At 62.5% G+C, this 115343-nt stretch carries 85 protein-coding genes, 5 tRNA genes and 2 pseudogenes (2 of these 92 cut by a window edge); 36 read left to right on the top strand and 56 right to left on the bottom strand.

Annotation, left to right across the window (positions count from 1 at the left end):
* The 3 genes from BANAN_RS01640 to BANAN_RS01630 form a co-directional block, all read right to left on the bottom strand.
* On the bottom strand, window positions 1–7973 hold the 5' portion of the coding sequence (locus tag BANAN_RS01640; RefSeq protein WP_014697240.1) for a type I polyketide synthase. Its footprint begins 1345 nt before the window's first position; only the first 7973 of its 9318 coding nucleotides appear in the window; the start codon lies at window positions 7971–7973; the stop codon falls past the left edge of the window.
* A gap of 133 nt (window positions 7974–8106) precedes the next feature.
* On the bottom strand, window positions 8107–9738 hold the full coding sequence (locus BANAN_RS01635; RefSeq protein WP_014697239.1) for an acyl-CoA carboxylase subunit beta: 1632 nt from the start codon (window positions 9736–9738) through the stop codon (window positions 8107–8109).
* 1 nt (window position 9739) lies between these two features.
* Entirely contained in the window at window positions 9740–11614 is a 1875-nt protein-coding gene (locus tag BANAN_RS01630) for an acetyl/propionyl/methylcrotonyl-CoA carboxylase subunit alpha (RefSeq protein ID WP_014697238.1), read from the bottom strand.
* Window positions 11615–11909: 295 nt separating this feature from the next.
* Here BANAN_RS01630 and BANAN_RS01625 point away from each other — a divergent pair, with 295 nt between their 5' ends.
* Together BANAN_RS01625 and BANAN_RS01620 are read left to right on the top strand one after the other, a co-directional pair.
* Window positions 11910–12548: a biotin transporter BioY gene (locus tag BANAN_RS01625; protein ID WP_014697237.1), complete on the top strand. Its 639-nt coding sequence runs from the start codon at window positions 11910–11912 to the stop codon at window positions 12546–12548.
* Window positions 12549–13261: 713 nt separating this feature from the next.
* Window positions 13262–14155: a biotin--[acetyl-CoA-carboxylase] ligase gene (locus BANAN_RS01620; protein WP_014697236.1), complete on the top strand. Its 894-nt coding sequence runs from the start codon at window positions 13262–13264 to the stop codon at window positions 14153–14155.
* 5 nt (window positions 14156–14160) lie between these two features.
* On the opposite strand, the gene BANAN_RS01615 is transcribed toward BANAN_RS01620, so the two are convergent.
* From BANAN_RS01615 to dapE, 13 genes are all read right to left on the bottom strand, one after another.
* On the bottom strand, window positions 14161–14949 hold the full coding sequence (locus BANAN_RS01615) for a PucR family transcriptional regulator (protein ID WP_014697235.1): 789 nt from the start codon (window positions 14947–14949) through the stop codon (window positions 14161–14163).
* A 121-nt stretch (window positions 14950–15070) separates the two neighbouring features.
* A complete protein-coding gene (rplA, locus tag BANAN_RS01610; protein ID WP_004268437.1) occupies window positions 15071–15760 on the bottom strand; it encodes a 50S ribosomal protein L1 in 690 nt (229 codons plus the stop codon).
* 19 nt (window positions 15761–15779) lie between these two features.
* The gene (gene rplK / locus BANAN_RS01605; protein ID WP_004268435.1) at window positions 15780–16211 is read right to left on the bottom strand and encodes a 50S ribosomal protein L11; all 432 of its coding nucleotides are present in this window, start codon (window positions 16209–16211) and stop codon (window positions 15780–15782) included.
* Window positions 16212–16441: 230 nt separating this feature from the next.
* Entirely contained in the window at window positions 16442–17434 is a 993-nt protein-coding gene (nusG, locus tag BANAN_RS01600; protein WP_014697234.1) for a transcription termination/antitermination protein NusG, read from the bottom strand.
* A 130-nt stretch (window positions 17435–17564) separates the two neighbouring features.
* Entirely contained in the window at window positions 17565–17795 is a 231-nt protein-coding gene (gene secE, locus BANAN_RS01595) for a preprotein translocase subunit SecE (RefSeq protein ID WP_004268431.1), read from the bottom strand.
* 43 nt (window positions 17796–17838) lie between these two features.
* A tRNA-Trp gene (locus BANAN_RS01590) sits at window positions 17839–17911 on the bottom strand.
* Between the two features lie 145 nt (window positions 17912–18056).
* Window positions 18057–19274, bottom strand: coding sequence for a pyridoxal phosphate-dependent aminotransferase (locus BANAN_RS01585; RefSeq protein ID WP_014697233.1), 1218 nt, complete (start codon window positions 19272–19274; stop codon window positions 18057–18059).
* 113 nt (window positions 19275–19387) lie between these two features.
* Window positions 19388–20521, bottom strand: a complete 1134-nt coding sequence (gene proB, locus BANAN_RS01580; protein ID WP_014697232.1) for a glutamate 5-kinase — start codon at window positions 20519–20521, stop codon at window positions 19388–19390.
* Between the two features lie 58 nt (window positions 20522–20579).
* Window positions 20580–22292, bottom strand: coding sequence for a GTPase ObgE (gene obgE / locus BANAN_RS01575; RefSeq protein WP_014697231.1), 1713 nt, complete (start codon window positions 22290–22292; stop codon window positions 20580–20582).
* Window positions 22293–22476: 184 nt separating this feature from the next.
* Window positions 22477–22728, bottom strand: coding sequence for a 50S ribosomal protein L27 (gene rpmA / locus BANAN_RS01570; protein ID WP_004268424.1), 252 nt, complete (start codon window positions 22726–22728; stop codon window positions 22477–22479).
* Window positions 22729–22767: 39 nt separating this feature from the next.
* Entirely contained in the window at window positions 22768–23076 is a 309-nt protein-coding gene (gene rplU, locus BANAN_RS01565; protein WP_004268422.1) for a 50S ribosomal protein L21, read from the bottom strand.
* A gap of 889 nt (window positions 23077–23965) precedes the next feature.
* Window positions 23966–27040, bottom strand: coding sequence for an Rne/Rng family ribonuclease (locus BANAN_RS01560; RefSeq protein WP_041777087.1), 3075 nt, complete (start codon window positions 27038–27040; stop codon window positions 23966–23968).
* Window positions 27041–27608: 568 nt separating this feature from the next.
* Window positions 27609–28829 (bottom strand): succinyl-diaminopimelate desuccinylase, encoded by a 1221-nt coding sequence (dapE, locus tag BANAN_RS01555; protein WP_014697229.1) that lies wholly within the window; start codon window positions 28827–28829, stop codon window positions 27609–27611.
* A gap of 213 nt (window positions 28830–29042) precedes the next feature.
* Between dapE and BANAN_RS01550 the strand changes: the two genes are divergently transcribed.
* Complete coding sequence (locus BANAN_RS01550; protein WP_014697228.1) at window positions 29043–29984, top strand: AEC family transporter; 942 nt, start codon at window positions 29043–29045, stop codon at window positions 29982–29984.
* Window positions 29985–30095: 111 nt separating this feature from the next.
* On the opposite strand, the gene BANAN_RS01545 is transcribed toward BANAN_RS01550, so the two are convergent.
* The 8 genes and pseudogenes from BANAN_RS01545 to BANAN_RS01505 all read right to left on the bottom strand — a co-directional run bounded on the left by BANAN_RS01545 (window position 30096) and on the right by BANAN_RS01505 (window position 39976).
* Window positions 30096–31520: an FtsX-like permease family protein gene (locus tag BANAN_RS01545; RefSeq protein WP_014697227.1), complete on the bottom strand. Its 1425-nt coding sequence runs from the start codon at window positions 31518–31520 to the stop codon at window positions 30096–30098.
* On the bottom strand, window positions 31517–32506 hold the full coding sequence (locus tag BANAN_RS01540) for an ABC transporter ATP-binding protein (RefSeq protein WP_014697226.1): 990 nt from the start codon (window positions 32504–32506) through the stop codon (window positions 31517–31519). The genes BANAN_RS01545 and BANAN_RS01540 overlap by 4 nt, the downstream gene beginning before the upstream one ends.
* Window positions 32507–32613: 107 nt before the next feature.
* On the bottom strand, window positions 32614–33390 hold the full coding sequence (locus tag BANAN_RS01535) for a ribonuclease HII (protein WP_014697225.1): 777 nt from the start codon (window positions 33388–33390) through the stop codon (window positions 32614–32616).
* Between the two features lie 44 nt (window positions 33391–33434).
* A complete protein-coding gene (gene lepB / locus BANAN_RS01530) occupies window positions 33435–34160 on the bottom strand; it encodes a signal peptidase I (protein WP_014697224.1) in 726 nt (241 codons plus the stop codon).
* A 213-nt stretch (window positions 34161–34373) separates the two neighbouring features.
* Window positions 34374–34739, bottom strand: coding sequence for a 50S ribosomal protein L19 (rplS, locus tag BANAN_RS01525; protein ID WP_004268407.1), 366 nt, complete (start codon window positions 34737–34739; stop codon window positions 34374–34376).
* A gap of 272 nt (window positions 34740–35011) precedes the next feature.
* Window positions 35012–36308 (bottom strand): annotated as a pseudogene (locus tag BANAN_RS01520) (IS3 family transposase).
* Window positions 36309–36777: 469 nt separating this feature from the next.
* A complete protein-coding gene (gene pgi / locus BANAN_RS01510; RefSeq protein WP_014697223.1) occupies window positions 36778–38475 on the bottom strand; it encodes a glucose-6-phosphate isomerase in 1698 nt (565 codons plus the stop codon).
* Window positions 38476–38764: 289 nt separating this feature from the next.
* Window positions 38765–39976, bottom strand: a complete 1212-nt coding sequence (locus BANAN_RS01505) for a mannose-1-phosphate guanylyltransferase (protein ID WP_014697222.1) — start codon at window positions 39974–39976, stop codon at window positions 38765–38767.
* A gap of 116 nt (window positions 39977–40092) precedes the next feature.
* Between BANAN_RS01505 and BANAN_RS01500 the strand changes: the two genes are divergently transcribed.
* The 3 genes from BANAN_RS01500 (at window position 40093) to BANAN_RS01490 (ending at window position 41401) form a co-directional block, all read left to right on the top strand.
* Window positions 40093–40168: transfer RNA gene (locus BANAN_RS01500), tRNA-Thr, on the top strand.
* A gap of 57 nt (window positions 40169–40225) precedes the next feature.
* A tRNA-Leu gene (locus BANAN_RS01495) sits at window positions 40226–40307 on the top strand.
* A gap of 86 nt (window positions 40308–40393) precedes the next feature.
* Window positions 40394–41401, top strand: coding sequence for an AEC family transporter (locus BANAN_RS01490; protein ID WP_014697221.1), 1008 nt, complete (start codon window positions 40394–40396; stop codon window positions 41399–41401).
* A 29-nt stretch (window positions 41402–41430) separates the two neighbouring features.
* Here the strand turns inward: BANAN_RS01490 and BANAN_RS01485 are convergent, their stop codons facing one another.
* The 4 genes from BANAN_RS01485 to BANAN_RS01470 form a co-directional block, all read right to left on the bottom strand.
* On the bottom strand, window positions 41431–42714 hold the full coding sequence (locus BANAN_RS01485; protein WP_014697220.1) for an aminoacyltransferase: 1284 nt from the start codon (window positions 42712–42714) through the stop codon (window positions 41431–41433).
* 41 nt (window positions 42715–42755) lie between these two features.
* Window positions 42756–43433: a non-canonical purine NTP pyrophosphatase gene (locus tag BANAN_RS01480; protein WP_014697219.1), complete on the bottom strand. Its 678-nt coding sequence runs from the start codon at window positions 43431–43433 to the stop codon at window positions 42756–42758.
* Between the two features lie 28 nt (window positions 43434–43461).
* On the bottom strand, window positions 43462–44202 hold the full coding sequence (gene rph, locus BANAN_RS01475; protein WP_014697218.1) for a ribonuclease PH: 741 nt from the start codon (window positions 44200–44202) through the stop codon (window positions 43462–43464).
* Between the two features lie 472 nt (window positions 44203–44674).
* On the bottom strand, window positions 44675–45295 hold the full coding sequence (locus tag BANAN_RS01470; RefSeq protein WP_014697217.1) for a hypothetical protein: 621 nt from the start codon (window positions 45293–45295) through the stop codon (window positions 44675–44677).
* Between the two features lie 783 nt (window positions 45296–46078).
* On the opposite strand from BANAN_RS01470, the gene BANAN_RS01465 reads away from it, so the two are divergent.
* The gene (locus BANAN_RS01465) at window positions 46079–47401 is read left to right on the top strand and encodes a nicotinate phosphoribosyltransferase (protein ID WP_014697216.1); all 1323 of its coding nucleotides are present in this window, start codon (window positions 46079–46081) and stop codon (window positions 47399–47401) included.
* A 78-nt stretch (window positions 47402–47479) separates the two neighbouring features.
* A complete protein-coding gene (locus tag BANAN_RS01460) occupies window positions 47480–48487 on the top strand; it encodes an aldo/keto reductase (protein ID WP_014697215.1) in 1008 nt (335 codons plus the stop codon).
* A gap of 81 nt (window positions 48488–48568) precedes the next feature.
* Here BANAN_RS01460 and BANAN_RS01455 read toward each other — a convergent pair whose 3' ends face one another.
* On the bottom strand, window positions 48569–48862 hold the full coding sequence (locus BANAN_RS01455) for a DUF3039 domain-containing protein (RefSeq protein WP_004268388.1): 294 nt from the start codon (window positions 48860–48862) through the stop codon (window positions 48569–48571).
* A gap of 175 nt (window positions 48863–49037) precedes the next feature.
* Between BANAN_RS01455 and coaD the strand changes: the two genes are divergently transcribed.
* The 11 genes and pseudogenes from coaD to BANAN_RS01395 form a co-directional block, all read left to right on the top strand.
* The gene (gene coaD / locus BANAN_RS01450; RefSeq protein ID WP_014697214.1) at window positions 49038–49517 is read left to right on the top strand and encodes a pantetheine-phosphate adenylyltransferase; all 480 of its coding nucleotides are present in this window, start codon (window positions 49038–49040) and stop codon (window positions 49515–49517) included.
* A 50-nt stretch (window positions 49518–49567) separates the two neighbouring features.
* Complete coding sequence (locus BANAN_RS01445; RefSeq protein ID WP_014697213.1) at window positions 49568–50269, top strand: ATP synthase subunit B family protein; 702 nt, start codon at window positions 49568–49570, stop codon at window positions 50267–50269.
* 106 nt (window positions 50270–50375) lie between these two features.
* Complete coding sequence (locus BANAN_RS01440) at window positions 50376–50972, top strand: YceD family protein (RefSeq protein ID WP_014697212.1); 597 nt, start codon at window positions 50376–50378, stop codon at window positions 50970–50972.
* 78 nt (window positions 50973–51050) lie between these two features.
* Entirely contained in the window at window positions 51051–51245 is a 195-nt protein-coding gene (gene rpmF, locus BANAN_RS01435; protein WP_004268380.1) for a 50S ribosomal protein L32, read from the top strand.
* A 363-nt stretch (window positions 51246–51608) separates the two neighbouring features.
* Window positions 51609–52385, top strand: coding sequence for a ribonuclease III (gene rnc / locus BANAN_RS01430; RefSeq protein ID WP_014697211.1), 777 nt, complete (start codon window positions 51609–51611; stop codon window positions 52383–52385).
* 397 nt (window positions 52386–52782) lie between these two features.
* On the top strand, window positions 52783–54711 hold the full coding sequence (locus BANAN_RS01425) for an acetolactate synthase large subunit (RefSeq protein WP_014697210.1): 1929 nt from the start codon (window positions 52783–52785) through the stop codon (window positions 54709–54711).
* A 15-nt stretch (window positions 54712–54726) separates the two neighbouring features.
* Window positions 54727–55281: an acetolactate synthase small subunit gene (ilvN, locus tag BANAN_RS01420; RefSeq protein ID WP_004268377.1), complete on the top strand. Its 555-nt coding sequence runs from the start codon at window positions 54727–54729 to the stop codon at window positions 55279–55281.
* 156 nt (window positions 55282–55437) lie between these two features.
* On the top strand, window positions 55438–56175 hold the full coding sequence (locus tag BANAN_RS01415) for a type 1 glutamine amidotransferase (RefSeq protein WP_014697209.1): 738 nt from the start codon (window positions 55438–55440) through the stop codon (window positions 56173–56175).
* Window positions 56176–56310: 135 nt separating this feature from the next.
* The gene (locus BANAN_RS08680; protein ID WP_014697208.1) at window positions 56311–58512 is read left to right on the top strand and encodes an ABC-F family ATP-binding cassette domain-containing protein; all 2202 of its coding nucleotides are present in this window, start codon (window positions 56311–56313) and stop codon (window positions 58510–58512) included.
* Window positions 58513–58788: 276 nt separating this feature from the next.
* On the top strand, window positions 58789–60426 hold the full coding sequence (cysS, locus tag BANAN_RS01405) for a cysteine--tRNA ligase (RefSeq protein ID WP_014697207.1): 1638 nt from the start codon (window positions 58789–58791) through the stop codon (window positions 60424–60426).
* Window positions 60427–61200: 774 nt separating this feature from the next.
* Window positions 61201–62467 (top strand): annotated as a pseudogene (locus tag BANAN_RS01395) (IS3 family transposase); the annotation flags it as partial.
* A 231-nt stretch (window positions 62468–62698) separates the two neighbouring features.
* Here the strand turns inward: BANAN_RS01395 and ffh are convergent.
* Window positions 62699–64342 (bottom strand): signal recognition particle protein, encoded by a 1644-nt coding sequence (gene ffh / locus BANAN_RS01390; RefSeq protein WP_014697204.1) that lies wholly within the window; start codon window positions 64340–64342, stop codon window positions 62699–62701.
* A gap of 116 nt (window positions 64343–64458) precedes the next feature.
* Here ffh and BANAN_RS01385 point away from each other — a divergent pair, with 116 nt between their 5' ends.
* On the top strand, window positions 64459–65364 hold the full coding sequence (locus BANAN_RS01385) for a cation transporter (protein ID WP_014697203.1): 906 nt from the start codon (window positions 64459–64461) through the stop codon (window positions 65362–65364).
* Between the two features lie 478 nt (window positions 65365–65842).
* Window positions 65843–67012, top strand: a complete 1170-nt coding sequence (locus tag BANAN_RS01380) for an endonuclease/exonuclease/phosphatase family protein (protein WP_014697202.1) — start codon at window positions 65843–65845, stop codon at window positions 67010–67012.
* A gap of 176 nt (window positions 67013–67188) precedes the next feature.
* Here the strand turns inward: BANAN_RS01380 and BANAN_RS01375 are convergent, their stop codons facing one another.
* Window positions 67189–70662 (bottom strand): glycoside hydrolase family 2 TIM barrel-domain containing protein, encoded by a 3474-nt coding sequence (locus BANAN_RS01375; RefSeq protein ID WP_014697201.1) that lies wholly within the window; start codon window positions 70660–70662, stop codon window positions 67189–67191.
* A 229-nt stretch (window positions 70663–70891) separates the two neighbouring features.
* On the opposite strand from BANAN_RS01375, the gene rpsP reads away from it, so the two are divergent.
* The 4 genes from rpsP (at window position 70892) to trmD (ending at window position 73328) form a co-directional block, all read left to right on the top strand.
* Entirely contained in the window at window positions 70892–71362 is a 471-nt protein-coding gene (gene rpsP / locus BANAN_RS01370; protein ID WP_014697200.1) for a 30S ribosomal protein S16, read from the top strand.
* A 4-nt stretch (window positions 71363–71366) separates the two neighbouring features.
* Window positions 71367–71600, top strand: coding sequence for an RNA-binding protein (locus BANAN_RS01365; RefSeq protein ID WP_014697199.1), 234 nt, complete (start codon window positions 71367–71369; stop codon window positions 71598–71600).
* A gap of 2 nt (window positions 71601–71602) precedes the next feature.
* Window positions 71603–72256, top strand: a complete 654-nt coding sequence (gene rimM / locus BANAN_RS01360; RefSeq protein ID WP_041776942.1) for a ribosome maturation factor RimM — start codon at window positions 71603–71605, stop codon at window positions 72254–72256.
* Between the two features lie 244 nt (window positions 72257–72500).
* Window positions 72501–73328 carry a tRNA (guanosine(37)-N1)-methyltransferase TrmD gene (gene trmD / locus BANAN_RS01355; protein ID WP_014697197.1) on the top strand — a complete coding sequence of 276 codons (828 nt, stop codon included), beginning with the start codon at window positions 72501–72503 and terminating at the stop codon, window positions 73326–73328.
* A 37-nt stretch (window positions 73329–73365) separates the two neighbouring features.
* On the opposite strand, the gene BANAN_RS01350 is transcribed toward trmD, so the two are convergent.
* From BANAN_RS01350 to rpmB, 3 genes are all read right to left on the bottom strand, one after another.
* Window positions 73366–73941 carry an RsmD family RNA methyltransferase gene (locus tag BANAN_RS01350; protein WP_014697196.1) on the bottom strand — a complete coding sequence of 192 codons (576 nt, stop codon included), beginning with the start codon at window positions 73939–73941 and terminating at the stop codon, window positions 73366–73368.
* Between the two features lie 297 nt (window positions 73942–74238).
* Window positions 74239–76644, bottom strand: coding sequence for an ATP-dependent DNA helicase RecG (locus BANAN_RS01345; protein ID WP_014697195.1), 2406 nt, complete (start codon window positions 76642–76644; stop codon window positions 74239–74241).
* 187 nt (window positions 76645–76831) lie between these two features.
* Window positions 76832–77029, bottom strand: a complete 198-nt coding sequence (gene rpmB, locus BANAN_RS01340; RefSeq protein WP_014697194.1) for a 50S ribosomal protein L28 — start codon at window positions 77027–77029, stop codon at window positions 76832–76834.
* A 273-nt stretch (window positions 77030–77302) separates the two neighbouring features.
* On the opposite strand from rpmB, the gene BANAN_RS01335 reads away from it, so the two are divergent.
* A complete protein-coding gene (locus BANAN_RS01335) occupies window positions 77303–78358 on the top strand; it encodes a PfkB family carbohydrate kinase (protein ID WP_014697193.1) in 1056 nt (351 codons plus the stop codon).
* Here BANAN_RS01335 and BANAN_RS08555 read toward each other — a convergent pair.
* From BANAN_RS08555 to BANAN_RS08540, 4 genes are read right to left on the bottom strand one after another with little or no spacing between them, the layout of a single operon-like run.
* Window positions 78333–78521, bottom strand: a complete 189-nt coding sequence (locus BANAN_RS08555) for a hypothetical protein (protein WP_237705828.1) — start codon at window positions 78519–78521, stop codon at window positions 78333–78335. The two genes, BANAN_RS01335 and BANAN_RS08555, sit on opposite strands and share 26 nt — an antisense overlap.
* The gene (locus BANAN_RS08550) at window positions 78518–79321 is read right to left on the bottom strand and encodes a tetratricopeptide repeat protein (RefSeq protein WP_237705827.1); all 804 of its coding nucleotides are present in this window, start codon (window positions 79319–79321) and stop codon (window positions 78518–78520) included. The genes BANAN_RS08555 and BANAN_RS08550 overlap by 4 nt, the downstream gene beginning before the upstream one ends.
* 34 nt (window positions 79322–79355) lie before the next feature.
* Window positions 79356–79640 (bottom strand): hypothetical protein, encoded by a 285-nt coding sequence (locus BANAN_RS08545; protein WP_237705826.1) that lies wholly within the window; start codon window positions 79638–79640, stop codon window positions 79356–79358.
* The gene (locus BANAN_RS08540; protein WP_237705825.1) at window positions 79577–79849 is read right to left on the bottom strand and encodes a hypothetical protein; all 273 of its coding nucleotides are present in this window, start codon (window positions 79847–79849) and stop codon (window positions 79577–79579) included. Before BANAN_RS08540 ends, BANAN_RS08545 begins: the two co-directional genes overlap by 64 nt.
* Before the next feature lie 494 nt (window positions 79850–80343).
* Here BANAN_RS08540 and BANAN_RS01325 point away from each other — a divergent pair, with 494 nt between their 5' ends.
* Entirely contained in the window at window positions 80344–83253 is a 2910-nt protein-coding gene (locus tag BANAN_RS01325) for a hypothetical protein (RefSeq protein ID WP_014697190.1), read from the top strand.
* Between the two features lie 286 nt (window positions 83254–83539).
* Here BANAN_RS01325 and BANAN_RS01320 read toward each other — a convergent pair whose 3' ends face one another.
* A complete protein-coding gene (locus BANAN_RS01320) occupies window positions 83540–84730 on the bottom strand; it encodes a pyridoxal phosphate-dependent aminotransferase (RefSeq protein WP_014697189.1) in 1191 nt (396 codons plus the stop codon).
* 63 nt (window positions 84731–84793) lie between these two features.
* Window positions 84794–85669: a putative ABC transporter permease gene (locus BANAN_RS01315; RefSeq protein WP_014697188.1), complete on the bottom strand. Its 876-nt coding sequence runs from the start codon at window positions 85667–85669 to the stop codon at window positions 84794–84796.
* 114 nt (window positions 85670–85783) lie between these two features.
* Here BANAN_RS01315 and BANAN_RS01310 point away from each other — a divergent pair, with 114 nt between their 5' ends.
* The 3 genes from BANAN_RS01310 to BANAN_RS01300 all read left to right on the top strand — a co-directional run bounded on the left by BANAN_RS01310 (window position 85784) and on the right by BANAN_RS01300 (window position 88645).
* A complete protein-coding gene (locus BANAN_RS01310) occupies window positions 85784–86980 on the top strand; it encodes a DUF2974 domain-containing protein (protein ID WP_014697187.1) in 1197 nt (398 codons plus the stop codon).
* Between the two features lie 175 nt (window positions 86981–87155).
* A complete protein-coding gene (locus BANAN_RS01305; RefSeq protein WP_041776941.1) occupies window positions 87156–87773 on the top strand; it encodes a TetR/AcrR family transcriptional regulator in 618 nt (205 codons plus the stop codon).
* Between the two features lie 47 nt (window positions 87774–87820).
* Window positions 87821–88645: a mechanosensitive ion channel family protein gene (locus BANAN_RS01300; protein WP_041776940.1), complete on the top strand. Its 825-nt coding sequence runs from the start codon at window positions 87821–87823 to the stop codon at window positions 88643–88645.
* On the opposite strand, the gene BANAN_RS01295 is transcribed toward BANAN_RS01300, so the two are convergent.
* The 6 genes from BANAN_RS01295 to murA form a co-directional block, all read right to left on the bottom strand.
* Window positions 88629–89720 carry a CPBP family intramembrane glutamic endopeptidase gene (locus BANAN_RS01295; protein ID WP_014697184.1) on the bottom strand — a complete coding sequence of 364 codons (1092 nt, stop codon included), beginning with the start codon at window positions 89718–89720 and terminating at the stop codon, window positions 88629–88631. The two genes, BANAN_RS01300 and BANAN_RS01295, sit on opposite strands and share 17 nt — an antisense overlap.
* 345 nt (window positions 89721–90065) lie before the next feature.
* On the bottom strand, window positions 90066–91190 hold the full coding sequence (locus tag BANAN_RS01290) for a DUF4854 domain-containing protein (protein WP_014697183.1): 1125 nt from the start codon (window positions 91188–91190) through the stop codon (window positions 90066–90068).
* 153 nt (window positions 91191–91343) lie between these two features.
* Complete coding sequence (locus BANAN_RS01285) at window positions 91344–92480, bottom strand: D-alanine--D-alanine ligase family protein (RefSeq protein ID WP_014697182.1); 1137 nt, start codon at window positions 92478–92480, stop codon at window positions 91344–91346.
* A 479-nt stretch (window positions 92481–92959) separates the two neighbouring features.
* The gene (locus BANAN_RS01280) at window positions 92960–93958 is read right to left on the bottom strand and encodes an NAD(P)H-dependent glycerol-3-phosphate dehydrogenase (RefSeq protein WP_014697181.1); all 999 of its coding nucleotides are present in this window, start codon (window positions 93956–93958) and stop codon (window positions 92960–92962) included.
* A gap of 84 nt (window positions 93959–94042) precedes the next feature.
* Complete coding sequence (locus BANAN_RS01275; protein ID WP_014697180.1) at window positions 94043–94984, bottom strand: lysophospholipid acyltransferase family protein; 942 nt, start codon at window positions 94982–94984, stop codon at window positions 94043–94045.
* Between the two features lie 386 nt (window positions 94985–95370).
* A complete protein-coding gene (gene murA, locus BANAN_RS01270; RefSeq protein WP_004268315.1) occupies window positions 95371–96699 on the bottom strand; it encodes a UDP-N-acetylglucosamine 1-carboxyvinyltransferase in 1329 nt (442 codons plus the stop codon).
* Between the two features lie 275 nt (window positions 96700–96974).
* Between murA and BANAN_RS01265 the strand changes: the two genes are divergently transcribed.
* Window positions 96975–98321 carry an NAD(P)/FAD-dependent oxidoreductase gene (locus tag BANAN_RS01265; protein ID WP_014697179.1) on the top strand — a complete coding sequence of 449 codons (1347 nt, stop codon included), beginning with the start codon at window positions 96975–96977 and terminating at the stop codon, window positions 98319–98321.
* Between the two features lie 442 nt (window positions 98322–98763).
* On the opposite strand, the gene BANAN_RS01260 is transcribed toward BANAN_RS01265, so the two are convergent.
* The 3 genes from BANAN_RS01260 to leuC all read right to left on the bottom strand — a co-directional run bounded on the left by BANAN_RS01260 (window position 98764) and on the right by leuC (window position 101389).
* Window positions 98764–99042: an Lrp/AsnC ligand binding domain-containing protein gene (locus tag BANAN_RS01260; RefSeq protein ID WP_004268308.1), complete on the bottom strand. Its 279-nt coding sequence runs from the start codon at window positions 99040–99042 to the stop codon at window positions 98764–98766.
* A 226-nt stretch (window positions 99043–99268) separates the two neighbouring features.
* Entirely contained in the window at window positions 99269–99949 is a 681-nt protein-coding gene (leuD, locus tag BANAN_RS01255; protein ID WP_014697178.1) for a 3-isopropylmalate dehydratase small subunit, read from the bottom strand.
* A gap of 36 nt (window positions 99950–99985) precedes the next feature.
* Window positions 99986–101389: a 3-isopropylmalate dehydratase large subunit gene (gene leuC, locus BANAN_RS01250; protein WP_014697177.1), complete on the bottom strand. Its 1404-nt coding sequence runs from the start codon at window positions 101387–101389 to the stop codon at window positions 99986–99988.
* Between the two features lie 293 nt (window positions 101390–101682).
* Between leuC and BANAN_RS01245 the strand changes: the two genes are divergently transcribed.
* Window positions 101683–102501 carry an IclR family transcriptional regulator gene (locus BANAN_RS01245; protein ID WP_014697176.1) on the top strand — a complete coding sequence of 273 codons (819 nt, stop codon included), beginning with the start codon at window positions 101683–101685 and terminating at the stop codon, window positions 102499–102501.
* Window positions 102502–103227: 726 nt separating this feature from the next.
* Here BANAN_RS01245 and BANAN_RS01240 read toward each other — a convergent pair.
* The 5 genes from BANAN_RS01240 to BANAN_RS01220 form a co-directional block, all read right to left on the bottom strand.
* On the bottom strand, window positions 103228–104505 hold the full coding sequence (locus tag BANAN_RS01240) for a metallophosphoesterase (RefSeq protein WP_041776939.1): 1278 nt from the start codon (window positions 104503–104505) through the stop codon (window positions 103228–103230).
* Between the two features lie 116 nt (window positions 104506–104621).
* Window positions 104622–104693, bottom strand: a tRNA-Gln gene (locus tag BANAN_RS01235).
* A 35-nt stretch (window positions 104694–104728) separates the two neighbouring features.
* Window positions 104729–104801 (bottom strand) — tRNA-Glu (locus tag BANAN_RS01230).
* 362 nt (window positions 104802–105163) lie between these two features.
* Entirely contained in the window at window positions 105164–106714 is a 1551-nt protein-coding gene (gene gltX, locus BANAN_RS01225) for a glutamate--tRNA ligase (RefSeq protein WP_014697174.1), read from the bottom strand.
* A gap of 321 nt (window positions 106715–107035) precedes the next feature.
* Window positions 107036–108454: an MFS transporter gene (locus tag BANAN_RS01220; RefSeq protein WP_014697173.1), complete on the bottom strand. Its 1419-nt coding sequence runs from the start codon at window positions 108452–108454 to the stop codon at window positions 107036–107038.
* 254 nt (window positions 108455–108708) lie between these two features.
* Here BANAN_RS01220 and BANAN_RS01215 point away from each other — a divergent pair, with 254 nt between their 5' ends.
* The 3 genes from BANAN_RS01215 to BANAN_RS01205 all read left to right on the top strand — a co-directional run bounded on the left by BANAN_RS01215 (window position 108709) and on the right by BANAN_RS01205 (window position 111910).
* On the top strand, window positions 108709–109368 hold the full coding sequence (locus BANAN_RS01215; RefSeq protein WP_014697172.1) for a histidine phosphatase family protein: 660 nt from the start codon (window positions 108709–108711) through the stop codon (window positions 109366–109368).
* A 478-nt stretch (window positions 109369–109846) separates the two neighbouring features.
* Window positions 109847–110791 (top strand): hypothetical protein, encoded by a 945-nt coding sequence (locus BANAN_RS01210; protein WP_014697171.1) that lies wholly within the window; start codon window positions 109847–109849, stop codon window positions 110789–110791.
* A gap of 561 nt (window positions 110792–111352) precedes the next feature.
* The gene (locus BANAN_RS01205) at window positions 111353–111910 is read left to right on the top strand and encodes a GtrA family protein (RefSeq protein WP_014697170.1); all 558 of its coding nucleotides are present in this window, start codon (window positions 111353–111355) and stop codon (window positions 111908–111910) included.
* A gap of 379 nt (window positions 111911–112289) precedes the next feature.
* Here the strand turns inward: BANAN_RS01205 and BANAN_RS01200 are convergent, their stop codons facing one another.
* Window positions 112290–112991 (bottom strand): DUF559 domain-containing protein, encoded by a 702-nt coding sequence (locus BANAN_RS01200; protein ID WP_237705823.1) that lies wholly within the window; start codon window positions 112989–112991, stop codon window positions 112290–112292.
* Between the two features lie 976 nt (window positions 112992–113967).
* Between BANAN_RS01200 and BANAN_RS01195 the strand changes: the two genes are divergently transcribed.
* Window positions 113968–114315, top strand: a complete 348-nt coding sequence (locus tag BANAN_RS01195) for a phenylpyruvate tautomerase MIF-related protein (RefSeq protein ID WP_014697168.1) — start codon at window positions 113968–113970, stop codon at window positions 114313–114315.
* Between the two features lie 236 nt (window positions 114316–114551).
* On the opposite strand, the gene BANAN_RS01190 is transcribed toward BANAN_RS01195, so the two are convergent.
* Window positions 114552–115343, bottom strand: partial view of a Cna B-type domain-containing protein gene (locus BANAN_RS01190; protein ID WP_014697167.1) — the 3' portion only. 357 nt of this gene lie beyond the right edge of the window; only the last 792 of its 1149 coding nucleotides appear in the window; its start codon lies beyond the right edge, outside the window; its stop codon occupies window positions 114552–114554.

Below are 115343 nucleotides of genomic sequence, written 5' to 3'. Positions count from 1 at the left end.
GCGATCTCGTCCACATCGCCCACCATGGAGGCCGGGATGCCCCACTTGAGCGGGTCGAAGCCGTCGGGGAACTGGCCGCCCACCGTGCGCGTCATCGTGGCGCGGCGCGGCACGCGGATCATGGATCCGGCATGGCGGGTGACGTTCCACTCGCCGCTCTCCTCGTCCTGCGCCAGGCTCGTGTGCTCGGGGTCCATCGCCACATACTCGTCGGCGATCTGGCGCGTCGGCACACCGAAGGTCACGTCGTGGTCGAGGTAGACCTCGGCCTCCTCCTCGTCGGTGCCGCTGCGGTAGTCCGACCCCATGCCGGTTTCGAACGGCCGCACGCCGGACTTCGCCACGACCTCGTCATGGTAGCGTTCCGCGATGTCGGTTTCGGGGACCAGATTGCCGTCGGTGTCGTACCAACCTGGCTTCGGCGAATCCTGCCAGCTGAGCAGGCCCATGTTCCATGCCAGTTCGAGTACCGCGCCCGCCGAGAGGTCGACCTCGCCGTCCGCATGGATGCCGAGCTCGGCTTCCGCACGGGTGCGGCCGGATCCCCATGGACCCAGTTCGCCGATCGAAACGATGACAATCTCGTCCTCCGGCTTCGCGCTCACGCGCTCCCATTCGGCGAGGTCGACGGCGGCCTGCTGCGGCACGTGGGGGCTCGGCAATGCCTTGATCGGCGCGGCCGCTTCGGTTTCCGACGTCTCCTCCGCCGCGTCAAGAGCCGCGTCGGCGAGGGCCTCCGCACGCAGGGCCTTGATGTCGATCGGCTCGGAGCCAAGGCCGCCGGTCAGGTCGACGTCGATCGGTGCCACCTGCGCCTGCTCACGCGCGGCCGCCGTGGTGAGCTTGAGCAGTTCCTCGGCAATCTGTTCGGTAGAATAGGTTTTCAGACCGTGCCGCTCCACAACTTCGACGAGTGGGTCGTTGCCGCCCATGAGACCGGTGCCGCGCACCCAGCCGATCTTCGGATGGGCGAAGGTGACGCGATTCGACCACACCTTCTCGCTGCGCGCACGGTTGACGATGGCGTCGAAGGCGCTCTTCACCTCGCCGTACGCGCCGTCGCCGCCGAACACGCCACGGTTCGGCGAGCCCGGGAGCACCACATGGAGCTTGTGCTGCACGTCGGTGTCGGCGCCGATCGCCGCGAATCCGGCGATCGCACGTTCCACGCCCCACAGCATGAGACGCGCCTGCGATTCGAACAACGCACCCGAATCGGCCAGCGAACCGTGCACCGGCGGCGCGGCGAACGGGAAGAACAGGCTCGGCTCGTACGCCGGCTTGAGCACCGTGGTGGTGGCACCGCTCGTCTTCTTCTGCACGTGGCCCACCCAGTTCACGAGCGCATCCACATCGCGGTAGCTCGACAGATTCGCCGGCACGAGCCACAGCTTGGCATCGCCCTGCGCATGCTCGCGATAGGTGCGCTGCGCCCACGCCTTGACGCTCGGCTTGAAGCTGTGCGAGGTCGCGATTACCGTGGCGCCCTCTGCGAGCAGACCGTTCACCACCTGTGCCGCGATCGAGTTCGGGGCGACGCCGGTGACCACCGCCACTTCGCCGTCGTACTCAAGGTGTGCAGATTGCGCGGATTCCATGGCCTGCTGTGCGATACGCTCGTACTGCTCGGCAAGCTCGCTGCCCGCGGACTGCTGGGCATACCATGCCGCCTGCCGGGCCACTGCTGCGCCCGCACCGGTGAAATCACCGGTGATTGCATCGGTTTCCCCGTTGTAGTAGGCGCGTGCGAGATCCTCACGGGCGGAGGCCCAACGGTCGTCGAAGAGAATGGCCTGGCGCTCGTCGAAGCGCGGGGCCACCTGTGCCGGCCAGTCGGAACCGAGTTCGGCCTCCACCGTGGCCACGATGGCGGCATTCTCGTCTTCCTCCTCCACCGCGTTCGGTTCGGCGAGACCGAGCTGGCCCAGCACGAAACGCGCGGTGGCGGCGAGCACACCGTCGGAACCGGTGACGGACTGCGCGTAGGCGTCGAGGGCAGCCGAATCGACCACGCCACCGGACGCGCCACCGGCGCTCGGCATGGCCACCTGCACGCCGTGTGCCGCGGCCACGGCCTGCACGGCCGCATCGATCAGCGCGTTCGCAGCCGCCGCATTGGACGCCGCATCGGTGCCCAGCGTGGCCAGATCGCCGCCGCGGGAGCTGGCGCCCTCACGGGTGGCGAGCACAAGCTGGCCCACCACATGGTTGGCCCAGCCTTCGCCGAGCTGCCAGGTCTCGGTCACGCGCTTGGTGATCTGCGGCAGCTTGACGCCGGCGACACCGAAAAGACTGCGTACGCGGTCGCGCACAATGTCGGAGAGCACCGGGCCGAATGCCTTGTAATTTGGCGCAACCTTGTCTACCAACGCATTGAGATCGCGAATGCTCGCCTCGGCGGCGCCGTCCACACTGGCCACGCCGAGTTCGGAGCTGATGTCCATGAGCAGCTGGTTGCGACGCGAGGAGACGCCATTGGTGAGTGTGTCGGTCGTGTCGTTCTCGCCGATCTGCTCCGGACGCACCTTGGCGGCGTAGGCGAGCAGCATCTCTATGGCGTCATGGGCACGGTAGTCGAGGTCCGGCACATTGGCGCCGGACACCCCGCCCGCAGGTGCCACGGGTGCCGCCGGCTCGGCGGTTTCGGCGACGACGCTCGCGGAGGCGTTCGCCGCGGCGACGGTCTGCGCAGGTGCGGCCGGGTCGGCCGCAGGGGTCTGCACATCGTCGATCTCGGGCACAAGCGAGTCGGAATCGGTCATATACACGCGGCCTTCGTCGCGGCCCACGTTGTGCACGGTCACATGGCGGCGGGAGAACTCCGGCAGCCGCAACGTCTTCGAGGCAAGATTCGCGAGCGTGGGCGCATTGCCCAGACCCACCTCGACAATCTCCTCGACGCCCAAGCCTCCTTGTTCAGCCGAACCGAACAGCAGTGCCTGCGTTTCGATCCAGCGCACCGGCGAGGCGAACTGCCAGGAGAGCAGTTCGGTGAGCAGCAGGCGACCGAGCTTCTGGTCGTCGGCAGCATAGGAATCCCACACGGCGTCGTCGGCCAATGCGGCGGCGATGCGCTCGCTGGGCACCACGTCGAGAATCTTCTGCGCGAACTCCTTCGTCATCTCGAACGGCGCGGCCACAAGATTCGGAATGTAGAGCCCCTCGAGTGCGCCACGGTAGTCGATCTCGGCGGGAAGCAGCGCGTCGAGCTTGTCGCGGAACTCGGGCACGCCCTTGCGCAGCAGCGTCGAATGGAACGGCACGTCGATGCCTGGCACGAGCATGAACGCTGGCTTGCCGCCATATTCGGCCACGCGCCGCGCGGAATCCGCCTGGAGCGCCTTGAGGCCTGCGATCGTGCCGGCAATGGCGTATTGCTGACCGGCGAGATTGTAGTTGACGATCTCGAGGAACTCGCCGCTCGCGTTGGCCACCGACTCCACGTATTCCTTCACATGCGCGTCGTCCACGCCGAACTGGTTGGGCCTGAGGGCGCCCATGCGGTAGTTCGAACGGCCCTGCGCGTCACGGTCGATCAGGTGGTGCATGGTGGAGCCGCGGTGGAACACGAGTTCGAGCACGGTCTCCAGCGGGATCACATGGGCGAAGGAGCTCAGCGCGTTGTATTCGCCGAGTGAATGGCCGGCGAAGTACGACGGGCGAATGTCTGCCCCCGCCTCCTGCATGCGGGCGGTCTGCGCGAACGCAACAGTGGCGAGCGCGACCTGTGTGAACTGGGTGAGATTGAGCAGGCCCTCCGGGTGACGGTAGGTGACGCCGTTGGCGGTGAGTTCCTTCGGATTGTCACGCACGACGGCGAGAATCGAGAACCCGAGGCGCTCGCGGGTGAGCCTGTCCGCGCGCTCCCATACGTCGCGGGCGGCCGGCGACTTGGCACGCTCGTCAAGCACCATGCCCTGCTGCTGAATGCCCTGACCGGGATATACGAACGCGCTGATCGACGCACGGGCGATCGCCGTGGCACGCGAGACGATGTTGCCGTCGATGCGGCAGGTCACCTCGAGCACGAGGCCGGCGTGCGCCACACGGCCGATGCGTTCGATGGAGATCTCCACCTCGTCGTCGAGCTGCACCATGCCGTACATGTTGTAAGTCCAGCCGGTGATCTCGTAGTGCGCACCCTGCTCGTCGAGCGCCTGCACGGCGTGCTGGGCGGTGGCGGAGAGCCACATGCCGTGCACGAGCGGCTGCGTCAGGCCGCTGATCGCTGCGCCACGGTGCGAGGTGTGGATCGGGTTGAAATCACCCGAAGTGCGCGCGAACGCGGTCATCTCATGGGGCGCCTTCACGTTCACGCGGCGCAGCATGCGGCGTGGCGTGGAGGCGATCTGCTCATTGATGCCGCCGAAGTCGGGTGCCGCGGCCGGCAGGGCGTCGCTGTAGGCACGGCCGCGAATGGCGAATCGTTCGGTTTCGTTGGCCAACACGGTGCCGTCGGCGGCCGTATGCCGCACATGGATGGTGACGACGCGTCCGCTGGCGGATTCGAAGTAGGGTTCGGCCCAGCTCGTCAGCGAGATTTCCTCGCCGGTATGTGCGAGGAGCTCGTCCTCGCTCACCTCGAGCTCGATGAGATGGTCGAGATGGACGGCGTTGAGCAGGCCCTCGATCACCGGGTACCCGTCCACCATGACGGAGCCGAGCGCCGCATAGATGGCCGGCCATGCCGGTCCCACGAGTGCGTCGGGTGCGATGCGGGACGGCGTGAGATCCATTGGCAGTGCGCCACCGGTGGCCGCCTCGTGGTCGAAGCCGAGGTTGGCGGAGAGCGTGTAGCTCGCATGCGCCTGGCCGAACGGGAAGGTCTCGGTGTCGGCCACCTCGGTGATCTGCGGCATCGCCTCGAGTTTGTCGCCGGTGATGGCGGTGTTGCCGATGCCGGCGGTGTCGGCGAGCATGCGGTACACGTGTTCGGGCAGGCGTTCACGGTCGACCACCGGGATCATGCCGGTGGCGTCGAGCGTCACGTTGAGCGGAATGACGATGTCGCGCACGGCGTGCTTGGAAAGGCCGCCGTCCGGGTCGTCGTCCCAGAACGTGTCGAGGTGGATGTCGAGGTCGAACTGTTCCACGCCGGCCTGCTCGTCGCGGCCGAGGTGCTTCAGTTCGTAGTTCGCGTCGCCGCGGGCGGTGCCGAAGGCCGGGTTGGCCATCTGGTGGCCGATCCACGAGATGTTCGGGCTGCGGCGAATGAAGTCCTCGGCGTCCTCGCAGTCGGCAAGCAATGCGAAGCGATCGGTCTGGGAAGCCGCGTTGGACGCCACGCGCGCGGTCATCGCATCGCTGAAGCGGCCCAGAATGTCGGCGACGGGCTCGTCCACGGTGGTGATGCCCGCCACCGAGATCGGTCCGGGAATGATGCGCACGGAGTCTGCGGAATAGCGCGGATCCTCGCTCTGCCACAGCTGGTCCTGCCCCCACCAGCGCAACAGGTCGTTGTCGATGGCCGGCACGAACGGCATTGGCTTGGGGTATTCGCGTACGAGTTCGATGAACCACGCCTCGTCGGTGGGCACCACCTTGAGTTCGCCCATCTGCGGGTAGGCCTCCACCAATGCGGCGAGTGCGGCGAACGGATCGGACTCCACGTCGGCGCGCGTGGAGAACATCGGCGTGAACTCGCCCTGTTCGAGGTCGATCACACGTGCTTCGATGCGCTGCAGCAGGTGCAGGTAGCGGTCCGCATACGTGCCGTCGGCCCACGGGAACGAGAGTTCGGCGAACCGACGTGCCCAATCCTCGTAGGTCATGCCGCTCAGGTCGCCGAAATAGGGCTTGGCGGTCTCGTTCAGGGCGTCGATGATCTCCTGGCGGCGGCTTTCGAGCTCCTCCGGGTGCTTCATCACGCGCACGAGCAGGCGGCCGCAGCGGGCCGATGCGTTCTCGAGTTCGTAAATGTCGGCGTGCAAATGGCTCAGGCCGCTGGAAACGCCGCCCACGGCCTTGCCGCTCGGCACCCAGGCCTCGCCGAGCGGGGCGAACACGTCGGCTGCGGCGTCGGAACCGGCATCGGCAATACCCGGCGTCGCGACGAGCAGCTGCTTGACCTCCGGCGACGTGTGCGCCTCCTTGGCGGTCATGACCGCGGTGCCGACGAGCACGCCATCCACCGGCATGAGCGGATGGCCGTAACGTGTGGACCATTCGCCCGAGATATAGTCGGCGGCACGTTCCGGGGTGCCGATGCCGCCGCCGACGACGAGCACGAGATTGCTCTGCTCGCGCACTTGGGCATACGTGTTGAGCAGCAGGTCGTCAAGCGACTCCCAGCTGTGGTGGCCGCCGGCGGAGCCGCCTTCGACCTGCACGAGAATGTTCGCGGGCGCAACCGCCTTGGCGATGCGCACCACCTGGCGAATCTGGTCGACGGTGCCCGGCTTGAAGCACACATACGGGAACCCCTCGGCGTTGAGCTCCTTCACCAGAGCCACCGCCTCGTCGAGCTCGGGGATGCCGGCGGAGATGACCACGCCGTCGATCGGGGCGCCCGAGGCACGCTTCTTCGGCACGATGCGGGAGGTGCCGAACTGCAGATTCCACAGGTAGCGGTCCATGAACATCGCATTGAATTCCACGGTGCGGCCTTCGTCGAGCTGCTCCTCGAGCTCGGCCACATGGCGGTCGAACACGTCGGCGGTCACCTGGCCGCCGCCTGCGAGCTCGGCCCAGTAGCCGGCATTGGCCGCCGCGGCCACGATCTCGGGGTCCACGGTGGTGGGCGTCATGCCGGCGAGCAGCACCGGCGGCTTGCCGGTCAGGCGGGTGAACGCGGTCTCGATGCGCTCGCCCTGCGGGGTCCGCACCACCTGCGGAACGTACTGCGTCCAATCCTGCATGCGGGCGGGGGCGTCGGTCTCCGTGGCAAGCTTGGCGCGGTCGGCAACGTTCGCCGCCTCCACAACACCCACGCCGGTGCCTTCGGCCACTGTGCCGAACAGCTTGGCGAGCGTGGTGCCGGGACCGAGATCCACGGCCCACAACGTGCGCGGATCGTTCTCCTTGAACAGATTCGCCACCTGCGCGCTCCAATCCACCTGATTGACGAGCACCTCGCCGGCGAGCACACGGGCACGGGCCACGTCGATGCCGCATTCCTCGGCCCAGGCCACCGTCTGCTCGACGGCCTGTTCCATGATCGGGCTGTGGAACGGCAGCGTCACCTCGAGGTATTCGAGCACCGGGTCGAACACGCTGCCGCCACGCACCTTCTCGGCGCGCAGCTGCGCCTGGTGCTTGTGCTCCTTGGCCACTTCGACGGCGAAGGAGGCGAGGTCCTGCGGGTGGCCGGAGAGCACGACGTGGTTCGCGGAATTGATCACGGCCACGGCGATCGGCCCGCGGGCGTCGTCCACGCGGCGAATGAGCTCGTCGGCCTGGGCCGGCAGAATGCCCTTCACCGAGAGCATCGGCGTGGCGTCACCGTACTTGCGTACCAAGCCGTGGGCGCGGGCCTCGCGGGTGCCTGCCGCGCCGATGAGTGCGGCGATGGCGAGAATCTCGTCGATCTGCGGGCGTGCGGCTTCGATCGAGCCGGCGTCGATGATGGCCTGCGCCATATGCACGCCGAGAATGCCCTGCGAATGGCCGAGCAAGGCCACCGGATTCGCACTGGCCAGCGTGTAGCCGAGCTGGTCGAGGTCGAGCAGGGCGCCGAGCTGTGCGAGCGCGATGCCTTCGATGCTGGCGGTGGCATCGGCTGCAGGGCCGAGCTTGGCCGGGTTCGCTTCGAAGGAGAACAGATCGGTCTCACGGCCGGTCGTCGCCAGCAATTGCGCCGAAACCGGGGTGAGCAGGTCGTGGGCGGCAGCCACGTGGTCGGTGAGCCGCTGTGCCAGCTCTGGATCGTCCATGAGCTGCTTGACGGCCACGACCCATGGCGTGGACTGGCCGGCGAACATAAGGGCGTGTGGCTCCGAATTGAGTCGGTTCACAAAGAATTCCGGGGTGCTCATACTGCTGTCTCTCATTTCTTGTGTGGGTATGAATTACGGATGGGTTCTGCGGATGTGGATTGTGGATAACTTTTCCCGCGCGTCAACAAATGCACACGGTCTGGTGTGGATAACCCGGCATGCTGGACCCGAGCTAGAGCGGCTGGTTGCCGTGGTGCTTGCCGGTGCGGCTCACACGGCGCTTGGAAGCGAGGGTCTTCAGGGAGTCCACGAGCACCTCGCGGGTCTGCTCGGGATCGATCATCGCGTCCACCTGGCCGATCTCCATCGACAGATTCGCGTTCACCGTCGTCTCCTCGTACTCGGCGATGTACTTCGCGCGCACCGCTTCGACGTCACGACCGGCGTCCTTCGCTTTCTGCAGGTCCTTGCGATGGATGATGTTCACGGCGCCCGCCGCGCCGAGCACGGCGATCTGGCTGGTGGGCCACGCGTAGTTGAGGTCCGCGCCAATCGCCTTGGATCCCATCACGATGTAGGCGCCGCCGTAGGCCTTACGCATGATCACGGTGACGAGCGGCACCTGCGCGTTCGCATACGCGTAGATCACCTTCGCGCCGCGGCGGATGATGCCGGCGTGCTCCTGCTCGGCACCCGGTTTGTACCCGGGCGTGTCGACCAGGGTGATGATGGGCAGATTGAACGCGTCACACAAGCGCACGAAGCGCGCCACCTTCTCCGATGAATCGACGTCCAGCGCGCCGGCGTTCACATTCGGCTGGTTTGCGACGATGCCCACCGGCTGGCCGTCCATGCAGGCGAAGCCGACGACGGCGGATTGCGCGAACAGCTCGTGCACCTGCACGAACTCGCCGTAGTCGACGAGGCAGCGGATCACGTCGAGCACGTCGTAGGGCTGGCGTTCGTTCTCGGGCACCACGGTGCCGAGCCGTTCGGCGATGTCGCGGTCCGCGCGCGTGGCCATGTAGGCGTAGCGCGGGGCCGTCTGCCCGCTGTTGGCCGGCAGATAGGCGAGCACCGTGCGCGCGTAGTCGATTGCATCCGCCTCGTCGGCGCCCAGATAGTGCGCGACGCCGGATTTCACGTTGTGCACGATGCCGCCACCGAGATCGTCCATGCTGATCGACTCGCCGGTGGAGGCCTTGATCACGTCGGGCCCGGTGACGAACATATTCGAGTTCTCCCGGGTCATGATGATCAGGTCGGTCAGCGCCGGGCAATACACGGCGCCGCCGGCGCATGGGCCGAGAATCAATGAGAGCTGCGGCACGAATCCGCTGGCCTCGCAGGTCTTGCGGAAGATGTTGCCGTATTCGGTGAGCGCTGCGACGCCCTCCTGAATGCGCGCGCCACCGGAGTCGATGAGCGCGATGATCGGCACGCGCAGTGCGAGCGCCTGATCCATCAGATGGCAGATTTTGCGACCTTCCGCAACGCCCAGGGAACCACCACGCACCGAGAAGTCCTGTGCGTAGACGGCCACCCTGCGCCCCCAGACCTCGCCGAATCCGGTGATCACGGCGGAACCGGCGACGCCCTTGTTGATGTCGCCGCCGCGGAACCGCCCGATCTCCTCGAAGGTTCCGGAGTCGAGCAGTAGGTCGAGGCGTTCACGCGCCGTGAACTTGCCTTTCACATGCTGGCGGTCGCGTGCCCTGTTCTCGGCGTCCCGCGCGAGTTCGGCGGCCTTGAGCACCGCCGGTCGGATCGGCTGGCGCATGGCCCCCTGCGCGTCCGCGCCATTGGCTGCGGTGGCGTCGGCGGCTTCTACCGCGGCGAGATTGGCATCGATGCTGTCGATCATGTCACGCCTCCTCGGTGGTGTCGGTGGTGGGGTTGGCTGGTTTCGACGTTCCGGCGACCTCCATGGTCAGCAGTGTTTCGCCGGCCTCCACGCCGGTGGCCGGCGAGGCGAAGATCTCCTTCACCATGCCGTTCGTGGGCGAATACACGTAGTTCTCCATCTTCATGGATTCGAGCACCACGAGCAGGTCGCCCTTCGCCACCTGCTGGCCTTCGCTCACGTTGATGCGCGTGACCAACGCCTGCATTGGCGCGGAGATGACGCCCGGGCGTTCGGCGGTGCGCGCGTTGCCGCGGTCCACATGGTGCGAGCCCTGGCCCCGCAATGGCTGCGTGGGCCTGCGTTCGCCGTGCGGACGGGCCGCGCCGGTGAGATTGGCGAACATGTCGCTCGGCACATTGAGCACCACGCGCCGATTGTTCATTTCGATCACGAATTGCTCGCTATGGTCGAGTTCGGGTTCCGCCGCCCCTGCGACGGCATCGAGCGAAGCCGGCTGGCCGCCGTGTACGGTGGCCGGTTCATGGTTCAGGTACTTGCGTTCGAGCCACTTTGTGCTCACTTCGAAACCATGGCCGTGCTCGGCGGTGAACTCGTCGTCGCCGAACACCTGCCGGTACAGTTCGACGGGCGTGGGCACGCCTTCGATGCGCAGCTCGTCAAGCGCGCGCCGCACACGGGCCACGGCGGCATGGCGGTCATGCGCCGTCACGATGAGCTTGCCCATCATCGAGTCGAACTTCGGCGAGATCGTGTCTCCTTCGACCACGCCGGAATCCACCCGCACCCCGGGCCCCGCCGGCCACTGCACACGTTCGAGCGTGCCGGAGCTGGGGGTCAGGTTCGTCTTCGGGTCCTCGCTGGTGATGCGCAGTTCGAAACTGTGGCCGCGCGCGGTCGGTTCCGGCGAGACCGTGCCGCCGGCGGCAATCTGCAATTGTTCGCGAACCAAATCGAGCCCGCTCACCTCCTCGCTTACCGTATGTTCGACCTGCAGGCGCGGGTTCACCTCCAGGAAGTACACCTTGCCCGCATCGGTCACCATGAACTCGCAGGTGCCCAGGCCCACATAGTCCACCGCGTCGAACAGCCGGTGCGAATAGGCATGCAGCTGCTCGACCACGTCGTCACCCAGGAACGGGGCGGGCGCTTCCTCGATGAGCTTCTGGTTGCGGCGCTGCACCGAGCAGTCGCGCGTCGAGTACACGGTGAAGTTGCCGTGCGAATCGCGGCCGCATTGGGTCTCCACGTGCCTGCCGTGGTCGATGAAACGCTCCACGAAGTACTCGTCGAGATCGCCGCCCTGCACGGCGTTGTGGTTCAGGTAGAAGCCGCGCAGCTCGTCGTCGTCGCGCACGAGTGTGATGCCCCGTCCGCCGCCGCCGTCCGCGCGCTTGAGCATGAGCGGATAGCCGTGCGTGTGTGCGAAGTCGAGCAGCACGCGCATGTCGCCGAGCGAATGTGAGATGCCCGGCACCGGCGGCACCTTGGCGTACACGGCCACGCGGCGTGCGCTGATCTTGTCTCCCAGATCGGTGAGCGCGCGCGACGACGGGCCGACCCATGTGGCGCCGGCCTCGATCACCTTGTCGGCGAAACTCGGCACTTCGGAGAGGAATCCATAGCCCGGATGCACCGCATCGGCACCGGAGCGCCGGAGAATGTCTATGAGGAGGTCTTCGTTGAGATAGGTGTCGGCATACGTGTCACCCGAGAGCAGGAATGCCTCGTCCGCCATCTCGACATATTGCGAATGGCGGTCCTGCTCGGCGTACACGACCACGGTGGATATGCCCATTTCACGCGCGGTGCGCACCACACGCAGGGCGATCTCGCCGCGATTGGCGATGAGTAGTTTGGAGACAGTATCGGTCATGGTGCATAACTCTGCTCTCTTTTGAATATTCACGAAACGTCGCTTTGAACAAATCTGACCGCTCGTTTTTGGTGACCTCTACAAAATGCACACCTGCGTTTGCGTCTACGATTACGAGCAGCACCCGGGAGCATGCACGCAGAGCCTTATGATTCCGCCTATTTTGGCAAGTATTGCGCAGGCTGGGCAATCTCACCACCCGTTGCCGAACCGTAACGTTCCCGTTGCACACTCACAATTTCCATGCGCCACACTGGCCACATGCCGGTCACGCACAGAGACGGAAGGAATACTTATGCACGAACTTATGCATAGCGTCACTCGCGTCAATCTCAGGGCGCTCGTGCGCTCCCTCGCCCCCGCGCTCATCGTGGCGCTGCTGCTGTGCGGCTCGACGATGGTGGGCAAGATCCCGGTCCCCGGCACGCCCGTTCCGATCACCCTGCAGACCTTCGTGCTCATGACCGCCGCGCTCACCTTGGGTTGGCGTCGCACCACCGCGGGCACTGTGCTGTACCTGGGTCTGGGTGCCGCCGGCCTGCCCGTGTTCTCGGGTGGAGGCTCCACGCTGTCTCTCATTGGCCCCTCCGGCGGATTCCTCTTCGGATTCGTGCCGTCGGTGATGCTCACCGCCGTGCTCGCAGGCGCCGCCAACCGCGCAATCACCTCGTTGCGCACCAAGCACGACATGAACCCGGCACTTGCCGGCGCAGCCCGCTTCATCGCCTGCTTCATGGCCTGCGCATTCGGGTTCCTCGTGGTCGGCTACGGCTTCGGTACCGCCTTCCAGGCCACGGTCACCGGCATGCCCCTGGGCGCCACCGCCGCCTCCACGCTCGTCTTCGTGCCCGGCGATCTGCTCAAGATCACGGTGGCCTCGCTGCTGGCACTGCCCGTGCTCGCTTCCGCCGAATCCACGGAAGCCGCCCGCTGAGTCTCCCTGCGCATGCAGTCGGTTCCTGCGCCGAGCAATCGAACGCGGCCGACTGCGTGCGGACTCATCTTGCGGGAATCCTGCGTTTGCAAATTCGCGCACCCCGCATACCATCTGCCATGTGTGCAGATTCTCGCACGCCATCTTTGCAATACCTCGCTTAATCTGATATCAATCTGATGTCAATCCGTATCCGCGCGCCCTTTTTGCAACTGAATTCTCATCACGACAATCTCAGATTGCCGCTATGGCCACGCCGAGACCCCGTCTGCAAACGTGACCACCGTACATCTCTTCCAATATCAGTCTGAGATTCCACCTGCAAGTGCAACCATCCAGCGCGCCACACGATGACCATCTTGGTGAACGCAGTCTCAGCTAGGTCATCCAGCCGCTTCTGCAGGTGTCATTCTTGCAATCTCATCCTCACATCCGCGCATACAGCTGAATTTCGCGTGCCTTCTTTGCAATCCCAATCTCACAGCGACCAGTGCCCACTCACAAATGCGCAGATTTGAGATTACGTTTGCAAATACGACCATCTGGGTGCGCCGGTTGGCAGCGCAGTCGCGCACGCGCACGCATAGGCACCGCGGGAGGTGAATGACGGGGATGCGGAACCTGCTGGTCGCGCACGCATATGTGCCAGGCGGCGCACCCGCCACGAACACGGCATATGCGAGAACATCCCCACCTGCGCCAATAATCGAACCATGGGCACAGTGAACATGAATGACTATCCGAACACACGCGCCGTCGCGAATGTAATCTCCCTCGAACAGACGACCTCCACGAACGACGTCGCCGCGAAACTCGTCGCAGACGGCAAATTCGACCGCGCCGGCATGACGGTCGTGTTCGCGCGCGAGCAGACTGCGGGGCGCGGCCGTCTCGGTCATACCTGGGTGAGCGAACTCGAGGGCTCGTTCATCGCCTCCTTTATGAGCGCGGTGGGCACACAGCTTGCCACCGACGCCAATCTCAACGGCTGGCTGCAAATGATCGCCGGCATGAGCGTGATCGACGCCCTGCAGCACATCGTGCCCAACAATGGCCTCAAATGGCGCCCTGACGACATCGACGACGATGCGCCCGACACCGTGCAGCTCAAATGGCCCAACGACATCGTCTACCACGGCATGAAGCTCGGCGGAATACTCTCCCAGCTCGTGCCGCTGCCGAACGACCCGATCACGAGCGTGGTCGTTTTCGGCGTCGGACTGAATCTGAACATCGCGCCCGAGCAGTTGCCCACACCGCAGAGCACGTCACTGCAGCTAATCACCGAGCCTGAGCCCGACACGAACTTCCCCACCCCGATCAGCCTCGCCGATGCAATCGCCGCCGCCACGGTGAGGAGCATGGAACGTCGTCTGTGGGAATTCGGGCTGCACCCGGCCAACTACGCGCAGGATCTGCGCAAACGTGTGCTCGAGGAATGCTGGACGCTCGGCAAGCCGGTGCTCGTGCACTACGCGGACGGCACCACGCAGACCGGCATCGCGCGCACCATCAATGCCGACGCGTCGCTGTCGATCACCAATCGCGACGACCAGCTTGAGATTGTGCACACGGCCGACGTGGGCGTGCTGCCGGTCAATATGTGAGCAGACTACTGCCGCGCACTGCGCATGCGGCCCAGCGCGATCGCCGTGTTGAGCACGAATGCGTCGCGTGGATCCGTGGCATCCCAGCCCGTGGTCTCGGCCGCCTTCTTCAGACGGTAGCGCACGGTGTTCGGGTGCACGTTGAGTTCCTTCGCGGTGGCCTCAAGCGAGCCACCGTGCCGCAGGAACGTGGAGACGGTGATGTACGAGGGGTCGTCTTCGTTGTCGCCATGCAACACCAGATAGACGTTGCGGTAGAGCTCCTCGCGCGCCACCTCGTCGCCGAGCAGTGCGCGCTCGGGCAGCAGTTCGTCGGCGCGCAGCGGCCGCGACGGCGTGTTCAGCGACGGCGCGGCCTGCAGCGAGAACAATGTCTCGCGCACCGCGCGCGAGGCTCCCGGCACACCCTCACGGACCGGGCTCAAATACACCGCCTCGGATTGCGTGAATGCGGGCAACGCTGCCGTGCAGACTATCTCCGGACTCACCGCCGCCTCCAGCTCGATGCAGGCGATCACGAACTGCCCGTACATGCCGAAGATTGCATGCGAGCCGCCGAAATCACGCACCGCTGAGCTGATCTGCGTGAATGTGGCGCCCATGGACTCCGCCGGCGTTCCCCCCAGCGCGAAGCAGCTGAACGAACCCCGCCAGCCGATCAGATTCATCAGCGAGACCACGCGGTCGTCGTCGATCCTGCTGATTAGGCATTCGAACACGAGTCGCATCACGGCATTGTCGTCGATGTCACCGCCGAGCAAATCGAGAATGTCCGCATGTTCGAATTTGGTCATGGTTCAAGTGTACGGTTCACGCCCTAAATCGTGGGCTCAATAGCAAGCACCCCGTGCAGAATCTGCACGGGGTGTCTGGACGGCGAACGGATTGGCGTTGCGCCGTAGGGGCTGATCTGGATCAGATCGAGGCCGGATCGACCGGGATGCCCGGGTTCATCGTGGAGGAGATAGTCGCCTTGGTGATGTAGCGACCCTTCACGGTGGCCGGCTTGAGGCGCTTGACCTCGTCTGCCACGGCGCGGAAGTTCTGGTCGAGGGCTTCGGCGGAGAACGAGAGCTTGCCGAAGAGGAAGCTCAGGTTGCCGTTCTTGTCGACGCGGAAGTCGACCTTGCCGCCCTTGATGTCCTTGATCGCCTTGGTGACGTCCATGGTCACGGTGCCGGTCTTCGGGTTCGGCATGAGGCCACGCGGACCGAGCACACGGCCGAGGCGGCCGACCTTGCCCATCATGTCCGGGGTGGCGACCACGGAATCGAAGTCGAGGAAGCCGTTGGCGACCTTCTCGACGAGATCGTCGTCACCTACGATGTCGGCGCCGGCCTCGAGGGCCTCGGTGGCCTTCGGGCCACGTGCGAACACGAGGACCTTGGCGGTCTTACCGGTGCCGTTCGGCAGGTTGACGGAGCCACGCACGAGCTGGTCGGCCTTGCGCGGGTCGACGTTCAGACGCAGCACGGCTTCGACGGTCTGGTCGAAGTTGTAGGCCGGCATGCTCTTGAGCAGGGCGATGGCCTCTTCTGGCGTGTACAGGTTGTTGCGGTCAATGCGCTCGGCCGCTTCACGATACTTCTTGGAGTGCTTAGCCATTTGTCTCTATCCTCTCAGCTCAGTCGTTCACCGTGATGCCCATCGAGCGCGCAGAGCCCTCGATGATCTTCATTGCGGCATCGATGTCACGAGCGGACAGATCGGCCATCTTGGTTTCGGCGATCTCCTTGACCTGGGCCTTGGTGACCGAGCCGACCTTGTCGGTCAGCGGGTTGGAAGCGCCCTTGGCGACGCCGGCGGCCTTCTTCAGCAGATCCGAAGCCGGCGGGGTCTTGAGCACGAAGTCGAAGGAACGATCTTCGTACACGGTGATCTCGACTGGGATGACCTGGCCCATCTTGTCCTGTGTGGCAGCGTTGTACGCCTTGCAGAAGTCCATGATGTTCACGCCATGGGAACCCAGGACCGGGCCGAGCTTCTGGCCAGGATTGGCCTTGCCAGCCTCGATCTGGAGCTTGATCAGCGCCGAGACTTTCTTCTTTGGAGCCATGTTATGGTTCTTCTTTCTATGACGCGGTAGTGGCGGCGACCGTATGGCACGCCTTCCGCAATCGATATTTCCTGTGTGCGCGAAGTCGCACTTCACACACAACCCCACAATTATGCCACCTATTCCGGACGACTCCCGCATATGCCACGGTTGCCTGAATAACAGAACGCATCCCGCATATAAGAGGCGGGATGCGTTCGGCAAATGAGTGTGCGGCAACGGAGCAGGGCTCAGGCGTCGAGCCGCTGCACCTGATTGAAGCCGAGCTCGACCGGCGTATCGCGGCCGAAGATCGACACGAGCACGGTGAGCTTCTGCGTGGCCGGCTCCACATCGGAAACGACGGCCGACATCGAGGTGAATGGGCCATCGGTGACGGTGACCTGATCGCCCACCTTGTAGGAGACCTCGAGCGTGCGCTTCTTGGCGGCAGCCGGCTTGTCACCGGCCTCCTTGAGCGCCTGCGAGGCGATCATCGGGGCCATCATCGAGACGACCTCCTTGCGGCTGAGCGGAGCCGGCTCACGGGACGGTCCGACGAAACCGGTCACGCCCTCGGTCTCGCGCACGATGCGACGGGCGTTCTCATCGGGGTACATGCGAATGAGCACGTAACCGGGCACGCGAACGCGGGTGACGACCTTCTTGCCCTTCTCGGTGTGCTTCTCCACTTCCTCCATGGGCACCTCGACCTGGAAGATCGTGTCTTCCAAACCGAAGCTCTGCACGCGGGATTCGATGTTGCTCTTCACGCGCTTCTCATAGCCGGAGTAGGTGTGCAGCACGTACCACTTGCCTTCGAGCGTGCGCAGCGACTTGGAGAATTCCTTCACGGCCTTGGCTCCGGCGTCTTCCTCCGCCTCTTCCTCGGCTTCGGCGGCGGTCTCGGGCGCTTCGTCCGCGGAGGCCTCCTCGGCTTCGGCATGCTGGGTGGACTCGTCGGCGGTGCCTTCGGAATGTGCGGCGGAATCCACTGCGGCGGAGTCGTCCACCGAATCGGTGAGCGAATCCTTCTGCGCGGCGGCCTTGTCCGACGGTTCCGCGTCGTCGCCGGCGTTCACGGCATCGTAGGCCATGCCCTCGGCGATGTCCTCGCTTACCGAAGCGGCCTCGACCTGGTCGATCTGCACTTCCTGCGCGTCGGCGGTGTCGTCGTCGGCCGAGACGGCGTCCAGATTGATCGGCAGATCGTCAATGTTTTCCAAGTTCACTTCGTCAGTCATGCGGCTTCACTTTCGTGGGGATTCTTACGCGTTCCTTGAGAACACGGTACTTTCCAGTGTCTACTAACGGCAATACCGTTAGCAATTCTTCATTGCTAACGGTATTGTAGGCGATTTGCGGGATATCGGCTCAGCCGAAGATGAGGAATGAGAGCTTGCCGAGTCCGAAGTCCATTGCGGTGACGAACACCATGAGCAATGCGACGAAGATGAACACGGCGAGCGACCAGTAGAACAGCTGCTTGCGGGTCGGGGTGACCACCTTGCGCAGTTCGTCGATGATCTGCTTGATGAACAGGCCAATACGCATGAACACATTCGGCTTGATGACTTCCTCACCGTGATCGGTCTTGCGTGCCATACACCCTCCATTGGCGTCAGATGAACTTACTCGAGTTCCTTTGCAGGGAAGGCGGGACTCGAACCCACAACCTACGGTTTTGGAGACCGTTGCGCTACCAATTGCGCCACTTCCCTAAGTGTTTCCACCAGCTCGTCGCCGGGCCGGTAAAACCGCCAAGAAGAAATAGTAGCGGATTGCTACGACGAAGTCCACTCGCGCGTGCCGCCTTTGCCGTTTGCACACATTTAGGCTGCATGCAAACGGCTCCGGCCACGTCGCTCAGGCCTCGGCCCACTCCTTGAACCGGCGCATGCCCTCGGTGATCTCCTCGTCGGCCACCGCATAGGAGAATCTCATGTAGCCGGGGGCGCCGAACGCCTCGCCGGGAACGGCCGCCACATGGCCCTCCTCGAGCAATGCCTCGGCAAGCTCGGCGGAGGTGGTGAACGTCGTGCCGTTCGGACCCATCGGCCGGTTCAGCAGCCCTTCGACGTTCGGGAACGCATAGAACGCACCCTCCGGCATCGGGCAATGCACGCCGTTGATGTCGTTGAGCGCGGCGACTATGGCCAGACGACGCACATTGAACGCATCACGCATCATGGCCACGGCGTCGAGCGGGCCGCCCACGGCCTCGATGGCGGCCCGCTGGGCGATATTGTTCACATTGGAGGTCATATGGCCCTGCAGCTTGGAGGCGGCCTTGGCCACGGCGAGCGGGGAGACCATCCAGCCGACGCGCCACCCCGGCATCGCGTAGGTCTTGGCCACGCCGTCGAGCACGATCAGCTGTTCGCGAATCTGCGGCACGGCGGCGCCGATGTGCGTGGTCTTCACACCGTCATAGGTGAGGTGCTCGTAGATCTCGTCGCTGATCACCCAGATGTTGTGGTCGAGTGCCCATTCGGCGATGTCGCGAATCGTCTGCTCGCTCCACACGGCACCGGTCGGGTTATTCGGGCTCGTCACAATGATCGCCTTCGTGCGATCGGTGCGCGCCGCTTCGATATCATCCAGATTCGGCTCGTAGTTCGCGTCGGCACCGGCGAACACCTCCACCGGCTTGCCTCCGGCGAGCTTGACCATCTCCGGGTAGCTCGTCCAATACGGCGACGGAATAATCACCTCGTCGCCATCGTTGATGATGAGCTGGAACGCCTCGTACACGGCCTGCTTGCCGCCGTTGGTCACCACCACCTGCTCCGGCTCCACCTCGTAGCCGGAATCACGCAGCGTCTTGCTGGCAATGGCCTGGCGCAGTTCCGGCAGACCCGGTGTGGGCGAGTACTTGTAGTTCGCCGGGTTCACCACAGCCGCCGCCGCAGCCTCCACAATCGCCTCGGGGGTGGCAAAGTTCGGTTCGCCAACACCGAAGCCGATGATGTCAATGCCCTGCGCCTTCATGGCCTTGGCCTTCATGTCGACGGCCAGCGTGGCGCTCGGCGTGACCTTGTCGATGCGGTTGGAAAGTGGGAGTTTCGTCTGATCTGTAGGCATGGCTCCATGCTACTGCCAAACACTAACAACATGCCCCTGGTGCAAGACCGATGCGCCGGCATATGAGACGGCCGCAATGGCCGGAATCTGCCCGCGAGGCGCCAGGCCAGCAATCACACGAGCACGAGATTGTCGCGGTGCACGAGCGGGTGCGCATACTCCTCGCCGAGCAGGCGGCGCAGCTGCGCAGTGTTGCGTCCGAGCATGTTCGGAATCTCCTCGGAATCGTAACCGGCAAGGCCGCGCGCCAGATGATTGCCCGCCTCGTCGTCGATCCACACCGGGTCGCCGGCGGCGAAATCACCACGCGATTCGAGCACACCCGCAGCAAGCAGACTCGCCCGTCCGCCGCGCACCGCCTTGGCCGCGCCGGAATCGGCCACGAGCACTCCACGCGGATGGGCCGCGAATTTGATCCACAACCTGCGCGCCGAACCGCGTTGCTTCACCGGAGCGAATGCGGTGCCCACCTCATCGCCCATGAGTGCCGGACCGGCGTTGCGGGCGGCGGTGAGCACGGCCGGAATGCCGGAGACGGCGGCCATGCGCGCGGCCTCGAGCTTCGTAACCATACCGCCGGTGCCCACGCCCGACTCCGAACCGCCCACACGCACCTGGTCGAGCAGTTCGGTGATGTTCGGCACAAAGCCGATTCTATGGGAGCCCGGCTCGCTTGGAGGTGCGGTGTAGAGCGCGTCGACATCGGTGAGCAGAATCAGCGCATCGGCACACACCATGTTCGCGATGAGCGCGGAAAGCCGGTCGTTGTCGCCGAAACGGATCTCGTTGCTGGCAAGCGCATCATTCTCGTTGACTATCGGCACCACGCCGAGTTCGAGCAGCTTGGCCATGGTGCGCCGCGCATTGCGGTACTGCCGTGGCTGCATCGTGTCTTCGGCGGTGATGAGCAGCTGCCCCACGCGAATGCCGTAGCGGCCGAACGCCATCTCGTACTGGGCCATGAGCAGTCCCTGCCCCACCGACGCGGTCGCCTGCTGTGTGGCCACATCGGTGGGGCGCGATTCGAAGCCGAGCGGACCGAAACCCGCGGCGATGGCGCCGGACGAGACGAGCACGATGTTGCCGCCGAGCATGCGCACCTGCGCGATCGCGCCCACCAGCGCATTGAGCTTGTCTACGTCCAAGTGCCCGGAGGGCTGCGTGAGCGAGCTCGACCCCACCTTCACCACCACGGTTCGCGCGGCTGCCACCGCACGGCGTACTTCCTCCTGGGACGGGGTCTGCATAGCTCCACTCACTGTTCTTCTCGTCTTCTCGCTGCTGTTTCCTCTACCATTCCGGATCTCAGTCCAGCTGACGCGACCCGTCAGCGCCGGGCTCGTCCTCGTATTCCTCCACCTCGCCGCGGCCGAACAACGACTGCTCATCGTGCCTGTCGTCGTCGATCGACGGATCCGCCCAATGCCCTGCGGCGCGCTCGGCCTGCATGGCGGCGCGCACGGCGGCGCGAGCATCCATCATCTCATGGTATTCGCGGCGGCGCTCGGAGTTGGTGCGGCGGCGTTTGCGACCGTCCTCCTCCTCCAAACGCAGGTCCTTGCCACGGGAGCCGAGCTGGGTGCCGTCGAGCATCTCGGCTCCGGCGGCAATCGTCGGATCCCAGTCGAAGGCGATGGCACGCTCCCCGCGACCGATGCGCACCTCGTCGCCGGCATGGGCGCCGTGCTTGCGCAGCGAGTCCTCCACACCGAGCTTGGCGAGACGGTCGGCCAGGTACCCCACAGCCTCGTCGTTGTCGAAGTTCGTCTGCCTCACCCAGCGTTCGGGTTTCACGCCGGTCACGGTGAACCAGAAGTTGCCATGGCCATCGTCTTCGCGTTCGATCTCGAATTCGCGCACCTGCGCATTGCGCCCATTGCGGCGCTGCGTGCCCGGTTCCTCGAGCGGCTTGATCACCACGCGCTCCTCATCGACGCTCTCCTCGCGCTCGGCAATCTGCGCGCGCATCTCCTTCACGAGCTTGGCCAACGCGAAGTTGAGCTCCTTCAAACCGGCATGCGAGGCCGTGGAGATCTCATAGACCGGCAGATCGAGCTTCTCGAATTCCGGCCGTACGAAATCGGCGAGCTCCTTGGCGTCGGGCACGTCGATCTTGTTGAGGATAATCACGCGCGGGCGTTCGGGAATCGGAATCGCGCCGAGCGGCAGATCGAGGTCGTCCGCGTATTCGCCGAGCTCCTTTTCGAGCGCGTAGTAGTCCGAGAGCGGGTCGCGATCCGGATCGATCGTCGCGCAGTCGATCACATGCGCAATGATCTCGGTGCGTTCGATATGCCGCAGGAACGTCAGTCCCAGGCCCTTGCCCTGCGAGGCCCCCGGAATGAGCCCGGGAACGTCGGCGATGGTATAGCGCATGTCGCCGGCCTGCACGACGCCCAGATTCGGCACGAGCGTGGTGAACGGGTAGTCCGCGATCTTCGGCTTGGCCGCACTCATCGCGGCGATGAGCGACGACTTGCCCGCCGAGGGGAAGCCCACGAGCGCGACGTCTGCGATTGACTTGAGCTCGAGAATGATGTCGCGTTCGTCGCCCGGTTCGCCGAGCAGCGCAAACCCGGGTGCACGGCGTGTCTTGTTCGCCAGCGCCGCATTGCCCAGGCCGCCCGCGCCACCTGCTGCCGCGACGTACGTGTCGCCGGCATGACGCAGATCGGCGAGCACCGCACCCGGCTTCTTGGGGGAACCCTGCGCGCCGCGCGCCTCGAACACCACAGTGCCCACGGGAACCGGCAGCACGAGATCCGCACCATTCGAGCCGTCTTTCGTGTCGCCCAGGCCCATGGTGCCGGAATCCGCCGTGCGATGCGGCATGAAGCGGAAGTCGAGCAGCGACGTGGCATTCTGGTCGGCTTTGAGGATTACCGAACCACCCTTGCCACCATTGCCGCCGTTCGGCCCTGCCAACGGCTTGTATTTCTCGCGGCGGATGCCGGCCGACCCATTGCCACCGTCGCCGCCTTTTACATGTACGGTCACTCTATCCACAAAATCACTCATAACGCCTCATTCTATCGGTGTGTTCCTATTGCTGCACTGTTCTACAGATTCCGGCGTCGAACCATTTCCATACCGCGTGCCCGTTCTGCAGATTACCGCGCGTGCATTCGACGACCTTGCCGAAAACACGAAAGCCCCCGCCACAACGGGCGGAGGCTTTCAAAGTATGCTGTACGCGAATGCGTCACTCGGTGACGACGTCGACGACCTTGCGGTCACGACGCACGCCGAACTGCACGTTGCCGTCAGCCAGAGCGAACAGCGTGTGGTCCTTGCCGACGCCCACGTTCTTGCCGGCGTGGAACTTGGTGCCGCGCTGGCGAACGATGATGTTGCCGGCGACAACCGCTTCGCCGCCGAACTTCTTCACGCCGAGGTATTGAGGATTCGAATCGCGACCGTTACGCGAGCTGGACGCGCCCTTCTTATGTGCCATTGTTGTTCCTTTCGGTACCTGTACCTGCTGTCAGCTTGCTCAGGCGATCGCCGTGATCTTGAGCTGGGTCAGCTTCTGGCGATGGCCCTTGCGGCGGGCAACGCCGGTCTTGTTCTTGAACTTCTGGATGCGGATCTTCGGGCCCTTGGCGTCGTCGTTCACGACTTCGGCCTTGACGGAGATCTTCGCCAGATCGGCAGCGGCGATGATGACCTTTTCGCCGTCGACCACGAGCGCAACCGGGAACTCCACGGTTTCGCCATTCTTGGCGTCGAGACGGTTCACGAGGATGGTGTCGCCAACCTCGACCTTTTCCTGATGGCCACCGGCCTTCACAATTGCGTACATATCCGTTCCTTTATTCACTTGGAAAGCTTACTGCCCAGCACGCACGAGCTCACGGCCAGACACCATCAATCAACTATACACACTCCCGCGAACAACGCAACCTTCAACACGCACATTCCACGGGATAAGAAAAGACCGGGGCATAGAAGGTGGAAACAGCCCCGGTCGATATAAGGAGAAGAGTTGGGTCTCAACACTAATAGAACCTACTAGAATCGGGAATCAACTACTCTGCCCATCATACGCGAGCTCACGCCCGAATGCCAAGAAGCGTGTCCATATAGAGAATGTCTCGAGAACCGTTGGAATCATTGGTTTTGCTGACGTTGTGCAATGCATTCGGGATTGAATTAATACGAGCATATTACGAAATCTGCGAATTTCTGGACTCCACAAGACATGCTGATACAGGAAAATGCCACATCGCCGTTGATGTGGGCATTTTCTCTATGGACCACTGTAGCGGAGCGCCCTAGCGTCAGGCACATCTTTCGGCTTTGCTTCACAATATCGGCAAAACCATTCCATAACCGCGTCTCATTTCGCAAATTTTCCGCGATATGCCGGCATATTCACCATTCCCATGGCAAACGGCGAAGTACCGCCCCGTTTCGTCATTGGCCAGAGGTGTCGAGCGATGCCCAAGTGCCCGGATACAAGGAAGGGCGACCGCGGGAAAACGGTCGCCCCAGAGAGAGAGAAGGGGATATCATAACAGTCGGTTGGGTAATCGGCCATCACGAATATGTCGGCGGTTCTTTGGAGAAGGGGTGAACCGCCACAACCTCTATTATGCTCCCTTGGGCCGCGCGGGCAGGCGTATTCGCCCATGCTTCACAGCTCTTTCACGCTTGCTCGCGCTTGCCCGCCCGCGGAACCGGCGCCAGGTTCAGGATTCCTCGGCCACGTCCTCCACCGTCACCATGGCGGCGTCATCGGCAGATTGCTCGGTGTCGTCGATCACTTCGCCTTCGACCTGCTCGACCGCCCCATCAACATGTTCGGAGCCGCTCGCATTATCTGCGGAGTCTGCTGCAGATTCCACGGTGGATTCCACTGCCACGCCGACCTCGGCGGTTTCCTCCGTCGTGTCGGCCGCCGGAGCCTCCACACTCGCCTCGGCCTCCGCGGCCACATTCGCAGCCACCGCCGCGGCGGCAATCTGCGCGAGCTTGGCCTTGACCGCCGCGGACGAGCCCTTCGGCGCATGCACTTCGGGCGTGCCATGCCCATGCTTGTTCGTGCGCACGAACGGATCGCCGCCCTTCATCGCGTACGGATCGTCGAATTCCGCGGAGATCGTGGGCTCGTCATGCACAATGAACCCGCGTCCCTTGCACTCCGGGCACTCCTCGGAGAACGCCTCGACGAGCCCCTGCCCGATGCGCTTGCGCGTCATCTGCACGAGTCCGAGCGACGTCACCTCGGCCACCTGGTGCTTGGTGCGGTCGCGGGCCAGGCATTCCACCAGACGACGCAGCACGAGATCACGGTTCGCCGGCATCACCATATCCACATAGTCGATCATGACCATGCCACCGATGTCGCGCAGACGCAGCTGACGTGCGATCTCCTCGCTCGCCTCCAGATTGCATCGCGTCACCGTCTCCTCGAGCGACTTGCCCTTGCCAATGAAACGGCCGGTGTTCACGTCGATCGTCGTCATCGCCTCGGTGCGGTCGATCACAATGGAGCCGCCACTGGGCAGGTAGACCTGGCGTTCCATACCCTTGCGTAGCTGCGAGTCGATCTGCCACTTGTCGAACACGTCCTTGCCGCCGTGCTCTTCCGGGTCCCACCTCTCGAGCTTGTTACACAAATCGGGTGCCATGTGGTCGAGGTACTCCTCGATGCGGTGGTACACGCCGTCGCCTTCCACAATCATCTTGTTGAAGTCGTCGTTGAAAATGTCGCGCACCACGCGAATCGCCACGTCAGGCTCGCCCTGCAGCAGCTTCGGACGCTTGCCGTGCAGGAACTCCTCGCGCTTGCGCTGAATCTCGGCCCACTGGTTGGTCAGCCCCTCGAGATCCTTCGCAATCGCCTCTTCGGACGCCCCCTCGGCCGCGGTGCGAATGATCACACCCATGTCCTTCGGTGCGATCTTCGAAACGATCGACTTCAGGCGGTTGCGTTCGCGGTCGCTGAGCTTGCGGCTCACGCCGGTCATGCCGCCGGATGGCACGAGCACAAGGAAGCGCCCGGCGAGCGTCACCTGGCTCGTCAGTCGTGCGCCCTTGTGCCCGATCGGGTCTTTCGTCACCTGCACGAGCACGGGATCGCCCGACTTGAATGCGAGCTCGATCCTGCGCGGCTGACCCTCCAAACGCGTGGCGTCCCAGTTCACCTCGCCGGCGTACAGCACACCGTTGCGGGCCTGGCCGATGTCCACGAATGCGGCCTCCATGCTCGGCAGCACGTTCTGCACACGGCCAAGGTAGATGTTGCCCACGGTGGCGACCTCCTGGATGTCGGAGACGTAATGCTCGACGAGCACGTTGTCTTCGATCACCGAGATCTGCGTATGGCGTCCACGTTCACGCACGACCATGAGCCGGTCCACGTTCTCGCGGCGCGCGAGGAAGTCCTGTTCGAGCAGCTGGTTCTGGCGGCTGCGTTCACGGCGGTTGTCGCGACGGCGCTGCTTCTTCGCCTCGAGACGCGTCGAGCCTTCGACATCGGTGATCTCATCGATGTACTGCTGCTTGCGTGAACGGCGTGGCTGTTCCTCTTCCTCACCGCCCTTCGAGTTGCGGCGACGGCGACGGCGGCGCGTCACCGTGCTCTCGTCGTTCTCCTCCTCGTCCTCGGCGCGCGAACGGCGACGGGTGCGGGTGCTCTCCTCGTTCTCGGATTCCTCGCGTTCCGCATTCGCGTTCTCCTGCGACTTGCGGCGGCGACGGCGACGCGTATGGGTGCCGCTCTCCTCGCTGTCGGATTCGTCGCCCGACCTTCCGGTTTCGTCGTCGATTGGCGCATAGACGATGTCGTCGAGCACGAGGTCTTCCTCGATTTGCTCGACTTCGGCGGCCGCGCGACGCTCCTGCGCGTTCAGTCGGCGATTGCGTGAACGCTTGCGGGAGCGGGTGCTGCCTTCGTTGAGATCGAGATCGTGCAGCGGCTCGTCGTCGGCGTCTTCGTCATTCTCCTCGTCGTGGGTGGAACGCGAACGTGCCGGCAGCACCGGCTCCTGGAACAGCAAGGAGGTCATCGGGCGGCCGCCACGGCGATTGCCGCGCGCGCTGCTTTCCTCCTGGTCGTTCTCCACATCTGCAGATTCATGCTGATTCGCGTCTTCGAGCACCTCACGACGACCCGTGCGGGAACGGGAACGCGAGCGTGAACGGCCGCGGCCGGTCTCGTGGGTCTCGGCATCGTCGTCGAAAGACTCATCCAACGCATCAAGCACGTGCTGGGTGCGGCTCTCATAGCTGTCGTCATTGGTTTGCTCAGATTCGTCGGACACCGTGCGGCGGCTTCGACGCGAATGGGTGCTGCGCGGCTCCTCGGCTTCTTCTGCCTGCGCACGCGAGCGGCGGCGCGTATGAACGGTCGGCTCCTCATCATCGTTCTGTGTCGCGCCCCGGCCCCGGCGCGAACGCGTCGTCGTGGGCTCCTCTGCCTCGTCATTCGCGGTGCGTGTGCTGCGCGACCTGGTGGAGGTGCTGGCACGGCGCGAGCGGCGACGCGTTGCCGTAGGCTCGTTGGAGTCTTCGGATTCCGCGGATTCCTCCGCGTGGCTTCCCGCAGGAAGCGCCTTGGCCGGCTTGCCGGCTTCGATTGCGGCGCTCGGTTCCTGAAACAGCGGCACGCGGTCGTGCACTTCGAGCTGCATCTGGGCGCCCGCCTCTCCGGCGCTCCTCACCACACGGCGGCCGCGACGGCGGCGTGTGGGGGTGGAATCGGTGGTATCGGTATTGTCGAACTCGGGCGAACCCAAGCCGTTCTCGGTCAAATCGGGCACAGTGCTCCTCATGCGGCGCGCTGCAACGGCGTCGCGAATCATGGCTTCGCACGGTGTCACCCTGCCCTCTCACGGCAGTCGCGCTTCGCGCCCATGGAAGCATCCAAAAGTCAAATGGTCGAGGGCGGACACCAGCGTGCGGGGAACCTAAGCGTGTGCGCGCGTGCACGTCGAAATACACAACGCATGCAGTACGGCTCAACCGCGACGGGATCGACGCCATCGATTGCGGAGCGGCGTTGCAGCACCGCTCTCTGCCCAGTATGCCACAAGGTATGCAGATTGAACAATCTGTTCACATCTGTACGGCAATACGAGATGATTCCACCACCATGCGGACGTCATCCACTCTCTCGCTGCCCCACACTCTCCTCCCCTCCTCCGCGCCTTCCTCTGCGTAAAAAGAGACAGATAGCAGCCACTAGATGTCCCAAATTACGTCGCCCTTACGTAACAGTCGTCTTACGTAAAAGGGGACAAATAGAGGCCTCCAAATGTCCCAAATTACGCAGGGAGGAGCAAGAGAGCGAGAAGGAAAGACAGACGCCGTGTTCTCATGCTGCCCCGCTCAGCTCAGCCAGTCGCGCAGAATGCCGGCCATGAGTGTCAGTTCGCCTTCCGCCACCTGCTCGTCGTGCTTGTGTGCGAGCAGTGGCGAACCGGCGCCGAAGTTGACGGCCGGAACACCGAGCTGCGAGAATCGGGCGACGTCGGTCCAGCCGAGCTTCGCTTCGGGGTCCTTGCCGGTGCGTGCCTTCACCAGAGCCGCCAGCGAGCGCGTGAGTTCGGAATCCATGCCGGGTCGTGCCGACGGCGATTCGTCTTTCATCTCGATGCCGAAGCCCTCGAACACACCGCCCGTCGCCTGGTGCTCACCGTTGCCGAGTTCGGCACCGCAGTCCGCGCCCATCATCAGCGCCTTTGCCTCGGCGAGCGATTTGTCGGGAGCGAAACGGTAGTTGACATGCACGCGGCATTCATCGGGGATCACATTGGTGCCCTTGCCGCCGCTGATCAGCGTCGCGTTGAGCCCTTCGCGGTAGTCGAGACCGTCCACCCTCACGGTGGCGTCCGTATGCTCGTTCAGACGGCGCAGAATCTCGGCGGCGTCGTGAATGGCGTTGTGGCCCATCCACGCGCGTGCGGAATGTGCGGCTATGCCGTGCGTGACCACGTCGAAGCGGATCGTGCCGTTGCAGCCGCCTTCGATGCCGCATGAGGTGGGCTCGCCTATAATCGCGAAATCGCCGGCGATCCAGTCCGGGTGCGCCTCGGCGACCTTGCGCAGGCCGTTCTTCTCGGCGGCCACCTCCTCGTGGTCGTAGAACACGTAAGTCAGGTCGTATTTCGGGTTCGTCAGCGTCGCGGCGAGGTAAAACAGCACGGCGTCCGACGATTTCATGTCGGTGGCGCCACGCCCCCACACCACGCGTTCGCCCGGGTGCGCCTCCGCGACGCCCGGCAGAATGAGCGGGTCGCCGGGTTCGAGCAGTTTCGGTGGGAAGTTGTCGATCACCGGCACCACATCGAGGTGGCCGGCGAGCACCACGCGCCTGTCACGGCCGAGATTCGTGCGCGCGACGAGCGTGTCGCCATGCCGCTGCACGTCCAGATGCGGCAGCGTGCGAAGGAACACCTCGGTCATGTCGGTCAGATGCCGTTCGTCGTCGCTCACCGAGTACACGCGCATCACCTGCATGCACAGGTCGGTGAGCGCGTCCTGCTCGCCCATACCGGCGTCCACCGTCAGCTTGAGCGGCTCCCCCGCGCGATCGATCACGTCTTGCATAGTCCCTCCAAACGCCTGCCGCGCACTCGCGCGGTCCATTCGCCAACACTCTACCAGTGCCGCGCGCATGCGGGCATACGCATTCCAAATACATCCGCGATGCGCCGGCCAGATTCCGGACGCTTGCGTGCAAATGAAATCTGCCCGCTTGAAATGTATGTGCGTGCATATACTTGCACTCGGCAGAGCAGGAACGCGGAGCAAGGGAGAAGCATGGGCGGCCTCATCAGCGCAATGGAGGGATTCTGCGTCATCGGCATCGTGATCGCGGCCGGCTATGTGGCCGCGCGTCTGCAGATCGGCGGCGCCCAGGCACAGTACGTGTTCAATCGGCTGAGCTTCTTCATTGCGAGCCCCTGCCTCATGTTCGCCATTCTGGCGCAGGAGAACATCACGCATCTGTTCGATTCCACAATCATCGTCGCGTTCTGCTCGGCGGTCGGCGTGGGACTCGTCTTCCTCGTGCTCAACAGATTGTTCTTCCACCTCAAGGCACCGGATGCCACGATCGGCGTGCTCAACTCGCTGTATTTGAATTCGAACAACATCGGCCTGCCCATCGCCACGTACATTCTCGGCAACCCGGCGCTCGTCGCACCCATTCTCGTCATGCAGCAGGCGCTGTTCACGCCGGTCGGACTCACCGTGCTCGACGTGACCACCAAGGGCAAGTTCTCGGTGAAGCAGGTGCTCAAGCAGCCGTTGCACCAGCCATTGCTCATCGGCACCGTGCTCGGCATTATCGTCTCGGTCGTCTCGTCGAAGGTGGGCCATTTCATTGTGCCGAACTTCCTGTTCGACCCGATCGACATGATCGGAGATTCCGCGGTGCCGATGATCCTCATGGCATTCGGCATGTCGCTGCACGGCACGAAGCCGATGCAGAACAAGTCGAATCTGCCGGCGATCTGGACGGTGGCGGTGCTCAAGAACATCGTGATGCCGCTCATCGCATTCGGCATCGCATTCGCCATGGGCTTCCGCGGACCCACGCTGTACGGCTGCGTCGTGCTCGCCGCACTGCCCACCGGCCAGAACGTGTACAACTACGCGGCCCGCTACAATGTCGGCATGACCTTCGCGCGCGACGGCATACTCATCTCCACGATGACGAGCCCCATCTTCATCGCGATCATCGCCGCACTCCTCAGCTAACTGCCCATCCTATCTGTTACGGGCTACGGTTTCCCCCTTACGGGCTAGGATATCCTAGCCCGTAAGGGGGAAACCGTAGCCCGTAACAGATAGCTCGTCTCCCACCACATCTCAATCGTCGCGGCGACGCGAGATCGAATCGAGGCGCGTGGCGGTGTGGTTCGCGCTCACCGCACCAACGGTCACCAGCGCATAGCACAGCGCAATGCCGAACATGCAGCGCAGCATCACGGTGGGGTCACTGAGCATCGAGCCGACCAGCGGCAGCATGAGCAGCAACGAGCAGCCGGCGGAGATGACGATCACCGTGTTGAGCGGCGTGAGCACTTCCGAGAACCGCGCCTTGCGCAATGTGAGCGCATCGGTGCCCTCAAGCATGAGCATGTGGTATTCGTCGGCCTGGTCGAACACGCTGGCCGACTGCATGATGCCCGAGCTCACCGCGGCCAGCACGGCGGCGAACACCAGCGTAAGCGTGCCGCCGAGCGAGATGTCGTGCATCATCATCAGCGTCTCCGGGTCGGCGTCGCCCGATGCCGCGCCCAGTGCGCCGCATACGGCGGTGATGCCCGCAATGAACACGGCGAGTGCGATGCCCGAGACATTGCGCCACGCACGCTTCGGGTTGTCGAGAATGCGGCGCATCGCAATCATGGTGGCGGCGGATTTCGGACGGTGCGCACGCGACTTCGCCACGGCGGCGATCACCCACGAACCGATCACGTTGAGCAGCATGAAGCAGCCGCCGATGATCGCGAACACGACCCCATACGCCACCGCCACACCGGCGCCGGCCACGAGGTTCATGTTGTTGAGCATGGCGAAACCGAACACGAGGGCGACCACGAACAGCGCCACGCGCCATTTGCCGGGCATCGCGGCACCTTGGCGCGCGGTGACGCCCAATGGCGTGATGGCCACCTTGCGCAACGTGAGCAGCGCGGAGACCAGGGCCAGTGCGGCAACGCCGACGACGGTGCCGATGAGCGCCCACGGCCCCACCCACAGCTGTTCGAAGTCGAAGGTGCGGTTCTCGAAGTGCAGCATCATGATGAGCGGCATCACGGCGAAATACCCGGCAATGCCCAGCACGGAGCCGATCACGGCCTGTCCGACCGCTTCGAGGGCGGTCAGCCGCACCACCTGCGACGTCGTGGCGCCAGCCAGTCGCAGCGCCGCGAGTCGTTCGTCGCGACGTGTGGCGGCAAGGCGCGCCGCAGAGCCCGCGAGCGTGGTGAAGGGCACCACGAGCAGCACGCAGGCGAACATGGCGAGCACCACGTAGAACTCGCCGTTGACGCTCACGTTGGCGTGCGTGGAGCAGGCAGAATCATTGAAGAAGCAGCCAACTGTGTGGTCTGGTGACGCACGCCAGATGAAGCCATGCAGACCGCCGAGCACGGTGAGGAAGATCGCGGTCGCCGCGGCGAAGGCGATGACGGCGAGCAGGCCCGTGTGGTCGCGCGGCGCATCCGATTCGTCGTCATGGTGGAACATGTGCCGGTGGAAGAGTCTCCACAGTGCGAAGGTGCTCATTGCAACGCTCCTTGTGGTTGGGCGCCCATCTGCACTGCCTGTGCCGGGGCGTCGTTCTGCGGTTGGCGCTGCATGCCTGCGCGCCGGTTGGCCGCGTCGAGGATCATGCCGTCGCGCATGCTCACGGTGCGGTCGCAGTATGCGGCGATGTTCGGGTCGTGGGTGACAAGCACCACTGCGGCGTTGTTCGCGGCCGCCGCCTGCATGAGCAGATTCATCACCTCGTGCCCGGTGTTCTGGTCGAGCGCGCCGGTCGGCTCGTCGGCGAAGATGATGGCCGGATTCACACACAGTGCGCGCGCGATGGCGACGCGTTGCATCTGGCCGCCACTCATCTGGCCGGGTCGATTGCGCATCAGATTGCGCAATCCCATGCGTTCCAGCCACATGGCGGCCTGGTCGGTCGCCTGCGAGTACGCCATGCCGCCGAGCATGAGCGGCAATGCCACGTTTTCGATCGCCGGCAGTTCCGGCAGCAGTTGCCCGGACTGGAAGACGAATCCGAACGCCTGCCTGCGCATGCGGGTGCGTTCGGCGTCCGGAATGCGGTCGATGTCGGCACCGCGGAACAGCACTTGGCCGGCCGTCGGCTTCGTGATGCCGGCAAGCACATGCAGCAGCGTCGATTTGCCTGAACCCGACGGTCCCATGATCGCCACGCGTTCGCCTTCGTCAAGCTGGAAGTTCGCGTGGTTCAGCGCGAGTGGCTGACCCATCTGCCATGCCGCGGGCTGCATCCCTGCCGCCGGGTTGCCCGAACCGCCTGTGTTGTAATCCATCACTAGGTCGATTCCCTGCAGCGCGAGCGATTGGCCGCCCATCGGCGCTCCGTCAGGGTACGGCATGGGTGCCGCGGTCATTGAGGGCTGCGGTGCATACCCGTTGTGGTGCATGGCATCTGCGGAGGTTTGCGGCATGGGATGCGGCGCGTTCTGCGGCGCCTGCGGCATCGGCGCGCCGGGATTGTTGTTCTGTATTGCGTTCATGCTTCCAAGCTACGGTGTCGCGCCCGCACACCCCATCGTGCAACGGGATGAATTCCCCCGGCAGACCACGCCCGTTCTCAGCCTTAAGGATGATGCTCGCCGGCATATCAGGCGAGATGCCAGCTCACGCGATGCAGATCGCTCGGCCCGCATTGCGCAATTGCCTCGCGGTGCGCCTTCGAGCCGTACCCCTTATTGCGATCCCACCCGTAGCGCGCGTATTCGGCATGCTCGCGCGCCAACTGTTCCATCAGACGGTCTCGGGTCACCTTCGCCAGCACCGCCGCCGCTGCGACGCTGGCACACTGCGCATCCGCCTTGACCAGCGTGCGCATCTGCGCCGGCATGGGCACCGCGGGAGCTTCGAAAGTGCCCAATGCCTTGGATATGTAGTCATTCGGCCCGTCGAGTATCGCGCCGACGCGCAGCCCACCCGCATGCTGCAGCGAATCGTGTTGTGTGTACGCCCATGTTCCCGAGTATTTGCGGCGCGCGTCGAAACCGTGCATCTCGCGGTCGCCCGGGCTACCCATGCCGAGGGCGCGTTCCACACCATCGAGTGCGCGTAGTGCGGCGATGCCGAGCGCATGCGAGATGCCCCATTCGTCGATCTCCGCATTGCTCGCCGAACCAATCGCAAAACCGTCCACCCACGCCTGCAGCGGCTCGTACAGACTCTCGCGCCTATGCTCGGTGAGCGTCTTGGAATCTGCGAGATACTGCGGCATGGCGGTCTGCGCTTCGCCGAGATTCCGCGCAAGGAACGCGGCCGCGCCCACCATCACCGGACCTGCCAGCGACCCGCGTCCCACTTCGTCGAATCCGACGATTATGTCGAACCCGTCGGCGGCAATCTGCCGTTCCAATGCAAACGACGGCGCCATACCGCCCCTTTCTCGACTCCGAAAACCCGCGCATCCAGCACAGATCAGCCCGCGTCGGGCACGTTCGCGAACACGTCGCTGTAATTGCTCAGCCACGCAATGCGGTTGAGCGGCCAGTACCGTGCGAAGGCGACGCCGGCGATGTCGCGAATGGGCACCTGCCCATGTTGCGCGTCGTTCAAATGGAAGCGGGAATCCGCGGAATTGCTGCGGTTGTCTCCCATCACGAACACGTGCCCCTCGCTCACGGTGACCTTGAACGGGAAGGTGCTGGGCTGGTCACCGGGCTTGACATACGCGGATTCGTCAATCGCCACGCCGTTGATCTTCACCGGCTGGCCCGCCCCTTCGCATTCGACGGTGTCGCCGGGCAGCCCGATCAGCCGTTTGATCAAATAGTCGCTGTGATAGGTGGTCTCCTCGTTCGCGAGCCAGTTGGAGGGGTCTTTGAACACCACAATGTCGCCGCGTTTGAGCGCGACCGGCCGCGGGGAGAGCTTGGTGGTGATCACGCGGTCGCCTGGCATGATCGTGTTCTCCATGGAACGTGACGGAATCACATACATGCCGAATACGAAGATGCGCAGCAGCACTACAATGGCCACGGGAATCGCGCACCACAGGAAGAAATCCCGTACTGCCGTCCCCTTTGCCGAGGCGAGTTGCGGCTCCGTCCCGGCGGAGTCCAGATTCACAGCCCCCGCATCGCGATTGCCGGGCGTCTCCGTTGGCGCCGGACTCTGCGGCATGGGCTCGTTCGAAGAATCCATGACCCCTCCTGTCGAAATGATTACCGCACTCCAATGTATCATTTTCGGCGGAGACCCACTGCGGCGTTCACCATTCACAACAAATGTTCCACGGCTGTCGAGTCACCGGCGCGCGCACTGCTCTCTGCCGCAGATCGCCGCATATCTGCCCGCATAAGCAAAAGCCGGGCCCGAACACGGAACCCGGCTTTCACAAAACCGTTATGGCAAGACTCACTTGGCGGAGTTGTCGCGGCGCTCGACGATGCGAGCTGCCTTGCCACGCAGATTGCGCAGGTAGTACAGCTTGGCGCGGCGGACGCGGCCACGGCGAACGACCTTGATCGAGTCGATGGACGGGGAGTGCAGCGGGAAGCGGCGCTCCACACCGGTGCCGAAGCTGATCTTGCGCACAATGAAGGTCTCGCGCACGCCGGCGCCCTGACGGCCGATGACCACGCCGGTGAAGGTCTGGATACGGGAGTTGTTGCCTTCCTGAATCTTCACGTTCACGTCGACGGTGTCGCCCGGACGGAATGCCGGAATCTCGTCGGCCGGCTTCATGTGCTTGGCGTCAAATGCCTCAATAGCGTTAACCATGGTGTTCCTCTACCCTGCCGCATGCCAGCGTATGGTCGGGGCACTCGCATGCGTGCGAATGCCTGGAATATCGCCGCGGATTTGTCTGCGGCGCGCGTGCCGATCCGCCGAAAGTCAGGTTCGGCTGGACTCGTGGGCAGGCGGATTCATGCGGCGATCCGCGTGCCGGCACAGCGACTCCACATTATACAAAGCGCACTGGATTACCCGCGGTCCCCGACAAACCAAGTCACGCGGACTTACTTCTTCTCACTGAGTCTCGCTGACTTTCCTTATGTGAGACAAACTCTGAACTGGTCTGGTTTTTGTTCCGCCTTTATAGTGAGGCGGCTTGTGTCGCCTGGTTCGTATAGTACTCGGTTTCGACCTGCTCGGGTGTCCTGTAGTCCAGGCTGGCGTGGAGGCGTTTCGAGTTCCACCATGAGACCCATTGGAACGTCGCCAGCTCCAGGTCGCCCACGTCCCGGAACGGCTTGCGCCGCCAGACCAGCTCGGTCTTGTACGCGCCGTTGACGGACTCGGCCATGGCGTTGTCGTAGGAGTCGCCGACCGTGCCGGTCGAGGGCAGCATCCCGTACTCGCGCACGCGCGTGGTGTACACCGTGCTGATGTACTGGGAGCCGTGGTCGGAGTGGTGGATGAGCCCCCGGGTGCCGCCGTGCCCCGCGGCCCAGGAGATCGCCTGCTCCAGCGCCTGCAGGGGCAGCTCCTCGGTGTTCATGCTGGTGGCGCACGCCCATCCCACGATGCGGCGGGCGAATACGTCGGTGACGAACGCAGCGTAGCCGAACCGCCCGTCCGTCATGCGCACGTAGGTGATGTCGGCCACGTGCAGCCGGTTCGGCGCCATGGCCCGGAACCTGCGCTCCACGAGGTCGGGCCTGCCGCCCGCGCCCTTCGCCGGCCTGGTGGTCGCCGGCGTCCTGCCGCGCCTGACGCCTTGTATGCCGAGCTCGCGCATGATGTTCATCACCTGGTCGCGGCCGACCTCGGACGGATCCCACCCCTCGGCGAGCAGCTGGGCATGGACCTTCCTGTATCCGTACACGGCCATGAAGAAATCCGAATGGATCCGGAGGATGTCCCGGGCCAGCGCCTCGTGGCGCGCCTTCATGCGGCTGGGCGGCCTGGTCTTGAACATGCGGTAGCCGCGCGGCGTGAGAAACCCGCAATCCGACGCCGCGCCCAGCACCCTGCAGATCGGCCCGACCCCGAAACGATCCCGATGCGCGTCGATGTACGCGGACATCAGGGCCGTGTCGGGTCGAGCCGCGCCGCGAAAAAAGCCGACGCCGTCGTCAAAATCTCGTTCGCCCGCCGCAGCTCCGCGTTCTCCGCCCGCAGACGCTTGAGCTCGGCCATCGCCTCCTGCGCGGACTGTTCCGACTGTTCCGCGGCCGACGCATCCGACTGGTTCCGCCAACGCCGCAGCGTCTCGGACGAGACGCCCAGATCCCTGGCCACCTCGGCGATCGCCTTCGTCTCCGACGAATACGAGGGACGGGACTCCGTCAACAGCCTGACGGCCTTCGCCTTGAACTCATCCGTGTATCTCGTGCCCTTGGACATGATTCCATCATCTCCCATCGAGTTAGGTGAAATGCGGAACAAAAACCAGGCCATATCACTCAGCAATGCAGACTTGGTTTGTCCCACTAGCCACTGCTCAGCGAGACTAACTCAGCATCACCTACTTGCTTTGTCTCACTAGCCCCTCCCCTGTGAGACAAAACAAGCTGAGCAGACCGACTTGGTATCACTAATCTGTTCTCAGTGAGACAAACCAAGTCACCCCAGCTAGATTCGTCTCACTCAGATGATTTCAGTAAGACAAATCCGGCAACACAGACTTGGTTTGTCCCACTAGCCACTGCTCAGTGAGACAAACCAAGTCGCCATGACCGAGTTCATCTCAGATGCCCACTCTCTGTGAGACAAACCAAGTCACGCGGACCGACTTTGCATCACAACAGGCAAGGGCGGCGACCCACATTCGTGAATCGCCGCCCCGCCGCGAATTACAGCCAGCGTGTGCGGATCAGAACTCGCGCACCTTGCGGTAGAAGTTGATCAGGCTGCGGGTCGAGGCGTCCTGAGCGGCGAGCGCCTCGTCGTTCTGCGAGATCGCAGGCGTGATCTGCTTGGCGAGCTGCTTGCCGAGCTCAACGCCCCACTGGTCGTAGGAGTCGATGCCCCACACGGTGCCCTCGACGAACGTGACCATCTCGTACAGCGAGATGAGCTCGCCGAGCGTGAAGGCATCGAGACGCACGCCGAAGATCGACGTGGTCGGGCGGTTGCCGGAGAACACGCGGGCCGGAACAATGTCTTCCGGCGTGCCCTCGGCGCGCACCTCGTCGGCGGTCTTGCCGAACGCGAGCGCCTTGGTCTGGGCGAAATAGTTGCCCAGCAGCAGTTCGTGCATGTCCTGGTCGCCGTCCTTGAGCGGGTTCGGCGTGTTCGCGAACGCGATGAAGTCGGCCGGAATCAGCTGCGTGCCCTGGTGAATGAGCTGGTAGAACGCGTGCTGGCCGTTGGTGCCGGGCTCGCCCCAGAAGATCTCGCCGGTCTCGGTGGTCACCGGGGTGCCGTCCCAGCGCACGGACTTGCCGTTCGATTCCATAGTGAGCTGCTGCAGGTAGGCCGGGAAGCGGTGCAGGTACTGGTCGTACGGCAGCACGGCGTGTGAGGCGACCTTGAAGAAGTTGCGGTACCACACGTTGATCATGCCCATGATCACCACGGCGTTCTTCTCGAACGGCGTCTCGGCGAAGTACTGGTCGACCTGACGGAAGCCTGCGAGGAACTCCTCGAAGCGGGCCGGTCCGAACACGATGGCGAGCGTGAGGCCAACGGCGGAATCGACGGAGTAACGGCCGCCGACCCAATCCCAGAAGCCGAATGTGTTCGCCGGGTCGATGCCGAAGTCCTTGACGCGCTCGAGGTTGGTCGAAACGGCGACGAAGTGCTTCTCAACGGCCTCGGCCTTCTGCTCGGCGGTACCGTCGATGGCACCGGAGGCCTGCAGCTGCTCGAGCAGCCATGCGCGGGCCTGACGGGCGTTGGTGAGCGTCTCGAGCGTGCCGAAGGTCTTCGACACAACCACGAACAGCGTGGTCTCCGGGTCGAGGTCGCGGGTCTTCTCGGCGAGGTCATTCGGGTCGATGTTCGAGATGTAGCGGGCCCTGATGCCGGCGTCGGCGTACGGCTTGAGCGCCTCGTACACCATGACGGGGCCCAGGTCGGAGCCGCCGATGCCGATGTTGACCACGGTCTCGATCTCCTTGCCGGTCACGCCCTTCCATTCGCCGGAACGGACCTTGTCGGCGAAGGCGTACATGCGGTCGAGGGTCTCGCGCACGTCCTTGACCACGTCCTGACCGTCCACGATCAGCTTGCCTTCGTCGCTGGCGTCACGGCGCAGTGCGGTGTGCAGCACGGCGCGGTCCTCGGTGTTGTTGATGTGCACGCCGGAGTACATGTCTTTGGTGCGCTGCTTGAGGTTGACCTCATCGGCGAGCTCTGCGAACAGTGCGAGGGTCTCGGGCTTGATCAGGTTCTTCGAAAAGTCGAAGCGCAGCGTGCCCACGTCGAAAGACAGCGAGTCCACGCGCGTGGGATCGTCCTCGAACCACTGCTTGAGATCGATGCCCTGTGCCTGCAGCTCGTCATAGTGCTGCTGCAGCTTCTTCCACGCCGCGGTGCCCGTGGCGTCGACAGGAGGATTGATTGCCATTCGTGTTCCTTTCATCATCAGACAAGCACTGCGGCGCCGTTGCCCGTGCTGCATTGCAGACTAGCAAGGCATACGTTTGCATTTGCTTATCAAGCTTCACAATACTCACAAAATACGACAGTTTTGCCCCACGACCGCACACGAATCGTAAACCGTGCGCACATCGGGACGAAAGCGAACATTTTCGCTGTTCGCTTTCACGCAGGCAAACCTATGAAATCGTTTTCAAACATTCGCCCGCGCATATGGCGTCATCCGCAAGCCTGTGTCTCGTTTCAGTTATTGGCTCTCACAGTAGTTCGTCACACCCCGACTCCGCGAGCGTTTTCACCATTGACTTGACTTCCTGGCTCCGCGCACGTGGCGCGATGAGCAACGCATCCGGCGTGTCCACCACGACCATGTCGTTCACGCCAAGCAACGCAACGGTTCGCTCGCTGTTCGGCACTACGATGTCGCCGGCGGAGTCGAGTGTGACCACCTGCTCGGTGTTGCCCAGTATTTTCAGATTCCGCTCATCCACACTCGGCAACAGCGCCGCCACCGAGTTGAAATCGCCGATGTCGTCCCAGCCGAAGTCGCCCGGGATCATCGCGACGCCGCCCTCCACTGACAGCGGCTCGGCCACTGCGTAGTCGAACGCGATCTTCTCGATTCCCTGCCAGTACTTGCGCATGGCCTCGTCGCGATGGGTGTGGAAGTCGTCGGGATTCACGGCCTCGCGCACGTTCTCGCCACGCTCATGTGCCTCGGCCTGCGCGCGGGCGAGATCGCGGTCGTCTTCGATCACGGCGTCTGCTATCGCATCGATCGCACGTGCGAGCTGCGGCTTGACCCGGTGCAGGTGGTCGAGCAGCACATCGGCGCGCATCACGAACATGCCGGCGTTCCAGCGGTATTCGCCGGTGTTCAGGTAGGCCTGCGCGGTGGCGGCGTTCGGCTTCTCCACGAAGCGTTCCACGAGCACGGCGTCCGGGGCGTCGGGAACGCGGGCCGCGAGCGACTCGCCCTCGTGGATGTAGCCGAATGCGGTGCTCGGGCGCGAGGCTGCTATGCCGATGGTGGTCACATAGCCGGCGCGGGCGGTGGCGACGGCCTGCCGCACGGCGTCGACGAACGCCACCTTGCCGCGGATCACATGGTCGGCGGCGAACGATCCGACCACAATGTCGTTGCCGTGCCTGCGGGCGAGCACGGCGGTGGCGAGCGCAATGGCGGCCGTGGAGTCGCGCGGTGCCGGTTCGGCGAAGATGCGTTCCGGCACCACCTCGGGCAGCTGTTCCTCCACGGCGGCCACATGCCGTTCGCCGGTGCTGACGCACACATGGTCCATGCCGGCGATGGCGGCGAGGCGGTCGAAGGTGGACTGAATCAGCGTACGCCCCGACCCGAGCAGGTCGAACAGGAACTTCGGTTTGGCCTCGCGGCTCAGCGGCCACAGGCGCGTACCGGTGCCGCCCGCGGGAATGATGGCGTAGAAATCGTCGAATCCGTTACTCATGCCCTCATTCTATCCGCTCGCGCGCATTCGGCTCCCTCACGCTGCCCAAACGCGACACGCCGATTCGCCAAATCCAGCAATTCGGCTACACTGTATTTCTTGTGCACCAAGCATGTGCCACTTTAGCTCAGTCGGTAGAGCGGCTCACTCGTAATGAGCAGGTCGACAGTTCGATTCTGTCAAGTGGCTCCATTGCCCTAGACGTCGGCGCAAACGCGTCCGCCGCCTAGGGTTTTGCATATCCGACGCGCGCGAGTGGCGTAATTGGTAGCCGCGCAGGATTTAGGTTCCTGTGACTTCGGTCGTGTGGGTTCGAGTCCCATCTCGCGCACCCTTCTCCGCGTTCTCTGCAGGTTCCCCGATTATCCCGTGGACGTTCCCCTCACCCGAGCCATATCCCGGCGTAGGCTGTACTCCGTGACGCTCCTACAACCGATCGCCCTCCTGGGCATCATCATCGCCGGCTACCTGTTCAAACGCTGCCGGTTGTTCGGCCAACGCGATTACCGCATCATTCAGGTGATGCTCTTCGATCTCGTGCTGCCCGGTGCCATCGTCTACTCGTTCGCCACGAATCCGCACGATCCGTCGCTGTTGTGGCTTTCGGCCTTCGGTTTCGTTGTGGCGCTCGTGCCGGTGCTCGTGATCTTCTCGGCGACCCGTCACTCGCCGGTCACGCAGCGCGCGTTCCTCATGCTCAATGCGACCGGTCTCAACATAGGCTGCTTCTGCTTCCCGGTGGTGCAGGCGTTTCTTGGCGAACAGGCGATCGTTCCCGCCGCTATGTTCGACATTGGCAATTGCATCATGGTGGCTGCCGGCACGAATGTGATGACGCAGACGCTCCTGCACATTCAACCCGGCCGTCCCCTCACCGAGCAGGGCGCCGGTGACGCTCCCACACTTCCCTACACGCGCCCCACGGACCGCGATGCCAAGCGTCTCGCCCGGCGTTCGCTGCTGCGCACGGTGCTCAAGGGTTTTGTGGGTTCCATTCCGTTCGACACGTATGTGATCATGATCGTGCTCATGGTCTGCGGACTGTCGCTGCCCGCCTGGTTCGCAGATCTCTTCCGGCCGCTGTCGAATGCGAACGCCTGCGTGGCCATGCTCATGGTGGGTATGATGATGGATCTGCCCGCGAACCGTTCCGACACCTTCGCCGTGCTCAAGGTGCTCGCCTGGCGTCTTCCCTTCGGATTGGCGTTCGCCGCCGTGGCGTGGTTCCTGCTGCCGTTCGACGCCGGCATTCGCGAGGCGACGATGATGTGCTGCCTCGCCCCGGTCGCCGTCTTCTCCACGCTGTTCACTGACGAGGTGCTCGGCAACGCCCGCCTCGCCGGTTTCACGCTGTCGGTGAGCGCGGTGATCAGTCTTGGCATGATGACCGGCGCCCACGCGATGATCGCCGCCGGCATCATCTGATTCGGTACCGTTACGGGCTGGTGCCCCGGCTACCTGCCGAGCAGCTTGTGCGCGAGGCGCTGGGCGCGGTAGGTGACCGGCCGCAGCACCTTCATGAAGTCGCCCGGCATCTCCACCACGTAGCCGTTGAATCCCTGCTTGAATTCGAGCACGCCGCGCCCCTCGTCATCCGGGTCGTCGAAAATGCCGTCGATGCCGTAGAAGTCGTACAGATCCACGTGCCCGAACGGTTCCACGCCCTGCACGCAGTACCGCAGCATGGCCTCGTGCTGAATAAGTGCCGATGCATAGAACGGCTTGTATTCCTCCACGCTGCCCGAGAACAGGTAGACCACTTCGCGCGGGCCGAGCACGAACATCGAGGCGGCGGCCGGAATGAGGTCGCCCTTCTCCACGAGCTCGTTCGCCTCCGCCAACCGTTTGTTCGCGGCCGCCAGATTGCTCGATTCCTCGTTGAGCCTGCGCCGTAGCTTGGTCGTCTCGCGCTGTGCGATCTTCGCCTCGAGCCCGTCGACGAGCGCACGCAGATCGTCGGCCTTGCGTTGCATCGACCGCTGATATTCGGCAGTGTCGATCTCGGCCAGCACGAATCGGGCCCGTTCGCCGAAGCATTGCGCGAACTGCTTGAAATACTGCGGTCCGCGGAATTCGAAATGCCGGCGTTCCGCGGTCTGCTGTTCGATCCGCGCGAAGGTGTCGAGCTCGTCGACGCCGATCTCGCGCACATGTACACCCATCGACCTGGCGCGTTTGATGCTCCACTGCGTGCGTTTCGAATACGACTTGAGCAGCTCGCTTTCGTCGCCGATCCCGGTCATGTCCTTGGCGAACCGCCAGCGCACGGTCGACGTGTAGCCGCGCACGAATCCGCCGTGCTCGTACCCCGCCTGCTCGATGTTGCGGATCATGCGCTTGTCCGGCGCACCGCCCTCGCTTTCGGGCAGCGCCTCACCGTGGTCGTCGCGCACACGGTAGCGCTGGTTCGGCGCGATGTCGAGGTGCACAGCGCCCTTCTTCTTCGCGAATCGGGCGAGCGCACGCAGGAACTCGGCGACGAGCTCGTCGTCATCGTAGTCGCACAGCGGGCCGCTGATCACGCTGCAGAACGTCGCCATCGGCGCATGGTGCGTGGCGAACACGGACCCCGCCTTAATCTCGCCGTCCTCGCGCATGCCCACGAAATCGACGTCCATGCCGTGCATGCGTCGCAGATTCGCCATCTCCACGGTCTGCTGGAAGTTCGACTGCGGCGACGCCTCCGCGAATGCACGGAATTCCTGCTCGTTCAACACTTCAAAAGAAAACTTGCGCATATGTCCTGTATTCGGTCTCGGGTTTCCAGATTGCTTCGGGCTCACTCGCCGTTCTCCACGAGTTCGCGGATCGCCGGCATGAGCGCACGCAGCGCCTTGCCGCGATGTGAGATCGCGTTCTTCTGTTCGGGCGTCATCTCGGCGGAGGTGAGCAGTTCGCCGCTTTCCTCGGCTCCGGCAGGCTGCTCGTCGGGCATGAAGATCGGGTCATAGCCGAATCCGTTGCTGCCGTGCGGGTGGCGCACAATCGTGCCGGGCATCTCGCCGAGCACCACGCTTTCACGGGTGTCGACGAGCCCGTCTGTGTCGTCCGCGCCCCCGATCGGCACCACGAGTGCGGCGGCGCAACAGAAGCGTGCGGTGCGGTCGTCGTCGGGAATGTCTTCGATCTGGGCGAGCAACAGGTCTATGTTCGCCGCGTCGTTGCCATGCTCGCCGGCCCAGCGTGCGGAAAGAATGCCGGGGGCGTTGCCCATGACGTCCACGATGAGTCCGGAGTCGTCGGCAATCGCCGGCAAGCCGGTCAGCTGCGCCACGAAGCGCGCCTTGAGCAACGCGTTCGCCTCGAAAGTGATGCCGGTCTCCACCGGGTCCGGCAGCCCGAGCGAGCCTGCGGAGACGAGCTCAATGTCGTGCGCGCCATCGCCGAATTCCTCGGCCAGAATGTCGCGAATCTCCACCAGTTTGCCTTCGTTGTGCGTGGCGACGACGATTTTCATATGCCCACCATTCCCTTATTTGAATGTGCTAGCGCAGGTCGGCGTCGAGCGCGGCCTGCTGTGCGGCTTGGAGTTCCCTATTGCCCTTGGTGGCGAGGTCGAGCAGCACGCCGAGCTCGTCGCGGCCGAACGGGCGATGTTCGGCGGTGCCCTGAATCTCAATGAATTTACCGGATCCAGTCATTGCGACGTTCATGTCGGTCATTGCGCGGCTGTCTTCGACGTACGGCAGGTCGAGCATCGGTTCGCCGTCGATCACGCCCACCGACACGGCGGAGACGCTGTCGAGCAGCACGTTCTTCACGCTTTTGATCTTGCCGTTCTGCTTCGCCCAGTTGAGGGCGTCCACGAGGGCCACGTACGCGCCGGTGATCGACGCGGTGCGCGTGCCGCCGTCGGCCTGGAGCACGTCGCAATCCATCTGGATCGTGTTCTCGCCGAGCGCCTTCATGTCGATCACGCCGCGCAGGCAGCGGCCGATGAGTCTGGAGATCTCATGGGTGCGTCCGCCGATCTTGCCGCGAACCGATTCACGGTCGGTGCGCTGGGAGGTGGCGCGCGGCAGCATCGAATACTCCGCGGTGACCCAGCCGAGCCCGGAGTCCTTGCGCCAGCGCGGCACGGTGTCGGTGAACGTGGCGGTGCACATCACGCGCGTGTTGCCGCATTCAATGAGCACGGATCCTTCCGGAACGTCGGTGAATGCGCGGGTGATGCGCACGGGTCGCAGCTCGTCGTATGCACGGCCGTCTGCTCGGGTAACAGTCATGGTAATCCTCTCGTTGTTCTTTCACATCATAGGCCGGAAGGCAACATCGGCCGAATGCGAACGAATGTGTTCAACCGTCATCTGACGCCACCTGCCGCCGGCGCACCCCACTCCTGCAAGCCACTCCAACCCTTCACGAATCCCCTCCCTTACGGGCTAAGATTACGGGCTAAAATCCCTCTTACGGGCTAGCACAACCCTTACGGGCTAGGATTCTCGGTTACGGGCTAAGGAAAATCCGCCGGTTGACGAGTATCCAGTGAATGACCAAACCACAAAACCACCATTTTCCAACGATCTTTTCCGGCGGATACAACACCCCTTTTAGCCCGTAACCGAGAATCCTAGCCCGTAAGGCATCTGGTGCCCCGTAAGGCGGATTATGGCCCGTAACCCTAGCCCGTAAGGGGTGGGATAGCCGGTAGCGAGAAGCGGGCCGCGAGAATCTGCCCATCTGCAATCGTTCGGATGCCTACTCTGCCGCCGATTTCGCAGGAAGCGCACGGTCGAACAGGCACAGCACCACGCCGACGGCGAGATAGATGGCGACGATCTTGAGGCAGGCTACACCCGCACCGGCCCAGGTGAATTGCGTGATGTTGAGATAGTCGTAGGGGTAGGCGTTCGCCGTGGGGCCGGAATGCGGGAACCAGTAGGCGCGCGCAATCGCGAACGCCGCATAGAGCGGCAGGTACACAAGCCAGACGAGCGGATACACCGGCTTGAACGCACGGTGCGGTTCGAATGCGAAGAAGTCGACGGCGAGCATGCCCACCACGATCAACGCGAGCACCTGTGCGCTGAGCGGGATCACCTGCTGCGCCGGCACCCCGAATTCCGCAGCCGGCGTGACGAAGAAATGCACGGCGGCCAGCGAGAACGCGTAGGTGAACACGAAGCCGCGCAGCCATGCCGGCGGCTGCACACCGCGCAGAATGCTCGCACAACCACTCCACAGCATGACGATGCCGGCGATGAAGCCGATCTGGTACATGAGGAACGCCCAAAGGCTCACGGCATGCCATGCCGGCGATGTGCCGATGAAGCACAGCGCAGCAATGGCCAGTCTCCAGATTCCCGCAAGATATCGCATGTTCCCATCCTACCGGCCCATCTGCCGAGCGTCCCCTGCACGCCACACACGCCACTGCCCTTTTGCGTAAAAAGAGACACACAGGTCTCCGATTTGTCCCTTTTTACGCAGAGCGAGCCTGATCACAGCGAGATCGGCCGCGGAATCGGTAGCGCTGTCCCTTTTTACGCAGAGCGAGGCAGCGGGAGACACAACGAACAGGAAGAGACTCGTCCCGCACCTGCAGATACATACTTGGTCATCTTTAATTATCTTTGCGTAATTATCTTTGCGTAAAAAGAGACAGAATACTAGACCGTGCTGTCTTCATTTACGCAACACCATACAGGTAATCTCCACACTCAAGGGACAACACGCACAATCACTCCACCGACTCCCGCACCCATCGGCCATATTGCGCATCGGCACACAAAGCAGCCAACGAGAAACGCTCATCGTAGGCCAATCTGCGCACCATCACATGAATCAACCAATGAGCGAGTCCAGACCATCACCTACACGCCATGCACCTTCTCCTCGTCGGCCGCATCGCGCACCATATCACGAATCAGCCAACGTGGAACGCGCCTCGTAGACCAATCTGCGCACCGTTTCACGAATCAGCCGACGAGCACACAATAAGACCCCGAATAATGACATCCGCGCATATTTGCGCGCTCATTCGACTAGGCTGGGGAACAACGACATCCGCGCGCGGCGAATTCACAGCCGCCCCGGCCAATCGCGAAGAGATCACACAAGAGAACAAGCCAAGAGAAGCTCACCACTAACACAGGAGACACCATGGTGGTTTACGACCCGTCGCTCATGACCGACATGTATGAGTACACAATGCTTGACGCCACGCTGCAGGACGGCACGGCGAACCGCCCCTGCGTATTCGACGTGTTCACACGGCATCTGCCCGAAGGACGACGCTACGGCGTGGCCGCCGGCATCGGACGTCTGCTCGACGCGCTCGAGGACTTCCACCTCGACGACGCCGACCTGAAATTCCTCTCCGACCGCCACATTGTGAGCCGGGACACCGTCAAGTGGCTCGAAAACTACCATTTCACGGGTTCGATCCGCGGCTACCGCGAGGGCGAGGTGTACTTCCCGAATTCGCCGATTCTGCAGGTGCGCGGTTCCTTCGGCGAGTGCACGCTGCTCGAGACGCTCATTCTGTCGATCCTCAACTACGATTCCGCTGTCGCCGCGGCCGCCTCGCGCATGGTCACGGCCGCGAAGAACCGCCCGTGCATGGACATGGGCGGTCGCCGCACGAACGAGTGGGCCGCCGTCGCCGCCGCGCGCGCGTCGATCGTGGGCGGATTCAAGGGCACCGCGAATCTGCTCGCCGCCAGACTGTACGACCTGCCGGCAATCGGCACGGCCGCGCACTGCTTCACACTCGTGCATGACAGCGAGCGCCAGGCCTTCGAATCGCAGATCGCCGCACTCGGCACGAACACGACGCTGCTCGTTGACACGTACAACATTGAGGAGGCCGTGAAGACTGCCGTCGAGGTGGCCGGTCCGAATCTGGGCGGCGTGCGCATCGACTCCGGCGATCTCGCCGCGCTCGCCCAGCGTGTGCGCAATCAGCTCGACGCGCTCGGCGCCACGAATACGAAGATCACGGTGACGAACGACCTCGACGAGTATGCGATCGCCTCGCTGCAGACCGCGCCTGTCGACTCCTACGGCGTCGGCACGCAGCTGGTCACCGGCTCGGGGGCGCCCACCTGCGCCATGGTCTACAAACTCACCGAACGCGCGAACAAGGACGGCCGCATGGAACCGGTGGCGAAGAAGTCTGTGGACAAGGCGACGGCACCGGGCGCCAAGCTCGCCTTCCGTTCATACGAATACTCGCTTGCCGACTGCGAACACGTCATCTCCGGTTCGGAGAGCGCGCTCGAGAACTTCGTGCCGGGCGAGGGGTGGGAAGATCTGCTCACCGACTTCGTCGTCAATGGCACGGTCGACTCGCAGTTCCAGGGTCACGACGGGCTCATGGCGGCGCAGGATTACCATGCCAAGGCGCTCGCCAAGCTGCCGATCACCGCGCAGTCGCTCATGCGAGGCGAGCCCGTGATCCCGACGAAGCTCGAGGTGCTCTGATCCGCAATTCGCGGCACGTTCGCGGTATTCTGGAGTCGGCATATCACACGCAAACACAGCAACAAAGAAGAGGTTCCGATGCCAGATTTCATCACGCACTATTCGCCCGCCCCGGGCCGCTACGACCGCATGCAGTACGCGCATGTCGGCACGAGCGGTCTGCAATTGCCGCGCATCGCGCTTGGCCTGTGGCATAATTTCGGCGATCTGACGCCGTATGGGCAGATGCAGCAGGTCGTGTTCACCGCGTTCGACCACGGCATCTTCCATTTCGATCTCGCCAACAACTACGGCCCTATGTACGGCGCCGCGGAACGCAATTTCGGGCACATCATGCGCGAGAGTCTGCGCCCGTACCGCGACGAGCTCATCATCTCCACGAAGGCCGGGTTCGACATGTGGGCGGGACCGAACGGCGTCGGCGGCAGCCGCAAATACCTGCTCGCGAGCCTCGATCAGTCGCTCGAACGGCTTGGTCTCGACTATGTGGACATTTTCTACCATCACTGCCCCGACCCGAACACGCCGTTGGAGGAGACGGTCGGCGCGCTCGAGACCGCGGTAACGAGCGGCCGCGCGCTGTATGTGGGGCTTTCGAACTACGATGGCCCGCTGCTCGAACAGGCCGCGCAGATGCTCGACGAGCGCCATGTGCCGTTCATCATCAACCAGAACCGCTACAACATCTTCGACCGCACCATCGAGCGCAATGGGCTCAAGGAGGCGACGCGCAAGCTCGGCAAGGGTCTCATCACGTTCTCGCCGCTTGAGCAGGGACTGCTTACGAACCGGTATCTCAACGGCATTCCTGCCGATAGTCGCATTGGGCACGACGACCGGTTCCTGAACAAGTCCGCGCTCACCGAGTCGCGTCTCACCCAGATTCGCGAACTCAACGACCTCGCGCTCTCCCGCGGGCAGACGCTCGCCGAGATGTCGCTCGCGTGGCTGCTCAACGACCCTGCCGTGACCACCGTGCTCGTCGGCGCTTCGAAACCGCAGCAGATTCTCGATGACATCGCCGCGCTCGACAACACGCACTTCACGCCGGAGGAGCTCGCCAAGATCGATTCAATCTCGCTCTAATTCATACTGTTACGGGCCAGGGCGCACTCCGATTTGCGCGGAGTGCGCCCTGGCCCGTAACAGACAGCTGGCGGCGATGGATTACTTCGTCATCTCCTCGTAAATGCGCTTGCACTCCGGGCAGATCGGGTAGTCCTTCGGGTTGCGCTTCGGCACCCACACCTTGCCGCACAACGCCACCACCGGGCGGCCGGTCAGGCGCGACTCGGCGATGCGGTCGCGTGACACGTAATGCGCGAACCGGTCGGCGTCGCCGTCGTCCGCCCGCCGCTCCTGTGCCTTCGGCCTTTCGAGCACCGCGGTGCCGGTGTCACTGCTCGGCTCGGTTGCCGCCGTCGTGTTATCGTCGAGTGCGTCATTGTATGCAAAGCTCATGATTCCTCCTATTCGGCTATACAATCCTGCAACTTCATTCTCTATTCCTGTCTACAGATTCTACGCCCAGCCCAGTTCGCCCCATCCGCGTCTCATCTCATCGCCCCGTGCCGCATCTCTTTCCCGAATTTCCCGGCCAGCCAATTGCATAGCCCCACCATTAGGCTGTAGAGATATGACAATCGCTGTATGCCCCGGCTCGTTCGACCCTGTGACGAACGGCCATATCGATGTAATCACGCGTTGCTGCCGCCTGTTCGACGAGGTGCATGTGGTGGTCGCGGTGAATGCCATGAAGAAGCCGCTGTTCACCGAGACCGAACGCGTGGACATCATCAAGCACGCGCTGGCCGACTCCGGCATGACGAATTACGTGGTCGCATGGACCGACGGCCTGATCACCGACTACTGCCGCAAGGTCGGCTCCCCCGTCATTGTGAAGGGGCTGCGCCAGAACGGCGACTATGAGGCCGAGCTCGGCATGGCGCTCGTGAACCGTCACCTCGCCGATGTGGAGACGATGTTCCTGCCCGCCAATCCTGTGCTGGAACACATCTCGAGCTCCGTGGTGAAGGACGTCGCACGTCATAGCGGTGACATCACCGGCATGGTTCCAGACTACGTTGTGCCATTATTAGAGAAGGCGCTGCGCTAGCAGCGCGACTGCGGACCTATGGGTATGCGCCCGCGTTGAGAGGAGAGAGCATGGCTCAGAACGATTCGAGCACGCAGACCATTCACGGCGACGGCAACGACGCCCCGCAACCACCGCAGGACTCCTCCGCCCGCAGGCCCACGTTTAACATGGACGACCTGCCCGATCTGCGCGACAATGCCCCCGACCCGGATGCGCTGCGCAAGGCCGAGTTCACCACGGTGTACGATATCATCGACTCGCTCGAGGAGATGATCACGAGTGCCAAGGGGTCCATGTTCTCCCCGTCTAGCGTGAAGATCGACCGTGACGATTTCCTCGACAAGCTCGAGGATCTCAAAACCAAGCTGCCCGTGCAGCTCGAGCGTGCGAGCGCGCTGATGCGCGAGGCGGAGGGCAGGCTCGCGAACGCGAATTCGCAGGCGAACGTGATCATCTCCACCGCGCAGGCGCGAGCGGCGAACATCATTCGCGATGCGAACGAGCGCGCGGACTATCTCGCCTCCCAGGAGAAGGTGACCGAGATCGCGCGTCAGAAGGCAAAGACGATGATCGACAAGGCGCAGGCCGCAAGCGACCGTCTCACCTCGGGCGCCGACCAGTACTGCATCAAGATCATGAACGAGCTGCACAGTCAGCTCGGCAAGATGACGCGCGACGTCGAGGGCGGCCTGAACGTGCTCGAGGAGCGCGAGGCGAAGGCGCGCGAGGAGCTCCCGCACGCCGAGGAATCCGATTATCCGCAGGACTGACGTGCGGCACCGCATGCACGCTCCCTTTCGCGACCCGCGGAATAGCGACACGGCGGCGCGGGTTGACTGAGCGTATCAAGTAATCCAAGCAAGGTGGAACAGGCGAATGGCACGTATTGAATACACAGATTGGACGGTTCCGGTGGCCCAGGTCGGCTCGCGCGCGGGCCAGACCATGCAGGTCGACCGTGATTTCCCGGCACCCGGCGGCATCGGCGACTCGATTGTGGGCGTCAAGGAGGGCGAACCAATCCATGTGAACGGCCAGTTCGACTCGATTATCGACGGTCTCATTTTCACCGGCACGTTCACGGCGCCGGTCACTGCGGTGTGCGCGCGGTGTGACAGAGATCTGAGCGGGGACTGGAGCGAGCAGGTCACCGCGTTCTTCCCATATGAGGACGCCGATGCCGGCAAGACCAGGAACGAAGATGTAGAGATCATCGCCGGCGAGGAGGAGTCGGGCGACACATACCCGCTCATCGACAACGGCGCGTTCGCGAACATCGAGCCGCTGCTGCGTGACACCTTCGTGAGCGCGCTGCCGCTCAATCCGCTCTGCAAGCCGGATTGCAAGGGTCTGTGCCCGCAGTGCGGTCTCGATCTCAACGAGAATCCCGAGCATGTGCATGAGGTGACCGACCTGCGTTTCGCCGATCTGGAGGCGTTCAAAGAGCAGCTCGAACGCGAGCAGGGCGAGTGAGACGCGCGTTTGTACAGCATATGCGTTAAGATTCTGAACGCTTAAGCTCATATGTTCGAACGAAACAGAGGATAAACAATGGCACTGCCAAAGTACAAGATGTCGCGCGCCAACACGCGTACGCGTCGTTCCACCTGGAAGGCCAAGGCTGCCCAGACCATCACTTGCCCGAACTGCGGCGCCCCGACGCTCGCTCACGTGGCCTGCCCGAGCTGCGGCTCCTACCGTGGCCGCGTCTACCGCGAGGCGATCCGTTCCGCCCACACCAAGTGAGTTGAACTTCACGAAATCCCTGCCATCGACGGGTGGCGGGGATTTTTTTATGCGCGCAGATTGTTTCGGTTTTACTTGTTTCGGTTTTACTTGCGTAATCGGGGACGAAATACCCACCGCATCTCCCACCCTGCGCAAAAAGGGACAGATTATTCGGTCAAACCGTCCCCATTTACGCAGATTCTCCTCACCTTGCGTGTCTCATACCCGCCGCATCCCTTACTTTGCGTAAAAAGAGACAGATTGGGCAAGCAAACCGTCCCCGATTACGCAGACGAATCTGCTCCCTGTACGGAGGGCGCGCGTAGGGCACACAGACTACACTCTGTGCAAGGAAGCCAAATCGAGGGAATCTGGAGCATTATGAGTGTTCGTGTAAGCACGCAGGAAATCGGCGAATCGGCAATGCAGAAGCTGTTCACCGCGCTCGGCACCACATTGGAGACCGATCTGCTCGTCGAGGCACTCACCCACCGCTCGTTCTCGCACGAGCACGAGGGTGTGAAGAACTACGAGCGGCTTGAGTTCCTCGGCGACGCGGTGCTCGAATTCGTCGTCACCGAGACGCTGTTCAAACAGTATCCCGACAAAAGTGAGGGCCAGTTGGCGAAGATTCGCGCGAAGGCCGTATCGGAGGAGTCGCTGAGCGCGATTGCGCGCGACCAGCTGCACGTGGGTCCGTATATTCTGCTGGGCCACGGCGAGAGCGAGCAGGGCGGCGCCGAGAAAAGCTCGATTCTGTGCGACATTGTGGAGTCGCTGATCGGCGCAACCTTCGTGCAGTACGGCGTGGACAAGGCGCGCGAAGTCGTGCATCATCTCGTCGACGATACACTCGCCGAGGTGGCCACCGAGGGGCCGGCGCTCGATTGGAAGACGTCGCTCACGGTGAAGGCCCACGAGATGGGCTTGCCGGAACCGCGGTACCAGATGTCCGTCGGCGGCCCGGAGTACGCGCTCGAATTCACCGCATTCGCCATGCTCGGCGATTCCAAGGAGGTGCTCGGCGTGGGCAACGGCAGCAGCAAACGCAAGGCGCAGCTGGCCGCGGCCGAACAGGCCTGGCATGTGCTCGACGAGCGTGAGCATGCGCCGAAGCCCGAGCGCAAGCGCGAACGCCGCCCGCTGGCCGACGCCTGAGCCGCACGCCCTGCGGCGCATGCCCTGCGCCGCGCAGCCAACACCGCACAGCCAACACCTTACGGGCTAGCCTTCCTGTTACGGGCTAGCATTTTCTGTTACGGGATAGGGCTCACGCGAAGAATTCCCCTCGTCGGAATTGCAAAACCGCCATTTTTCAAGGGCCATTTTTGAAGAAAATCTGCATGCCCCTATCCCGTAGCAGAAAATATTATCCCGTAAGGCATAGGCTGGCCCGTAAGGAATGGGGCATATCCATAAATGCATTCAGCATGCGGTCACAGGAGCCGCACCACGGTGAAATCCAGTAGGATATCAACGCAAGGCCCGGCGCGGGACGCGAATGGCACCCGCAGCCGATGCCTTGAATACAAGACATCTCACGAAAGAGGAAACCGTGTCACCAACACCCCTGCAGGCGTTCAGCGGCGTGGCCAAAGCGAACGCCAACCAGCATACGCACATGCGCACCATTGTCGACGGCGAGAAGATGACCGGCGCACAGGCGCTGGTCCGCTCGCTGGAAGACCTGGGTGTCAAAGACGTATTCGGTATTCCGGGCGGCGCCATTCTGCCCGTGTACGACGCCATTGACGAGCACACGAAGTTCCGTTTCGTGCTCATGCGCCACGAACAGGCGGCAGGCCATGCGGCGGAGGGTTACGCCGTGGCCACCGGCGAGGTGGGCGTGTGCATCGTCACGTCAGGCCCGGGCGCCACGAACGTGATCACCGCCATCGCCGACGCGAACATGGATTCGATCCCAATGATCGTGATCACCGGTCAGGTGGGCGTCAACGCCATTGGCACCGACGCGTTCCAGGAGGCCGACATCGTGGGTGCCACCTACCCGGTCGCCAAGCATTCCTACCTGGTCACCGACGCGCAGGACATTCCGCGCGTGCTCTCCGAGGCGCACTACATCGCGCGTTCCGGCCGTCCCGGACCGGTGGTCGTGGATCTGACGAAGACCGCCCAGAACGGCACCATGTATTACAGCTGGCCGCAGCGCATGATTCTGCCCGGCTACAACCCGACCACCGAGGCACATGGCCGCGTGCTCGACGATGCCGCCAAGCTGTTCCAGCACGCGTTCCGCCCGGTGCTCTACGTGGGCGGCGGCGCGGTGCGTTCCGACGCCGGTGCCGAGGTGAAGGCGCTCTCCGATCTGACCGGTGCCCCGATTGTCACCACATTGCCGGCGCGTGGCATTGTGCCGGATGATGACCCCGCCGTGCTTGGCATGCCTGGCATGCATGGCACGATCGCCGCGACCGGCGCGGTGCAACGTTCCGACCTGCTCGTCGCGATCGGCGCGCGCTTCGACGACCGTGTGACGGGCAAACTCGAGGCCTTCGCCCCCGGCGCGCGCGTCGTCCACATTGATATCGACCCGGCCGAGATTGGCAAGAACCGCACTCCCGACGTACCGATCGTTGGCGATGTGAAGACGGTGTTGAGCGCGCTCATGCCGCGTATCGAACGCCAGCATGCCATTCACGGCAAGCCGAATCTGACCACATGGTGGGGGCTCATCAACTCGTGGGTCGAGAAATACCCGCTCACCTACCAGGAGCCGACCGACGGCACGCTTGCTCCGCAGTGGGTGGTCGAGGAGCTGTCGCATGCCGCAAATCCGGAGACGATCTGGGTGTCCGGTGTGGGCCAGCACCAGATGTGGGCGACGCAGTTCATCAATTTCTCGCACCCGCACCAGTGGATCTCCTCGGGCGGCTTGGGCACCATGGGCTTCGGCCTGCCGGCGGCCATCGGCGCATCCATCGGTTCCCAGCGCTACTTCGACGGCAAGAAGCCGGTGTGGCTCATCGACGGCGACGGATCGTTCCAAATGACAAGTGAGGAGCTCGCCGCCGCGTTCCTCGAGGGCGCCCCGGTGAAGATTGCGCTGCTCAACAACTCCGTGTATGGCATGGTTCGCCAGTGGCAGACCCTGTTCTACAACAACCACTACTCGGCCACGATTCTGCATGAAGAGGAGAAGACTGGCTTGGAGGGCGTTCCGAACTTCGTCAAGCTCGCCGAGGCGTACGGCTGCGTTGCATTGCGCGCACGCACCAAAGACGAGGCGGTAGAGGCGATTCGCCGGGCCAACGAAATCAATGACAGGCCGGTGCTTATCGATTTCCGTGTGTGGAAGGATGCCATGGTGTGGCCCATGGTCGCCGCTGGCGATTCGAACGACAATGTCACCTACCTGCCCGGCATCAAACCGTTGCACCAGGCTGACGGCCTTGCCGCCATGCCGGTGGATTCCGATGCCCAGGCAGATGAGGCTGCCGCCATCATCACCGAGGAACAGGACTGAAAGGGGAAGGTCGAAATGGCTTCATATCCAGCATCCAAGCCGGGTTCCCAGCGTCATACGCTGTCGGTGCTCGTCGAGAACCGCCCGGGTGTGCTCGCACGCATCGCCGGCCTGTTCGCCCGCCGTGCGTTCAACATCAACTCGCTGAGCGTCTCGCCCACCGAGCGCCCCGATATCTCCCGCATCACGGTGACCGCCGACGTCGAGGAGGTGCCGCTCGAGCAGATCATCAAGCAGCTCAACAAACTGCTGCATGTGTTGAAGATCGTCGACCTCGACGAATCAACCACCGTCGAGCGCGAACTCGTGCTCATCAAGGTCGCCGCGGACCAGTCGAACCGCTCCGATGTGCTTGAGATCGTCAGACTGTTCCGCGTGCGCGTCGTCGATGTCAATCCCGAGTCGCTCACGATCGAGGCGACCGGCGCCGGCGGCAAGATTGACGCGCTGCTCGGTCTGCTCGACCACTACGGCATCATCGAGCTCGTGCGTTCCGGCGCGGTCGCGATGACCCGCGGCCCGCGCGCGCTGAGCGAGAAAGTGGTCGGCAGCGAGATCACCGGCCGCTGAATCCGCGTTCCGCATTCCATATTCTGCGGAAAAGGGGACAGTGAGAAGCTTCTCACTGTCCCCTTTTCCGCATGCTGACACCTGTTTTCCGCATTCATTCACCTGCCATCCCCACACCGACAGCCGAATTGTTAAGGGCAATGAGACAATGAAACCATGACGAAACCGGAAGTTCTTATTCTGCAACATGCCGAGTGGGAGAAACCAGGACTCATCCTGTCCGACCTTGAGGAGATCAATCTTCCCACGCAGACGCTCAATATATCGAAGCAGAAGAAACCTGACCTTCCCGATTTCGACGAAGTGGCCGGGCTGGTGGTCATGGGAGGCCCCATGGGCGCCACCGATTTCGACGACTACCCCGGTCTCAAGGCCGAGATGAAGCTCATCCGCGCGGCCATAGGCACAGGCAAGCCGGTGCTCGGCGTCTGCCTGGGGCATCAGCTCATCGGCGCCGCGCTCGGTGCCAAGGTGAAGAAGGCCAGCGCGCCGGAGATCGGCATCGCGCCCATCAAACGCGTGGCCAAACACGACTTCTTCTCCATGTGGAACAAGGAACTCAACGTGCTCCAATGGCACGGCGACTGCATTTCGCTGCCGGATTCCGCCGAGCTCCTCGCCCGCTCCTCCGACACGAAAGTGCAGGCATTCCGCTTTGGCTCCGCGCTGGGCATGCAGTTCCACTTGGAGGTCACGCCGCAGCTGCTCGAGGAATGGCTTGACGAACCGAGCATGGTCAAGCAACTCAAGGCTTCCGGCGGCTCGAAATCGCAGCTGCGCGAAGCGTTCGCTGCCAGCTACCCACAAATCCAGCCGCTCGGCGAACAGGTCTTCTCCGGTTTTGCCGCCCGCTGCAGCACCTACAGTTTCTCTCTGACATCCCGTAAGAGCTGACGACATCCCGTAAGGAATCTCAGAATGCGCGATGTTCTCTGAATTCCTTGAGATTCCCTCCATCTCCTCCGTGATTTGTTTTCTTACGGGATGTCATAAACTCTTACGGGATGTCACGAACAATGAAAGATTGCCATGCCAACTTTTGATTTGGGACTCGAACATGTCTCGCTCGACTTCGCCACGAAGACCATTTTCACCGACGTCACGCAAGGCGTGTTCGAAGGCGACCGCATAGGCATCGTCGGTCGCAACGGCGATGGCAAATCCACGCTGCTGCATCTGCTCAAAGGCACGCAGGCTCCGGATTCCGGCCGTGTCACCACGCGCAACGGCCTCACATTCGGCATGCTCGACCAGCGTGATCAGCTCGACGATGACGCCACGATCCGCGAGGCCGCGCTCGAAGGCCGCGAGGATTACGAATGGGCCGCGCAGACGGAGTCCCGCAAGATCGTCGAGGCGCTGCTCGGCGGCCTCAATCTCAATGCGAAGATCGGCACACTCTCCGGCGGCCAGCGCCGTCGCGCCGATCTCGCGCGCCTGCTGCTCAAGGACTGGGATGTGCTCGCGCTCGACGAGCCGACAAACCATCTGGACGTCGTGACGATCCACTGGCTCGCCGAGCACCTGAAGAACCGTTGGGCGAAGGGCAGCGGCGCGCTGCTGATCGTCACGCACGACCGCTGGTTCCTCGACGAGGTGTGCGAGTCGATGTGGGAGGTGCATGACGGGCAGATTGAGCCATTCGAAGGCGGCTACAGCGCGTACATGCTGCAGCGCGTGGAACGCGACCGCCAGGCCGATGTGCGCGAGACGAAGCGGCGCAATCTGGCCCGCAAGGAGCTGGCATGGCTGTCGCGTGGCGCGCGTGCCCGCTCGACCAAGCAGAAGTTCCATGTGAAGGCCGCGCGCGAGCTCATCGCCGACGTGCCACCGATGCGCAATTCGCTCGAGCTCAAGCAGATGGCCACTTCGCGCCTGGGCAAGCAGGTGGTCGACCTGGTCGATGTGACGCAGATTTTCGACCGCGAACAGGGTGCCGTGGCCGACGTCGACCCCGACATCGCCGACATGGAGCGCATGGGCACGGACTCCGAATCGTCCGCCGGCACGCAGATTGACATCGTCACTCCGATGGTCCAGGAACCGCAGGCCTTCGGCTCGGTGACGATGGACGTCGACGATGCCGACGACCCGCGCCTCGTCTCCGCATTCGGCTCGCGTGCCGCGCAAATCGCCGCCGAGCATGGGCTCAAGGCCCGCGAGGCCGTCACCGGCTACAACGCGCTGCGTGGCATGACCGAGAACGAGCTCGCTGCCAACGAAGCCGCGAACACCGGCGCCGACGCCACGAGTGCCGCCGCGCATATCGAGGTAAGCGGCCGCGAGATTCTCGACGACGTGACCTGGCTCATCGGCCCGGGCGACCGTTTCGGCATCGTCGGAGCGAACGGCGCCGGCAAATCCACACTGCTGAAGATTCTCGACGGCTCGCTCGCCCCCACCGCCGGCCGCGTGAACATAGGCAAGACGGTGAAGTTCGCGGTGCTCTCGCAGCGGCTCGACGAACTGGAGAAGCTCGGCAACTACAAGGTGAAGGAGGTGCTGAGCCGCTACAAGCCCACCTACATCGTCGACGGCAAGGAGGTGACGCCCGGCCAGCTCATGGAACGTCTCGGATTCGAGGCGGCGCAGCTCATGACACCCATCCGCGACCTCTCCGGCGGCCAGAAACGCCGCATGCAGCTACTGCTCATTCTGCTCGACGAACCGAACGTGCTCATCATGGACGAGCCGGGCAACGACCTCGACACCGACATGCTCGCCGTGATGGAAGACCTGCTCGACACCTGGCCGGGCACGCTCATCGTGGTGAGCCACGACCGCTACCTGCTCGAGCGCGTCACCGACGAGCAGTTCGCGCTGATCGGCGGCAAGGTGCGGCATCTGCCGGGCGGCGTGCAGGACTATCTCGATATGGTGGAGGATCTCAAGCGCGGCAAGTCGCTCCCGCAAGCCGATGCCGCGGGCACTGCACAATCTGCGAACACTGCGCAATCCGAGAACGAGCAGGCTGCCGACGAGCAATCTGCAGACCAGCCGAAGCTCTCCGGCAAGGAATATGCACAGGCGTCGCGCCGCGTTTCGGCGATCGAGCGCAAACTGGAGAAGATCGAGCAGCAGAAAGGCGAGCTGGAATCCCAGATGAACGCGCACGACCCCACTGATTACGAGGGGCTCGGCAAACTCAGCGCGCAGATCGCCGAACTGGAGACGCAGCAGGGCGAGCTGGAGACCGAGTGGTTCGATCTGTCCGAGCAACTCGGCAAGTGACCCACCCACGTCCGTTACGGGCCACTCTTCCCCTTATGGGCTAGCATTCTCCGTTACGGGCTAGGATTCTCCGTTACGGGCTAGGGCTGCGGCGAGCATTCACATATGAGATTGTTGGAATATGGCGGTTTTACAAATTCCATACTCGGCAACTGCGGCTATTTTCTTAGCCCGTAACCGAGAATCCTAGCCCGTAAGGAAAATGCTAGCCCGTAACATCAACGCTGGCCCATAACAGCCAACGCATATGTCGCCGAAGAGCAATACGCTCAGACTATGACACACGCGCAATCACACACTACCGACCAATTTGACGAAACGCTCGCCGCCGGCGATCACGGCGTTGCCAATGCGGCCGTCGATCTGAAGCTCTACGACACGGCGACGCATGCGGTCTCACGTTTCGAGCCGATCAAACCCGGCGAGGTGGGCATGTACGTGTGTGGCGCGACCGTGCAGAGCGCCCCGCATATCGGCCATATTCGCGCGGCCGTCGCGTTCGACATCATTCGCCGCTGGTTCGAGCGGCTCGGCTACAAGGTCACGTTCATTCGCAATGTGACCGACATCGACGACAAGATCCTCGACAAGGCCGCCGCAGCGGGCGAGGATTGGTGGGCACGCGCATACCATTACGAGCGCGAGTTCACGCACGCGTACAACGAGCTCGGCGTGCTCGCACCCACGTACGAGCCGCGCGCGACCGGGCATATCATCGACATGGTCCACTTGATCGAGCGCATCATCGACAACGGTCACGCCTATGTGATCCGCGATGAGCACGGCGAGCTGACCGGCGACGTGTATTTCGACGTCGCCTCCTGGCCGCACTACGGCGAGCTCACGCACCAGAAGCAGACCGCCGAGGTTGACGAGGCCGCCGCCGTGGCCGATCGCATGGGCCCGTCGGTCGACGCCTCCGGAGACGACAAATACAATCCCGCCGACCCGGCCGACCTTTCCGTGAACAAGCGCGACCCGCGCGACTTCGCGCTGTGGAAGCGCCCGAAGAGCACCGATCCCACCGACGCCCGCTGGAAGACTCCGTTCGGCACGGGCCGCCCGGGCTGGCATATCGAATGCTCGGCGATGAGCTACCGCTATCTCGATGGCATGTTCGATATTCACGGCGGCGGTCTCGATCTGCGTTTCCCACATCACGAGAACGAGATGGCGCAGACCCGCGCGGCCGGCTACTGCACGGCGAACCGCTGGATGCATTCGGCATGGGTGACCGCCAAAGGCGAGAAGATGAGCAAGTCGCTCGGCAATGGCCTGTCGGTGCCGGTCGTGCTCGCCGAGCATTCCGCGTGGGTGGTGCGCTATGCGCTCGGCTCCGTGCAGTACCGCTCGATGCTCGAGTGGAGCGACCAGACGCTCGCCGAAGCCGACGCCGCATACGAGCGCATCATGAACTTCATCGGGCATGCCGCAGACGCGCTCGGCGAGCAGCCGTCGCGTGATGAGATCACCGGCGTCTCGGCCGACGATCTGCCCATGGATTTCGTCGCCGCCATGAACGACGACGTGAATGTGTCGCGCGCCACCGCGGCAATCTTCACGCAGATTCGCGAAGGCAACACGTTGCTTGCGCGCCTCGCGGGCGACGACGGCGACGCGGACCGCAGCGCATTGCGTGCCGCGCTCGTCAATGTGCGCGCGATGCTCGACACGCTCGGTCTCGACCCGCTTGCCAGTCCGTGGATTGACGGCGGCGACGAGGCCGGCGGCGACTCCAGCGCGCTCAAAACGCTCGGCGAACTTGTCGACGCGCAGCTCGCCGCCCGCGCCGAAGCCCGCAAAAACAAGGATTTCGCAAAGGCAGACCAGATTCGCGACGCTCTCACCGCCGCCGGCATCACAATCGAAGACGGCCCCACCGGTTCCACCTGGACCCTCGCCCTCTCCCACTGATTACGACGTCCCCCATCGGCAAGTCCCTCTGCGTCCATGAAGTCCCTTTGCAAAAGGGACTTCTTTGCGTAAATGGGGACAGATAGCGGTTCTAACTGTCCCCATTTACATCCAATCTCCACGCACCCATTCCCTATGCCCTCCCGTGCTCCATTCCCTGCGTAAAAAGGTTCATTGCGCGCTTCCATCTGTCTCTTTTTACGCTAACATCACCCTTATTTATGTGTAAATTGGGACATACAATGGGTTCAACATGTCCCAATTTATACTAAATTTCTCTCTTCTCTACCCGCCCATCTTCACATGGAGATTGAGGCGGATACCTCTTTCTGTCTATTCCTATCTACGTCGTCTTACTTTTGACATTGCACGTGTCGCGTTTGCAAGTGCGGTCTCGGATTAGCATATTCGGCCGTTTGCAAACGTGTCCTGTTTGCAACTCGAATCTCAACCCAGCCAGTAAGCGGCATCTAACATGCCATGTTTGCAGACTCGACCTCACACCGACCATCGCAGCACAGATTCACGCGCCACCTTTGCACGCCGAGCCTCACCTAAACCACCGAGCGCGCCTCAACGAACCTTACTGAGACTCGGAATGCAAAACAGACAACCCAAGAGACCCGAAGACGTGCCACACTTGCAAATCTAATCTCGCGACGACTACTACAGACAGATCCGCATGCCACACTTGCAGCGTCAATCTCACGACGACCTGATATGGCCTGGTTTTTGTTCCGCATTTCACCTAACTCGATGGGAGATGATGGAATCATGTCCAAGGGCACGAGATACACGGATGAGTTCAAGGCGAAGGCCGTCAGGCTGTTGACGGAGTCCCGTCCCTCGTATTCGTCGGAGACGAAGGCGATCGCCGAGGTGGCCAGGGATCTGGGCGTCTCGTCCGAGACGCTGCGGCGTTGGCGGAACCAGTCGGATGCGTCGGCCGCGGAACAGTCGGAACAGTCCGCGCAGGAGGCGATGGCCGAGCTCAAGCGTCTGCGGGCGGAGAACGCGGAGCTGCGGCGGGCGAACGAGATTTTGACGACGGCGTCGGCTTTTTTCGCGGCGCGGCTCGACCCGACACGGCCCTGATGTCCGCGTACATCGACGCGCATCGGGATCGTTTCGGGGTCGGGCCGATCTGCAGGGTGCTGGGCGCGGCGTCGGATTGCGGGTTTCTCACGCCGCGCGGCTACCGCATGTTCAAGACCAGGCCGCCCAGCCGCATGAAGGCGCGCCACGAGGCGCTGGCCCGGGACATCCTCCGGATCCATTCGGATTTCTTCATGGCCGTGTACGGATACAGGAAGGTCCATGCCCAGCTGCTCGCCGAGGGGTGGGATCCGTCCGAGGTCGGCCGCGACCAGGTGATGAACATCATGCGCGAGCTCGGCATACAAGGCGTCAGGCGCGGCAGGACGCCGGCGACCACCAGGCCGGCGAAGGGCGCGGGCGGCAGGCCCGACCTCGTGGAGCGCAGGTTCCGGGCCATGGCGCCGAACCGGCTGCACGTGGCCGACATCACCTACGTGCGCATGACGGACGGGCGGTTCGGCTACGCTGCGTTCGTCACCGACGTATTCGCCCGCCGCATCGTGGGATGGGCGTGCGCCACCAGCATGAACACCGAGGAGCTGCCCCTGCAGGCGCTGGAGCAGGCGATCTCCTGGGCCGCGGGGCACGGCGGCACCCGGGGGCTCATCCACCACTCCGACCACGGCTCCCAGTACATCAGCACGGTGTACACCACGCGCGTGCGCGAGTACGGGATGCTGCCCTCGACCGGCACGGTCGGCGACTCCTACGACAACGCCATGGCCGAGTCCGTCAACGGCGCGTACAAGACCGAGCTGGTCTGGCGGCGCAAGCCGTTCCGGGACGTGGGCGACCTGGAGCTGGCGACGTTCCAATGGGTCTCATGGTGGAACTCGAAACGCCTCCACGCCAGCCTGGACTACAGGACACCCGAGCAGGTCGAAACCGAGTACTATACGAACCAGGCGACACAAGCCGCCTCACTATAAAGGCGGAACAAAAACCAGACCAGTTCAACCACCATATGGAAGTTACACGTGTCGCCATTGCAATCCCAACCTCACCCCAACCAGCAAAGCCGCCAATGGTTGCCTTATGCGATACCTCAATTCAAATGCGCCACGATGAACTCAAGAAGGGACGTAAAAAGGGACAGATAGACCCGCTATCTGTCCCAATTACGCAGAGAAAAACCCGGTGCCCAGCCACGCCCAGCCGCGCCAACCGCCCGAGCTCACCCGAGCAGACCGGAGAGTCCGCCGCCCAGGTTCGGTGGAACGTCCGCGCCGCCGAGCATGTCCTGCAAACCGGCCGGCAGTTCGTCGGCCTGCGGTTTCTTCGCGAACGCCGAGCCGCCCGAGTTCGACTTGCCGGCGAGCTTGGCGCGCAATGCCTTCTCCTCGGCCTCGCGCTTCATCGGGTTGCCGGACTTGCCGCCCTTCTTGCCTTTCTTGCCTTTCTTGCCTTTCTTCGAGCCGCCGGGACCGCCGAATCCTCCGAATCCGCCCGCCATGCCGCCGCCCATGCCGGCGCGGTTGGTCATGCGCTTCATCATCTTCGACGCCTGCTCGAACCGCTGCAGCAACGCGTTCACGGCCGAGACCGAGACGCCGGAACCGTAGGCGATGCGTGCGCGGCGCGACCCGTCGATAATCTTCGGGTTACGGCGTTCCTCGGGCGTCATCGAGCGGATGATCGCCTCGGTACGGTCCACCTCGCGCTCGTCGAACATCTCCAGTTCCTTGCGATGCTGTGCCATGCCGGGGATCATGCCGAGCAACGACTTCATCGAACCGAGCTTGCGCACCTGCTGCAGCTGGGCGAGGAAGTCGTCGAGCCCGAACTCGCCTTCCGCCATCTTCGCGGCGGCCTTGCGGGTCTCCTCCTCGTCGAACTCGCGCTGTGCCTGCTCGATGAGCGTGAGAATGTCGCCCATGTCGAGGATTCGCGAGGCCATGCGATCCGGGTGGAACACCTCGAAGTCCTTGAGACCCTCGCCGTTCGACGCGAACAGGATCGGCTTGCCGGTCACCGAGGCAACCGAGAGCGCCGCGCCGCCGCGGGTGTCGCCGTCGAGTTTCGACAGCACGACGCCGGTGAAGTTCACGCCCTCGTCGAAGGCCTGCGCAATGCGCACCGCGTCCTGACCGGTCATCGCGTCGATCACGAACAGCACTTCGTTCGGCTGCACGGCGTCGCGAATATCGCGCGCCTGCTGCATGAGAGTCTCATCGACGCCCAGACGGCCCGCGGTATCGATGATCACCGTGTCGTACATTTTCTGCCGCGCGTATTCAATCGAGTCGCGCGCCACCTTCACCGGGTCGCCGGTGGTCTCGCCGGGGGCCGACACCGCATCGCCGCCCGCGGACTGCACGCCCTTCTCCGGCGCATACACGGGCACGCCGGCGCGCTCGCCCACCACCTCGAGCTGCGTCACCGCGTTCGGGCGCTGCAAATCTGCCGCCACGAGCAGCGGCGTGTGGCCGGAATCCTTGAGCCAGTAGCCGAGCTTGCCCGCGAGCGTGGTCTTGCCGGCGCCCTGCAGACCGGCGAGCATGATGATCGTCGGCGGATTCTTCGCAAAGTTGAGCGGGCGGTCTACTCCCTGCCCGAGAATGTCGGTGAGCTCGTCGTTGACGATCTTCACCACCTGCTGCGCCGGATTCAGCGCTTCGGAAACCTCGGTGCTCAGTGCGCGGTCGCGTACGCTCGCGGTGAACGAACGCACCACGTCGAGCGAGACGTCGGCATCGAGCAGCGCGCGGCGGATTTCGCGGATCGTGCCGTCGATATCCGCGTCGGAAAGCTTGCCTTTGCTCTTGAGATGCTTGAATGCATTCGAGAGACGATCTGTTAACGAACTAAATGCTGCCATAATGCCCACAATTCTAGCTTGCAGAGGGGAAATCGTGGAGCTTGCGTGCACACTTGCCGCACCACTGCGCAAATTCGATAAGCTGGAATCCGGGAATTCGCAAGACAGGAGACAGCATGCACCAGAAGAAGATCGAACAGCAGGCGCTCAAAGTGGGCATCGTCGTCAATATCGTCATGGTGCTCGCGGGCTTCTTCGTGTTCTTCCTCACCGGACTCAAGTCCATGTTCCTCGACGCCTCGTTCACGGTGATCTCGGTGATCTCGGGCGGCGTCGCGGCATACCTGTCGAAGAAGACGGTGCGCGTGAGCGACCGCTTCCCGAACGGCATGTTCGCGCTCGAGCCGATCTATGCAATCTGCAAATCGATTTTCACAATCTGCCTGCTGCTGTTCTCGTTCCTCGACGTCGCGCAGATTGCCATCGCCTACTTCGTGCACGGCGAGGGCGAGCGTCTCGAATTCGGCCCGGTGATCATCTACCAGATTCTCGCCGTCGCCGTCTGCATCGCGCTCGTCGCGTATTACCGCGCGCGCAACCGCACGCTCGGCAACGCGAGCCTCATGCTCAAGGCGGAGGCGAACGGCACGTGGATCGACGGCATGATCTCGCTCGGCATCGGCATCGTCGCCGTGCTGCTGTATTTCCTGCCCAACGGCACGCCGCTCGACTTCCTGCATTACACCGGAGATTTCTTCATCACGACGATCATCGTCGCGCTCACGATCAAGGAACCGGTGACCGTGCTGCGCGATGCGTTCGTGGAGCTCGTCGGCGGCACGCACGACGACGACGATGTCTCCGAACTCGTCTCCCGCGAAGTGTCCGCGCATCTGCCGGCCGGCGTGCGGGTGCAGACGATCCACGTATTCAAGACGGGCATGAATTTCGACATCGACATCATTGTCAACGGCACCGGCGATGTCGTGCGGGTCGAGGATCTCGTCGAGGCACGCAAGCAGATGGAGCGCGCGCTCGAGCCGAAGCTGCACCTCGTGAACGTCGATTTCGTCTTCGACTGACCTGCCCCGACCCCGCACCCTCAACACTCACAGGCCCAGCGCAACCCCACCGGTATCCCACCTGTTACGGGCTAGCATGCCCCTTACGGGCTAACCCACTGCTTACGGGCTAGCATGCCCCTTACGGGCTAGCGTCTCTTCTGTGGCATGTAAGAAAAGTTGCGTAACATACATCGAATACCGACATATTGCAACACGAGAAGAACACACAAGGCCGGGTTGCGAACATTTCCTCACGCACACAGTTCAGCGGGGCTAGCCCGTAAGGAATAAGCCTAGCCCGTAAGGGCCATGCTAGCCCGTGAGGGCCATGCTAGCCCGTAAGCGGTTGGATAGTCCTTAAGACTTAAGGAAGCCTTAAAACCACGAATCCTCTACGCACTTCACTCTCCTCTGAGCGCACCTTTGAGACATCTCGCGTACAATATGCTCAGCTGCGGGGCGTCGGCCCGGCATGCCCGAGCGACGAGGAGAACGCATGATCATTGCACTGTGGGTGATTCTGGTACTGCTGCTGGTATGGATCTCGCTGAGCGAGTTGCCCGCCGGCTGGGACGGCCATGCGCCGCTCCCCTACCTCATCGCGCTCTCGCCGTTCGCGTGGATCGGCTTCACCGCCATCGGCATCTGGGCAGGCTGTCTGCGAGAATGGCCGCTCATGGTGTGTGCAATCGTTGGCTTGATCGCTTCACTCCTACGCAAAACCGCGTATTACATGAATGACCTGAAGACCCCCAACACCGGCGAACTCATCGCCCGCAAGCTCGCCGAAAAGAGGGAATTCGAAAACTCAACCGTTTCATCCAACTCGGCTGCCGTTGAAAATCTTGCAAACGGCCATTTCAACGTGTTCACCCTGAACTGCAGATACGGCAAAGCCAATGCCCATGAAATCGTGAACACGGTGCGCACGAACGACATCGCCGTGCTCGCCCTGCAGGAAATGAACCACGACCTCGTCACCGAGCTGCACGATGCCGGGCTCGACGATCTGCTGCCGTTCCACCAATTCGGCGACCCGAGCAGCTCCGACAACGGCGGCTTCAACGGACTGTGGCTGCGCGTGGAACCGGCCGAGCAGACGCCCACCGGCGTGCCGATTCCCGCCGCCGACGTCCCCACGGTCACGCTGCCGGTCACGTCGACGTTCAACATCACGTTCGCGAGCGCCCACCCGAAATCGCCGCAACGCAGCTGCAAGGATTGGTCCGCCGGCATCATCGGGCTTGGCGCGCTGGCGAAATCTGCGAACAATGGCCGGGACCAGAACGCAGACGACTCGTGCAACAATCGCGAAATTGCCGTGCTCATGGGCGATCTCAACTCGAGCATCGTGCACCCGAGCTTCCGCAAGCTGCTCGCAAGCGGTTTCCACGACGCCGCGCTGGTCGAGGCGCGCGGCGAACACCCGACCTACCCGAGCTGGCTCAAATGGCCGCGCATTGTGATCGACCACATTCTGTTCACCGATTTCATGGCCGCCTCCAACGTGCGCGCCGTGTTCATAGATGGCACCGACCACCTTGGTCTCACCGCCACGCTCACCATTCGAGACACGCGCACGCAGGCGAATGCCGCCGCCCGCGAGTCCTGGCCGAGTTCGCTGCCGCCGCTCCCCGCGAAGTCGCGTCAAGAAACCGCCGAATAATCGCCCACACGTTCAGCGTCTGCCCCTGTCTGCGTGAAAAGAGACAGATGGCGGCATGCATGCGTCTCCTTTTACGCAGAGGATTAACGATTCACGATTACAGCTTCTCGCGCAACCACCAGCACCCTGACGCAACCACCGCGCTCGGCACAACGGACGCTTGCGGCACACAGGACTCAAGCGAGCTGAGGGCGCAGCGTCACGGCGAAGTCGAATTCCGGCGCATCGAGGCGGTATTGCGGCAGCAGCTCTGGCCCGCAGCTGTTCGAACCGATGCCGGACTGCATGTAGTCCACGCTCACTTCGGTGAATCCGCTCGGCTGCAGCTCGAAGTCGTGCCGTGCGCGCGCCATCTCGGCCGCCGTGTATTCCAACGCTTGGAAATCGAACCCGCGCAACGGCTCCGCGAGACTCTCGGGCTGTGTGCCGTCGCCTTGCACAATCATCAACACCACACCGTCGCCCTGCACTCTCGCCCAGCTGCAATCGTGGTGGTTGCCGTTCTCCTGTGGTTTGATCTCGCGTTCGCCCATCTGGCTCACTGAAGCACTGAAGACGCCGTGCCAGCTGGCGCGCCGCTTGTCCACATAGCTTTCGTTCGGCCCAAGGCCGCAATAGGTGACGCTGCTCATGGATTTTAGCAATTGCATGTGAATGCCGAATCTCGGCAGGAACGGGAACGCCGGATCCTTGCGCACATTCATGTGAAGCGCTACGGAACCGTCTGCATGCACCGTCCACGTGGTGTCCATGCGGGCGATCGGCTGCACCGTGGGCGCGACCGCTCCCATCGAGCACTTGATTTCCACCGCGTTCACCGCCATCGGCCCTTCGGCGTCCTCCACGGCCGTCTCTTCGCCGTATGCGCCGCCGTCCATGCCGAGTGCCGCTTCGCCGATTCCGCTGGAGACCACGGTGCGCGTCTGCACGTCGTACGCGCGCGCATACGCGCGATCGTACCCGCAGCGCTCCCACTCATGCCGCACGTTGCGGTCGTTGTCGGTGGGCGCACGCCAGATGTCGAGGGTCATCGGCGTCGCGAGAATCGTACGGTTCGCGTACACGAGCTCGCTGAACAGGCCGGTGCGCTTGTCGAACACGTACCGCCAGTTCGCGCCGTTGATCACAATGCGCGCATCGGATTCCTCCAACCTCACCGACTCGCCGATCTCGTCGCCGGCGAGCATGTCTTCCACCTGGTGACGCACCCACTGCGAACTGTTGTCTCCGGTCGGATTCGGCACCTCCACCTCGTCGAAGCCGAGTTCGAACAGCTGCTCCTGCCCCCACTGCGCCTCGCGCGCCAGGTACCGCAGCACGAGGGTGACACGCCCGGACTGCGCGACCGGCCACACGCTCTCCCAACCGCTTAAGCGCACTTCGCCCACCGCATGCGGCTCAATCGAGAACGTGCCCGGCTCGACGAGGCTATACGTCTGCATCACGCCGTCCACATACACTTCCCACATCACGATAACCGCTTCATCGAGCTCACGGAAGTCGTAATGGTTCCGCAGATTCACCACGCCGCGCTCGGCATCCACGCTTACCACGCGCGCCGGCCGGAACACGTTCTTGAACTCGTCGAGGCCGCTGTGCGGCGTGCGGCCTGGCGAGACCATGCCATCCACGCAGAAATTGCCGTCGTTCGGCCATTCGCCGAAGTCGCCGCCGTACAGGTATTCCTGCCGCCCGTGCGCGTTCCTGCCGGCGTAGATCGCGTGGTCGCACCATTCCCATATGCACCCGCCGAGCAGGCCCTCATGCCGCTCGATGCACTGGAAGTAGTCCTCGAGATCGCCCGGCCCGTTGCCCATGGCATGGCAGTACTCGCACATGATGTAGGGCTTCACCTGCCCGTTTTCCGTGGTGCCGTCCTCACCGTTCGCACCGTCCCCGTTCGGCCCGGATTCGCTGAAATACGCGTCGATCTCGGCGATGCTCGGGTACATGCGGCTGTGCACGTCTATGTTGCTGTAGTCGTGCTGAAGCGTTCCGTCTTCTTCCACATACCGCGCGCTCTCATAATGGGTGAGCCGTTGCGAATCCAGTGTTTTCACCCACTCAAGCGCTTTTTCGAACCCGATGCCGTAGGCGGACTCGTTGCCCATCGACCAGAAGATCACGCACCCGCGATTCTTGTCGCGCTCCACGAGGCGCTGGATGCGGTCGAGAATGGCCGGCGCGAACCGCGGATTGTTCGCGATGAGGCCGTTCCACATGAGTTGCACGCGCTGCCATTCCTCCATATTCGCAGATTCCGCGCCAGGCTTCGGCAACACGGCGTCGGCCACGCCATGCGCCTCGATGTCGGCCTCGTCGATCACGAGAAACCCGAGCTTGTCGAACAGATCGTAGTAATGCGGCGCGTTCGGGTAGTGGCTGGTGCGCACGCCGTTCACGTTGTGGCTCTTCATGAGCAGCAGATCGGTTCGGAACTGCTCCGGCGAGATCGTATAGCCGGTCACCGGGTCGCTGTCGTGCCGGTTCATGCCGTGGATCACAATCGGTCTGCGGTTGAGCAGCACGGTCTGGTGCCGCCCGTCCGGTGCCACGACGGCGATGTCGCGCAGCGCAAGCGGTTGCGTGATGCTTTCGCCGTCGCTCAGAACCATCAGCGTGTAGCAGGTCGGCACCTCCGGATTCCACAGCACCGGTTGTTCCACGGTGAGTTTCACGCGCGCCTTCGACGGGAATGCGCTGCCGTTCTCAACCGCTTGCGTTCGGTGTGCAGACTCCCCCACCGTGCCCGCTTCAGACTGAACCGCTTCCGTCACGCCCTGCGCAACCACATTGCCCGCCGCGTCGCCGATCACGACGTCGATGCCGTCCACCGGCACGCCGTCGAGGAAGTCGAAGTCCACGGTCACATCCGCGGCCACGGCGTGCGTGTCGCCGCCGGGAAGCCCGTCCGCCGCCTGCGTGGCGGAATCTGCAAACCGGATGGTGCTGCGCACATAGAAATCACGAATCGCATGTTCGGGGCGCATGAGCAGGTACACATCGCGGAAGATGCCGCTCATGCGGAACTTGTCCTGGTCCTCCAGGTAACTGCCGTCGCACCATTTGAGCACGAGCACGACGAGCGTGTTCTCGCCGTCGTCAAGCGCTTGGGTCACCTCGAACTCGCTCGTCGAATGCGAGACCTGCGAATAGCCCACGAAGTCGCCGTTGAGCCACACATAGAAGCAGCTGTCCACACCCTCGAAATTCAGGAAGGCGCGAGGCGCGGCGGAATCCACGGCATAGTCGAAGGTCGTGCGGTACACCGCGCACGGGTTGTCGTGCGGCACGAACGGCGGGTCGAGCGGGAACGGGTAGCGCGTGTTCGTGTACTGGTTATGGTCGTAGCCGTGCGTCTGCCACACGCTCGGCACAGCAATCTGGTCATACGAATCCGCGTCGAACATCGGTTCGGTAAACACCGGCTCGTGAGCTTGAGCGCTTGCGTCCACCTCCGAGTCCAGATCGTAGACGCTTGCATAGTATTTGAAATCCCACTCGCCGTTGAGCAGACGGAAGCGATCGGATTGCTCGCGCGCGGCGAACCGCGTATCGGTGGGTGCCGACGCCGGCACGAAATACGCGCGATTCGGCTCGCACCCCACATGCAACGTATCAAGATCCTCGAAATACCGCGGAATGAACACGGCCGTCTCCTTTGCCTCCACCGCTGTTATGAGAACATGGTATGGGGAGCTCGGTATTTCCGCGGGTTACGCTCATGTGCAGATTATCTACCCCCACACGCTATACTAGTGAAGTTATTTGTGCACGGGGAGCCCTCTCATGCCCCATGTGCAAGGAACACGTGTGCGAGCGGGTCCTGTCCCCACACGACCGGCGAAACACGCACCCTAGTTAACAAGGAGAGCCACTTTGGCAACCAAGATTCGTTTGAAGCGTATGGGCAAGAAGTTCTATGCGGTGTACCGCATCGTGGTCATGGATTCGCGCACGAAGCGCGACGGCCGCGCCATCGAGGAGATCGGCCTGTACAATCCGAACACGCAGCCTTCCACCATCGAGATCAAGAGCGATCGCGCACAGTACTGGCTCGGCGTCGGCGCACAGCCGACCGACCAGGTGCTCAACCTGCTCAAGATCACCGGCGATTGGCAGAAGTTCAAGGGCCTCAAGGGTGCCGAGGGCACGCTGAAGACCGCCGCCGCCAAGCCGGAAGCCGCCGTGCTCGTCGAAGAGGCTGAGAACAAGGCACAGAAGCTCAAGGCCGCCAAGGCCGAAGCCGCCGCCAAGGCAGCCGAAGCCGAGACCCCGGCCGAGGTCCAGCACGATGACGAGAAGGTCGAGCTCGCCGACGTCGAAGAATCCGCACCGGAAAGCGTGTGAGACCATGCTTGCTCAAGCCGTGGAACATCTGATCAAGAACGTCGTCGATTTTCCCGACGACGTTTCAGTCAAGTCCCATGAGAACGCCCGCGGTGAACTGATTCGCGTGCGCGTGAATCCGGAGGACATCGGGCGTGTGATCGGTCGTAACGGACGCACTGCGAACGCGGTTCGCACAGTGATCCAGGCGATCTCCGATCACAAGGTTCGCGTGGACATCATGGACGTACGCAAGTGAACATGCACACGAACAGCGTGCCAGACCCGCAACAGCCCCAAGAGTTGTTGCGGGTCTGTCGTATTGGCAAGGCTCAGGGACTCAAGGGCGAGGTCTCCGTGGAACTGTATACGGACGACCCGCATGCCCGTTTCGCACCCGGCGAGGTGCTCTACGCGCGCGAATCCGCTGCGGACGCACTACGCCCCTACACCGTGGCCGCCGCGCGCACATTCAAGAACCGTTGGTATGTGCGCTTCGAAGGCGTGGATGATCGCAATGCCGCCGAGGCGCTGCGCAACACCGTGCTGTACGGCGAGCCGCAGGAGCTCGATGACGACGAGTTCTACCCGAAGGATCTGCTCGGCCTGGAAGTGTATCTGGAATCCGAGGTGGCCGCAGCGAATGCCGACGACGCCCCGGCAGGCGCCGAATTCGAGTTCACCGATCTCGGCAAGGTGGTTGACGTGATCGAGGGCGCCCAATGGCTGCTCAAGATTCGCATGCCGAACCGCGAGACCTTCCTGCTGCCCTTCGTGGAGGCGCTGGTTCCCGAGGTCAATCTCGAGGAGGGCTACCTCACCGTGGATCCGCCAGGAGGCTTGATCCCCGGCATCGGTACCGCCGACACCGTCACCTCCGCCTCGGCCAGCCCCGCCTCGGCCGCCTCCGAGTGACGAATCTCTTCCGGGCGGCCAAAAAACCCTTACGGGATGTCATAAATTCTTACGGGATGTCAGGCATAGGGTATCCACAGACTATCAGCACACTGAAGCACTGGAAAAACAGCCAATCCTGTATTCGGCTTTCAGATCGTCGAGCAAATCTCTGCCAGATGCTTAACATTCCGCAAGAGATAACGACATCCCGTAAGAGTTCAAGGCACCTAAGCCCCCCCCCCCAACATTTCAAGGAGTTCGTTTGGACATCGACATCGTTTCCGTCTTCCCCGAGTATTTCGACGTGCTCAATCTCAGTCTGCTCGGCAAAGCGCAGGAGAGGGGTCTGCTCACCGTGCGCTCGCATAATCTGCGGCAGTGGACGCACGATGTGCACCAGTCCGTCGACGACACCCCGGTGGGCGGCGGCGCGGGCATGGTGATGAAACCCGAGGTGTGGGCGGAATGCCTCGACGAGCTGCTCGGCATCCCGGCCGACGCTCCCGCGAACGCGAACGCCGCCCCGGCCGCCGACTCCCCCGTGCTGATCTTCCCGAACCCATCCGCCCCGCTGTTCACGCAGCAGGATGCGACCGCGCTGTCGCACGCCGAACACCTCGTCTTCGGCTGCGGCCGCTACGAGGGCTACGACGCGCGCATTCCGCAGTATTATCGCGAACGAGGCGTCGACGTGCGCGAATATTCGATCGGCGACTATGTGCTCAACGGCGGCGAGGTCGCCGTCTCGGTGATGCTCGAGGCGATCACGCGCCTGCTGCCCGGTTTCATGGGAAACGCCGACTCGATCGTCGAGGAATCGTACACCGGCGAGAACGCGCTGCTCGAGCACAACCAGTACACGAAACCGGCGAGCTGGCGGGGAATCGACGTGCCGCCGGTGCTCATCTCCGGCGATCACGGCAAAGTGAACAGATTCCGCCGCGACGAGGCCCTCGAGAAAACGTCGCGCCTGCGCCCCGACCTCATTGCGCGGCTCGACTGCCACGCGCTCGACAAGCAGGACCGCAAGACGCTCATGTCGCTCGGCTGGGAGGTCTCCGGCGAGCATCCGCGCAAACTCGAAGACTGACGCTCCCCCGCGCCCTCACTGTGCACTCACTGCACTCTCACTGCGCGCAGTAGGTGTACACGGCGGTCTCGCCGTAGTCGCGCGCGTCGGTGATCTGCCATCCAGCGGGTGCTTCGGGTCGCTCGGTGCGCACCGACCGCTCGAGCACGATCATGCCGTCGCGCGCCACCAAGTCGCGCGCGGTGAGATCGCAGAGCAGGCGCTCGCAATCGGCAGTGGAGAACGCATATGGCGGGTCGATGAGCACCATGTCGAACGGCTCGCCCACCTTCGCCTTCGCCGCGTACCGCTCGGCTTTCGCGTGCACGATGTGCGCGCTCATCCCCTCCTCCCATGCGGGATTGCGCCGCAGTGCCGTCAGCGTATGCGCTATGAGCTTGGCAGCGGGGCCAGATGCCTCCACCACCGTCAATTCGTTCGCGCCACGGCTCAGCGCCTCGATGCCGAGCGCGCCGGTTCCGCCGAACAGATCGAGCACGCGCGCCCCCGCGAGAATGCCGGTGCTGTCGAGGCGCGAGAACATGGCCTCCTTCGTGCGGTCGGTGGTCGGCCGCGTCTCCGAGCGCGGCGTGGTGAGCGGCACGCCCTTGAATCGTCCTGTAATCACACGCATGTCTTCAGATTATCCCGCCCTCTCGCCGCAGGCGTGCATGCGTGCTTCCCACGCCCCTTGTACGTCTTATTTTTTCCAAGCATTCTGCATGATGTTCTTCGCGTAAAAAGAGACAAATTCAGCGTCCACATGTCCCGTTTTACGCACAGCATCTGCATCCGTTGCGTATGTACAGCTATATCTGATCTGTCTGTATCTGCGTAAAAAGGGACAGATCGGCCACCAAAGATGTCCCCAATTACGCACGAGCTGAATCTGCGAACTGCATCGAACTGCATCGAACTGCGCTGAACTGCACTAGTTGCTGGTGAGGAACTTCTCGTTGCCACGCGAGAAATCGAGCACCGCGCCGGCGAGCTGCGTATGGTGCTCGAGGGTCGGGTCGGCGTCCAACAGCAGCTCGGCCCGATTGCGCGCATCAGTGATCATGGCGGCATCCTTGACCACGCGCAGCAGTTTCAGGCTCGAGCGACCGCCCGACTGCGTATCGCCGAGCACATCGCCGGCACCGCGCAATTCGAGGTCCTTCTGCGCAATCAACGCGCCGTCGAGCGAATGCGCAATCACATCGAGCCGCTGCTCGGCAATGCTGTTCGGCTCGGCCTGCGACACCAGGAACGCCCAGCTGTGCGTGCCGCCGCGCCCCACTCGTCCGCGCAGCTGATGCAACTGCGACAGCCCGTATCGGTCGGCGTCGAAGATCACGATGCAGCTCGCCTGCGGCACGTCCACACCCACCTCGATCACGGTGGTCGCCACCATGACCGGCGTCTGCCCGCTGGCGAATTCGGCCATCACGCGCTCCTTCGTCGCGTCGTCGTCGCGGCCGGTCAGCTCGCAGAACCGCACGCCTTGGAACTGCGGCAGCGATTGCAGACGCTCGGAGATCTCATGCACTGAATGCAGCGGCGCGCGCGCGTTCGTCTCGCCGAGGTCCTCGTCGCTGAGCAGCATGCCGTCGTCGAAATCGGCGCGCGCATCGCCGGCGCTGCCCGCAGTGCCTCCGGAATCACCGCCATTGTCGCCAACCGCGGCGTCCTCGGTCTGCTCATCAATGCGCGGGCACACAATATACGCGCGCTCGCCGGCGTCTATGCGGTGGCGAATATGCCAGAACATCTCGGCCATGAGCGGCGCGTTCACCTCGGGAATCACCACGGTCTGAATCGGCTTGCGTCCGCCCGGCAACTCGGTGAGCCAGGAGATGTCGAGGTCGCCGAACCAGGTCATCGCTGCCGTGCGCGGGATCGGCGTCGCCGTCATCACCAGTAGATGCGGGTCCACGTCCGACTTCGAGCGCAGTGTTTCACGCTGTTCCACGCCGAAGCGGTGCTGCTCGTCGATCACCGCGAGCGCGAGGTTCGGCGCCTGGAACGACTTCGAGAACGCGGCGTGCGTGGCCACGACGATGCACGGCTCCCCGCTTGCCGCCGTGCCGAGCACTTTGCGTCGCTCGGCAAGCTTCATGCCGCCGGTGAGCAGCAGCACGGGCGCGCGGTTAAACACGTTCGAGATCGATTGGTAGTGCTGCTCGGCGAGCACCTGCGTGGGCGCGACGAGCACGGCCTGATGCCCCGACCCGACCGCCTGCAGCATCGCGCTGACCGCCACCACCGTCTTGCCCGAGCCGACCTCGCCTTGCAGCAGGCGCTGCATCGGGTGGTCCTGGCACATGTCGTGGCTGATCTCGTCCACCACCTCGCGCTGGCCTTTCGTCAGCGCGAACGGCAGCGTGTCTATGTATTCGTCGCGCAACTGCACGTCGGAGCACACGTACGCGTTGTGCTCGCGCGCGTCGTGCCGGGCGCGGATCAGCGCGCTCTGGCATACGAACGCCTCCTCGTAGCGCATCGTCGTGATCGCCTGCGTGAACGCGCCCACCGAGTCTGGGTCGTGAATCTGCGAGAATGCCTGCGCACGGTGCATCAGATTCAGCTCGGCCAGCAGATTCCCCGGCAGAATGTCCGGTATCGCGACATCCAAGTGCTCGCGAATCTGCTCACTTTCCGCATACAACGTGCGCATGTGCGGCTGCGCGGTCTCGTCGTCGGCGTGCATCGCGGTCGCCGGGTCCTCGCCGGCGAGCAGACGCAGCACATAGATGATTGTGTCGTGAATATGCTCGCTCGAGATGCGCGAATTCGCATGGTAGACGGGCCGCGGCCGGCAGACGCGCTGCAATCCCTCGGCCACCGTGCCCACGTCGGCCCGCAGATTCGCGCCGCCGCCCACGGTGAGCAGTTCGGGGTGGGTGAATTGCAGACGGTCCATATACATGGTCGGATCCCCGGCAATCACCACGTGGCCGTCGACGCGCAGACGCCCGGCGAGCCAGTCCACGTACGATTTGCGATGCGAGAAGAACACGAGCGTGGCCAGCGCGCCGCGCACATGGAGCGTCGCGGCGAACTCGTCGTCGTCGACGAGCACTTCCACGCGGTAGCCGGCGCGCGCGTTCATCGGACTGACGCGCACGCTGCGCACGCGCACGGCGCACGCCATCTTCTCCTTGAGACCGGGCTGGGCCTGCACAAGCGCGCGCACCGGGACGGGATCGGTGACGCGGAACGGGTAATATGTGAGCGCATCGCGCACGGCGAGCACGCCGAGCTTCTTCAGCGCGCTCACGCGGCGTTTGTTGGCGAGCAGGGCGTGCAGCGGCGTCTCGAGCGTCACGTCGCGCGTACCGTCCTGCTGTGCCATTGCCGCCTCCTTGTTGTCATAGTCTATCCCACGCCCGCAGATTGCGAAACCCGCGCCCCTTCCCTGCGTAAAAAGAGACATCCAAGCGCCCCTGCCTGTCCCTTTTTACGCAGAGAAAGGAGCGCACGCATACGAAAAGGCCCCGGGAGGCGAACTCACCGGGGTCTTGTCACTGTATCGCTTACGCTCACGCAGCCTTCACTCGCTGAACCTTGCCAGCCTTGAGGCATTTCGTGCACACACGCAGGCGCACATTCTGGCCGTCAACGGTGGTATGCACCGGCTGGAGGTTCGGGAGGAAGCGGCGCTTATTGCGAATATGCGAGTGCGAAACGGTATAACCGGTCTGCGGTCCCTTGCCGCACACTGCACAACGAGCTGCCATAATGGACTCCCTATATTACTATTGACTTGCAAGTCTGCATGCCCGTATGTTCCGCATACACGAAGCACAGTCGAACACGCAACTTCACAATACTACATGAACCGTGCCGACAATGCAAGCACATGGTTCTCTTTGTGCACCTCACTACGCACAGACCGTGCATTTCACGGTGATCTGCGGTATTTTCAGCAAGTTTTCAGATTGTCGGGTAGAATCGGCGCATAACGATGAGAGAATCTGCGAAGCGGCAGAACACACAGGAAAAGGGGCGTTATGCTGAGCGATATTCTTCATTCGATCCAGGCGAAGCGTGACCACGAACCCACCGTGATCTCACTCGGTCAGGTGTGGGTGGATTCCATGATCAAGGTTCCCGAGTTCCCGGTACCGGGTTCGTTCATGAACGCGGAAAGCATCGCCAGATCGGTGAATGGCAGTTTCGCGGTGCTCGAGGCGGCGAGCCGCATGGGCGCGCAGACCGAGCTCGCGAGTATTCTCGGAACCGGCCCGTGGTCCGACATGATCCGTCGCGCATTGAAACGCGTGAATGTGAGGCATACCGGCATCACGAACAAGGGGCTCGACAACGGCCTGCGGCTTGTGATCAACGACGGTCAGGAACGCTCGTTCATCTCGGCTCCCGGCGCGGAGGTGCGCACTGACGCACACACGTTCGACGACGTGAACCCCAAGTCCGGCGACGTCGTGCACATCAGCGGCGCATCGTTGATGAACACGGGCGCGGTGGCGGTGGAATCGTTCATCTCACGGCCTGAATGCGCGCCGGATGTGCGCGACTTCCGCATTGTGCTCACGCCCACGAGCATGATGTCCACGGTGAACGAGCGTCTGCTTGAAGACATCGTGCTGCTGCACCCGATCTGGGTGCTCAATCGGCAGCAGGGGCGCGCGATTGCAGACCGGCTCGGCATCGAGGTGGATGAGACGGCCACCATGCGCGTCGACGGCGGCTTCGACGATTCGATGAGCGCGCTGTGCGACGGACTTGCCGATGTCTTGCGCGCGCCCGTCGTGCTGCGTGCCGGTTCGCGCGGCGCGTGGGTGCGCAGGCATGGCGAGCCGGTGCAGCATATCGACGGATTCGAGACGAAGGCCACGCATATTCGCTCGGCCGGCCCCACGCACACTGGTGCGTTGTGCGCGCTGCTGGCGAATGGGTGGAATCTGGAAAGCGCCGTGCAGATTGCGAACGCGGCCGCGTCGCTCGCAATCACGAAGGGCATCAACGGCGTGCCGCAGTGCCCCACCTACGACGAGGCGGTCGCCTTGGTCACGAAGGCGCTCAAAGATGCCGAGCACGCCGACTGACGCCGGTCAGCGCGCAGCCGGCGCCTTCCTGCAGCGTGCGGCACATCCACAGCAACGTCGGTTCGGCGGAATACTCGGCGAGAATCTCCACGCCGTCGTAGGCGGCCAGCGGAACGCCGGCATCGGTGAGCATCATCGCGGCCTGCGTGAGCGTCTGGATCACCGACTGCGTGGGGCGATCGGAATGCCGGCCGCCTCCAACGAGCCGAGCGCGTGCTCGCGCGACGGCGCGGTGGGCTGCGCGTCCACGGTTGCGGTGAAACTGCCCTCGCCCTGTCCATCCTGACCGTCGCGCGCCGCGCCAATCTGCGCCAGCAACTCCTCCATCGCCTGGCGGGCGACGCTGGTGTATTCGGTCTGCACACCCACGGTGGAGGCCACATAATAGCAGTCGATCGCCGTCTCGATCTCACCCGCCATCGCGAACATCTGCCCGAGCAAGCAGTACAGGAAGGCCACTTCGTCGGGCACCACCGCAAACATGAGGGCCTGCCGAATGGATTCCACCGCGCGAGCCGTGTCGCCGGCCATCGAGTAGGCCATCGCCTCCGCAATGCCGCCCTGCACGCTGGTGGGCGAGATGCGCTGCAATTCCTGCAGTTCGCGCAGTGCGTCATCCAGTTGCCCGAGCTTCATGTCGAAGCGCGCGAGCTCGGAGCGCACTGCGGCGATTGCACCCGGCACCGTGCGGTACCGCGTCGCCGCGTCGCCCGCCGCCTCGGAGACCAGCAATCGCAACGCCTCCCGCTCGCAGTACAATGGCTGGCGAATGGACGTGCTCACCGAAAGCTCCTGTGTGAGCGTCGTGAGCGCCCCGCCGAGCTCGACCACGGCAGTGACCGGCGAATCCGCGTTCTCCTGGGCAATCTGGTGAATGTCGCGAATGGTGAGGCTCGCGGAATCCGCAATGTCCAGATCGCACACGCGGTCGGCGCGCAACAGGCTTTTCAGCGAGTCCGGCAACTCGCGCGCGTCCTCGCCGAGTGGCGTGCGCAGTTCACGCAGCGACTCCGCCAGCTCGGGATCCTCCGTCGGCGTCGAACTCCACGCGCGCGCTGTCCACGTCGAACGCGGCGAGCAGCTGCGCGGGGTCGGCGTCGAACTTGGCGTCGTCGATCGTGCCGTCCGTGAACAGATTGGCCGTGGCGAAATGGAAGTCGACGCGGTTGAACCCGAGCGAGAACAGCGTCTGGCCGTCCGGTTCGCCGGCGCGCGCGATCACCGTGACGCCAATGATTCCCGTGTCCACCGCGAATCCGATGTTCGCGAGCAACGCCGCCAAGCGCAACGCATATGCCGCCGCCCACTACGCCGCTTGCCGGTGCAGTCGCGCGCGCGACCGTGCGAATCCGGCACCGCGGTGGGGAACTGCGTCGGTTCGGGCGTGCCGAATGCCACCGCCATGTCGCCGATCGCCGGGTTCACCTCGACGCTCGTGCTTACATGGAACGGCAATTGCAACCGTTCGCAGATTGTGTGGAACCGCGTCATCACATCCCACACGCCGCCCGGCTGCGCTTCGACGCCGTAGATTGTGCGGAACGGATTCGGCGCGCCCTCCGCCCTGCCTACGAACTATGCGTGCTGCGACCACAGATGCGTCGCTGCAATGAAATCGATCGCACTCTCCTGCGCTGCCATATCCCCTACTCCTGCTTTGCGTTGTCTCCTGTCACGCAGTATACGCACCACTCGCCCCGCGGCATACATCTCCGTGCCCACATTTACAGATTTCCCACCCCGCAGCCTCTCCTTCTGCTTCTTCTTCTGCGTAAAAAGGGACAGAATAGGCCCGCAAATGTCCCGAATTACGCAGACTCGAATATGCGCGCCGCCACTCTGCGTATCTGCGTAAAAAGAGACAAAAATGACCGTCCAACTGTCCCAAATTACGCAGATTGTCTCCACAATTACTCAGCACACCGACGGCGGCATGTGCGCACAAATGCGCACGCTCACGGATATGGAACAATCCGGCATGCGCCGTGCCGAACATGCTACGATTCCACCAGATCACGCGATATATCGCACAGACAACGGAAACCGAATCCGCACACGCAACACATCACGCGATGCCGACGCTGATGCCGGAGGACACGAGGAACATGCAAGAACCATTGGGCAACCCGTACCAGAATCCCGAAAGCGTGCAAAGTGCACAGAGCACACAGAGCGCCGCCGGCCTTGGAACCGACCCATTCTCGCCGGTCATCCCAGTCTCCGTCGGTGGCCAAGGGCAATCCGCTCCCGCGAACCAGCCAGCGCAAACCTACCAGCTCCCCTTCCTGGCGAAGGTCTCCAGGCTCGCGCCCATCCCGGGTGACCCCACGAATTCGCGCTATGGCATCGTCATGCGGCTCAAAGACGCCTCCCAGCCGAATGGCGGCCTCGGCTACATCGTGCGTTTCGCCGACGATCCCGCCACCGGCAGGCCGAACAACAAACAGGTGCAGATCATCGCCTGGATCTCCAAGAGCCTCAAAGTCTACCCGACCACCGTGCCGCTCACCAGCGACCCCAGCGCCAACGACGTCGAAGGCGAGCTCCATTTCGACGCCTGGACCGACCAGAAGAACCTCGGCGCCGTGCGCATCCAGTCGAACGACGGACTCGACCGCACCATCACCATCGGCGAGCTCCAGCTCGACTTCTCGGGTAGCGGCTATTCCACCGGCTCGCTCAACGGCATCGCCACCGCCTCCTCCGTCGATCTCGGCCCGTACGGTCCTGCCAACGCAACCGCTGCAACCGCCGCAACCAACCCAGCCGCCCTTGCTGCCCCAGCACACGCAGCCAACACCGGCTCCGCCAAGCACCCGCTCAATTCGCTGCTCGCCGCATTCTGGCTCGCCGCCGCCCACTTCCCGAAGCTGCGCGGCGAGCAACTGGGCATGGGAGCCGGCCGCATCGTCGAAATCTTCCAAAATATGCAGAACAAGCCGCTCGCCGACGCGCTCGACGAGATCATCTGGCGCGGCACCACGAATTCGAACACCGCGAGCCCGTTCGAGCGGTTCGCCGCGCGCCAGCTCATCGAGGCGGGAGCCGGCCAGATTCGCGAAATCACCGCCGAGCACAATCTGGACGTCGTGCAGCTCGACAGCACAGGCCAGTTCTGGATGCGATTCAACCGCAACGAGATCACCGGTCTGCAGCGTGACCTCGTGCTTTCGGTGGAGGGCGCGCTGAATCGTCTCGCCGCCGCCAACCGCATCGCCGCCAAGCATGACAACGGCATGGGCCTGGTCACCACGCTCACCGAGGCACAGAACTACCGCGCCGGCTTCGACGAACTGCATGAGTGGGACACGCATGCCTCGTTCATCCAGTCGCGCGCCGACGCCCGGAATTCGAATCTCACCGTGCGTGGCACCACTGCCGCGCGCGGTGGCATGTGGGACGTCATGTCGCGGTTCGTCGACATCTGCGAGCGCCTCATCATGCCGTACCGCGTGGAGTACCGCTGCGACGCGAATCCCGACACCGGCGAGATGGTGGTCAATTTCACGGTTCCCACGTCGCTTATGATGCCCGCCAGCGTGCTCACCGACTCCGGCTGGGTTGACATTCGCGAACAGCGCGCCGCCCAGGCCGCCTCCTATGCGCTGCGGCTCGCCGGCATCATCGCCCAGGCCGCGTTCACCGCGGGCACGAACATCACGTCGCTTACGGTGAACGGCACGCTCGGTTCGGTCACCGGCGCGCCCGTGCTCTCGCTCGCGTTCACGCGCACGCCGTTCATGATGGGCACGGTGCCCGCGTTCGTGGCCGGCCAGTTCAACAATCCCGCGCTCGACAGCGACCCGGCCGCCGTGCTGCAGATGCTGCGCCCTTCCGCGCAGGTCATCTCCTTCGGCCCCGACCGCGGACTCACGCCGATCACCGCGCTGCCGATCCCGCAGTCGATTCTCGCGCATCGTGTGCCGCTGTGGCGCGACGACCGCGAGTTGCCCGACGATCTGAAGTCGCTGCTGGGCGCCGATTTCGGCCGCGACCTCGATGTGATGTACGACGGCGCGAGCATCAAGGGCGGCGAGATCTTCCAGATTGCCGAACAAAACGAGGATTCGCCCATGTCCGCGTCGCTGGAGATCGAATCCGCGCTGATGGGACTGCAAAGCGAGATGCCCGACCTAGGCGAGCGCAAACCGCTGTATTGCGAGCATCCGCTCATGCGCCTGCTCGTCACGAATCTGCCCGACCACACGCCGCAGACCCGCTACGTCAAGGCTCCCGACGCGCTGTACAACTCACATATCGCGCTAGCTCGCATTCACCGTGATTCCGGCGATCTCGACGGTTCGCTCGCCCAGCTGCAGCAGGCGCTCGCGCTCGCACCCACCACCGCGCAGCCGTTCGTCGATGAGTCGATCACCTATGTGGACATCGCCGGCGACCATGCGAAGGGCGCGGACGTGCTCACCCGCGGTCTTGCGGTGGCGGTGATGCCGGGCGACGTGAACTTCATGTATTACCGCCTCGCCTATTCGCTGTGGCAGACCAATAACCGCGAGGCGGCGCTCGCCTGCTACGCGTTCATGTTGGGCATGGGGCTCCACGCGCAGTATGAGGAGGCTGCCGAGGTCGAGGTGCGTGAGCTCATGCAGGAGATGGGCGTCGATTCGCTGCCGGATATGGATGCGGTGACGCACACGCTCAACAAGCATGGCATTCCGGTGGCGCCGCTGACCTCACAGACCGAGCTGCTCGCCAAGGCGGCGATCAGACTCGTCGACGCCGGCTTCCCGCTCGCCGCCGACGAGGCGGTGTGGGCGCTTGGCGCGTTGAGCAACGACGACCGACTGGGTGCACTGCGCCAGAGCTTGCGTTTCGGTGTGCTCGACGAGGATGCCGTGCTCGCCTCCGAGTGTCCCGCCGCTCCATCCGAGCAATAATCACCTACTCCCTATCGTCCTCGTAACACCCCCTCCGGGGTGTTACGAGTCTTACGGGCTAAGAATTCCCTTACGGGCTAGGATTTTTGGTTACGGGCTAAGCAAAATCTGCCAGCTGGCAAGTATCCGACGAATCTCCAAAACACAGAACCGCCATTTTCCAACAATCTATTTTGCCGAATACAGAACTCGTCTTAGCCCGTAACCAAAAATCCTAGCCCGTAAGCCGTTTCTTAGCCCGTAACAGGATTCAAACAGCCTCAGCAGCAAGGAAGACCACGGAATCTTAGCGCCCGTACACCTCCGTCACGAACTGCCTGAGGCGCACGATCGCCTTCTTCAGGTGATCGGTTTCCACGCAGTACGAGAGGCGCAGATAGCCCGGCATGCCGAAGGAATCCGACGGCACCATGAACAGGTCGTATTCCATCGCTTTACGTGCGAATTCGTTCGCATCCTTCTCGAGCGCCTTCGGGAATATGTAGAACGTGCCGCTCGGCCGCACCACTTCGAATCCAAGGTCGACGAGCGCGTCATACAGCAGATTCATATTCGTCTCGTAAATGGAGAGGTCGCTGGTGTCATCGATCACGCGCTCCACTGCGAGCTGCATCGTGGAGCTCGGGCAGTTGTGTCCAATCGTGCGGCTGATCTGCGCGAACATGGGCACGAGCACGTCCGCGTCCGTCGCGCGCGGATTCACCGCCACGTAGCCGATGCGCTCGCCCGGCAGCGAGAGTGATTTCGAGAACGAATAGCAGGTGAGCGTGTTGTCGTAGAACTTCGCCGGGTATGCCTGCGTGGCGCCGTCGAACATGATCTCGCGGTAGGGTTCGTCGCTCACGAGGAAGATGTCGTGGCCGTATTCGGTCTGCTTGTCGCGCAGAATGCCGGCCAGACGCTCCAGCGTGGCCGCCGAGTACGCCGCGCCCGACGGATTGTTCGGTGTGTTGATGAGCACGACCGCCACGTTCGGATTGAGCGCGCGCTCGAATGCCTCGAAATCAATCTGGAATGCAGTGGTGTCGGGCGGCACCACGGTGAGTGTGGCGCCCGTACCCTCCACGTACGGAATGTATTCGGGGAAGAATGGCGCGAACGTGAGCACTTCGTCGCCCGGCTTGGTCACCGCGCGGAATGCGTGCGCGAGCGAGCCGGTGGCGCCCGATGTGGGGAAGATGTGGTTCTCGGTGTAATCCATGCCGAAGCGGCGGTTGAGCGAGTCCGCCACGGCGCCGCGGAATGACTTGATGCCCACCGACGGGCTATAGCCGTGCAGCGCGAGCGGCGTCTCGTTCTCGTACAGGTCGATCACCGCGTTCGTGAACGCCGGCGTGCACGGTACGCTCGGGTTGCCAATCGAGAAGTCGAACACCTCGTCGGCGCCGATCTCCGCGCGCCGCGCCGACGCCCGCTCCGAGATCATGCGGATCACCGACTTCTCACCCAACATTTCCTTGTACTTCTCGTTGATCATGCCGAGCCTTTCGCTATGCCGTTCGTTGCCTGGAGATTTCCAGACCCATCCTATGCCCGCACGTCACGCGTTATGTTTCCTGCCGTATTTCGCGAGTTGCGCGCGGATCTCGCCGATCACCGACCGTCCACGCTCCGGCTTCATCTCCGGGTAGGCGTCGAGGAGCCTGCGCTGCTGCCAGTTGAAGGTGCCGTGCAGTTTTGCAGACAGCTCCGCACCGCGCGTCTTCGCACTCTCCACGCCACCGCTCACACGCTCGGCGACCTGCGTGCGGGCGACGGTTTCCTTCACGCGGTCTGCGGCGCCTTCCGCACGCTGCTCGATCTGTTCGATGCGCTCGTCTGCAGCCGTGATATGCACATCCATTTTGGCAATCTGCTCTTTCTTTACGGATTTGATATACTCCTCCGCGCGCCCGAGCTTGCTGTTCATGCTGATCAGACCGGCGAGAGTCACGGCGACGTCGGCCATGAGGATCGCGAACAGCGTGATGCTCACGATGTTGAGCCAGAGCGGGTCGAGGCGGTCGAGCATGCGCATGACGGCGGGCTGCACCCATTCCTTCACCACGGTGCAGCCCGCGGCGAAGAACAGGAAGCCGTTCAAATAGACGCGGCCGTTGATGTTGAACGGCTTGTTCGAATAGTCCCACAGCTGCATGTGGAAGAGTTTCTCTATGCCCCATGAGGTGATGTATTCCAACGTGCAGGCGAGCACGCCGCTGCTCAGGAACACGGCGATGAGCGAATGCTCGTCGTGCAGCACGAAGATCGCGAGCGCCGCCCCGAAACCGTAGATCGGGCAGATCGGGCCGTTCAATATGCCACGGTCCACGAACCGTTTCTTCATCACGATGTTGAGTACGGTCTCCCACACCCATCCGACGAAACTGTAGAGAAGGAACCATACAAACGTTTTTTCCACTGCTGCAAGCCACATGCCTTCACTGTCTCATACGCCCCGTATGTCGGGCTCCCATACCCGGTTGCGCTGGCAACGATACGGTCGGACTTATTCATCTCCTACTATGGAAGTGACCAATCGGAGGGCAATATGGCAACGATCATCGACTACGTGGTGCAGGAGACGCGCGACTTCTCGGAATACCCGTTCCATGTTGCCGACGCGCTGGTCTACGCGATTCTGAGCTACGACAAGATTCCGCAGGAGGTGCCGCAGCTCTCCTCCCTGCTCGAATGCTTCGGTTCCACCCCCAGCAAGCTGCGCAACTTCAATTTCAAACACCCGGGCCGTTCGCTCGCCGCACTGTGGCGCACGCCATTCCCGGGCCCCACACTGCGTGAGGTGGAGGAAAGACTGCACGAATACGAGCTCATCCACCCCTATTGGGAGCATCATTCCGGCTTCTCCGATGACGATGAGACCCCGCACCGCTTCTACCGCTCGATCAAACGCAATCCGCGGTTCGCCGTCACCCGCATGAGCGCTGCCGAGGAGCGTTTCGACATCTCGCAGCAGACCCAGTACGCCGCCGAGACGTTCCAGCTGCCCGACGGCACGCTGCTCGTCGCGTTCCGTGGCACCGATGATTCGCTCACCGGCTGGCGCGAGGATTTCAACATGGCGTTCACCTATCCGATCCCCGCGCAGAAACGCGCCGCCGACTATCTCGAAAAGGTGGGCAGACTCTGGCCGAACGCGCGCATCATGCTCACCGGCCACTCCAAGGGCGGCAATATCGCGATCTACGCAGCCATGAACGCGCGCGACCAGATCAAAGACCGCATCGAACGCATCTACGCTTTCGATTCACCCGGATTCAATCAGGACGTCGTCTCCAGTTACGAATACGGCACGATCGTCGACCGCATCACCAAGCTCGTCCCGGAGTTCTCCATCATCGGCATGCTGTTGCAGTCGAGCCCGCGCGAACATATGATCGTCGTCAAATCGAACGCCGACGGCCTCATGCAGCATTCCTGCTACACGTGGCTTATGGACGGCGACCGCTTCGACACGGTTCCCGCGCTGTCCGAGAGCTCGCGCGATTTCCGCGACGCGTTGAACACCTGGCTGAACGGCATGACGCAACGCCAACGCGAGCATGGTGTGGAGGCGCTGTTCCGCGTGCTCTCCTCCGGCGGTCACTCCACCATCACCCAGCTGCGCACGGATGGTATGAAAGCGCTTCCGGGGCTGTTCTCCTCCTATGTCGGGCTCGACAGTGAGGACCGCCATTACATCAATCAGGCCATTATGCTCCTGGCCGGGACGCGTTTCACGCACTGACTTCGACCAAACGTGCGCCAGAGCATTGCCACAAGCTGATTTTCCGGCCATATGAAGCTCATGAACACTAGACTGAAGGTACACACATGATGTGCATACATATGCAGTGTTGATGAGCATCGCGTAGATTATTCCACCACCATATCGTGCATGTCCTTATAGGTGAGGAGTTCTAATGCCAAGGCCGCGTCGAGACCCCAAAGTTTTACCGGCGCAGCAGCGCTTGGAGAATGCGTTCTGGGCGCTCCTGCGGGAACGACCGTATGGGAAGATCACGGTGACCGACATCGTCCGAGAGGCCGGCGTGAACCGTAACTCGTTCTACTACCATTTCTCCGGGTTGCCTGAGCTTGCCGATGCCACGATCATGCATGCCATCGAAAGCATACCGATCATGGACCACGCCACCACTGCCGAGAATCTGCGGCAGGAATGGCAGCGCACATGCATCGTGGCGTTCAACGACCCGCAGATGCGCAAGCAGTTCGACCATCTCGCCCTGCTTGCCGGCCCACATAGCACGATCGAGCTCACCGAGGCACTCCGCGATTTCATTCGCCTGACGTTGCTCGGCAATTTCGACATGGATTACGATCACATCGACCTGAGCACGCGCATCCTGCTCGATTTCACAGTCGGCGGCATCGTCGGCGTGCTGCGTGATTGGCCGAGCATCGAGCATCGTCTGTCGACCAACGATCTGACGAATCCCGACATCGCCACCGTCGCCGCGAATCTGCGCACCGTACTCGATTCGAGCGAGCAACACCGCCCTGTGCAGTCCCTGCGCTAGTCCGCAGATTCCGCATGCGGTGACCACCGCACGCTACGCTGTTACGCATGGAACATGTGCTTGACTGGTTGAAGGCGAACAGCGGGAAGATCATTCTGCTCACCATCGTCATGGTGCTGGCGTTCGTGGTGACACGCCTACTGAGCCAGGGTCTGCGCAAGGTACTCGAACACAACAAGATTCCACAGGCGTCGATCTTCATCAACATCGCGCGCGTGGTGGTGTGGGTGATCGCACTCACCATCGTGCTGCACCCGGTGTTCGGCGTGAGCCCGGCGAGCCTGTTCACCGCACTCGGCATAGGCGGTCTGGCCATCTCGCTTGGTCTGAAGGATTCCATTGCGAACACGATCGGCGGGTTCACGCTCATGTTCTCGCATGTGATCCAGCCAGGCGACACGGTGAGCATCAACAGCGTCACCGGCGTGGTGCAAGACATCAATTGGCGGCAGACCGTGGTGCGCGAGCGCAACGGCAACATCATGATGATCCCGAACTCGGTGCTCAACACCACCGCGTTGGAGAAGCTCGACCCGGCGAACGAATGCCTGGTCACGATCCCGTTCACCGCCAAGCCGGACGTCGACACGGCCAAGCTCGCTCAGGATCTGCTGACCACGGTGAACACGCACGCGCGCTCGCTCATGAACCCGAAATACAAGGCGGTCGTGCGTTACACCGGTTTCACGAGCGACGGCGTGAGCGGCAACATCGTGGCCTATGCGAAGCACGGCGTCGCGCTCACCGCGCTGTCGGACGCCATCGCGCGCGCAGTGCACAGTTCCAAGCTCAATCTGAACTTCACGGCGTCCTCATTGGTCGGCATTGACGAAAGCGGTGCACTCACCGGCAAATCTACATCACGTTCATAAGCGCCAACACCATGCCGAACACCGTCAGCGTGATGAACACGCCCATGCCGGCGTTGACGAACGCGCACGAGCAGGCAGTGCCTTTCGGCAGTTGCGCGGGCGTGACGTAGAACTCGAGTCTGCGGCATTTCATAATGAGCAGCACCACGCCCGCGACCACCGCCACCAAATACAGCAGAATGTACAGCATGGCGGCCACGCCCATAATGAGCGCCGATCCGGTCGCCTCGCCGGATTCGAGCGCGGCAGAATGGGCGTCGCTCCAATCGCTGAAGAACGGGCCGGCCACGCTGCCCAGGAAATTGATCGCCATATGCAAGCCGATCGTGTATTTGAGCTGGCTCGTGCGCATATAGATGTACCCGAGCACGAGTCCGAGACCGAACGCGTAGAAGAACTGGTAGAGATTCAGGTGGAACAGTGCGAAGATGAGCGCCGACACCACTATCGCCAACCGCTCGCCGTAGCGACGTACGCGCGCGATGATCTGCTTGCGGCACAGCCACTCCTCCACGATCGGTCCCACGACCACCACGGCGAGAATATTGAGCCATGCCGGGATTCCGCCGACGATGTTGTCGAGACGGTTCTGTGCCATGCCGCCCGAGAACAGCGCAGCGAGCGCGTTGCCGAGCAGTCCGCCCACGAACACGATGGCCAGGCTCACGAGGAACCATTCGAACAGTTCGCCGAAGGTCATGCCGAACTTGCGCGTGGGCTCCTCGGGCACGCTCTTGAGCATGAGGTAGGCGAGCGGCACGGCCACCAGGTACAGCGAGCAATCGGAGACGAGCAGCGGCACCCACATCCAGTGCGCGGCCTCGCGATGCAGCATGCTAATGCCGATCCCGAGCACGAACACGAGCGCCATCCACACCACGATCATCACGCTGAACGACGCCCCTATGCGCGAGTAAGACCTGCGTGCGGATTCCACCGCATTCCGTTCGCCCATCTGATTCATCGGCGGTTCCTGCCAATACTGCGGCTGCTGGAACTCGCCCTGCCACGCCTGCTGGAATTCACCCGCCCGTGTGTTCTGTTGCGGACTCTGCGGGCGTCCCGGTTCGGTCATTGTGCCCCTTGCGCTCATCTGCTGCTGAAATATCCCCAGATTACCAAACCCGCCTTGCTCGCCGCCCTCCTGTTCCATATCCGCCCGCTCTGCCCCAGTTGGTGACGACGCGCGCATTGTGCAGGGCTCGCTCGCGGGTCCTCTCCGCCCCAGTTTTGCGGAACAAACCAAGTCACCCATACTTAGTCTGTTCCACCAGACTCCCTCCCAGTGAAACAAACCAAGTAGGCCGCACTTGATTCCGCTCGGCAGTGCGCCGCCGCTGCAAAAGAGCACACAAAAAGCGGCACCCGAAATTCCGGATGCCGCCCTGTCGCGCGAATCTGCAAGCAAATCTGCCGCGGATCAGTCGTTAGTGGAGGTCTTGTCGTAGAGCGTCTTGCCCTCCGACGTGATCACAATGCGCACCGAGTAGGTGTTGCCGCCGTCCTCATTGAGCTGCGAGGCCGCGGATTTGCCCACCGAATTGAGGCTCTCGGCCAGCGAATCGGAGTATTCCGCGAGCGAGGAATCCAGGTCGAAGGTGAGGATCAGTGTGTTGCCCTCGGCGGAGACGCTGCCCTTCATGCCGTCCGGCAGACCTTGAATCTGCTTTTCGAGCTCGCTCTTCACGGTCGGGTTCTTGAGCGCCTCTTCGAGCGTGATCGAGCCGTCGGTGAGCTGGTCGCCGATGTCGTCGATGTCGTTGTCGATGTCCTCATCAATGTCTTCGTCGGGGTCCGTGGTGCTCTGGGTCTGCGAATGCGTGGCGCTCGGCGACTTCGAATCGCTGACGATCTCGTTCGTCGCCGCCAGAACACTGTTGAACACGATGATCGACACGATGATGGAGACCACGGTGAGCACGCCGCCCACAATCGTACCGGCGAGCGAAAGATTCTTGCTCGCCTTGCTGCCGCCGTGCTTGTTGATGTTCACCATTGCGATGATCGACACGATCAGACCGATGAGCGGGAACAGAATCGCCAAAATGAGACCGACGATTGCCATCGTGTTGTACTTGTCGGTCGGCCCCTGCGGCGGGTACTGATCATAACCACCCTGTGGCGGGAACTGTGCCGGGCTGCCGTATGCGGGGCCACTCGGTTCACCGTAGACCGGCGCGCCTCCTGCCGGCGCTCCATACGCAGGCTGCTCGCCGTACTGCGGTGCCGCGTTCTGCGGGGCGCCGTAGTTGAGCTGGGTCGTCGGCTGCGTGGCCGCCGGCTCATACGGGGTGCCGTATGGCTGTTGTGCCGGCTCGTTGCCAGTGAACTGAGGCGCAGATTCGTCATGCTCGTAATTCGAGTTGCCGTATGCCTCGCGACCCTGCTCCGGTGCTGCGTTCTGTACATATGGCTGTGCCGGTTCCTGCGGCTGCGTGTACGGGTTCGGATTGGCATTCGGATTCAGCCCGTACGGATCAGCCGGCGGCGTGATCGGCTGTGCTGGCTGTTCGCCACCGGTGTACGGATTCTCTGGATGTGTCATTATTCTCCCTCTGTCGAAAAACAGCATCAGCCTAACAAAAATGGCCCCGGTCCCAGCTTGGTCACTCCCTATTTACGCAGTTTAGATTCCTGTATTGCACACCGGTCGGGCACTCTGTATCAATCTGCACAGTCGACCGCCGGAATGGTCGAATCAGGCGAGCGCGCCTTCGATGAGGTCGGTGACCACGGTGCGGAACGGAATGCCCATGGCCTCCCACGCTTGCGGGAACATCGAGATCGAAGTGCATCCGGGCAGTGTGTTGATCTCATTGACGAGCACGTCGCCATCTGCGGTCACGAAGGTGTCCACACGGCTCAGTCCCATGCCGTCCACCGCGTCGAATGCGCGTACGGCGGTTTCGCGGACGCGCGCGATCAGGTCATCGCCAATCTTCGCCGGGATCTCGGTGTGGCTCGCCTGGGAGTCCATGTATTTGCTGTCGAAATCGTAGAACTGGTCGTCGCCTTCGCTGCGCCGGTCGAGCACCACTTCGCCAGGTAGCGCGGCACGGGTCGGGTCGGTTGGGTGAATGCGCACCACAGCGCATTCGATTTCGCGCGCGTCAATGCCCTGTTCGACCAGCACGCGCCAATCATGCTGGCTCGCCTCGAACACGGCGGCGGCGAGTGCGGCTGCGTCGCCAATCTGCTCCACTTTGGTCACGCCGAAGCTGGAGCCGGCACGACTGGGCTTGACGAACAACGGATACTGCAAGCCGGCCTCGTTCACCTGCCGCAGGAATTCCTCGCTGTCGGTGGCGAACTCGTCGGAGGCGTCGTAGTGACGGGTGTCGAGCGTGATGCCCGGTGCCACCGGAATGCCGGCGGCGTGCAACAGCACCTTGGTGTAGTGCTTGTCCATGCACGCGGCCGAGGCGAGCACGCCGCAGCCCACGTACGGCACGCCCATCATCTCGAACAGGCCTTGAATCGTGCCATCCTCGCCGAACGGGCCGTGCAGGGCGGGCAGCACCACGTCAATATGACCAAGCGAATCAAGCGAGCCGTCGGCATTGCGGGCGTGGAACCCGTCGCCACCGGCGCCAATGGTGAGCACCACTTCGCGCGAATCGGGCGTCTCAACCGCCTCGGGGAGTCCTTCGGCCAGATTCCAGCCGAGCGGGTCCTCGCCGCCTACGAACCAGGTGCCGGTCTTCGTGATGCCGATCGGCACGGCCTCGAACAGTTCCGGATCGAGCGCGCGCATGAATGTGGCGGCGGAGATGCAGGAAATCGAATGTTCGTCCGCCTTGCCGCCGTAGAGAACCGCCACCCGTGTCTTCGCCATTGCCATCTCCTTATGCCCGGGCATATTACGCCCGGAATTCTGCTCCATGCCTTGTGAGCCGCCGCCTCCGCAGTGAACGGAACGCGGCGCCCGCGCTGCCTCCCAAGAATACTAGCCGCTCTCCCCGCCCTCCACTCTTACGGGCTAACCTTTCCCTTACGGGCTAACCTTTCCCTTACGGGCTAGCCATTTCTGTTACGGGCTAACGTGAAACACCCAACATCCAAATGCCCGATTCCAGTAATCCGTCATTTTCCAACGTTTTACAAATCTCAGAATCCCGAGGAACCCATCTGCACCTTAGCCCGTAAGCCAAAATCCTAGCCCGTAACAGAATTCAATCCCGGGAAGGAATCCGCCCCATCCGTTACGGGCTAGACTTCTCGTTACGGGCTAAGGCTGCCCGCGCATACACAAAGGCGCACCGGCACACAATGTGCGGGCGCGCCAATCTGCAAAAATACGCGAATCCGGGCGGGTCACTCCACGGTGATGTCCTTCGGGAACATCTCGGAGACCATCTGGTCGAAGGAGATGCCGTCGTTCAGCACGCGCGTGACGGCCTTGGCGAGCGGAGTGTCCACGTGGTACTTCTCGCCGAGCTCAACGACCGCGCTGGCCGTGGCTACGCCTTCCGCCACGCCGTCGCTCACCTTCGTCGCCTCGGCAACACTCATGCCCTTGCCCAGATTGAAGCCGAACGTGTAATTGCGCGAGAGCGGGGAGCCGCAGGTGGCGACGAGATCGCCCACGCCGGCCAATCCGTGGAACGTCTCCGGCAGCGCACCGGCGGCGGTTCCGACTGCGGTGAGTTCAGTGAGACCGCGCGTCTCGATCATCGCGGCGGTGTTCTCGCCATAGCCCGCGCCGTGGCTCATGCCGACGGCGAGCGCGACTACGTTCTTCAGCGAGCCGCACAGTTCCAGGCCGATTACATCGGAGGTGATGAACGCCTTAAAGTAGTCGGTGGTGCACAGCTTGGCCATCATGCGCGCGTTGTCGATGTCGGTGCAGGCGATCACGGTGGCGGCGGGCTGGCGCGCGGCGATCTGCTTGCTCAGATTCGGGCCGGACACCGCGGCGAACCGCTCAGTCGGCAGGTCAAGCGCTTCAGAGACCACCTGGTCCATGCGCTTGCCGGTGCTCTGTTCAATGCCCTTCATGAGCGAGACGATGAGCGCGGAATCCGGAATGAGTCCCTTGAACTGCTCAAGCGCTTCACGTGCGTGCTGTGCGGCGATCGCCACGACGACCACGTCGGCGTGCGTAACCGCTTCGGCGCGATCGCCGGTCGCCTTCATATTGTCCGGCAGTTTCTCCACGCTCGGCAGACGCACCGGATTCCTGTGCTCCGTCTGAATCGCCTTCACGATCTCCGGCTCGATCGCCCACATCATCACATCGTTGCCCGCATCGGCAAGCACCTGACCGAAGGCGGTTCCCCACGCGCCAGCACCCAAAACTGTGATATTCGCCATGCCTACTCCTTACTTGAACACAACTATTCTCGATTGTTGCTCGCTTTCGCCGCCACGGCCGCGCATTGCGTTGCTAGCGCAAATTCAGCGAGTTGCAGACTCCTCCGCGCGCTTGTCTATCTCATGCGGGTCGCTGAACGGCGGCGCCTCCGGCACTTCCTTCTCAATGCGGTAATCGTAGAACGTGTCGGGCGCCTGTATGCCGCGGATGTTCGCCATGACCTCCTTCATGCGCACGCGCACGCGCCGCACGAGTTCGTTCGCGAGCTCCACCGGCGGCTCCTCACCCCAGGAGTCCATGTTCGCCAGCAGATCGGAGTAATCCAGCTGCGTGTCGTAGCACATGACGACGTTCTTGCGCGGCCACGGCCACCAATGATTGATGCTCGCCGCACCCCACGTCACCGCGCAGAACAGCGGAATCTGGTGACCGACGCGGCGCGACGCCTCGAGCGCGATGAATCCGGCGCCGTTCTTCATGCTCATCGGCCATTTCTGCGGGTCGCGCGTCACCGTTCCCTCGGGCCAGATTGTCAGCGCATGATTGCTCGTGAGAATCTGTACCGACGCCTCTTCGATCTCGCGCGCCTTGCCGCTGCGACGCGGCACCGGCTGCATGCCGACCGCGCGGAACCATTTGCCTATGACCGGCCACTTGCCCATCTCCGCCTTGGCCATGTACCGCGGGCGGCGGCCCATCTGGAACATCGCGACCATCGGCACGAACACGTCGAATTGGGTGACGTGCGTCGCGCAGGTGATGTAGGCGCCTTCGACCGGCACGTTTTCCAGACCCCACGCGCGCACTTTGCAACTCGCGCGCAGCACTTTCGCCGCGCCTTCCACCAAGCGGTGCGTGATTTTCGGATTGAGCTCGTCGATTTCCCGCTGATTCGGCTCCATTCTGCCGATCGGGAACGGACGCGTCGGGTCCACGAGAGCATATTCTGCGGCGAGTTTGCGCACTTGCACGTCGCTGAGCGGCTTCACGGCGCGCCTTGGCGACGGCTTACCTTTCGATACCATGCCCCCATTCTGCCACGCCCCCTCCTCCGCGATCCCATTGCCCTTCCTCTGCCTTCCCTTCTGCGTAAAAAGAGACAAATCCACCACGCGCAATGTCCCAAATTACGCAAACGAAAATCTGCCGACAATAATCTGCGTAAAAGGAGACAGATTTGCTGGCCACGATGCTTCTAATTACGACAACAAAAAACATTGAAATTCCTGCTATATTGTCGTGTTTATCAACTGCGGCGCGAGAATCTGACATCCTGTAAGAGTTGACAACATCCCGTAGGAGCTGACGACATCCCGTAACGAAAAAGAAGCGCCATAACGCAAAAGACGGCCGCCCCCAGCAGGGGTGACCGTCTTCAAGCGTTCTGTTCAAGCAAGCAGAACGGCGCAAACTAGTCGATCTGCGCGCCGAGCGCCGTGAGCTTGCCGCGGAAGTCCGCGTACCCGCGGTCGATCAGGCTGATGCCGCGCACGTCGGACGGTCCCTTCGCCGCCAGCGCCGCGATCAGGTGGCTGAATCCGCCGCGCAGATCCGGCACGTCGATGTCGCGCCCCTCGAGCGGCGTCGGCCCGAAGATCACAGCGGAATGCTTGTAGTTGCGCTGCTGGAAGCGGCACGGCAACGAGCCGAGGCATTCGCGGTAGAGCTGCACGGTCGCGCCCATCTCCACCAGCGGCTTCGTGAAACCGAAACGGTTCTCGTACACGGTCTCATGCACAATGCTCAGACCGTTCGCCTGCGTGAGCGCCACGACGAGCGGCTGCTGCCAGTCAGTCATGAAGCCGGGGTGCACGTCGGTCTCGATCGCCACCGGTTTCAGGTCACCGCCCGGGTGCCAGAAGCGGATGCCGCGGTCGGTGATGTCGAACTCGCCGCCGATTTTGCGGAACACATTGAGGAACGTCATCATCTCCGGCTGGGTCGCGCCCTTCACGAACACGTCGCCGTGCGTGGCCAGCGCGGCCGATGCCCACGATGCAGCCTCAATGCGGTCGGTCAAAGCCGTGTGCGTGTAGCCCTTGAGCTCCTTCACGCCCTCAATGCGGAACGTGCGGTCCACGTCCACCGAGATGATCGCGCCCATCTTCTGCAGCACGGCCACCAAGTCCATGATCTCCGGTTCGGTCGCCGCGCCGGACAGCTCGGTCTTGCCATCTGCGAGCACGGCGGCGAGCAGAGTCTGCTCGGTCGCGCCCACCGACGGGTATGGCAGGTGAATCTTCGCGCCATGCAAGCCGTTCGGCGCGGTGATGTGAATGCCGTCCTTGTGTTCCTTGTCAACGGTGGCGCCGAGTTTGCGCAGCGTCTCCAAATGGAAGTCGATCGGCCGGCCGCCAATGTTGCAGCCGCCGAGCGCGGGAATGAACGCCTCGCCCAGCCGGTGCAGCAGCGGGCCGGAGAACAGGATCGGAATGCGCGACGAGCCGGAGAGCGTGTCTACATCGGCCACGTCGGCCAGCTGCACGTTCTTCGCGTCGATCGTCACAATGCCCTCGTCGCCGTTCACGTCCACGTTCACGCCGTGTAGGCGCAGCAAATCGGAGACCACATGCACGTCTCGAATCTCGGGCACGTTTTTGAGCACCGACGTCCCCGGTGCAAGCAGCGCCGCCACCATGGCCTTGCTTACGAAGTTCTTCGCACCGCGCACCTTGATCGTGCCGTTGAGCGGCTTGCCGCCCACCACATGCAGTACGTCGTCAGTTTTCTCCACGTCCACCTCTTTCAAGCTCTTTCAAGCACACGATTCGAAATTCCTAAATGCTTCCAACAGTTCCCGCGCGCGTTTTATTTCGGCACCGCCTCGGTACCGCCCGGGCACCGCCTCCGCACCGCCCGCGAGCGCAATTCCCCACCATTCTGCCACACACCATGTAGTTCTTCATATGGGCAGATTCCCCCGCGCTCACCATTCGCGAAACCCCTCGCAGCCACCCACTCCCCACACCTACCATCTCAGGTAGCACTAGTGTTTTCGGGACTCAAAGGAGCATCATGACCACCACTGTCGCCGTTGTCGGCTGCACCCACGCCGGCGTTTTCGCCGCCAATTCCATTCTTCGCGAACACCCTAATTGGCAGGTGCACGTATTCGAGCGCAACGAGACCGTCTCGTTCCTCTCCTGCGGCATCGCGCTGTGGGTGGGCGACCACGTCTCCGACCCGAAGAAGATGTTCTACTCCTCCCCCACCGCGCTCGAGCAGGCGGGCGCGACCGTGCATATGCACACCGATGTCACTGACGTTGACGTTGCCGCGAAAACGTTGGAATTCCGCGATTTGCAGACTGGCGACACCCAGACTCTGCCCTACGACAAGCTCGTCGTAACCACCGGCTCGCGCCCGATCGTGCCGTCGCTGCCCGGCATCGATTCCAAGCGCGTGCAGCTGTGCAAGAACTGGGATGACGCGGTGCAGATCAAGGAACGCGCGCACGACTTGAAGAACGTGATCGTGATCGGCGCGGGCTACATCGGCGCCGAGCTCGCCGAGCAGTTCTCCACGCGCGGCACGCAGGTGACGCTGATCGACGCCGCCGACCGCGTGCTCGCCAATAATTTCGACAAGTTCATCACCGATCAGGTTGAGGCGAAGTACCGCGAGCATGGCGTGACACTGGCTCTCGGCGAGGCGGTCAAGGCGTTCCGCGACAACGGCGACAGCATCACCGTGGTCACCACGAAGGGCGAGTACACGGCGCCCTACGCGGTGCTTGCCGTCGGCTTCCGCCCGAACACCGACTTGGTGCGCGGCCAGGTGGAGACGCTTGACAACGGCGCGATCGTGGTCGACGAGTTCATGCGCGCCTCGGTGCCGGATGTGTTCGCGGCCGGCGACTCCGCCACCGTGCTGTTCAACCCGACCGGCAAGCTCGACTACATTCCGCTCGCCACCAATGCGGTGCGTCAGGGCGAGCTCGTCGGCCTGAACATTGAGAAGCCGACCCGCAAGTACATGGGCACGCAGGCCACGTCGGCCGTGCAGCTCTACGACCTCTCGCTCGCCGCCTCCGGCATGACGCAAACCTACGCGAACAACCACGATCTCGACATCCGCTCCACCGAGCTGCTTGAAGATTACCGCCCGGCATTCATGCTCTCCACCGCGCCGGTCTCGTGCATTCTCACCTGGGATCCGCAGACGCGCCTGGTCAAGGGCGCCCAGTTCTGCTCGACCACCGATGAGGTGGCCGGCGCCGCGAACGTGGTCTCGGTGGCGATTCAGGCGAAGTTCACCATCGACATGCTGGCGAACGTGGACTTCCTGTTCCAGCCGAACTTTGACCAGCCGGTCTACTATGTCGGCGCGGTCGCCGCGAAGGCTGTGACCGAGCAGCGCTGACTCCTGCACGCCCTCCTGTTGGGGGAGTTCCCCAGCACGGACTCCCCCAACAGGAGCTCCTCCAGAGGAGGCACTCCAGGGGAGACACTCCAGGGGGGATGCCTCCGGGAGTCCCCTTTCCTCCCTTACGGGCTAGCAAATTCCTTACGGGCTAACAATCCTCTTACGGGCTAGGATTTTCCGTTACGGGCTAAGATGAGTGTTGTATCGAGCGAAAAAAATCGGTGGAAAATGGCGGTTTTGTATGATCGACACTCACCGTATACCCGCCAAATGGCGAATTTGCCCTAGCCCGTAACGGAAAATCCTCGCCTGTAAGGAGTTTGTTAGCCCGTAAGGCACCGGATGGCTTGTAATGCGCTGGATGAGACCGTAGGGGATAAGAAAACGACCCCTCCGTGCGGAAGAGCCGTCAAGGCGATGGAACTGCAAACCGGCGGACTCAGTCGCCACCGAGGTCGAATGCGGCGAGGTCGTCTTCGCGCGAGTAAGTGCGGAAGGCCATCAACGTCTGCGTGCCGGCGACGCCGGGAACCTTGGCGATGCCGTCGGGAATGATCGTCGAGAGGTCGTCGAAATCGTCGGCGGAGACGATCGCCACCAAATCGACGTCGCCCGCCACCGAATAGACGTCCTTGACGCCCGGAATCTCAACGATTTTCTTCGCCGCCTCGCTCACCTTGTCGGCTTGTGTGGTAATGAGAACGATCGCATCTGCCATCTCGGCTCCTTAGAACAACTTCCTGTTCCTTCAACGATACCCCGCGCAGCGCCGGCGTATGCCGCACGACTCACGCACGGCGCAGACACACCGAAAACCCTAGCCCGTAGGCACTGTGATATCCCGTAGATATCCCGTAACGATTATGTTGGCCATACGCACTCACGCCATGAGACTCAAGACGCGCGGCGCACGACTGCACGCCGCCTGCGCGGAGCGCCTCGCCTCAGCGATCGGCGAGCGGACCCGCCCACTCAACCGCTTCAGGCTCGCGTGCCGACTCCACCGTTTCGGCCTCCTCGGTGACCACCGGCAGCGTCTTCGGTTTGAACGGGAATTTTTCCGCTCGCATGCGTTCGTATGCGGCGATGTCATCTTCATGCTGCAGCGTGAGGTCAATGTCGTCGTAACCGTTCATCAGGCGCCAGCGCACGTAATCATTGACTTCGAACGGCAGCACCACGTCGTCGATGGTCACGGTGCGCGTCTCGAGATCGACGGTCATCTGCCGGCCGGGTTCCTCTTCGAGCATCTTCCAGATCAGCTCGATCGACTCCTGCGGCATAATCGCCGCCAGCACGCCGTTTTTCGCGGTGTTGCCATAGAAGATGTCGGCAAAACGCGATGCGATGACCACACGGAACCCGTAGTCGTGCAACGCCCACACAGCGTGCTCGCGCGACGAACCGATGCCGAAGTCGGGCCCGGCCACAAGAATCTTTCCGTCGCGATATTCCGGCTGATTCAGCACGAAATTCGGGTCGCGACGCCACGCGTAGAACAGTGCATCATCGAAACCAGTGCGGGTTACGCGCTTCAGGAACACGGCGGGGATAATCTGGTCCGTGTCCACATTCGAGCGGCGAAGTGGCACGCCGGTGGCGGTGATAGTCGTAAGTTTTTCCATAACAGTCCCTATTTCGTATTTGTTCCGATTCCCGATTTACAGATCCGCCGGCGTCGAGATTGTGCCGCGGATCGCAGTGGCTGCCGCGACGGCCGGCGATGCCAAGTGCGTGCGCGATCCCTTGCCCTGGCGCCCTTCGAAATTGCGGTTCGACGTCGAGATCGAGCGTTCGTGGGCGACGAGTTTGTCCGGATTCATGCCCAGGCACATCGAGCAGCCGGCGTTGCGCCATTCCGCGCCGAAGTCCTTGAAAATCCGGTCGAGCCCCTCGCGCTCGGCCTGCAGGCGAATGCGCGACGACGCGGGCACGACCAAAACCCGGTGAATCGAATCTGCCTTCTTGTGCCCCTTCATAATCTCGGCGGCGATGCGCAGGTCTTCGATACGACCGTTCGTGCACGACCCGATGAACACGGTGTCCACCGAAATGTCGCGGATCGGCGTGCCCGGATCGAGTCCCATGTAGTCGAGCGCGCGCTCGGCGGCGGAGCGTTCGGTGGCGTCCGCGAAATCGTCCGGTGCGGGGACGACGCCCGAAATCGCGACGCCCTGCCCCGGGTTCGTGCCCCAGGTGACGAACGGCTCGAGATCCTCCGCGCGCAGCGTCACCTCGGCATCGAACACGGCGTCGTCATCGGTGCGCAGTGTCTTCCAGTACTCAACCGCTTCATCCCACATCTCGCCCTTCGGTGCGTGCGGGCGCCCCTTCAGGTATGCGAACGTCGTCTCGTCGGGCGCGATCATGCCAGCGCGCGCACCCGCTTCGATCGACATGTTGCAGATGGTCATGCGCGCGTCCATCGACAGCTGCTCAATGGCGCGCCCGCGGTATTCGAGCACGTATCCCTGGCCGCCGCCTGTGCCGATCTTCGCAATGATTGCGAGAATGATGTCTTTCGCACTCACACCTGCCGGCAGGTCGCCTTCGATGTTGATCGCCATCGTCTTGAATGGCTTGAGCGAGAGCGTCTGCGTGGCCATGACATGCTCGACTTCAGACGTGCCTATGCCGAACGCGAGCGCGCCGAACGCGCCGTGCGTGGAGGTGTGCGAATCGCCGCACACGATCGTCATGCCGGGCTGCGTGAGACCGAGCATGGGCGCGAACGCGTGCACGATGCCCTGGTCCGCGTCGCCGAGCGGGTGCAGACGCACGCCGAATTCGCGGCAGTTCTTCTCGAGCGTCGTCAGCTGCGTGGCGCTCGTCTCGTCCGGGTTCGGCTTGTCTATGTCAACCGTGGGCGTGTTGTGGTCTTCGGTTGCGATGAGCTGGTCGAGGTGCCGCGGTTTGCGACCGGCCAGGCGGAGCCCCTCAAACGCCTGCGGACTGGTCACTTCGTGCATCAGCATGAGGTCGATGTACAGCAAGTCGGGAGCGCCGTCGCTGCCCTTGCGCACCAAATGATCGGCCCAAACCTTTTCGGCCAATGTCATTCCCATAAACCTGTTCCTCCTAGTGTTGTCGCGTGTGCGGGGCGCGCTCTCCCTTGCTTTCCCGCGCCGCTCGCTTACCACACGCGAGCTTGTCTGTCCAGACTAAAGGCTGGGGAATCGCCGGTCGTGTACTATGTCAGAATGCGAGATGTAAAGATTTTTCAAAGATGTTCCAGATTGTTTTCGCACTGTAAAACACCCGATGTTCCGCGGAAGTTGAGCGCTTAAGTAGACTAATCCAACAGAAGTGCCTAGTTTGTCGTTTTGCGTTTCGAATACTGAGATGCAATAATTTCATTATGACTTCAGATACGCTCACCGCAAAATCTGCTTCGTCTGCTGAGACGAGCACAAACAATCCGTCCAATCACAACGATGTGCCCGCACACGACAACGAGATTCATTCCGGTGTCGGCGTGCTCGATAAGACCGTAAAGATTCTCGACGCGCTCGAGTCCGGCCCCGCAACGCTCGGCCAGCTCGTCGCGGCGACACATCTCGCGCGCCCGACCGCCCACCGCTTGGCGATTGCGCTGGAGCGCCACCGCTTCGTGGTGCGCGACCAGCACGGCCGCTTCGTACTGGGCTCACGTTTCGCCGAGCTCGCCGCCGCCGCAGGTGAGGATCGTCTGCTCGCGGCCGCCGGCCCGATTCTGCAGACGCTGCTCGACCGCACTGGCGAGAGCGCGCAGATTTACCGCCGTCAGGGCGAACAGCGCGTGTGCATCGCCGCCGTCGAGCGCGCGAGCGGACTGCGCGATTCAATCCCGGTCGGCGCCATGCTCTCGATGGAGGCCGGTTCCGCCGCCCAGATCCTGCTGGCGTGGGAAGACACCGAACGCCTTCACCAGGGCCTGCGTCACGCGAAGTTCTCGGCCGCCAAGCTCGCCACGGTGCGCAAGCGCGGCTGGGCCGACTCGATCAACGAGCGCGATGAGGGCGTCTGCTCCATCTCCGCGCCGATTCGCAACGCCTCCGGCCAGGTGATCGCCGCAATCTCGATCTCGGGACCCTCAGGCCGTATGGGTTCAAACCCGGGTCACCGTTTCGCCCCGCTCGTCATGGGCGCCGGCAAGTACCTCTCGGATGCCCTGATCAAGGCCAGCATCTCGCGCTGACCGATTTCGGCGGGCATCCGGCGCCCCGATACACAAAACGCATCCGACATCATCGCGTTCAAGTAGGCAACCAACCTACGTACATTGCGCAATCCCGCAGCTAGGCGGCCAACCCCAAGGTTGGCCGCCTTTCTCTTTCCGCGTCTCCGTCTCATACAACGTTACGGGCTAAGTTTTTCTGTTACGGGATGCCATAATCTCTTACGGGATGTCCTTATCCGTTACGGGATGTTACCATCTGTTACGGGTTATGGAACCCCTTACGGGCCAGCCAACTCCTTACGGGCTAAACTTTTCCGTTACGGGCTAGCGAAAATCTGCAACCTGGCAAGTATCCAGCAATTCCCCAAAACACAAAACCGCCATTTTCCAACGATTGTTGTTGCCGAATACAACGCCCCTTTTAGCCCGTAACCAACAATCTTATCCCGTAAGCGTTATCTTGGCCCGTAGCGGCTACCTTAGCCCGTAACAGAAAATCCTAGCCCGTAAGCCAAAAGGCCGTAACACACAACGAGACGACGGCAAGACGAGCCAAACGTCGTGCCGGCAACGTCTCCCACGCTCACATGGTTTTGGCGTGACGCAAACCGCTTTGGTGTGACGGTACCCACAAACCCATGACTATAACAATGTTGGAATTCCAACGTTTTGCAAATCAAGGCCACCGAGCCACCGTCACACCAAAGCGGTTTGCGTCACACCAAAACCGTAAAACCTCCGCGCTCAGTGATTGAACAGCCAGTTGCCCACGGAATGCCACAATCTGCTCACCGCGCTTGGCTTGTGCAGCAGATTCACGCCCTCGCTTCTCGGCTTTGACGCGCTGCTCATGCCATACACGTACGCCTTCTTCGAGCTTGGCTTGCCCACAAGCTCGCCGAACTGCAATAGCTGCGTGCGCGGCGAGAACGGGTGCCGATCGTCGAACTCGAACAGACGCGCCGCGCGCCGCTCCGGAATCGGCCCGTACGAGTCGAATCCGCACGTCGGCGTCGCGATCATCTGCACGCCCGCATACTCGCCGGCGAACGCGTTGCGGTGGTCATGCCCGGCCGCCACCGCGAAGTAGGCGTGCGAATCACGCAGAATATCGAACTCGCCCGAGTCGAGGTCCGGGCAGCTCACGCCCTCGCCCAAGTATCCGCCGCGCTCGGTCTTCGCGTCGTCCAACACAAAGTATGAACCGGAATAATTTCTGTACCCCTCTACAGACCGATCCGTCGTCCTCGGCACCGGTTTCAGCACGCGGTAATACTGCGGCAGCGGCATATGCTGAAAAACTATGGATTCCACGCCTTCGCCAAACCACTGCGGCACGGTGCGCAGAAATCGCAATGCCGTCTGCGAGGGCGAGCCATAGCCTCCGGTTTCCGCATAATCTCCGGAATCTACAAGAACAATTCCGAATACAGTGTTTCCAGATTCGTCACACACCGGCATCGCGAACGTCCCCGGCTCGCCGCTCGCGATCACGCGCTCCTTCGGCAGCGCGCGCGACCATGTCTCCGCGCCGAACTTCGCAGACTCCGGCGGATTCACGCACAGCGGGAACTCGCGGAACATCTCGTCGAGCTGCGCGTTCGTGAGCCCGCACTGGAAATCGTGATTGCCGTACGTCACCGCCCACGGCACGCCTGCGTCGACCATCGGCTGCACCATCTGCTCGATCTGCCCGCGCACGAGCTCGCGCGTGTGGGCAATGTCCGCGGGCTTGGGTGTCGCGCCCACCGCAGTCTTCCACCGGCGTTTCATGAACGTCGCGGCGAACGCGGGGTCGTAACCGGCGATCTGATTGCCCGAGAACACCACGAGATCGGGCCGCGCATCGCGAATCGCAGCGCTGATGAGCGCAATCGTGTCTTTCGAAACCTTCGGGCCGTCTTGCACGTCTGCCAGCTGCAGCACGCGGAATTTCCCCGATTTGTGGAACTGCAAGCGCCCGAGCCGGCGCGACACCGACACCGGCCTGGCTTCGCTCATTTCCGCAGACTGCTCACTCATACCGCCTACTCTAACCCATCCGCCGCGCGTTCGCACGCCAGTCGCGTCTTGCTTCACCCCTGCTCACAAGCGGCAGACAAAACAAAAAACCTCCACACTGAGTGGAGGTTCATTCGCTGGGATGCCTGGACTCGAACCAAGAATGGCTGAACCAGAATCAGCTGTGTTGCCAATTACACCACATCCCAATTTGGCATGTTCATTCGGTTTCCCGAAGAACCCGTACCCCCAACCGGATTTGAACCGGTGTTGGCGCCGTGAGAGGGCGTAGTCCTAGACCGCTAGACGATGGGGGCATCATCTCGTCGCTTCCGTGAAGCAACAGATAGAAAATATACTCGGAACCCCGAATGTGCGCAACTCCGGCGTGTCGCACTCGCATGTCCCCCAGTTTTCAGCCAGCCTGCGCGCCCCTCGCGCGCCCACGCACACCATCGCACGCCCTCGCACGCTACGGCGTGAACAATGTGATGTTATGGCGTGAACATCGTCAAGGTCACCAATCGCAGATTCCTTGGAATATCAGTGGTTCGACCAACTGCAACTTTTGCCTTGTTCACTCCATAACGCCGTTTTGTTCACTCCGTAACGCAAAAAGCCGAGGCTCTCACCTCGACTTCATTGCTTAACGGTCTCACGACTAAACGGACCTCATCGCTCAGCCCTGAATCTCAGCGAGATGCTCACGCAGACCACGCAGGCGCTCCAGCGTGATCTTCTTGCCAACAATCTCCATCGACTCGAACAGCGGCGGCGAAACACGACGGCCGCTCATCGCCACGCGCACCGGGCCGAACGCGAGACGCGGCTTGTAGCCACCGTCCTCCACGAGCGCCTTGTTCAGCGTCTCATGCAGCGTATCCGTCTGCCACGAAGACTCCGGAACGGCGTCCAGCGCGGCAATCGCCATATCCAGAACGGCGCCCGCAGAATCCTTGAGCTGCTTCTTCGCATCATCTGCCGGCGGAATGTAGTCTGCGTCCGAAAGCAGCGAGCCGACCATGCCCGAAACCTCGCCGAGCAGGCGCACGCGCGGCTGCACGAGCGGCGCGGCGGCGGTGAGAATGTCGCGTTCGCGTTCGTTGAGCGCATCCCACGAATCCGCGGAGACCACGCCATCGCGAAACAGGTAGGACACCGAGCGCTCCAGGAAATCGGCAGGCTCGAGCATGCGAATGTGCTCGGCGTTGATCGAGATCGCCTTGTCGATGTCGAAGCGCGCCGGATTCGCCTTCACATCGCGCACGTCGAACTTCTCCACCATCTCGTCCATCGAGAAGATGTCGCGGTCCGGCGCGATCGACCAGCCCAGCAGCGCCAAGTAATTGAGCAGACCCTCCTTGATGAAGCCGTGCTCGCGGTGCAGGAACAGATTCGACTCCGGGTCTCGCTTGGAAAGCTTCTTGTTGCCCTGACCCATCACGTACGGCAGGTGGCCGAACAGCGGCATCTCCTTGGCAATGCCGAGTTCCATAAGGTAGCGGTAGAGCACGATCTGGCGCGGGGTGGAGCTGAGCAAGTCCTCGCCGCGCAGCACGACGTTGATGCGCATGAGCGCGTCGTCCACCGGGTTCGTGAGCGTGTACAGCGGGTCGCCGTTCGGACGCACGATCACGTAATCCGGCACCGACCCGGCCTTGAACGTGATCTCACCGCGAATGAGATCGTTGAAGGTGATGTCTTCGTCGGGCATCTTGATGCGCAGTGCCGGCTTGCGGCCCTCCGCGCGGAACGCTGCTTTCTGCTCCTCGCTCAGATTGCGGTCGTAGCCGTCGTAGCCGAACGCCTTCGGGCGCCCTGCCGCTTCGTTGCGCGCCTCAATCTCCTCCGGCGTGGAGTATGACTCGTACGCATAGCCCGCGTCGAGCAGCTTCTGCGCGACGTCCGCGTAGATTTCCCCGCGCTCGCTCTGGCGGTACGGGCCGTCCGGTCCGCCCACGCCCACGCCTTCATCCCAGTCGATGCCGAGCCACTGCAGCGCTTCGATGATCTGGTTGAAGCTCTCCTCGGAGTCGCGCTGCGCATCGGTGTCTTCGATGCGGAACACGAACGTGCCGCCGGTGTGCCGCGCCTCCGCCCAGTTGAACAGCGCGGTGCGCACCATGCCGACGTGCGGGATGCCAGTCGGTGACGGGCAGAACCTCACGCGCACGTTCTCGGGAAGCTCGGGTTTCACATGATTCGACTCAATGTTTTCAGATTCACTCATGCCCACTATTCTGCCCCGCCAACCCGACGTGCGCAGCGCTTTTGGCGGGGATGCCGATTCAGCTGCCGCTATCTGCTGCAAGCCATCTGCTACGGGCCAAACCAACCCTTACGGGCTAAGATTCCCCTTAGGGGCTAGGATTTCCGGTTACGGGCTAAGGAAAATCCGCCAGGTGCCAAGTATCCGACGACTTCTCAAAACGCAAAACTGCTATTTTTCAAGGATTCGTTTTCGTTGATACAAGGCTCCCCTTAGCCCGTAACCGAAAATCCTAGCCCGTAAGGCACATCTTGGCCCGTAAGGGGAATTGTAACCCGTAAGCTACGCGGAAATCTCGGTGAGCACCGGGGTCTCGGTGCTCGTCTTGATCTGCTTGAAGCCGAGCAGTGCGATCGCGAGCGAGACGAGCGCGAGCGCGGTGACGACCATGAACCCGCCGTGCGAGCCGTTGCGGTCGATGAACACGCCGGCAATCGCTGAGCCTGCGGATCCGCCGATCGCGTTCATCGCGCCCATCCACGCCATGCCTTCGGTGAAGCGCGTCTGCGGCACGAGGTGCAGCATGAGCTGGTTGCCGTTGATCCACGTGGGCGACTGGCAGACGCCGATGATCAGGTAGATCACCATGATCACCCACAGGTGTTTAGCGAACAGGAACGACCCGATGCCCAGATTCACCACGGCCAGGCACACGTAGAAGCGCTTCCACAATGGGATCGTCCAGTTCTTCGCGCCGTACAGCAGCGCGCCGGCGAGAGAGCTGACCGAGAAGCACGCGAACACGAAACCGGTGTACTGTTTCATGTTCGCTTCGGTGGCGAACGCGACGATCGAGATGCCCGCGGCCGACTGGAATGCGCCCAGGCCGAACCACGTCGCGCACACGGCGATGAGGCCCGGTCCCCAAATGGAATCCTTGATGCCGCTCATCGACTGCTCGTACGCTGCCTTGCCCGCGGCCTCCACCTCCGCCTCGGACAGTCCCTGCGACTTCGCGTGCACGCGGGCTTCCTCGGCGGCGGTCTGCGCGCGCAGCTCCTTCGCCTTCTCCGCCTCGCGCTCGCGGAATTCCTTGCGCGTCATCCCGGCTTCGCGTGCGAGGTCAGACTGGCTCGGCGGGCACGTGGTCATCTCGGTGAGGAACATGAGCGCGCCGATCAGCACGCAGATTCCGGTGAACGACATGGCCAGGAATCCCGAGACCACGGCCAACGTGGACGCGAGCGGATTGCCCACCACCCACATCGCTTCGTCGAACACGCCCGATAGCGAGAGCGCGCGGTTCACGCCCTGCCGATTGTTGCCCATCAGGTACGTCCAGCGCGCGCGGCTCATGGCGCCCCACGGCGGCACGGCGGCGAAGAACGGCACGATGCAGAATAGGATCCACGGCGCCACTTGCGCGCGCACGCAGGTGACGAACGAGACTGCGGCGAGCATCCAGATCACAATCGTCGGAATTGACACCTGGCGCTGCCCGAACCGGTCGACGAGCGTGCCGAGCAGCGGCCCCACCACGGCGCCGGCGATCGCCTGCACTGCGGTGAGCGCGCCCGCGAGCGAATAATTTCCGTAATATTGCTGGGTCATGATCGTCATCGTCATGCCCACCATCGGGAACGGCATGCACGCAATCACCGATCCCACCGTGAACCTCGCCGCATGCGGGATTCTCAACAACTCCGCGTACCCGCCGAAAATACGGTGGTTCACACCTTTCACACCTTGCAGTAACGACATGTGCCGCTCCTTTCCGCTCACTGCCACCCCCGACTGCGCCGCTTTGCGTCGCGGCCCGCTATGTTTCGCCGGGATTATTTTGTTGCCAGATTCCCAGCACGTATGCGCTGTTTTGGCAAACATGGCTACACTACAGAGGGGTACCATCGCGACACGCGGTAGATTGGTAGCGGCGACAAAGTTTTTTCATAATGATTTTGCGCGGCCGAAAACCGCACAACGAACATGTGACCTATGCGAGCGAGGAGCCCGGAATGCCAGCCACCACCATCAATTTCGTGCGTCACGGCAAGGTGTACAACCCAGACCATTTGCTGTATGAGCGACTCCCGAACTTCCACCTCTCCGAGCGCGGTCGACGCATGGCGCAGGCGACCGGCAGGTATATCGCACAGAGTCCGCAGTTGAACACGGCGGTGGCGGTCTACTCGTCGCCGCTCGACCGCACCCGCGAGACGGCGGACGCCATCCTGATCGAGCTGAACGCATTGCGCGCCGAACGCGGGCAGGAACAGCTCGAACTGCTCACCGACAAACGACTCATCGAAGCGGGCAACGAATTCCGCGGCACGCGCATCGGGCATGGCGAGGGCGCACTGTGGAAGCCGCGGAATCTCAAGCTCGTGCGCAATCTGTGGACGCCAAGCTGGGGCGAGAGCTACCGTTCGATCGCCGCTCGCGTGCAGGACTTCGCACTCGAAAAGGTGCGCGAATACCCCGGTGAGCAGATTGTGGTCGTCACGCATGAGTCGCCGATCTGGTCGTACCGTCACATGCTCGAGACCGGCCGCCCCGAGCACAACATGCTGCTGCGCAAGACCGCGCTGGCGTCCGTCACCTCGATCACCTACGATTCCGAGACCGGCAAGGTGCTCTCGATCACCTACGCCGACCCCGCGAAACATGTCGACTAATACCCCATCAACCACCCGTTACGGGCCAGCCTCCCCGTTACAGGCCAGCCTCCCCGCTACGGGCTAAAGCTTACGGGCAAAACTTCCCTTACGGGACACCATCCCCCTTACGGGCTAGGATTACGGGCCAGAACTCCCCTTACGGGCTATCACAGCGCTTACGGGCTAGGATTTTCGATTACGGGCTAAAACCGTCATTGTATTCGGCAAAAAAGATTGTTGGGAAATGACGGTTTTGTATTTTGACCATTCACCGGATACTTGCCAACTGGCAGATTTTCGTTAGCCCGTAACAGAAAATCCTAGCCCGTAAGCGCTGTGATAGCCCGTAAGGGGAGTTCTGGCCCGTAATAACTATGCTTGTCCGTAGGCACTCACGCCACTGCTCCAAAACCCTCCAGCGCTCGACTATGATGGTTCCTGCACATAGGCAGGTTCGCAAACCCGCCACTTACGCGCACAAGAAGCGAGGTTTTACATGGCTTTCGACACCGAACACGCCGTCGAGCAGGTCGCATCGCTGCCCGCAATGAAGACCGCCGTGCGCAGCGGCACCGACCTCACCGAGCTGTGGCCGCTCACCACCGCCGAGCGCATGGACAACGACGCAAAGTACGCGGAGAATCTGCAGGTGCGGCTCACGCTCACAATGGCGCGCGTGCTCGTCGGCACCACGGAGGTCACGCTCCCCGACGCCGAATTCGTATACGAGGGCGCGGATGCGATTCCGGGTCGCCCCCAGGAAGTCGTCGACGCGCTTCTCGCTGCCAATGACGCCTACGAGCAGCTCAATCCGTACTCAGATTTGCATGATTTCAGTCTTCTGTTCGAGGCCGCCGAGACGCTGACTGCCAGCTGGAGCGAGGCCACGCAAAAACAGCTTGGCAAGATCCTCGATGACTGCACTGCATATATTCATAACTCCGATCAGACGCGCATCACCGGGCTCGACCACCGCTTCGCCGTGGTGCTGGTCACGTTCGCGCAGATGCTCCGCGTGCTGCGTTCACAGATCATCGCCAATCTCGGCTCCGACTCGCCACACACCGGCGGCGCCTCCTCTGACCGAGTGCGCCATCTCGAGCGCGTTGCGCTCCCGCTGCTCCCGTTCATCAATGAATTCGCCGAAACGCTGGGCGTGCCGCGCATCTGCGTGACCGCCGACCAATGGCACGGTCTGCTCGCCGCATTCGCCACGCCGAATGGCGACGACGACTCTGCAGATTCCGCCCGCGTACTCGCCGAATCCCTACTCCCGCTTGCCGCGGCGGAGTGGCGCAAGCACCGCGAAGACATTCTGTGGGACCCGGCCGAGGCCAAGCGCGCCGCCAAGGAGGAGGATGAGCGCAAGAACAAGGAGGCCCTCGCCGCCAAGTTCGCGCATATCAAAGACGATCCGTCCAAGCCGGAAGTCGAGCTCTGACACCGCGCGCAGACCGCCCGCATACCACCCTTCCTTTCCTTCTGCGTAATTCGGGACAAAACCGCGCCCCGATCTGTCCCAAATTACGCAGAGTGGGGCTCTGAAGTCAGGAGGCCCACTTGGTTACGCCTCATCTCATTCCGCCTCACTGCGCCTCATGACGCCTCATTCCACCTCGCCCTTCCTTCATTCTGCGTAATTCGGGACAAAAACACACCCCGATCTGTCCCAAATTACGCCAGAATGGAGCCCTGAGGCCATGCGCCCCACTTAGTTGCCTATTTCACTGCGCTCGACCTCCCTGACCCTATCTCACTCCGCTTCCTCTTGCCTTGCCCCCTCCATCTGCGTAATTCGGGACAAAAACACACCCCGATCTGTCCCAAATTACGCAAATGGGCGCTGGCCCTTTCCTCTCCCATACCTCCTATACCCACATCCCCATGCCCCACCCAGAAGCCTCCCCAATCTGGGACGCCCCACAAACCACTGCCAACCGTCGCACCCACCCGCGCATCACGCTCCAAGCAAGCTTTCAGTCGCTCTGAGTACAATCATCCCGTGCGCAAACTCATTGAACAGATCCTCAAATTCGGCGTCGTCGGAGCCATCGCCTTCGTCATAGACTGGGGCATCCTCAATCTGCTCGTCGGCATCTTCCACATGCATAACGTAATCGCCGGCACCATTTCGTTCACGATCTCGCTGGTGTTCAACTATTTCGCGAGCATGAAATACGTGTTCAAACACCGCCCCGACATGGCGCGTTGGATGGAGATGGCCATCTTCCTGTTCTCCTCGCTGGTCGGACTGTTCCTCAACGCGCTGATCATCTGGCTCTCCACCTACGGCATGAACCGCGACGCGTTCATCACCCAGCACGCCGAGTATCTGCTGCGCACGAACGTCGGCAAGCTCGTCGCCACGGTGATCGTGGCAATCTGGAATTTCATCATTCGCAAGTGGCTGCTCGACGACACGCACACGAACGCCATGAACAGACTCCGCCGCAAAGGCAACGTACTTTCCGAGGAGGAGCTTGAGGCGAAGTGGGAGAAGAGTTTCTCGCACCGCTTGGGCATGTGGAGCATCGAGCATACGCCCAAAGGCTGGGAATAGCAACCCGGGGGCCGCTCTCTCCGCTGTCACTTCCTCACCGCAAAGGCTTGCCACTCTATCTGTTACGGGCTAGCATTCCCCTTACGGGCCGCCATATCGCTTACGGGCTACGATTTCCGGTTACGGGCTAAAACCGTCACTGTATTCGCCCGAAAAGACCGTTGGAAAATGGCGGTTTTGTGTTTTGACCATTCACCGAATACTCGCCAACCGGCGGATTTTCCTTAACCTGTAACAGGGAATCCTAGCCCGTAACAGCTATGCTAGCCCGTAAGCAGCGCGGTTCGACCTTTGGGCACTCTCTCTTACCAGCTCGTACCAGCTCACCCCCACTCACACCCACTAACGCCAAACAGTGCCAAACACTCGGCCATTCCCATCACTCTCGCCTCCGCCGCTTCCTCGGCGGCAGAGGCTTGCCCTCCATCATCGCCGCCACCTCTTCAATCAAGTACCCCTCTTCGAACAACAGCACTGGCTTGTGCGTACGCTCCTCTATACGCGACGCGATTCTCCGCGCGCACTCCAGTCTGCTCTCCCGCGTGCGCATATCGTCGGTCGTCACCTGCACGTATCCCCAGCCGGCCGCCTCGATCTCGTTGCGCCGCTGAGCATCTTCCGCCCAGGTTTTCGCGTGCTGCTTGCCGTCGTACTCCACGCAGATTTTCCACTCCGGATACGCCATATCCAAATACACCGTGCGCCCGCTTGGCAATGTGAGCACATAGTTGATTTTCGGCTCGGGCAGGTCATGTGCGAGGATCACTTCCAGGCGCACTTTCGTCTCCATTGGCGAATCGACGCGCTCCCGCATGAGCACGACCGCCATCTCGCACTTCTCTATGCCACGCGGCGCCCGTTTTCGCCCACTATCTGCAGATTCCGACCACTCGCGCACCTGCGCGATGTAGTCTTGGAAATCGCACAGGCGATAATGAAGATACATTTTCTCCAGCATGTTCTGGCGCCCGAGTATGTTGTCTCCCAAGGCAACCAGCTGATCCAACTCGACGTACTGCGCCAGCATGAACCATGTGCACACGGGATCAGTGCAGTAGACTCCTTTGATTGGCTCTATCATGATCATTGGGATGTTCATGTAGTAGCACGCAGCACCATACTTCTTCTTCAGCGGAGGCCGACTGGACCGCTCTGCCCCTAACACCTGGATGGAACCGTCCCGTGTCCAGTCCCGGTATGGGGGCAACAACTGCGGCGTGGTTATTCCCATCACTTTCAAGGCGAAGACCAAGCAACATGTTGCAGACTTCCGACGCTTTTTGACGAAGTCAGAGTACTGCTTGCTCGCACGCGCAGACTCTGCCTTGAGCTCGCTCTTCATGCCCTCGTTGATGTTTTCCTGTAGGTCCATAACATACAGCCAAGCAGTTCATCGAGTGCGGGTAAAGCTCGACGGGGCATTATGGTCGGAGGACGTGGTTTCGTGCAGAATGTGGATAACCGCCGATGTTCTCCACCGTGTTATCCACAACGAGCCATCCCACCTTCACCGGCTGAACTCTTCTGTTACGGGCTAAGCCCCCTACAACTCACACCACCCCTTACTCACACCGCCCCTTACTCACACCGCCCTTACGGGCTAGGATTACGGGCCAAAAATCCCCCTTACGGGCCAACATCACTGTTACGGGCTAGCATTTTCGGTTACGGGCTAAAGCCATCATGGTATCCTCCAAAAAAGATCGTTGGAAAATAGCGGTTTTCGATTTTGAATACTCATCGAATACCCGCCAACCGGAGAATTTTCCTTAGCCCGTAACAGGAAATCCTAGCCCGTAAGGGGAATGCTGGCCCGTAAGCCATATGCTAGCCCGTAGCACTGGGTATCCCGTAAAGACTGTGCTAGTTCGTAAGTAGAACGAGGTCCGGCCTATTTCGCACTGAAAATCCACGCCACCCTCAGCGCTCGATACATCCGCATCGGCACTAATGATTACGCCACCACCAACACCTCACCGCTCACCGACGTACACTGACCTACACTGGAAGCGACCACATTCAACTGGCTCAATTGCCAATCACTCAAAGGAGCACTAATGCCAGTCATTCACACGCACGTTTCCGTCCCCACCACCGCCGAGCAGCGCGACGCCCTCAAGACCGCGTTCGGCCAGGCCATCCCCGCTGTCCCAGGCAAGTCCGAGGGCTGGCTCATGTGCCTGTTCGAAAGCGACGTCCCCATGTACTTCGGCGGCACGAACGACGCCCCGGTCGCCTATGTCGAGGTGAACGTCTTCGGCAGCTTGGTCCCGAAGTCCGCGTGGCAGAAGCTCACGCCCGCGATCATGGACGCGCTGCAAGACACCTTGCAAATCCCCGCCGACCGCACCTACATCCGCTACACCGCCACCCCGGACTGGGGCTGGAACGGCGGCAATTTCTAAAGTCCCACCCCGCAAACGCAGAAAGACCCAGGCCCGGAAGGAGTAAACGGGCCTGGGTCTTTCTTTATTCACTGGAGAGCTCACACGCTTAGGGGGCTATTGCGAGCTCAATCGTTCTTAATTCTCAATTCTCAATTGACATAGAGGCGGCAAAGGCAGCGGCGCAGGCTGTGAGGCTGCACCTCTCAGCCTCTCAGCCCCTCAGCCTCAGCGCCGCCGCGATGCCAACCACCACACTACTTGTTCTCGCGGGTGCGCGCCTTGCGCACCTCGAGAATGAGCACCCCCGCGATGCCAATCGCCGCGGCAGCCATGATCGCCACCACCGCGATGTCAGCACCGGTGCGTGCCGACTTGCCCGGCGTCACCTGAGATGTAGGCGTAGTAGGAGTGGTCGGCTGTTCCGGTTTCGTCGGCTTCTCAGGCTTCGAGTTCGTGATCGTGAAATCGGCGGTCTCTGGGTTGATGATGTCCTCGTCGATGAACACGTGGTACCCGTCCGGCACGTTGTCTTCCACCACGAAGTAGCGGTCACCTACAGGCAGATTATCGAATACGTAGGCCCAGTTGTTCTCTGCGGACAGCTCCACGGAGTTCAATGGCGTATCGTGCCCTTCCATCCACAGCGACACCTTCACCGACTTCGGGCGGGTGTTCGGATCGTCGTTCTTCCACACCTTCTTGACGTGAATAGGATCAAGACCAGTGGCGGGGTTTTTCTTCGGATGGATGGTAACGTTCATCGGATCATCGCCGTTCACATCGGGGAGTGCCACGAGTGAATAGGAAGCTTCATAAGAGGTGGTGACCTTCTTGCCCTGTGCGGTTGTGGTTTCCACCTTATGTATCGGCGAATCCACGAGGTAGAGTCCGCGTCCCAGACCATCGAACTTCAGTGTGCCATTTGCATCGGTGACTCCGCTTTTCAGCTCCTCGATGTTTCCGCCGGTGCCATTGGTCTGCTGAATGTAGTTGTGGAGTGTCTTTGCGAGTCCTCGCAGCTGGCTGGACGTAGCGCCCATGATCTG

The sequence above is a fragment of the Bifidobacterium animalis subsp. animalis ATCC 25527 genome (assembly GCF_000260715.1).
GTDB lineage: Bacteria > Actinomycetota > Actinomycetes > Actinomycetales > Bifidobacteriaceae > Bifidobacterium > Bifidobacterium animalis.
This window is presented reverse-complemented; position numbering and strand designations above follow the sequence as displayed.

Coding starts and splice junctions, on each gene's coding strand:
- BANAN_RS01635 (WP_014697239.1), bottom strand. CDS start 9,738: ATGATCGACAGCATCGATGCCAATCTCGCCGCGGTAGAAGCCGCCGAC.
- BANAN_RS01630 (WP_014697238.1), bottom strand. CDS start 11,614: ATGACCGATACTGTCTCCAAACTACTCATCGCCAATCGCGGCGAGATC.
- BANAN_RS01625 (WP_014697237.1), top strand. CDS start 11,910: ATGCACGAACTTATGCATAGCGTCACTCGCGTCAATCTCAGGGCGCTC.
- BANAN_RS01620 (WP_014697236.1), top strand. CDS start 13,262: ATGGGCACAGTGAACATGAATGACTATCCGAACACACGCGCCGTCGCG.
- BANAN_RS01615 (WP_014697235.1), bottom strand. CDS start 14,949: ATGACCAAATTCGAACATGCGGACATTCTCGATTTGCTCGGCGGTGAC.
- rplA (WP_004268437.1), bottom strand. CDS start 15,760: ATGGCTAAGCACTCCAAGAAGTATCGTGAAGCGGCCGAGCGCATTGAC.
- rplK (WP_004268435.1), bottom strand. CDS start 16,211: ATGGCTCCAAAGAAGAAAGTCTCGGCGCTGATCAAGCTCCAGATCGAG.
- nusG (WP_014697234.1), bottom strand. CDS start 17,434: ATGACTGACGAAGTGAACTTGGAAAACATTGACGATCTGCCGATCAAT.
- secE (WP_004268431.1), bottom strand. CDS start 17,795: ATGGCACGCAAGACCGATCACGGTGAGGAAGTCATCAAGCCGAATGTG.
- BANAN_RS01585 (WP_014697233.1), bottom strand. CDS start 19,274: ATGCCTACAGATCAGACGAAACTCCCACTTTCCAACCGCATCGACAAG.
- proB (WP_014697232.1), bottom strand. CDS start 20,521: ATGCAGACCCCGTCCCAGGAGGAAGTACGCCGTGCGGTGGCAGCCGCG.
- obgE (WP_014697231.1), bottom strand. CDS start 22,292: ATGAGTGATTTTGTGGATAGAGTGACCGTACATGTAAAAGGCGGCGAC.
- rpmA (WP_004268424.1), bottom strand. CDS start 22,728: ATGGCACATAAGAAGGGCGCGTCCAGCTCGCGTAACGGTCGCGATTCG.
- rplU (WP_004268422.1), bottom strand. CDS start 23,076: ATGTACGCAATTGTGAAGGCCGGTGGCCATCAGGAAAAGGTCGAGGTT.
- dapE (WP_014697229.1), bottom strand. CDS start 28,829: ATGCAAGACGTGATCGATCGCGCGGGGGAGCCGCTCAAGCTGACGGTG.
- BANAN_RS01550 (WP_014697228.1), top strand. CDS start 29,043: ATGGGCGGCCTCATCAGCGCAATGGAGGGATTCTGCGTCATCGGCATC.
- BANAN_RS01545 (WP_014697227.1), bottom strand. CDS start 31,520: ATGAGCACCTTCGCACTGTGGAGACTCTTCCACCGGCACATGTTCCAC.
- BANAN_RS01540 (WP_014697226.1), bottom strand. CDS start 32,506: ATGAACGCAATACAGAACAACAATCCCGGCGCGCCGATGCCGCAGGCG.
- BANAN_RS01535 (WP_014697225.1), bottom strand. CDS start 33,390: ATGGCGCCGTCGTTTGCATTGGAACGGCAGATTGCCGCCGACGGGTTC.
- lepB (WP_014697224.1), bottom strand. CDS start 34,160: ATGGATTCTTCGAACGAGCCCATGCCGCAGAGTCCGGCGCCAACGGAG.
- rplS (WP_004268407.1), bottom strand. CDS start 34,739: ATGGTTAACGCTATTGAGGCATTTGACGCCAAGCACATGAAGCCGGCC.
- pgi (WP_014697223.1), bottom strand. CDS start 38,475: ATGGCAATCAATCCTCCTGTCGACGCCACGGGCACCGCGGCGTGGAAG.
- BANAN_RS01505 (WP_014697222.1), bottom strand. CDS start 39,976: ATGAGTAACGGATTCGACGATTTCTACGCCATCATTCCCGCGGGCGGC.
- BANAN_RS01485 (WP_014697220.1), bottom strand. CDS start 42,714: ATGCGCAAGTTTTCTTTTGAAGTGTTGAACGAGCAGGAATTCCGTGCA.
- BANAN_RS01480 (WP_014697219.1), bottom strand. CDS start 43,433: ATGAAAATCGTCGTCGCCACGCACAACGAAGGCAAACTGGTGGAGATT.
- rph (WP_014697218.1), bottom strand. CDS start 44,202: ATGACTGTTACCCGAGCAGACGGCCGTGCATACGACGAGCTGCGACCC.
- BANAN_RS01470 (WP_014697217.1), bottom strand. CDS start 45,295: ATGCGATATCTTGCGGGAATCTGGAGACTGGCCATTGCTGCGCTGTGC.
- BANAN_RS01465 (WP_014697216.1), top strand. CDS start 46,079: ATGGTGGTTTACGACCCGTCGCTCATGACCGACATGTATGAGTACACA.
- BANAN_RS01460 (WP_014697215.1), top strand. CDS start 47,480: ATGCCAGATTTCATCACGCACTATTCGCCCGCCCCGGGCCGCTACGAC.
- BANAN_RS01455 (WP_004268388.1), bottom strand. CDS start 48,862: ATGAGCTTTGCATACAATGACGCACTCGACGATAACACGACGGCGGCA.
- coaD (WP_014697214.1), top strand. CDS start 49,038: ATGACAATCGCTGTATGCCCCGGCTCGTTCGACCCTGTGACGAACGGC.
- BANAN_RS01445 (WP_014697213.1), top strand. CDS start 49,568: ATGGCTCAGAACGATTCGAGCACGCAGACCATTCACGGCGACGGCAAC.
- BANAN_RS01440 (WP_014697212.1), top strand. CDS start 50,376: ATGGCACGTATTGAATACACAGATTGGACGGTTCCGGTGGCCCAGGTC.
- rpmF (WP_004268380.1), top strand. CDS start 51,051: ATGGCACTGCCAAAGTACAAGATGTCGCGCGCCAACACGCGTACGCGT.
- rnc (WP_014697211.1), top strand. CDS start 51,609: ATGAGTGTTCGTGTAAGCACGCAGGAAATCGGCGAATCGGCAATGCAG.
- ilvN (WP_004268377.1), top strand. CDS start 54,727: ATGGCTTCATATCCAGCATCCAAGCCGGGTTCCCAGCGTCATACGCTG.
- BANAN_RS01415 (WP_014697209.1), top strand. CDS start 55,438: ATGACGAAACCGGAAGTTCTTATTCTGCAACATGCCGAGTGGGAGAAA.
- BANAN_RS08680 (WP_014697208.1), top strand. CDS start 56,311: ATGCCAACTTTTGATTTGGGACTCGAACATGTCTCGCTCGACTTCGCC.
- cysS (WP_014697207.1), top strand. CDS start 58,789: ATGACACACGCGCAATCACACACTACCGACCAATTTGACGAAACGCTC.
- ffh (WP_014697204.1), bottom strand. CDS start 64,342: ATGGCAGCATTTAGTTCGTTAACAGATCGTCTCTCGAATGCATTCAAG.
- BANAN_RS01385 (WP_014697203.1), top strand. CDS start 64,459: ATGCACCAGAAGAAGATCGAACAGCAGGCGCTCAAAGTGGGCATCGTC.
- BANAN_RS01380 (WP_014697202.1), top strand. CDS start 65,843: ATGATCATTGCACTGTGGGTGATTCTGGTACTGCTGCTGGTATGGATC.
- BANAN_RS01365 (WP_014697199.1), top strand. CDS start 71,367: ATGCTTGCTCAAGCCGTGGAACATCTGATCAAGAACGTCGTCGATTTT.
- rimM (WP_041776942.1), top strand. CDS start 71,603: ATGCACACGAACAGCGTGCCAGACCCGCAACAGCCCCAAGAGTTGTTG.
- BANAN_RS01350 (WP_014697196.1), bottom strand. CDS start 73,941: ATGCGTGTGATTACAGGACGATTCAAGGGCGTGCCGCTCACCACGCCG.
- BANAN_RS01345 (WP_014697195.1), bottom strand. CDS start 76,644: ATGGCACAGCAGGACGGTACGCGCGACGTGACGCTCGAGACGCCGCTG.
- rpmB (WP_014697194.1), bottom strand. CDS start 77,029: ATGGCAGCTCGTTGTGCAGTGTGCGGCAAGGGACCGCAGACCGGTTAT.
- BANAN_RS01335 (WP_014697193.1), top strand. CDS start 77,303: ATGCTGAGCGATATTCTTCATTCGATCCAGGCGAAGCGTGACCACGAA.
- BANAN_RS08540 (WP_237705825.1), bottom strand. CDS start 79,849: ATGACGCGGTTCCACACAATCTGCGAACGGTTGCAATTGCCGTTCCAT.
- BANAN_RS01320 (WP_014697189.1), bottom strand. CDS start 84,730: ATGATCAACGAGAAGTACAAGGAAATGTTGGGTGAGAAGTCGGTGATC.
- BANAN_RS01315 (WP_014697188.1), bottom strand. CDS start 85,669: ATGTGGCTTGCAGCAGTGGAAAAAACGTTTGTATGGTTCCTTCTCTAC.
- BANAN_RS01310 (WP_014697187.1), top strand. CDS start 85,784: ATGGCAACGATCATCGACTACGTGGTGCAGGAGACGCGCGACTTCTCG.
- BANAN_RS01305 (WP_041776941.1), top strand. CDS start 87,156: ATGCCAAGGCCGCGTCGAGACCCCAAAGTTTTACCGGCGCAGCAGCGC.
- BANAN_RS01300 (WP_041776940.1), top strand. CDS start 87,821: ATGGAACATGTGCTTGACTGGTTGAAGGCGAACAGCGGGAAGATCATT.
- BANAN_RS01295 (WP_014697184.1), bottom strand. CDS start 89,720: ATGACCGAACCGGGACGCCCGCAGAGTCCGCAACAGAACACACGGGCG.
- BANAN_RS01290 (WP_014697183.1), bottom strand. CDS start 91,190: ATGACACATCCAGAGAATCCGTACACCGGTGGCGAACAGCCAGCACAG.
- BANAN_RS01285 (WP_014697182.1), bottom strand. CDS start 92,480: ATGGCGAAGACACGGGTGGCGGTTCTCTACGGCGGCAAGGCGGACGAA.
- BANAN_RS01280 (WP_014697181.1), bottom strand. CDS start 93,958: ATGGCGAATATCACAGTTTTGGGTGCTGGCGCGTGGGGAACCGCCTTC.
- BANAN_RS01275 (WP_014697180.1), bottom strand. CDS start 94,984: ATGGTATCGAAAGGTAAGCCGTCGCCAAGGCGCGCCGTGAAGCCGCTC.
- BANAN_RS01265 (WP_014697179.1), top strand. CDS start 96,975: ATGACCACCACTGTCGCCGTTGTCGGCTGCACCCACGCCGGCGTTTTC.
- BANAN_RS01260 (WP_004268308.1), bottom strand. CDS start 99,042: ATGGCAGATGCGATCGTTCTCATTACCACACAAGCCGACAAGGTGAGC.
- leuD (WP_014697178.1), bottom strand. CDS start 99,949: ATGGAAAAACTTACGACTATCACCGCCACCGGCGTGCCACTTCGCCGC.
- leuC (WP_014697177.1), bottom strand. CDS start 101,389: ATGGGAATGACATTGGCCGAAAAGGTTTGGGCCGATCATTTGGTGCGC.
- BANAN_RS01245 (WP_014697176.1), top strand. CDS start 101,683: ATGACTTCAGATACGCTCACCGCAAAATCTGCTTCGTCTGCTGAGACG.
- BANAN_RS01240 (WP_041776939.1), bottom strand. CDS start 104,505: ATGAGTGAGCAGTCTGCGGAAATGAGCGAAGCCAGGCCGGTGTCGGTG.
- gltX (WP_014697174.1), bottom strand. CDS start 106,714: ATGAGTGAATCTGAAAACATTGAGTCGAATCATGTGAAACCCGAGCTT.
- BANAN_RS01220 (WP_014697173.1), bottom strand. CDS start 108,454: ATGTCGTTACTGCAAGGTGTGAAAGGTGTGAACCACCGTATTTTCGGC.
- BANAN_RS01215 (WP_014697172.1), top strand. CDS start 108,709: ATGCCAGCCACCACCATCAATTTCGTGCGTCACGGCAAGGTGTACAAC.
- BANAN_RS01210 (WP_014697171.1), top strand. CDS start 109,847: ATGGCTTTCGACACCGAACACGCCGTCGAGCAGGTCGCATCGCTGCCC.
- BANAN_RS01200 (WP_237705823.1), bottom strand. CDS start 112,991: ATGATAGAGCCAATCAAAGGAGTCTACTGCACTGATCCCGTGTGCACA.
- BANAN_RS01195 (WP_014697168.1), top strand. CDS start 113,968: ATGCCAGTCATTCACACGCACGTTTCCGTCCCCACCACCGCCGAGCAG.